The organism is Streptomyces racemochromogenes, assembly GCF_044129415.1.
GTDB lineage: Bacteria > Actinomycetota > Actinomycetes > Streptomycetales > Streptomycetaceae > Streptomyces > Streptomyces racemochromogenes_A.
The window spans coordinates 1-114608 of the sequence record NZ_JBBDHD010000004.1; the positions used below are offsets into that span (position 1 = coordinate 1).

General features: G+C 73.4%; 95 protein-coding genes, 1 tRNA gene and 1 pseudogene (1 of these 97 running past the window's edge). 46 read left to right on the forward strand and 51 right to left on the reverse strand.

What is annotated here, in order from left to right; genetic code table 11:
• From WDV06_RS02475 to WDV06_RS02485, 3 genes and pseudogenes are all read left to right on the forward strand, one after another.
• Positions 1-132: pseudogene (locus WDV06_RS02475) on the forward strand (ABC transporter ATP-binding protein); the annotation flags it as partial.
• On the forward strand, positions 119-1012 hold the full coding sequence (locus tag WDV06_RS02480) for an ABC transporter permease (RefSeq protein ID WP_395507909.1): 894 nt from the start codon (positions 119-121) through the stop codon (positions 1010-1012). The pseudogene WDV06_RS02475 and the gene WDV06_RS02480, both read left to right, overlap by 14 nt.
• Before the next feature lie 14 nt (positions 1013-1026).
• Complete coding sequence (locus WDV06_RS02485) at positions 1027-1800, forward strand: sirohydrochlorin chelatase (RefSeq protein ID WP_395507910.1); 774 nt, start codon at positions 1027-1029, stop codon at positions 1798-1800.
• Positions 1801-1864: 64 nt separating this feature from the next.
• On the opposite strand, the gene WDV06_RS02490 is transcribed toward WDV06_RS02485, so the two are convergent.
• The 4 genes from WDV06_RS02490 to mgt form a co-directional block, all read right to left on the reverse strand.
• A complete protein-coding gene (locus tag WDV06_RS02490; protein WP_395507911.1) occupies positions 1865-4330 on the reverse strand; it encodes a dolichyl-phosphate beta-glucosyltransferase in 2466 nt (821 codons plus the stop codon).
• 273 nt (positions 4331-4603) lie between these two features.
• The gene (locus WDV06_RS02495; RefSeq protein ID WP_395507912.1) at positions 4604-5605 is read right to left on the reverse strand and encodes a ketopantoate reductase family protein; all 1002 of its coding nucleotides are present in this window, start codon (positions 5603-5605) and stop codon (positions 4604-4606) included.
• Between the two features lie 67 nt (positions 5606-5672).
• The gene (locus WDV06_RS02500) at positions 5673-6260 is read right to left on the reverse strand and encodes a DUF1697 domain-containing protein (protein WP_395507913.1); all 588 of its coding nucleotides are present in this window, start codon (positions 6258-6260) and stop codon (positions 5673-5675) included.
• A gap of 17 nt (positions 6261-6277) precedes the next feature.
• Positions 6278-7480 carry a macrolide-inactivating glycosyltransferase gene (gene mgt / locus WDV06_RS02505; RefSeq protein WP_395507914.1) on the reverse strand — a complete coding sequence of 401 codons (1203 nt, stop codon included), beginning with the start codon at positions 7478-7480 and terminating at the stop codon, positions 6278-6280.
• Positions 7481-7676: 196 nt separating this feature from the next.
• On the opposite strand from mgt, the gene WDV06_RS02510 reads away from it, so the two are divergent.
• Both WDV06_RS02510 and WDV06_RS02515 read left to right on the forward strand, forming a co-directional pair.
• Positions 7677-8528, forward strand: a complete 852-nt coding sequence (locus tag WDV06_RS02510; RefSeq protein WP_395507915.1) for a phosphotransferase enzyme family protein — start codon at positions 7677-7679, stop codon at positions 8526-8528.
• 5 nt (positions 8529-8533) lie between these two features.
• Positions 8534-9181, forward strand: coding sequence for a hypothetical protein (locus WDV06_RS02515; RefSeq protein ID WP_395507916.1), 648 nt, complete (start codon positions 8534-8536; stop codon positions 9179-9181).
• Between the two features lie 39 nt (positions 9182-9220).
• Here WDV06_RS02515 and WDV06_RS02520 read toward each other — a convergent pair whose 3' ends face one another.
• Both WDV06_RS02520 and WDV06_RS02525 read right to left on the reverse strand, forming a co-directional pair.
• A complete protein-coding gene (locus WDV06_RS02520; protein ID WP_395507917.1) occupies positions 9221-9940 on the reverse strand; it encodes a 3'-5' exonuclease in 720 nt (239 codons plus the stop codon).
• A gap of 88 nt (positions 9941-10028) precedes the next feature.
• Entirely contained in the window at positions 10029-11288 is a 1260-nt protein-coding gene (locus tag WDV06_RS02525; protein WP_395507918.1) for an SAV2148 family HEPN domain-containing protein, read from the reverse strand.
• A gap of 294 nt (positions 11289-11582) precedes the next feature.
• Here WDV06_RS02525 and glgX point away from each other — a divergent pair, with 294 nt between their 5' ends.
• Positions 11583-13697, forward strand: coding sequence for a glycogen debranching protein GlgX (gene glgX, locus WDV06_RS02530; RefSeq protein WP_395507919.1), 2115 nt, complete (start codon positions 11583-11585; stop codon positions 13695-13697).
• On the opposite strand, the gene WDV06_RS02535 is transcribed toward glgX, so the two are convergent.
• Positions 13682-14995, reverse strand: coding sequence for an MFS transporter (locus tag WDV06_RS02535; RefSeq protein ID WP_395507920.1), 1314 nt, complete (start codon positions 14993-14995; stop codon positions 13682-13684). The two genes, glgX and WDV06_RS02535, sit on opposite strands and share 16 nt — an antisense overlap.
• 82 nt (positions 14996-15077) lie before the next feature.
• Here WDV06_RS02535 and treY point away from each other — a divergent pair, with 82 nt between their 5' ends.
• Together treY and WDV06_RS02545 are read left to right on the forward strand one after the other, a co-directional pair.
• Positions 15078-17363, forward strand: coding sequence for a malto-oligosyltrehalose synthase (gene treY, locus WDV06_RS02540; RefSeq protein WP_395507921.1), 2286 nt, complete (start codon positions 15078-15080; stop codon positions 17361-17363).
• Between the two features lie 117 nt (positions 17364-17480).
• Positions 17481-18698 carry a M14 family zinc carboxypeptidase gene (locus WDV06_RS02545; RefSeq protein WP_395507922.1) on the forward strand — a complete coding sequence of 406 codons (1218 nt, stop codon included), beginning with the start codon at positions 17481-17483 and terminating at the stop codon, positions 18696-18698.
• On the opposite strand, the gene WDV06_RS02550 is transcribed toward WDV06_RS02545, so the two are convergent.
• Together WDV06_RS02550 and WDV06_RS02555 are read right to left on the reverse strand one after the other, a co-directional pair.
• Entirely contained in the window at positions 18680-19138 is a 459-nt protein-coding gene (locus WDV06_RS02550; RefSeq protein ID WP_395507923.1) for a GNAT family N-acetyltransferase, read from the reverse strand. The two genes, WDV06_RS02545 and WDV06_RS02550, sit on opposite strands and share 19 nt — an antisense overlap.
• Positions 19139-19196: 58 nt before the next feature.
• The gene (locus WDV06_RS02555; protein ID WP_395507924.1) at positions 19197-19769 is read right to left on the reverse strand and encodes an FHA domain-containing protein; all 573 of its coding nucleotides are present in this window, start codon (positions 19767-19769) and stop codon (positions 19197-19199) included.
• Positions 19770-19878: 109 nt separating this feature from the next.
• On the opposite strand from WDV06_RS02555, the gene treZ reads away from it, so the two are divergent.
• On the forward strand, positions 19879-21630 hold the full coding sequence (treZ, locus tag WDV06_RS02560) for a malto-oligosyltrehalose trehalohydrolase (protein ID WP_395507925.1): 1752 nt from the start codon (positions 19879-19881) through the stop codon (positions 21628-21630).
• Between the two features lie 24 nt (positions 21631-21654).
• Here treZ and WDV06_RS02565 read toward each other — a convergent pair whose 3' ends face one another.
• Together WDV06_RS02565 and WDV06_RS02570 are read right to left on the reverse strand one after the other, a co-directional pair.
• A complete protein-coding gene (locus WDV06_RS02565) occupies positions 21655-22806 on the reverse strand; it encodes an aminopeptidase P family protein (protein ID WP_395507926.1) in 1152 nt (383 codons plus the stop codon).
• Complete coding sequence (locus WDV06_RS02570) at positions 22784-23674, reverse strand: LysR family transcriptional regulator (RefSeq protein ID WP_395507927.1); 891 nt, start codon at positions 23672-23674, stop codon at positions 22784-22786. Before WDV06_RS02570 ends, WDV06_RS02565 begins: the two co-directional genes overlap by 23 nt.
• A gap of 107 nt (positions 23675-23781) precedes the next feature.
• Between WDV06_RS02570 and WDV06_RS02575 the strand changes: the two genes are divergently transcribed.
• Positions 23782-24672, forward strand: coding sequence for a CTP synthase C-terminal region-related (seleno)protein (locus tag WDV06_RS02575; RefSeq protein WP_395507928.1), 891 nt, complete (start codon positions 23782-23784; stop codon positions 24670-24672).
• A 74-nt stretch (positions 24673-24746) separates the two neighbouring features.
• Positions 24747-24819, forward strand: a tRNA-His gene (locus WDV06_RS02580).
• Positions 24820-24882: 63 nt separating this feature from the next.
• On the opposite strand, the gene WDV06_RS02585 is transcribed toward WDV06_RS02580, so the two are convergent.
• From WDV06_RS02585 to WDV06_RS02600, 4 genes are all read right to left on the reverse strand, one after another.
• Positions 24883-25638: an alpha/beta fold hydrolase gene (locus WDV06_RS02585; protein WP_395507929.1), complete on the reverse strand. Its 756-nt coding sequence runs from the start codon at positions 25636-25638 to the stop codon at positions 24883-24885.
• An 80-nt stretch (positions 25639-25718) separates the two neighbouring features.
• The gene (locus tag WDV06_RS02590) at positions 25719-26057 is read right to left on the reverse strand and encodes an XRE family transcriptional regulator (RefSeq protein WP_395507930.1); all 339 of its coding nucleotides are present in this window, start codon (positions 26055-26057) and stop codon (positions 25719-25721) included.
• Entirely contained in the window at positions 26054-26413 is a 360-nt protein-coding gene (locus WDV06_RS02595) for a type II toxin-antitoxin system RelE/ParE family toxin (protein WP_395508032.1), read from the reverse strand. The genes WDV06_RS02590 and WDV06_RS02595 overlap by 4 nt, the downstream gene beginning before the upstream one ends.
• A gap of 82 nt (positions 26414-26495) precedes the next feature.
• Complete coding sequence (locus WDV06_RS02600) at positions 26496-28556, reverse strand: phosphocholine-specific phospholipase C (protein ID WP_395507931.1); 2061 nt, start codon at positions 28554-28556, stop codon at positions 26496-26498.
• 328 nt (positions 28557-28884) lie between these two features.
• Here WDV06_RS02600 and WDV06_RS02605 point away from each other — a divergent pair, with 328 nt between their 5' ends.
• The 7 genes from WDV06_RS02605 to WDV06_RS02635 all read left to right on the forward strand — a co-directional run bounded on the left by WDV06_RS02605 (position 28885) and on the right by WDV06_RS02635 (position 37329).
• Positions 28885-31083, forward strand: coding sequence for a GTPase-associated protein 1-related protein (locus WDV06_RS02605; protein WP_395507932.1), 2199 nt, complete (start codon positions 28885-28887; stop codon positions 31081-31083).
• Between the two features lie 137 nt (positions 31084-31220).
• The gene (locus WDV06_RS02610; protein ID WP_395507933.1) at positions 31221-32255 is read left to right on the forward strand and encodes a 3-oxoacyl-ACP synthase III family protein; all 1035 of its coding nucleotides are present in this window, start codon (positions 31221-31223) and stop codon (positions 32253-32255) included.
• Complete coding sequence (locus WDV06_RS02615; RefSeq protein WP_395507934.1) at positions 32252-33001, forward strand: glycosyltransferase family 2 protein; 750 nt, start codon at positions 32252-32254, stop codon at positions 32999-33001. The genes WDV06_RS02610 and WDV06_RS02615 overlap by 4 nt, the downstream gene beginning before the upstream one ends.
• Positions 33001-34479, forward strand: a complete 1479-nt coding sequence (locus tag WDV06_RS02620) for an AMP-binding protein (protein WP_395507935.1) — start codon at positions 33001-33003, stop codon at positions 34477-34479. Before WDV06_RS02615 ends, WDV06_RS02620 begins: the two co-directional genes overlap by 1 nt.
• Complete coding sequence (locus tag WDV06_RS02625) at positions 34476-35231, forward strand: glycosyltransferase family 2 protein (protein WP_395507936.1); 756 nt, start codon at positions 34476-34478, stop codon at positions 35229-35231. Before WDV06_RS02620 ends, WDV06_RS02625 begins: the two co-directional genes overlap by 4 nt.
• Positions 35228-36409, forward strand: a complete 1182-nt coding sequence (locus WDV06_RS02630) for a cytochrome P450 family protein (protein WP_395507937.1) — start codon at positions 35228-35230, stop codon at positions 36407-36409. Before WDV06_RS02625 ends, WDV06_RS02630 begins: the two co-directional genes overlap by 4 nt.
• A complete protein-coding gene (locus WDV06_RS02635) occupies positions 36406-37329 on the forward strand; it encodes an NAD-dependent epimerase/dehydratase family protein (protein ID WP_395507938.1) in 924 nt (307 codons plus the stop codon). The genes WDV06_RS02630 and WDV06_RS02635 overlap by 4 nt, the downstream gene beginning before the upstream one ends.
• Here WDV06_RS02635 and WDV06_RS02640 read toward each other — a convergent pair.
• The 7 genes from WDV06_RS02640 to WDV06_RS02670 all read right to left on the reverse strand — a co-directional run bounded on the left by WDV06_RS02640 (position 37313) and on the right by WDV06_RS02670 (position 45166).
• Positions 37313-38851 carry an ABC transporter substrate-binding protein gene (locus WDV06_RS02640; RefSeq protein ID WP_395507939.1) on the reverse strand — a complete coding sequence of 513 codons (1539 nt, stop codon included), beginning with the start codon at positions 38849-38851 and terminating at the stop codon, positions 37313-37315. The two genes, WDV06_RS02635 and WDV06_RS02640, sit on opposite strands and share 17 nt — an antisense overlap.
• Positions 38848-40950, reverse strand: a complete 2103-nt coding sequence (locus tag WDV06_RS02645) for a hypothetical protein (protein ID WP_395507940.1) — start codon at positions 40948-40950, stop codon at positions 38848-38850. The genes WDV06_RS02640 and WDV06_RS02645 overlap by 4 nt, the downstream gene beginning before the upstream one ends.
• 212 nt (positions 40951-41162) lie before the next feature.
• The gene (locus WDV06_RS02650) at positions 41163-41678 is read right to left on the reverse strand and encodes a hypothetical protein (RefSeq protein WP_395507941.1); all 516 of its coding nucleotides are present in this window, start codon (positions 41676-41678) and stop codon (positions 41163-41165) included.
• Positions 41679-41900: 222 nt separating this feature from the next.
• Complete coding sequence (msrB, locus tag WDV06_RS02655) at positions 41901-42308, reverse strand: peptide-methionine (R)-S-oxide reductase MsrB (RefSeq protein ID WP_395507942.1); 408 nt, start codon at positions 42306-42308, stop codon at positions 41901-41903.
• Positions 42309-42323: 15 nt separating this feature from the next.
• Positions 42324-43718: a UDP-N-acetylmuramate--L-alanine ligase gene (gene murC, locus WDV06_RS02660; RefSeq protein WP_395507943.1), complete on the reverse strand. Its 1395-nt coding sequence runs from the start codon at positions 43716-43718 to the stop codon at positions 42324-42326.
• 49 nt (positions 43719-43767) lie between these two features.
• On the reverse strand, positions 43768-44235 hold the full coding sequence (locus WDV06_RS02665) for an indole-3-glycerol phosphate synthase (RefSeq protein ID WP_395507944.1): 468 nt from the start codon (positions 44233-44235) through the stop codon (positions 43768-43770).
• Between the two features lie 148 nt (positions 44236-44383).
• Positions 44384-45166: a pyrimidine reductase family protein gene (locus WDV06_RS02670; protein ID WP_395507945.1), complete on the reverse strand. Its 783-nt coding sequence runs from the start codon at positions 45164-45166 to the stop codon at positions 44384-44386.
• Between the two features lie 36 nt (positions 45167-45202).
• Here WDV06_RS02670 and zapE point away from each other — a divergent pair, with 36 nt between their 5' ends.
• The 5 genes from zapE to WDV06_RS02695 all read left to right on the forward strand — a co-directional run bounded on the left by zapE (position 45203) and on the right by WDV06_RS02695 (position 50102).
• Complete coding sequence (gene zapE, locus WDV06_RS02675) at positions 45203-46309, forward strand: cell division protein ZapE (RefSeq protein ID WP_395507946.1); 1107 nt, start codon at positions 45203-45205, stop codon at positions 46307-46309.
• Between the two features lie 62 nt (positions 46310-46371).
• Positions 46372-46797, forward strand: a complete 426-nt coding sequence (locus WDV06_RS02680) for an OsmC family protein (protein WP_030234726.1) — start codon at positions 46372-46374, stop codon at positions 46795-46797.
• Between the two features lie 158 nt (positions 46798-46955).
• The gene (locus WDV06_RS02685) at positions 46956-48296 is read left to right on the forward strand and encodes an alkaline phosphatase PhoX (protein WP_395507947.1); all 1341 of its coding nucleotides are present in this window, start codon (positions 46956-46958) and stop codon (positions 48294-48296) included.
• A 4-nt stretch (positions 48297-48300) separates the two neighbouring features.
• Entirely contained in the window at positions 48301-49185 is an 885-nt protein-coding gene (locus WDV06_RS02690) for a PPK2 family polyphosphate kinase (protein WP_395507948.1), read from the forward strand.
• 17 nt (positions 49186-49202) lie between these two features.
• Entirely contained in the window at positions 49203-50102 is a 900-nt protein-coding gene (locus WDV06_RS02695) for a polysaccharide deacetylase family protein (protein ID WP_395507949.1), read from the forward strand.
• Between the two features lie 32 nt (positions 50103-50134).
• Here the strand turns inward: WDV06_RS02695 and WDV06_RS02700 are convergent, their stop codons facing one another.
• Genes WDV06_RS02700 through WDV06_RS02720 form a run of 5 tightly spaced genes read right to left on the reverse strand, consistent with a single transcriptional unit; the run spans position 50135 to position 52569 of the window.
• Positions 50135-50311, reverse strand: coding sequence for a hypothetical protein (locus tag WDV06_RS02700; protein ID WP_395507950.1), 177 nt, complete (start codon positions 50309-50311; stop codon positions 50135-50137).
• Between the two features lie 14 nt (positions 50312-50325).
• A complete protein-coding gene (locus tag WDV06_RS02705) occupies positions 50326-50604 on the reverse strand; it encodes a hypothetical protein (RefSeq protein WP_395507951.1) in 279 nt (92 codons plus the stop codon).
• Positions 50601-50981 carry a hypothetical protein gene (locus WDV06_RS02710; protein WP_395507952.1) on the reverse strand — a complete coding sequence of 127 codons (381 nt, stop codon included), beginning with the start codon at positions 50979-50981 and terminating at the stop codon, positions 50601-50603. The genes WDV06_RS02705 and WDV06_RS02710 overlap by 4 nt, the downstream gene beginning before the upstream one ends.
• Positions 50978-51898 (reverse strand): ATP-binding cassette domain-containing protein, encoded by a 921-nt coding sequence (locus tag WDV06_RS02715; protein ID WP_395508033.1) that lies wholly within the window; start codon positions 51896-51898, stop codon positions 50978-50980. The genes WDV06_RS02710 and WDV06_RS02715 overlap by 4 nt, the downstream gene beginning before the upstream one ends.
• Positions 51895-52569 (reverse strand): AIM24 family protein, encoded by a 675-nt coding sequence (locus WDV06_RS02720; RefSeq protein ID WP_395507953.1) that lies wholly within the window; start codon positions 52567-52569, stop codon positions 51895-51897. The genes WDV06_RS02715 and WDV06_RS02720 overlap by 4 nt, the downstream gene beginning before the upstream one ends.
• 71 nt (positions 52570-52640) lie before the next feature.
• On the opposite strand from WDV06_RS02720, the gene WDV06_RS02725 reads away from it, so the two are divergent.
• From WDV06_RS02725 to WDV06_RS02745, 5 genes are all read left to right on the forward strand, one after another.
• On the forward strand, positions 52641-53390 hold the full coding sequence (locus WDV06_RS02725; protein WP_395507954.1) for an aminoacyl-tRNA hydrolase: 750 nt from the start codon (positions 52641-52643) through the stop codon (positions 53388-53390).
• Positions 53387-53824, forward strand: a complete 438-nt coding sequence (locus WDV06_RS02730; protein WP_395507955.1) for an SMI1/KNR4 family protein — start codon at positions 53387-53389, stop codon at positions 53822-53824. Before WDV06_RS02725 ends, WDV06_RS02730 begins: the two co-directional genes overlap by 4 nt.
• Before the next feature lie 221 nt (positions 53825-54045).
• The gene (locus WDV06_RS02735) at positions 54046-55323 is read left to right on the forward strand and encodes an MbnB/TglH/ChrH family RiPP precursor modification enzyme (protein ID WP_395508034.1); all 1278 of its coding nucleotides are present in this window, start codon (positions 54046-54048) and stop codon (positions 55321-55323) included.
• A complete protein-coding gene (locus WDV06_RS02740; RefSeq protein ID WP_395507956.1) occupies positions 55320-56402 on the forward strand; it encodes a TIGR04222 domain-containing membrane protein in 1083 nt (360 codons plus the stop codon). Before WDV06_RS02735 ends, WDV06_RS02740 begins: the two co-directional genes overlap by 4 nt.
• A gap of 373 nt (positions 56403-56775) precedes the next feature.
• On the forward strand, positions 56776-58542 hold the full coding sequence (locus WDV06_RS02745) for an alpha/beta hydrolase (RefSeq protein ID WP_395507957.1): 1767 nt from the start codon (positions 56776-56778) through the stop codon (positions 58540-58542).
• Positions 58543-58658: 116 nt separating this feature from the next.
• On the opposite strand, the gene hemQ is transcribed toward WDV06_RS02745, so the two are convergent.
• Entirely contained in the window at positions 58659-59372 is a 714-nt protein-coding gene (gene hemQ, locus WDV06_RS02750; protein WP_365158741.1) for a hydrogen peroxide-dependent heme synthase, read from the reverse strand.
• A 23-nt stretch (positions 59373-59395) separates the two neighbouring features.
• On the reverse strand, positions 59396-60883 hold the full coding sequence (hemG, locus tag WDV06_RS02755; RefSeq protein WP_395507958.1) for a protoporphyrinogen oxidase: 1488 nt from the start codon (positions 60881-60883) through the stop codon (positions 59396-59398).
• Positions 60884-61023: 140 nt separating this feature from the next.
• Here hemG and WDV06_RS02760 point away from each other — a divergent pair, with 140 nt between their 5' ends.
• Entirely contained in the window at positions 61024-62007 is a 984-nt protein-coding gene (locus WDV06_RS02760; protein ID WP_395507959.1) for a DUF4349 domain-containing protein, read from the forward strand.
• Between the two features lie 70 nt (positions 62008-62077).
• Entirely contained in the window at positions 62078-63460 is a 1383-nt protein-coding gene (locus WDV06_RS02765) for an FAD-dependent oxidoreductase (RefSeq protein WP_395507960.1), read from the forward strand.
• Between the two features lie 96 nt (positions 63461-63556).
• Here WDV06_RS02765 and hemE read toward each other — a convergent pair whose 3' ends face one another.
• Positions 63557-64621, reverse strand: coding sequence for a uroporphyrinogen decarboxylase (hemE, locus tag WDV06_RS02770; RefSeq protein ID WP_395507961.1), 1065 nt, complete (start codon positions 64619-64621; stop codon positions 63557-63559).
• Positions 64622-64712: 91 nt separating this feature from the next.
• Here hemE and WDV06_RS02775 point away from each other — a divergent pair, with 91 nt between their 5' ends.
• The 3 genes from WDV06_RS02775 (at position 64713) to WDV06_RS02785 (ending at position 67732) form a co-directional block, all read left to right on the forward strand.
• Positions 64713-65369, forward strand: coding sequence for a DUF3000 domain-containing protein (locus tag WDV06_RS02775; protein ID WP_395507962.1), 657 nt, complete (start codon positions 64713-64715; stop codon positions 65367-65369).
• A gap of 296 nt (positions 65370-65665) precedes the next feature.
• Complete coding sequence (locus WDV06_RS02780; protein ID WP_007267191.1) at positions 65666-66328, forward strand: helix-turn-helix transcriptional regulator; 663 nt, start codon at positions 65666-65668, stop codon at positions 66326-66328.
• Positions 66329-66451: 123 nt separating this feature from the next.
• Positions 66452-67732: an HRDC domain-containing protein gene (locus tag WDV06_RS02785; RefSeq protein WP_395507963.1), complete on the forward strand. Its 1281-nt coding sequence runs from the start codon at positions 66452-66454 to the stop codon at positions 67730-67732.
• A gap of 33 nt (positions 67733-67765) precedes the next feature.
• On the opposite strand, the gene WDV06_RS02790 is transcribed toward WDV06_RS02785, so the two are convergent.
• Positions 67766-68944 carry an alpha/beta fold hydrolase gene (locus WDV06_RS02790; RefSeq protein WP_395507964.1) on the reverse strand — a complete coding sequence of 393 codons (1179 nt, stop codon included), beginning with the start codon at positions 68942-68944 and terminating at the stop codon, positions 67766-67768.
• A gap of 332 nt (positions 68945-69276) precedes the next feature.
• On the opposite strand from WDV06_RS02790, the gene WDV06_RS02795 reads away from it, so the two are divergent.
• Entirely contained in the window at positions 69277-70503 is a 1227-nt protein-coding gene (locus WDV06_RS02795) for a thiolase family protein (RefSeq protein WP_045946025.1), read from the forward strand.
• Positions 70500-72629 carry a 3-hydroxyacyl-CoA dehydrogenase NAD-binding domain-containing protein gene (locus WDV06_RS02800; RefSeq protein WP_395507965.1) on the forward strand — a complete coding sequence of 710 codons (2130 nt, stop codon included), beginning with the start codon at positions 70500-70502 and terminating at the stop codon, positions 72627-72629. Before WDV06_RS02795 ends, WDV06_RS02800 begins: the two co-directional genes overlap by 4 nt.
• A gap of 62 nt (positions 72630-72691) precedes the next feature.
• Here WDV06_RS02800 and WDV06_RS02805 read toward each other — a convergent pair whose 3' ends face one another.
• Positions 72692-74431, reverse strand: a complete 1740-nt coding sequence (locus WDV06_RS02805) for a polysialyltransferase family glycosyltransferase (RefSeq protein ID WP_395507966.1) — start codon at positions 74429-74431, stop codon at positions 72692-72694.
• Entirely contained in the window at positions 74428-75405 is a 978-nt protein-coding gene (locus WDV06_RS02810) for a glycosyltransferase family 2 protein (protein WP_395507967.1), read from the reverse strand. Before WDV06_RS02810 ends, WDV06_RS02805 begins: the two co-directional genes overlap by 4 nt.
• A gap of 248 nt (positions 75406-75653) precedes the next feature.
• On the opposite strand from WDV06_RS02810, the gene WDV06_RS02815 reads away from it, so the two are divergent.
• Genes WDV06_RS02815 through WDV06_RS02830 form a run of 4 tightly spaced genes read left to right on the forward strand, consistent with a single transcriptional unit; the run spans position 75654 to position 79707 of the window.
• Positions 75654-76931, forward strand: a complete 1278-nt coding sequence (locus WDV06_RS02815) for a DUF6716 putative glycosyltransferase (protein WP_395507968.1) — start codon at positions 75654-75656, stop codon at positions 76929-76931.
• Positions 76928-77722, forward strand: a complete 795-nt coding sequence (locus WDV06_RS02820) for an acylneuraminate cytidylyltransferase family protein (protein WP_395507969.1) — start codon at positions 76928-76930, stop codon at positions 77720-77722. Before WDV06_RS02815 ends, WDV06_RS02820 begins: the two co-directional genes overlap by 4 nt.
• 6 nt (positions 77723-77728) lie before the next feature.
• Positions 77729-78646, forward strand: a complete 918-nt coding sequence (locus WDV06_RS02825) for an N-acetylneuraminate synthase family protein (protein WP_395508035.1) — start codon at positions 77729-77731, stop codon at positions 78644-78646.
• Positions 78643-79707: a hypothetical protein gene (locus WDV06_RS02830; protein WP_395507970.1), complete on the forward strand. Its 1065-nt coding sequence runs from the start codon at positions 78643-78645 to the stop codon at positions 79705-79707. Before WDV06_RS02825 ends, WDV06_RS02830 begins: the two co-directional genes overlap by 4 nt.
• On the opposite strand, the gene WDV06_RS02835 is transcribed toward WDV06_RS02830, so the two are convergent.
• The gene (locus tag WDV06_RS02835) at positions 79681-80808 is read right to left on the reverse strand and encodes a PLL family lectin (protein WP_395507971.1); all 1128 of its coding nucleotides are present in this window, start codon (positions 80806-80808) and stop codon (positions 79681-79683) included. The genes WDV06_RS02830 and WDV06_RS02835 overlap by 27 nt on opposite strands.
• 148 nt (positions 80809-80956) lie before the next feature.
• On the opposite strand from WDV06_RS02835, the gene WDV06_RS02840 reads away from it, so the two are divergent.
• Positions 80957-82090, forward strand: coding sequence for an LCP family protein (locus WDV06_RS02840; protein WP_395507972.1), 1134 nt, complete (start codon positions 80957-80959; stop codon positions 82088-82090).
• 8 nt (positions 82091-82098) lie between these two features.
• Here the strand turns inward: WDV06_RS02840 and WDV06_RS02845 are convergent, their stop codons facing one another.
• From WDV06_RS02845 to WDV06_RS02870, 6 genes are all read right to left on the reverse strand, one after another.
• Positions 82099-83595, reverse strand: coding sequence for an amino acid permease (locus WDV06_RS02845; RefSeq protein ID WP_395507973.1), 1497 nt, complete (start codon positions 83593-83595; stop codon positions 82099-82101).
• A 104-nt stretch (positions 83596-83699) separates the two neighbouring features.
• Positions 83700-85616, reverse strand: coding sequence for a 1-deoxy-D-xylulose-5-phosphate synthase (dxs, locus tag WDV06_RS02850; protein WP_395507974.1), 1917 nt, complete (start codon positions 85614-85616; stop codon positions 83700-83702).
• 253 nt (positions 85617-85869) lie between these two features.
• A complete protein-coding gene (locus tag WDV06_RS02855; protein ID WP_395507975.1) occupies positions 85870-87162 on the reverse strand; it encodes a sugar ABC transporter permease in 1293 nt (430 codons plus the stop codon).
• Positions 87159-87947, reverse strand: coding sequence for an ATP-binding cassette domain-containing protein (locus WDV06_RS02860; protein WP_042818391.1), 789 nt, complete (start codon positions 87945-87947; stop codon positions 87159-87161). The genes WDV06_RS02855 and WDV06_RS02860 overlap by 4 nt, the downstream gene beginning before the upstream one ends.
• Positions 87948-88132: 185 nt before the next feature.
• Entirely contained in the window at positions 88133-89248 is a 1116-nt protein-coding gene (locus tag WDV06_RS02865) for a sugar ABC transporter substrate-binding protein (RefSeq protein WP_395507976.1), read from the reverse strand.
• A 118-nt stretch (positions 89249-89366) separates the two neighbouring features.
• A complete protein-coding gene (locus tag WDV06_RS02870; RefSeq protein ID WP_395507977.1) occupies positions 89367-90581 on the reverse strand; it encodes an ROK family transcriptional regulator in 1215 nt (404 codons plus the stop codon).
• Between the two features lie 523 nt (positions 90582-91104).
• Between WDV06_RS02870 and mgtA the strand changes: the two genes are divergently transcribed.
• Entirely contained in the window at positions 91105-93852 is a 2748-nt protein-coding gene (gene mgtA / locus WDV06_RS02875) for a magnesium-translocating P-type ATPase (RefSeq protein WP_395507978.1), read from the forward strand.
• A gap of 101 nt (positions 93853-93953) precedes the next feature.
• Entirely contained in the window at positions 93954-94397 is a 444-nt protein-coding gene (locus WDV06_RS02880; RefSeq protein WP_395507979.1) for a hypothetical protein, read from the forward strand.
• A gap of 4 nt (positions 94398-94401) precedes the next feature.
• Here the strand turns inward: WDV06_RS02880 and WDV06_RS02885 are convergent, their stop codons facing one another.
• From WDV06_RS02885 to WDV06_RS02905, 5 genes are all read right to left on the reverse strand, one after another.
• Positions 94402-95328 (reverse strand): carbohydrate ABC transporter permease, encoded by a 927-nt coding sequence (locus WDV06_RS02885; RefSeq protein ID WP_395507980.1) that lies wholly within the window; start codon positions 95326-95328, stop codon positions 94402-94404.
• A gap of 12 nt (positions 95329-95340) precedes the next feature.
• Positions 95341-96285 carry a carbohydrate ABC transporter permease gene (locus WDV06_RS02890; protein WP_395507981.1) on the reverse strand — a complete coding sequence of 315 codons (945 nt, stop codon included), beginning with the start codon at positions 96283-96285 and terminating at the stop codon, positions 95341-95343.
• Positions 96286-96324: 39 nt separating this feature from the next.
• Complete coding sequence (gene ngcE, locus WDV06_RS02895) at positions 96325-97752, reverse strand: N-acetylglucosamine/diacetylchitobiose ABC transporter substrate-binding protein (RefSeq protein WP_395507982.1); 1428 nt, start codon at positions 97750-97752, stop codon at positions 96325-96327.
• Between the two features lie 218 nt (positions 97753-97970).
• Complete coding sequence (gene acnA / locus WDV06_RS02900; protein WP_395507983.1) at positions 97971-100685, reverse strand: aconitate hydratase AcnA; 2715 nt, start codon at positions 100683-100685, stop codon at positions 97971-97973.
• Positions 100686-100947: 262 nt separating this feature from the next.
• Complete coding sequence (locus WDV06_RS02905; protein ID WP_395507984.1) at positions 100948-101940, reverse strand: LacI family DNA-binding transcriptional regulator; 993 nt, start codon at positions 101938-101940, stop codon at positions 100948-100950.
• Positions 101941-102061: 121 nt separating this feature from the next.
• Here WDV06_RS02905 and WDV06_RS02910 point away from each other — a divergent pair, with 121 nt between their 5' ends.
• From WDV06_RS02910 to WDV06_RS02920, 3 genes are all read left to right on the forward strand, one after another.
• The gene (locus WDV06_RS02910) at positions 102062-103954 is read left to right on the forward strand and encodes an amidohydrolase (protein WP_395507985.1); all 1893 of its coding nucleotides are present in this window, start codon (positions 102062-102064) and stop codon (positions 103952-103954) included.
• A 147-nt stretch (positions 103955-104101) separates the two neighbouring features.
• The gene (locus WDV06_RS02915; RefSeq protein WP_395507986.1) at positions 104102-105631 is read left to right on the forward strand and encodes a helix-turn-helix domain-containing protein; all 1530 of its coding nucleotides are present in this window, start codon (positions 104102-104104) and stop codon (positions 105629-105631) included.
• A gap of 124 nt (positions 105632-105755) precedes the next feature.
• A complete protein-coding gene (locus WDV06_RS02920) occupies positions 105756-107162 on the forward strand; it encodes a cytochrome P450 (protein WP_395507987.1) in 1407 nt (468 codons plus the stop codon).
• Positions 107163-107172: 10 nt separating this feature from the next.
• Here the strand turns inward: WDV06_RS02920 and WDV06_RS02925 are convergent, their stop codons facing one another.
• Both WDV06_RS02925 and WDV06_RS02930 read right to left on the reverse strand, forming a co-directional pair.
• Positions 107173-107634 carry a hypothetical protein gene (locus WDV06_RS02925; RefSeq protein ID WP_395507988.1) on the reverse strand — a complete coding sequence of 154 codons (462 nt, stop codon included), beginning with the start codon at positions 107632-107634 and terminating at the stop codon, positions 107173-107175.
• 34 nt (positions 107635-107668) lie between these two features.
• On the reverse strand, positions 107669-109240 hold the full coding sequence (locus tag WDV06_RS02930) for an MFS transporter (protein WP_395507989.1): 1572 nt from the start codon (positions 109238-109240) through the stop codon (positions 107669-107671).
• Between the two features lie 82 nt (positions 109241-109322).
• Here WDV06_RS02930 and WDV06_RS02935 point away from each other — a divergent pair, with 82 nt between their 5' ends.
• Complete coding sequence (locus WDV06_RS02935) at positions 109323-111380, forward strand: S9 family peptidase (RefSeq protein WP_395507990.1); 2058 nt, start codon at positions 109323-109325, stop codon at positions 111378-111380.
• Between the two features lie 73 nt (positions 111381-111453).
• On the opposite strand, the gene WDV06_RS02940 is transcribed toward WDV06_RS02935, so the two are convergent.
• The 4 genes in view from WDV06_RS02940 to WDV06_RS02955 are tightly spaced (each overlapping or abutting the next) and all read right to left on the reverse strand, a layout consistent with a single transcriptional unit that may run on beyond the window.
• Positions 111454-112476: an ABC transporter ATP-binding protein gene (locus WDV06_RS02940; protein ID WP_395507991.1), complete on the reverse strand. Its 1023-nt coding sequence runs from the start codon at positions 112474-112476 to the stop codon at positions 111454-111456.
• Entirely contained in the window at positions 112473-113510 is a 1038-nt protein-coding gene (locus WDV06_RS02945) for an ABC transporter ATP-binding protein (protein WP_395507992.1), read from the reverse strand. Before WDV06_RS02945 ends, WDV06_RS02940 begins: the two co-directional genes overlap by 4 nt.
• Complete coding sequence (locus WDV06_RS02950; protein WP_045945502.1) at positions 113510-114496, reverse strand: ABC transporter permease; 987 nt, start codon at positions 114494-114496, stop codon at positions 113510-113512. The genes WDV06_RS02945 and WDV06_RS02950 overlap by 1 nt, the downstream gene beginning before the upstream one ends.
• On the reverse strand, positions 114493-114608 hold the 3' end of the coding sequence (locus tag WDV06_RS02955) for an ABC transporter permease (protein WP_395507993.1). It continues 853 nt past the right edge of the window; 116 of the gene's 969 nt are visible here — the last part of the coding sequence; its start codon lies off the right edge, out of view; its stop codon occupies positions 114493-114495. Before WDV06_RS02955 ends, WDV06_RS02950 begins: the two co-directional genes overlap by 4 nt.

Below are 114608 nucleotides of genomic sequence, written 5' to 3' on the forward strand. Positions count from 1 at the left end.
GGCCGGGTCGCCAAGGAGTGGACCGTCGGCATCCCGCAGCCCCGCCGCATCGAGGACGCCGACGTCGCGGAGCTGTCGCTTGAGATCACTGAACACCTGCGTGGGGAGATCCGCCGCCATGGCCAGCACTGACACCACTCCCAAGGCGGCGAAGAGCGACGACCTGGCCGGCCTGGAGGCCGGCCTCGACGCCCTCGACGCGGTCCAGACCCACCGCACCCCGGTGCGCGAGGTCCTCGTCAAGAAGGTCCTGCCCCCGGTCCTGGCCGTCGGCCTGGTGCTGGTGGTCTGGCAGGTCCTGGTCTCGGCGAAGGTCACCGACGAGACGAAGCTGCCCGCGCTGTCCGCCGTGTGGGACAGCCTGACCGACATGTGGCTCAAGGGCACGCTGCTCGACGTCGTCTGGACCTCGGTCTCCCGCGGTCTGCTCGGCTTCCTGCTGGCCCTGGCCATCGGCACCCCGCTGGGCCTGCTCGTCGCGCGGGTGAGGTTCGTCCGTGCCGCGATCGGCCCGATCCTCCAAGGCCTGCAGTCCCTGCCCTCGGTCGCCTGGGTGCCGCCGGCGGTGCTCTGGTTCGGCCTCAACGACGCCATGATGTACACGGTGATCCTGCTGGGCGCCGTCCCGTCCATCGCCAACGGCCTCGTCTCCGGCATCGACCAGATCCCGCCGCTGTTCCTGCGGGCCGGCCGCACCCTGGGCGCCACCGGCCTGCGCGGGGCCTGGCACGTCGTCCTGCCTGCCGCCCTGCCCGGCTACGTCGCCGGTCTGAAGCAGGGCTGGGCCTTCTCCTGGCGCTCCCTGATGGCCGCCGAGATCATCGCCAGCTCCCCCGACCTGGGCCTGGGCCTGGGCCAGCTCCTGGAGAACGGCCGGAACAACATCGACCTGCCGGGTGTTTTCCTGGCGATCGTCCTGATCCTCGTCGTGGGCATCGCCATCGACCTGCTGATCTTCAGCCCGGTCGAGCGGTGGGTCCTGCGCAGCCGCGGTCTGCTGGTCAAGAACTGAGATCCGAGCACCCCATGTCCTCCCCCGCACTCCTGGTCATAGCCCACGGCAGCCGCGATCCGCGGCACGCGGCGACCGTGCACGCCCTCGTCGGGCGGGTCCGGTCGCAGCGGCCCGGGCTCCGCGTGGAGACGGCCTTCCTGGACTTCAACGGCCCGACCGTCCCGCAGGCCCTGGCCTCCCTGTACCTCTCGGGTGTCCGGGAGGTCGTGGCCCTGCCCCTGCTCCTCACCCGGGCCTTCCACGCCAAGGCCGACGTCCCGGCGGTCCTGGCGGAGTCGGCCACCCGCCTCCCGGACCTCTCGGTCCGGGTCGCGGACGTCCTGGGCCCGCACCCGCTCCTGATCTCCTCGCTGGAGCTCCGCCTCGCCGGGGCGGGCGTCGGCCTCACCCCGGCGGACCGTGCGACGACCGGTGTCGTCCTCGCGTCCGCCGGATCATCGGACCCGGAGGCGATCGCAGTGATCGCTGAAATCGCGCGGGAGTGGCGGCTCACCGGTTGGTGCGCCGTGCGGCCTGCGTTCGCCTCCGCTGCTCTTCCCCGTACGGAGGACGCCGTCCGCGCCCTGCGCGCGGAGGGCGTCCGCCGCGTGGCGGTGGCCCCGTACGTCATCGCCCCGGGCTTCCTCCCGGACCGGATCACGACGGGCGCCCGCTCCGCCGGCGCGGACGCGGTGGCGGAGGTCCTGGGCGCGGCCCCCGACCTGGCCCGCCTCCTCCTGCTCCGCTACGACGCGGCCTCTGCGGCCCGCGCACCGCGCACCGGCCCGACCGCCCGGGCGGGATGACACCACCGCGAACCACGGAGGGGGGCCACAGCATCGTGCTGTGGCCCCCCTCCGTGGTGCGGGGCTAGGCGGCGTCCACCTGCCAGATCAGGCAGTCGGCGACCACCTGCGGCTCCTTGCCCAGGAGGCCGGAGAGGGTGCCGCGCAGTTCCTTGGCGCGCTGCTGGTCCTTCGGCAGGACCAGCAGGCCCGCCTTCCAGTACGCCAGGTCCTCGCGGGCCCTCTCGCGCATCTCCGGGGTGATGGTGTCCGGGGGCTGGACGGTGCCCCAGCGCACGTCGTTCAGGAGGGTGGAGAGCATCCGCGGCTTGGCGCCGTAGATGCCCACGCGGTCGGGACCGTCGGGACCGTTGAAGTACCCGCCGGCCAGCTTGAAGCCGAAGCCCGTGCTGCTCTGCCAGTGCAGGGCGGCGGCGGAGCCCGGGTCGGGGAGGGGCACCGGGACGAGCGAGCGGCCGTCCTCCAGGTACTCCTTGTAGCGGCCCTGGGTGATGAAGGACGGCACCGGTTCGCGGTCCTCGGTGACCAGGGGCAGCGGCAGGATCGGGACCAGGGCGGCCGCGACCGCGAGGTAGCCGACCGTACGGTGGTCGCCGGAGCGGAAGCCCCGTATCCGGTCCAGCGCGAGGGCGAGCAGCATGCCGAAGACGGGGGCGCACACCATCGCCACCCGGCTCTCGATCACGGACTCCAGCAGCGGGAGGTGGCGCAGCAGCCGCCACGGGGCGGGCACGGTGAGGCCGAACTTGTCGAGCTCCACACGGGGGCCGAGTGACAGCACGGCCGCGGCGACGGCGGTCAGGCCGAGGGCGCGGACGAGCGGGCGGCGCCACATCCACAGGGTGATGCCGATGGCCAGCGCCAGCAGCGGCCAGCCGTAGAAGGCGTTCTGCTCGGTGGTGTTCATCGACAGCTTGGCCGCGGTCTCGGCGTCGCCGAACAGCGAGCGCGCCGGGTACTCGCTCAGGGCGCGCAGCGGGTTGCCGGCCCCGTTCTCGCCGTGCAGCACCGAGTGGTAGCTCTGCGGTCCGAAGAACTGCCAGTACAGGGGGAAGGCGGCGAGCGGTATGGAGACGGCCGCCGCGATGCCGAGGCCCTTGGCCAGCGGCTTGACGGCGGCGCGCGCGTTCTGCGGGTCGTAGCAGGCGTGGATGAGGGCGAAGATCGCCATGCCCATCGCGGCCAGCAGGAAGGGCTCCTCGCCCAGGAAGATCTGGTACGCGGTGAACAGGCCGAGCAGGACGCCGTCACGGACCACGTTCTTGCCCGCGCACAGGCGCAGGGCCCGGTCGATGACGACCGGGATCATGAAGAGGACGACGAAGTTCGGGTGCGCGTTGGCGTGCGAGATCATCGGCGGCGCGAAGGCCGCCAGCGCGCCGCCGGCCGCGGCCGCCCAGCGGCTGTCCGTCAGACGGCGGTGGATCAGCCAGTACCAGGCCCAGGCCGTGGCGGCGATGCCGAGGGTGAAGACCAGGGCCAGGGCGACGGTCGGGCCGAACAGCAGGGTGACCGGGGTCATGGGCACCGAGAGCCCGAGCATCACCGTGTTCGCCATCAGGTTCACGCCGTCCGGCATGTTCTGGAGGTCGGTGAACAACGGGTTCCGCAGATGTGCGACGTTGTCGGCCGTGACGCCGAAGAACCACTCCCACTGGTTCTGGTCCTGGAGCGAGTGGGCCAGGATCGCCCCGTCCAGGTCCGCCCAGAGTCCCTTGTAGAGGTAGAGCGACGCCAGCAGGTAGAGCGCGGCGACGGCGATGCCGCCCGCGTTCAGCTTCATCAGTTCGCCGAGGGTGCGCAGGTAGTCCAGCAGCTTCACCTTCGAGCCGTCCTGGTGCGCCCAGCGGACGGGTACCTCGGCCACGGGCCAGCCCTTGCGGCGGTAGTACTGGAGGATCTCGACGTCGATGGCCCAGCCGTCGAGGCGGGCGGCGCCGAACGCGGCGCGGGCCTGGTCCCCGTCGAACAGCTTGAACCCGCACTGCGTGTCGCGGATGCCGCGCACGGCGACCAGACGGATGACGCGGTTGCCGACCCAGCCGAGCACCTCGCGCAGCACGCTCTGCTGGCGTTCGATGGCGGAGTCGCGGTGGGCGCGCGAGCCGATGGCCGCGTCCATGGACGGGTCGTCGGCCAGTGCCTGTTCCAGGCGGGCGAGTTCCTCGATCGGAGTGGCCAGATCGGCGTCCATGATCAGTACGCGCCGGCCCAGGGAGGCGCGGACGCCCAGGCGCAGGGCGCTGCCCTTGCCCCTGTTCTCCTCCGACTGCACGAGTCGGATGCGCGGCTCGTCGGCCCCGGCCTTGAGCGCTATCGCGGCGGTTCTGTCCGGGGAGCCGTCGTCGACGACGATGATCTCCCAGGCGGACGCGCCGCTGCCCACGTGCTCGTCGAGGTACTCCCGGACCAGGTCCAGGGTCGGAGCGAGACGCTCTTCCTCCCGGTAGGCGGGGATGACCACGGAGAGTCCGACAGACCCTGGTCCCTGGTTGTGGGGTTCGCCCGTGATGGTGGCACCTCGGGCCATGCCGTTCTGCACATTCAAGCCGTTCGTCAAGTTGTTCTGCTCATCCGCGAGGCAGCGCCGAGCCGAACGCTCCGCACGTCAAAATCGCCACTGCACGTCAGCCGTTGCGGAGGCACTCGGGGATTCCTGGGAGGAACCGGCCCGGGAAGCCTTCACGGTGGAACGCTGGTGCATGGCGTCGTCGACCGCGTCTGGAAGCGATCATTGTCAGGCGATTGATTTGTGTGAGGCCTTTACGGTTCCAGAACAATATAGGTCAGGGGCGGGCGCGGGCTATCCTCGCCCTTCGGCCTCGTCGGCCAGGGCGGTCAGGTCGGTGACGGACATGGCTCCCGGGGGCAGGGATTCGCGGGCGAAGATGTTCGCCGCGTGGCGCAGGACGTCGTTGACGGGGGTGGGCACGCCGTGGAGGCGGCCCAGCAGGGTGATCTCGCCGTTGAGGTAGTCGGCCTCCACCGAGCCCGTGCCGCGGGCCAGGCTCTGCCAGGAGGAGCCGCCCCGGACGCCCGCCGGCTGGTTCACCTTGCCGTCGCGGGCCGCCGACTGCTCGGCGTCCGAGGCGTAGGCGATGCCGGCGGCGTCGAATACGGCCTTGGCCTCGCGGACGGCGCGCAGCAGCAGGGCCGCCTTGGCCGGGTCGGGCTCGGGGCCGGTGGTGGCCTGGATCGCGTTGCCCAGGTTCCCGAGGAGCTTGGCGTACTTCCAGCGCATCACGTCCTCGACGACCGGGGCTTCGAAGCCGGCCTTGCCGAGGTCGGCGGCGATGGCCCGGATCCGCTCGTCGGACCCGCCGGCGGCGCGCCCGAGGTGGAGGATGCCGGTCAGCGGGGAGCAGAGCGCCGAGACCACGCCGGGCTCAAGGAAGGTGGCGGGGAGCCAGATGCAGACCCCGTAGACGCGCGCGAAGCGGCGCAGGGCCAGGCGTTCGCTCTCCACGCCGTTCTGGGCGCACAGCAGCGGCAGCCGCTGGGCGGCGGTGCCGCCTCCGGCGACCTCGGCGGCGCCCCAGGTGTCGAGGGCGGCGACGGCGTCCTGGGTCTTGACGGTCAGCAGCAGGACGTCGTCCGGGCGCAGCGCCCCGAGGTCGGCGGGGTGCGTGGCCACCGGGAGGCGGTGGACGCGTTCCCCGTCGGCGGTCGTCAGCCGCAGACCGCCCGACCGCAGCGCCTCGGCGTGTGCGCCGCGCGCGACGAGGACGACCTCCTTGCCCGTCTCCGCGAGCCGCCCCCCGATGGTCGCGCCGACCGCTCCGGCGCCGATGATGATGTAACGCATACCCAGAGCCTGGCACACGGTGCGCACCGCGGGTCCACCGGGCCGCGGCGGACCGCGAGTTGCCGCCTCAGGATCCGCCGGGCACGCCTTGGTCCGCCGTGAGCTCGACGAGCTTGGCGACCGTGTTCCAGTTGCGGGTGGTGGCGTCGATGCCCTTGAGGACGGCCGGCGTGTGGAGGGCGGCGCCCAGGTCGGAGCGGCCGAGGCCGTCGGGGGCGTAGAGGTAGAGGACGCGGTCGCCCAGCCGGTACTCCTCCGGGAGGTAGGCGGCCGGGTCGAGCGCCGCGAAGCGGTCCGGGCCGGGCTGCTCGGAGAAGAAGGTGGCGTGCAGCTGCCGGCCCTCCAGCTCGGCGGCCGGGAAGGGGCAGGCGTCGGCGACGGCCCGCAGGTACGCCCCGTCGACCACGAGGACCTTCACCGGGAAGCCGAAGCGGGCCTCGACGGCCGCCTCCAGCCCCCGGGCGAGGGCGGCGGGGTCCTGCTCGGCGCTGCTGAAGACGGCGTTGCCGCTCTGCAGGTACGTCGTGACGTCCCGGTGGCCGAGCCCTTCCAGCAGCGCGCGGAGTTCGGCCATGGGGACCTTCTTCCTGCCCCCGACGTTGATGCCGCGCAGCAGTGCCGCGTACTTCTTCAAGGGGGCCGGTCGCTTCGTCATGGCCTCACCCTAGCCCGCTACGGGAGTACCGCCTCGATGAGGTCGGCGGCCTGGCGGGTGCCGCCCTCGGTGGCCATCTGCGCGCGGATCTCCTCGGCGCGGGCGGCGACCTGCGGGTCGGCGAGCAGTCCGAGGACGGCCTCGCGCAGGGTGGCCGCGTCGGCCTCCTCCATCGAGACGTGCCGGGCGACGCCGAGGGAGGCGAGCATGTCGGCGTTGCCGAACTGGTCGACGGCCTGGGGGACGGCGACCATCGGGGTTCCGGTGGCCAGGCCCTCCTGGCTGCCGCCGGCGCCGGCGTGGGTGATGAAGGCGTCGGCCTGGCGGAGGATGTCCAGCTGGGGAACCCAGCGGTGGACCTCGACGTTGGCGGGGACGGTCCCCAGGTCGGCCTCGTCGGTGAACCTGCCGATCTGGAGGACGACGTGCCAGTCGGGCAGGTCCCCGAAGGCCTCGATGCAGGCGCGGTAGAAGGCGGGCTGCTTGGTGAAGGTGGATCCCAGGGAGACGAGGAGGATCTTCTTCCCCTCGGCTGCCGCCGGGCGCCGCCAGGTGCCCTGGGTGGCGCTGCGGTCGCCCTGGCAGGAGCCGACGAAGGTGTGGACGGACTCGTCGACCCGGTCGGCGTAGGGCTGGAGGGCACGCGGGATCAGCACGATGCTGCGGCGCGGCCGGCCGACGAACCGGTCGGGGTCCTCGTCGATGCCGTTCTCGTCGAGCCAGGCGCGGAAGCGGGCGTAGTACGCCCTGCCGCGCTCGCTCGCGCGCAGTTCGGCGGTCATGGGGGCGGCCACCTCCTCCTCGTACCCCTCCCACGCCACCAGGTTCGGGGAGAGGGAGATGGCGGGCACCCCCCACCGATGGGCCAGGACGCGCGCGGGGTAGGCGGTGATGTCGTGCAGGACGAGGTCGGGTTCGTCGCCCTCGAAGGCGGCCGCGAGCTGCGGGAGTGCCTGCACCGCGTCGTCCAGGAAGGGTTCGATGTTGTCGATGAGCTCGGTGCCCCAGGCCTCCGGCTCGTCGTCGGTGGGCAGGACGGACTTCCAGATCACCGGTACGGCCCCGGTCTCCGCGACCCTCTCGGCGAAGGAGGCGGGGATGGCGTAGCTGACGCGGTGGCCCCTGGCGACGAGTTCCCGGATCACTTCGATGCTCGGGTTCACGTGCCCGGGGGCGGCGATGGAGAACATGGCGATGTGTGCGGGTTTGGCTGAGGTCATGTCGTCGACATTAGCGAGACGATACGTCTCGTGCAAACGGAATCCGACCCTCTGGCCGGTCTTGTACCGGAACCCGGCCTGCCCGCCTCCCTCCCGCTCCCACCAGCCGTTTCTCGGCCCAGGGGTGCGAGACTGGGCGCCACGCGATCACCACCGCGCACACCGACGACCCCCCGGCGAAGGACGAGACGAACGCATGGACGAGGCACGGGCCAGGGACGTACTGACACGGGCGGGTCTCACGGGACCGGCCGAACTGCTCGCCTTCGGCGAGAACGCCGTCTTCGGCCTCGGCGACCTGGTCGTCAAGGTCGGCCGGGAGGCGGGGCTGCTGGAGCGGGCCGAACGGGAGCTGGCCGTCTCCGACTGGCTCGCCGCCGCCGGGATCCCCGCCGTCCGCGCCGCCGAGCCGCGGCCGCGGCTGGTGGCCGGCCACCCGCTGACCCTCTGGCACCGGCTCCCCGGAGCGGTGCGCCCGGCCGGCCCCGAGGACCTCGCGACGCTCCTGCGACCGCTGCACGCCCTGCCCGCCCCGCCGTTCGCACTGCCCGCCCGGGACCTCCTCGGCGGGGTCGAGCGCTGGCTGCGGCTGGCCGGGGAGGCCGTCGCCCCCGAGGACGCGGCCTACCTGCGGGCCCGACGCGACGCCTACGCCACCGAGGTGGCCGCCCTCACCCCGCACCTGACGCCCGGTCCGATCCACGGCGACGCCCTGCCCCGCAACGTCCACGTGGGCCCGGACGGACCGGTCCTCGTCGACCTGGAGACCGTCTCGGCCGACCTGCGCGAACACGACCTGGTGGTGATGGCCCTGTCCCGCGACCGGTACGGGCTGCCCGCGCCCGACTACGAGGCCTTCACCGCCGCCTACGGCTGGGACGTCCGCGCCTGGGAGGGCTGCGCCCTGCTGCGCGGCGCCCGCGAGACCGCCAGCTGTGCCTGGGTCGCCCAGCACGCCCCGGCCAACCCGAAGGCCCTGGCCGAGTTCCGCCGCCGCGTGGCCTCCTTGCGCGCGGGGGACCCGGCAGTGCGCTGGTATCCGTTCTAGTGGACATGAAGCTGCATCTCACCGTCCACGAGGCACGGCGCGGCACGGAGTCCCTCCGGGTCGTCCGCCCGGCCCGGCCGCCGGAGCACGCCGGACTCTTCGACGACGCCTGGTGGCTGAACGCGTACGTCGACCGGGACGCGGCCCTGCTCATGGCCGGGCTGTGGACCCTGGCGGCCGGCTCGCCGCGCTCGCTGGTCCACCTGCCCCTGCGCGGCCCCGCCCCGCCCGCGGGCTCCGGCCGGCTGGACCTCGTCCTGCTGCACCACTCCCTGCAGGTGGCCCCCTCCCGGTGGAAGGGGCTGCGGAGCCGGCTCTCCCCGGGCCGTCCGCGGACCGTGGACCTGAGGCTCCCCGAGCCCGCCGAGGAGGACCACCCGTCCCCGCACCACGCGGAGAACCGGGACCGGTTCCACCAGGGCGTCCACGCCGAGACGCTGTTCATGACGGGGAGCGCCAGGACCTTCCGGCAGGGCGCCGCCGTCTTCCTCGACGTGGCCCGCAACGGCCCGGAGCACACCGTCGCCCACCCGGACCGCGCCTACCGGCACCGGCACTACTGCCGCAACGCGCCCTGCGACGCCCGGTTCCGCGACCTCCACGTCGAATACCGTGAAGCCCCGGCGCCCGGGGCGGATGCCGCCCGCGCCTGACGCCCGCCCCTGACGCCCGCGCCCCTGGACGGGCCAGGTTCAGGCCGTGACCGGCTCCCGCAGCGGCCACCCCGTGTCGATCACCGCGTCCGGACTGCCCTGCCCCCGCAGGTACGACTGGAAGTCGCGGGCCCACCGGGCGTGCCAGCCGCCCTGGCGGTCATGCAGCTCGGCCGGGCTGAGCGCGGCCACCCGCGGGTGCCGGACGGCTATCGCCCGGGCCACCTGGACCGCCGCCAGCGCATCGGCCCCCGCGTCGTGCGCCGCGTCGAGGGTGACCCCGTACACCCCGCAGACCGCCTCCAGCGTCCGCTTGCCGCGCCGGTAGCGGTCCACGGCCCGGTCTATCGTCAACGGATCCACCACCGGCCCCGTCTCGGCCCCGCCCAGCCGGTCGGCGAGCGAGGGCAGGCCGTACCGCGCGAGCTCCGCCGCCAACAGGCTCAGGTCGAAGGCCGCGTTGTACGCGACGACCACCGCTCCGTCGCGCCAGTGCCCGGCCAACGCCTCCGCGACCTCGTCCGCCACCTCCCGCGCCGGGCGGCCCTCCGCGACGGCCCGCTCCGTGCTGATCCCGTGGATCGCCGCGGCCTCCTGCGGGATCGGCGTCCCGGGATCCGCGAGCCAGCCCCGCCGCCCGCGCACCTCCCCGGCCCGCACCTCGACCACCGCGGCCGTCACGATCCGGGACTCCGCGGGCTCCGTGCCCGTCGTCTCCAGGTCGAACCCGACCAGCACTCCCCCGTGCCACGCCTCCATGACGCGCCCCTCCCCCGTCTTCCGGTCAACGCGTTTCAGCCTGCCACGGGGCACTGACACCGGACGCGGCCACCTCCGGGGCCCGGCGTCAGGACACCGGGCGCGAGTCCTCCCACACCGACTCGAACTCCTCGCGGTAGGTCTGGAACAGCCCGTGGTCCGCGTCCTTCGGGACCCCCCGCCCGCCGCCGCGCAGCACCAGCACCGGCGCCTCCATCCCCCGGGCCCGCCGCAGGTACGACTGGACCACCGCGATGCCCGAGGACTGCCCCTCCACCAGGTAGGCGGTGAACCGCGGGGTCTCGTCGAAGACGTGGATGTCGAAGCGCGAGGGGTCCGTGAGCCCCGCCCGCACCCGGCGCACGTGCAGGATGTTCATCTCCACCGAACGGCTCAGCTCGCCCTTGCGCAGCCCCAGCTCGCGCTCGCGCCGCTTGACGGCACTGCTCGCCGGGTTCAGGAACAGCAGCCGCACCCGGCAGCCGGCCTCCGACAGCCGCACCAGCCGGCGGCCCGAGAAGTTCTGCACCAGCAGGTTGAGGCCTATGCCGATCGCGTCGAGCCGTCGCGCGCCCCCGAACAGGTCCTCCGCCGGCAGCTGCCGCTGGAGCCGCACCCGGTCCGGGTGGACGGAGATGACGTCCGCGTACCGGTCCCCGACGAGGTCCTCGACGGCGTCGATCGGCAGCCGGTCCGCCGACGGGCTGCCCGCACCCGCCCCCAGCACCTCCAGCAGCCGCGCCGAGGCCCGCTCCGCCTGCTCCAGCACCGCCCGCGACAGCGCCCGGTTGCGCGAGACCACGTTGCGCGTGACCTCCAGCTCGTCGAGGGCCAGCTCGATCTCGCGCCGGTCGTCGAAGTACGGCTCGAAGCAGGGCCAGTGCTGGACCATCAGCTCCCGCAGCTGCGGGAGCGTCAGGAAGCTCAGGACGTTGTCGTCGGCCGGGTCGAGGAGGTAGCCCTTGCGCCGGCTGACCTCGCGCACCGCCACCGCGCGCTGCACCCACTCCTGCCCGGCGGGACCGGCGGCCGCGACCACCCAGTCGTCCCCGCCGTGCACGGGTTCGTAGACGGGCCGCAACACGGCGCCCACCACCGACCTCAGCCGCTGCTCGATGAGGTTCAGCCAGATGTACGCACGGCCCGCGCGCTGGGCCCGCGTACGGACCTCGCTCCACGCGTCCGCGCTCCAGTCCAGCTCCGCCCCGGCGCGCACCTCCCCGGCCGCGGGCTGGGCCAGCGAGACCGCCGCCCCGGCCACCGCCCCCGGCACACCGCCTGGGGCGTCCGCCGGACCGCCCTCGTGTCCGCTGTCACCAGGGGGCAGCTCCAGACCTCCCGAGCTCACTCGTGCACCGCCTTCTGCGTCCGGACGCCCGTCTCCAGTGATCACGGAAGGGTACTCCGCGCGCGCGGCCCGATGCAGCCCGAAGCCGGCCGAGGTGATCACGCACACCCCGGCCGACCGTCCGTCGGACCATTATGTGATGCCCGGACGGTCCGCCGATCCGCATATCAGCTCTCCGGTTCACCCATCAGGAGCATCCCAAGTCCACGCGTGGGGGGCGTCTTTCGGGGAAGATTCGGCAGAGACGTGATCCGCGCCGGATCGACCGGACCAGGACGGAAAGAGTCGTTGCCCATGCAGGTCTGGCCGGGACAGGCGTATCCGCTGGGCGCCACGTACGACGGCGCCGGCACCAACTTCGCGGTCTACTCCGAGGCCGCTCGCCGCATCGAACTGTGCCTGCTGCACGAGGACGGTTCCGAGACCGCCGTCGAGCTGCGGGAGACGGACGCCTTCGTCCGGCACGCCTACCTCCCCGGGGTGATGCCCGGACAGCGCTACGGGTTCCGGGTGCACGGCCCGTACGAGCCCGAGCGCGGACTGCGCTGCAACGCGGCGAAGCTGCTGCTGGACCCGTACGCGCGGGCCATCAGCGGGCGCATCGACTGGGGCGAGGAGGTCTACGGCTACCACTTCGGCCGGCCCGACTCGCGCAACGACCTGGACTCGGCACCGCACACGATGAGTTCCGTCGTGGTGAACCCCTACTTCGACTGGGCCAACGACCGGCCCCCGCGCCACGAGTACCACCACACCGTGCTCTACGAGGCCCACGTCAAGGGCCTGACCATGCGTCACCCGGAGCTGCCGGAGGAACTGCGCGGCACCTACGGGGCCCTCGCGCACCCCGCGGTCATCGGCCACCTGGTGAAGCTCGGCGTGACGGCGCTGGAGCTGATGCCCGTACACCAGTACGTCAACGACCACCGCCTCGCCAACGACGGGCTCAGCAACTACTGGGGCTACAACACCATCGGCTTCTTCGCCCCGCACAACGGCTACGCCTCCGGCGACCGGGGCCAGCAGGTGCTGGAGTTCAAGTCGGCGGTGCGCGCCCTGCACGAGGCCGGGATCGAGGTGATCCTCGACGTGGTCTACAACCACACCGCCGAGGGCAACCACCTGGGCCCCACCCTCTCCTTCCGGGGGCTGGACAACGCCTCCTACTACCGGCTCGCGGACGACCCCCGGCACTACACGGACACCACCGGCACGGGGAACTCGCTGCTGATGCGTTCCCCGCACGTCCTCCAGCTGATCATGGACTCCCTGCGGTACTGGGTGACCGAGATGCACGTGGACGGCTTCCGCTTCGACCTCGCGGCCACCCTGGCCCGGCAGTTCCACGAGGTCGACCGGCTGTCGTCGTTCTTCGACCTGGTGCAGCAGGACCCGGTGGTCAGCCAGGTGAAGCTGATCGCCGAACCCTGGGACCTGGGCGAGGGCGGCTATCAGGTGGGCAACTTCCCGCCGCTGTGGACGGAATGGAACGGCAAGTACCGCGACACCGTGCGGGACCTGTGGCGCGGCCAGCCGCGCACCCTGGCCGAGTTCGCCGGACGGCTGACCGGCTCCTCCGACCTCTACCAGGACGACGGCCGCCGCCCCCTGGCCTCCATCAACTTCGCCACCTGCCACGACGGGTTCACCCTGCACGACCTGGTCTCGTACAACGAGAAGCACAACGAGGCCAACAGGGAGGGCAACCGCGACGGCGAGACACACAACCGGTCCTGGAACTGCGGGGTCGAAGGGCCGACCGAGGACCCCGCCGTCCTGGAGCTGCGCGAACGGCAGATGCGCAACTTCATCGCCACCCTGATGCTGTCCCAGGGCGTGCCCATGCTGAGCCACGGCGACGAGTTCGCCCGCTCCCAGAACGGCAACAACAACGCCTACTGCCAGGACAACGAACTGTCCTGGGTGACCTGGCCAGAGCCCGGCAAACCCCCGCCCTCACTCCTGGAGTTCACCCGCCGGATGGTGTGGCTGCGCCGCGACCACCCGGTGTTCCGGCGGCGCAGGTTCTTCCACGGCCGGCCGGTGGAGGGCACCCACGACGAGCTCTCCGACATCGCCTGGTTCACCCCGCACGGGGAGGAGATGCGGGCCCGGGACTGGCAGGCGCAGCACACGCGCGCCCTGACGGTGTTCCTCAACGGCGAGGCGATCTCCGAGCCCGGCTCGCGCGGCGAGCGGATCACCGACGACTCGTTCCTGCTGATGTTCAACGCCGGCGCCGACCCGCAGGAGTTCACCATCCCCGCCGGGCACGGCGCGCACTGGCGGCTCGTCGTGGACACCGCGCGGGCGGAGGTACTGCCGTCCGGAACCGGGCCGCAGTACGCCGCCGGGGACCGGGTCGCCCTGAAGGGCCGTTGCCTGGCGGTGCTTCAGCGGCCGGCGTAGCCAGCGGCGCCGCCCGCCGCCTCCGAACCCTCCGGTGGGGCGGTGCGCTGGGCCGGGACGAACGCCTTGACCGGCTCCGCCGCCGCGGCCGGGGGCCGGGCCGACGGCACCCGGGTGACCAGGGCGATGGCCAGGCACAGCGCGGCCGCCCCCACGGCCACGGCGAAGGCACCGGCGGGCCCGTACGCCTCGGCGAGCCGCCCCGAGACCGCCAGCGCCACCGCCTGTCCCGCCACGAGCGAACTGGCCGCGAAGGCCATGGACTCGGCGAGCCGGGACGGCGCCACGACCCGCTCGGTGAGGGCGAAGGCGGTGATCAGGTGCGGGGCGTAGGCGGCCCCGAGGACGGTCACGACCGCGTACAGGGGCCACAGCGTGTGGGTGAACAGCAGCGGCACCGAGAGCACCAGCGCCGCGCCCGTCGCCGCCCGCCAGCGCAGCCGCAGCCCGTAGCGGGCGGGCAGTGCGCCGAGCGCGAGGCCCACGACGGCGCTCACGACGCCCATCGCGGCGTACACGATGCCGGCCTGTCCGGGCACGCCCAACCGGGCGGTGAGGGCGGCGATGCCGGCCTGGCAGGCGCCGAACATGGCTCCCTGGAGGGCGAGGGAGCCGCGCACGGCGTGGACCACGCGCGGCTGGCGGGGCGCCCGTACGCCCGTGGCCCGGGCCCGCGCCGGGTTCCCGGCCGTGACGGCGGCCGTCGGGTGCAGGGCGTAGGCGGTGCCGAAGACGGCGACGAGGGCGGCGGCGCCGCCGAGGGCGACGGCCGGGTGCAGGGCGAGTGCGGCGAGGCCGACGAGGGCCGGGCCGAAGACGAAGGAGACCTCGTCGAGGGTGCCCTCCAGCGAGTGCACCGCCCCCACCACGCCCTCGCCGGCCTCCGCCCGGTGCGCGAGCGCCACGGAGCGGGTCCGGGCGAGGGGCCCGATCAGCGGGACGGAGGCCCCGGCCGCGAAGCCGACGGCGGCGAGCGGGGCGGTGGGCAGGCCCGTGAGCGCCCCGGCCACCAGGCCGGCGGTGGCCACGGCGTTGACCGCCGCCGCGGCGAGGACGACGGGACGCTGCCCGTGGCGGTCGGCGAGCCGGCCCAGGACCGGCCCGAAGACCACCTGGCCGGCGGAGAGCGTGCCGCCGACGATGCCGGCGGTGGTGAGGGAGCCGCTGGTCTCGGACACCAGGAGGACGCTCCCGAACTGGGACATCGCGACGGGCAGTCGGGCGAGGAAGGAGACGAGGGGGAGGAGGGGCCCGGTCAGGGCGATGACGTGTCGGTAGGTGCTGACGCTTGAAGCCACTTGATCGACACTAACGCGCCGCAGTCACCCGGATGCATTGGGTCATGGCACGGAATCACGCCGACTGGGTACGTACGTTCTCATGAGCCAGCGGAATTCAATCAGCCCATCGGAATCCGACGTTCCGACACCGGTCGTCCCGGCGTCGACCTACCGTCTCCAGCTGACGCCCGAGTTCCCGTTCGCGGCGGCCGCGGCGGCCGTACCCTACCTCGCCTCCCTCGGCGTGTCGCACCTCCACCTGTCCCCCGTCCTGGAGGCCGTACCGGGCTCGGCCCACGGGTACGACGTCACCGACCACGGGCGGGTCCGGGAAGAGCTCGGCGGGGAGCGGGGGCTGCGCGCCCTGGCCGCGGCCGCGCGGGAGCGGGGGCTCGCGCTGGTGCTCGACATCGTCCCGAACCACATGGCGCTGCCGTCGCCGCTGCGGCTGAACCGGCCGCTGTGGGAGGTCCTGCGGGAGGGGCCGGAGTCGCCGTACGCGCGCTGGTTCGACATCGACTGGGAGGCGGGCGGCGGACAGGTCCTGCTGCCGGTGCTCGCGGAGCCAGACGAGCCCTTCACGGTGGACGCGGCGGCGGGCCTGCTGCGCTGCGGGGACCGCGAGTTCCCGCTGCGCGCCGGGACGGCGGAGCTGCCGCTGCCGCGGCTGCTGGCCGCGCAGTGGTACCGGCCGGCGTGGTGGCGCGAGGCCCGGACCGCCCTCAACTACCGGCGCTTCTTCACCATCTCGGACCTCATCGGGGTGCGGGTGGAGGACCCCGACGTCTTCGCCGCCACCCACGCCAAGGTGCTGGAGCTGGTGCGGGACGGGGTGGTGGCCGGCCTGCGGATCGACCACGTCGACGGGCTGGCCGACCCGGAGGAGTACCTGCGGCGGCTGCGGAAGGCGGTCGGCGCCGACTGCTGGGTGGTCGTCGAGAAGATCCTGGCCCGCGACGAACGGCTGCCGTCGGCCTGGCCGGTGGCCGGAACCACCGGGTACGACGCCCTGCACCGCGTCGACGGGGTGTTCACGGACGCCGCGGGGGCCCGCGAACTGGCCCGCGCGTACGGCAGGTCGACGGGGGTGCCCGGCTGGGAGGAGACCGCCTCCACGGCCGCCCGCGAGGTCCTGACCGGCGACCTGGCCGCCGAGCTGGGCACCCTGGAACGCCGGGCGGGCCCGGAACGGGCGGCGGCGGTACGCGAGTTGCTCATCGCCTCACCGGTGTACCGGACCTACCCCGGCGGCCCCGGCCCGGACGCCCGGACCCGTGACCGGGCCGCCGCGCGGGCCGGGACGGCCGCGGTGGACGGCGTACTCGACCTGCTCGAACGCGACCCCGCCTTCGCGGCCCGCTTCGCCCAGACCTCGGCGGCCCTGCGCGCCAAGTCCCTGGAGGACCGGGCCTTCTACCGCTGGGCCCCGCTGCTGTCGGCCACGGAGGTCGGCGGGGACCCGGGGGCCCCGGCGGTGTCGGTGGCGGAGTTCCACGCGTACTGCACGGAACGCGAACGGGACCTGCCCGACGCGGGCACGGTCCTGTCCACCCACGACACGAAGCGCAGCGCGGACGTCCGCGCCCGCATCGCGGTACTGGCGCAGGCGCCGGCCGCGGGGGCGGACGCCGTGCGCGAGGCGGGGGCGGCCGGTGGTCGTGATCCGCAGCTGGCCTGGGTGGCCCGGCAGAGCGCGCTCGGACTGGGCGACGTCCCCGAGCGGGGGCCCCGGCTGGCGGCGGCCCTGGTGAAGGCCGCCCGGGAGGCGGCGCTGCACACCTCCTGGACCGACCCCGACCCGGCGTACGAGGCGGGCCTCGCCGATCTCGTCCCCCCGGTCCCGGTGGAGCTGCCGCCCGCACTGGCGGAGGCGGCCCGGGCGAACGTGCTGGGCATGGCCCTGCTGCACCTGACCATGCCGGGCGTGCCGGAGGTCTACCAGGGCTCCGAGTACGAGTACCGCGCCCTGGTGGACCCGGACAACCGCCGCCCCGCCGCGTTCCCCCGGGAGGCGCTGGCCGCCCTGGACGCGGGCACCGCCCCGGCGGCCCTCGGGGAGGAGAAGCTCGCCCTGACCGCCGCCCTGCTCCGCCTGCGCCGCACCCGCCCCGCCCTGTTCCGGGGCTACGCCCCGCTGACCGCTCGGGGCCCGGCCTCCGACCACTGCCTGGCCTACGCACGCCCGGGGGGCCTGGTGGCGGTGGCCACCCGCCTCTCCCACCGCCTGGCGGAAGCGGGCGGCTGGCGCGGAACCGCCCTCTCCCTCCCCCCGGGCCGGTGGCTCCCGGCCCACGGACCGCGCCCGTCGGCCCCGTACGAGGGGGAGGTGCCCCTGACCCGCCTCCTGTCGACGGCCCCGGTGGCCGCGCTGGTACGGGCCGGGTAGCGGCACGGCCCGGGCACGGCGCCGCCCCGCACCGCCCCGCGGGGGGACTGGCACAGACGTTCAGGTGCAGTAGGGCGGTGGTGTGGCGGGCATGGCTTGGAGGTGAGCCTCCGTGACATGCGCTATCCCGCCCCGCACGACCTCGCCCTGGCCGCCCGCGCGCTGGCCGACGAGTACCCCGGCCGGGTGCGGTTGCGTCAGGTCGGGGAGTCGCGGGGCGGGCGGCCGCTGTGGGTGCTCTCCGTCGGCGGGCGCGGTGACGGGGGCCGGGAGGTGCTGGTCGTCGCCGGGGCGCACGCCAACGAGCCCGTCGGCGGGGCCACCGCGCTGGACCTCGCGCGGCGGGCGGCCGGGGCCCCGGGCGGCGGAACGGGGTGGCACTTCCTGCTCTGCGCCGACCCCGACGGCGCCGAACTGCACCGCACCCCCCTCCCCTCCTCCCTCCTCGACTACCACCGGCACTTCTACCGCCCGTCCGGCCCCGAACAGCCCGAGTGGGCACCGTCGTTGCTCCCCGCGGACCGGCTCCCGCCGGAGGCGGTGGCGCTGACCGGGCTGATCGACGAGCTGCGTCCCGTCCTCCAGGTCTCCCTGCACGGCACGGACCTGGGGGGTTCGTGGGTGCAGCTCACCCGGGACCTGCCCGGGCTGGCCGGGCAGTTCGGGAGATCGGCCGCCGAGCTGCGGATACCGGTGGAGACCGGGGCGTCCGACGCCGCAGGGTGGTCCTCTCCCGGTCCGGGGATCTTCGTGATGCCCCGCGCGGGGTCCATGGGGTCCCACTCCGAGGACGCGCGGCTGAGCACCTGGTGCCACCGCGGGACCACCACCGCGATCGTCGAGGTGCCCATGTGGGCCTCCCGACTGGTGGACGACCCCGCCCCGCACCCGGACCCGCGGGGCGCGCTGCGGATGCTGGCCGGGCGGCTGGGCGCGGACGCGGCGCGGGTCGCGGAACTGCGCGAGGGGGTCGGGGCGGCGGACCCGGACGCCGCCGCGCTGCTGCGGGCGGTGGACTGGACGCTGCGGCTCATCCCGCAGGTCGCCGCCGGGTGGACGGCCGCCGGGAAGCCCCCCGGGACCACCGCCGCCGCCCTGGCCAGCCTCGACGCCTTCGGGAGGCGCCTGCCGCTGCGGGCCGCCGCCATGCTGTGGCGGGTGGTGCGCGCCCAGGGGCATCCGGCGGCGCCGGGGCTCGACCGGCTGGTGACGGGATGGTGCGAGGAGTTCTCCGCCCGGTTCCGGGCCCGTCCGGTGCCGGTGGCCACGCAGGTGGAGCACCAGTCGCGGACGGCGCTGGCCGCCCACCGGTGTCTTCAGACGGGCCAGGCGTAACGGCGCTTGGCCCGGCCGCCGGCGCCCAGGCGGTCGTAGAAGCGGATCGCGCCCTCGTTCCAGTCCGGGGTCTGCCACTCGACGTGGTCGAGGCCCCGCTCCCGGGCGAGGTCCGCCACGGCCGTCATCAGGGCGGCGCCGAGTCCGTGGCCCCGGGCCTCCTGCGCCAGGTAGAGGCAGTCCATGTGGAGGTAGGGGGACGCGTCCCAGAACGCGAACTCCTCCGAGCAGGCGGCGTATCCCGCCACCGTGCCGTCGGGGGTCTCGGCGAGCAGCACCCACAGGCGGGCCCCTTCGGCGAACAGCCGGGGCCCGAGGCGGTCGGCGAGGCCGGCCGGGCGGGGGGCCGCCCGCTCGTACGCGACGTGCTCGTGGATGAGCTCGACGAGGCGGGGGAGGTCGTCGGGCCGTGCCGGCCGGATGCGGGAGTCGTGGTCCATGGGAGGACATCCTGCCCTCCGCCCTCCGCCGGGCGCCCGGCGGTCCGCCCGCGGCCCGTCAGCCGACGGTCAGCTGGAAGCACATCTGTCCGAAGCCCACCTGGTCCCCCACCCGCACCACGGCCGCCCCGGTGACCCGGCGCCCGTTGACGGTGGTGCCGTTGGTGGAGCCGAGGTCCTTGAGCACCCACACCCCGTCCCTCAGGCTCAGTTCCGCGTGCGCCCGCGAGACGGTCTCGTGGCTGAGCCGCAGGCCGTTGCCCGGGTCTCGGCCGATCCGCAGCGGGCCGGCGGCGGGGTGCGGGAGCAGCAGCTTCGGCAGCCGCTCGGCCTGCCAGGCCCGCCGGACCCCGGCCGAGACGGCCGACGCTCGCCCCACCCAGCCGAACAGCCGGTGGGTCCACGGGGTTTCGGGGCCGAGCGGCCCCTCACGGGTCTGGAGGTCGGCGAGCAGCACGGCCAGGTCCTCCGAGCGGCGGGCGACCAGTGCGAGTTCCATGCGGCGCAGGAAGGTGTCGTGCGACAGCTTCCCGAGGGCCGCGCCCTCCCTGAGCTGGCCCAGCGCCCGGTCCCGTTCCGCGTCGGACAGCCGCGGGGCGGGGTAGGCGGGGAACTCGAAACTCGACGTCACAGGGTGATTGTCGGCCCGTCGGGTGCGGAGTGTCCAGAACTCCCCCGGCGGGCCCGGAATGATGGGCACGATACGCATGCCACGTCGGCCGAGGACAAGGGGACCGTCCGTGCAGTTCGAGGTGTGGGCACCGCTGACGGGCCGGGTCGCCCTGCGACTCGGCGACACCGCCTACGAGATGACGCCCGACCCGTCCCCCGGCCGCGCGGGCTGGTGGACCGCGCAGGCCCCGGCGGGCGACGGCGACCGGTACGGGTTCCAGCTGGGCGACGACCCCGTCGTCCGCCCGGACCCGCGCGGGAGGCGGATGCCGGACGGTACGGACGGCCTGTCCGCCGTCGTCGACTTCGAGCCCCTCACGCCCCGGACGGCGCCCCCGCGCCTCCCGCTCCAGGACGCGGTGCTGTACGAGCTGCACGTCGGCACCTTCACCCCCGAGGGCACCTTCGACGCGGCGGCCGCCCGCCTGGGGCACCTGACCTCGCTGGGTGTGACGCACGTGGAGCTGATGCCGGTCTGTCCCTTCCCGGGCCGGCACGGCTGGGGCTACGACGGGGTGGCGCCCTGGGCGGTGCACGAACCGTACGGCGGGCCGGCGGGGCTGGCCCGGTTCGTGGAGGCGGCGCACGCGGCGGGTCTCGGGGTCGTGCTGGACGTGGTCCACAACCACCTGGGCCCCTCCGGCAACCACCTCCCCGCCTTCGGCCCGTACTTCACCGACACCCACCACACGCCGTGGGGCGCGGCGGTCAACCTGGACGCGCCGGGTTCCGACGAGGTGCGGGCGTACCTGATCGGCAGCGCCCTGGCCTGGCTGCGGGACTACCGGATCGACGGGCTGCGGCTGGACGCCGTGCACGCGCTGGCCGACGGGCGGGCCCTGTCCTTCCTGGAGGAGCTGTCGGCCGCGGTGGACGCGCTGGCCGCGGAGTCGGCACGGCCGCTGTTCCTGATCGCCGAGTCCGACCAGTGCGACCCGCGCCTGACCACGCCGCGCCCCTCCGGCGGTCTCGGTCTGCACGCGCAGTGGAACGACGACTTCCACCACGCTCTGCACACCGCGCTGACCGGGGAGTCCCAGGGCTACTACGCCGACTTCGCCGTGGCCCCGCTCGGCGCTCTCGCCAAGACCCTGACCCGGGCGTTCTTCCACGACGGCACCTGGTCGGCCTTCCGGGGCCGCTCCCACGGCCGGCCGGTGGACCGCCGCCGCACCCCCGCGCACCGCTTCCTGGGCTACTCCCAGACCCACGACCAGGTCGGCAACCGGGCGATCGGGGACCGGCTGTCGGCCTCCCTCTCCCCCGGTCTGCTGGCCTGCGCGGCGACGCTGGCCCTGACGGGGCCGTTCGTGCCGATGCTGTTCATGGGCGAGGAGTGGGGGGCGGCGACGCCCTGGCAGTACTTCACCGACCACCGCGATCCGGAGCTGGCCGAGGCGGTGCGCAGCGGCCGGCGGCGGGAGTTCGCGGCGCACGGGTGGACGTCGGAGGAGGTGCCGGACCCGCAGGATCCGGCGACCCGGGAGCGGTCGTGCCTGGACTGGGCGGAGCCGGAGCGGGAGTCGCACGCCTGGCTGCTGGAGTGGTACCGGACGCTGATCCGGCTGCGCCGCTCGCAGCCGGACCTGCGTGACCCGGACCTGGCGGCGGTCCGGGTCGCCTTCGACGAGGAACGGCGGTGGCTGACGTTCCGGCGGGGTGACGTCCGGGTGGTGGTGAACCTGGGGACGGAGTCGGTGACGGTCGCGCTGGGCCGCAACGGGGTGCGGGTGCTGGCCTCGTGGGAGCCGGTGGAGCATCCGGGCCCCGACGGGCGCGTCCGCGTGCCGGGCGAGTCGGCGGTGGTGCTGGGTCCGTGAGGTCCCGTGCGGGGCGCGGAAGGGTCACTCCACGACGGCCATCTCCCGCGGGGCGTCGTTGAGGCGGCGCCCGCCGTCCGGCGTGACGGTGACGATGTCCTCGATGCGGACGCCGAAGCGGCCTGGGAGGTAGACGCCGGGCTCCACGGAGAAGCACATGCCGGGGACGAGGGGCTGTTCCTCGCCCTCGACCATGTACGGGGGTTCGTGGGTGGTGACGCCGATGCCGTGGCCGGTGCGGTGGATGAAGCGGTCGCCGTAGCCGAACTCGGTGATGACGGCGCGGGCGGCGCGGTCGACGTCCTGGCAGGCGGCGCCGGGGCGGACGGCCGCGAAACCGGCCTGCTGGGCTTCGCGGACGATGTCGTGGACGCGCTGTTCCTCGGCGGTGGGTTCGCCGACGTGGACGGTGCGGGAGATGTCGGAGCCGTAGCCGTGCTTGAGGCCGCCGAAGTCGAGGACGACCATGTCGCCGCGCCGGATGACCCGGTCGCCGGCCTCGTGGTGCGGGTTGGCGCCGTTGGGGCCGGAGCCGACGACGGTGAAGTCGACCTGGGAGTGGCCGTGTGCGCGGAGCAGGCCGGCGAGGTCGGCGGCGACGTCGCTCTCGCGGCGGCCGGCGAAAGGGACGTGGAGGATCTGGGCGTAGGCGGCGTCGGCGGCGGCCGCCGCGGCGGCGAGACGGGCGAGTTCGCGGTCGTCCTTGACGGCGCGGAGCATGGGCAGGGCCTCGGTGAGCGGGGCGTAGGAGGTGGTGGGCAACTCCTTCTGCAGGCCGAGGAGGTGGAGGGCCCAGGTGTTGTCGCTGACGCCGAAGCGGCCGCCGGCGTCGAGGAGCGGGGCGGTGAGGGCGTACGGGTCGTTGCCGTCGGTCCAGTCGCGCAGGGTGAGGGCGCCGGCGCCGGGGGCCCTGGCGGCGTCGGGGGCTTCGAGGGCGGGGACGACGAGGACGGGGTCCCGGCCGGCGGCGAGGACGAGCAGGGTGAGCCGTTCGGTCTCGGCGGTGGGGCGGTATCCGGTGAGGTGGGCGAGGTCGGGTCCGGGGGCGATGAGCAGGCCGGCCAGGCCGGAGTCGGCCGCGGCCCGGGCGGCGGCGGCCATGCGGGCGGCGTGGTCGGCGGTGGTGAAGGGGGCCGGGTCGGGGTGGGCGGGCTCAGGCGCGGGTGCGGTCGTCATACGGGGATCCTGCCGTGAGGCGTGCGGCGAGCGCAGCGGCCGCGCCGGACAGGGTTCCCGGCGCGAGGAGCTCCGTACGGTGCACCAGGCGGGGGGCGTCGAGCGGTACGGCGGTCCCGGCGCCGGAGCCCGCCGCGACGGCGGCTTCGGCGACGCGGCGGGGCAGCAGGAGCAGGCCGTGCCCGGCGGCGGCGAGGGCGCACAGGGCGTGCAGGTCGGTGCCCTCGTAGCGCAGGGCCGTGCGCGCGGAGCCGTGGGCGGGGGTGAGCGGCAGGCCGGCGTCGGGGGCGTCGAGCCAGCGGGCGTCGGCGAGGTCGTCGAGCCGGACGGCGGCCCGCCGGGCGAAGGGGTGTCCGGCCGGCAGGAGGAGGGCCAGTTCCTCCTCGGCGACGCCGGTGACCTTCAGCGGGGCGACGTCGGGGAGCCTGAGGGGGTCGCTGGGGGCGGCGAGGCCGTCGACGAGCCCGAGGTCGCAGTCGCCGGCGGCGAGGGCGGCCGGTACCCGGCCGGGGGGCATGACGCTCAGGGTGACGCCGGTGGCGGGGAGGGCGGCGAGCAGGCGCGGCCCGACGGCGAGGGGCGAGGCGGCGAGGGTGATCCGGCCGGGCGGGGCGGCGGCCAGGCGCAGGACATCGGCCCGGGCGGCGTCGAGCCGCAGCAGGAGGGGCCCGGCATGTTCCAGGAGCCGGGTCCCGGCGGGTGTGGGGGTGACGGGGCGGCGGGTGAGGAGCTCGGCCCGCAGGTCGGCTTCGAGGGCGGCGATGTGCTGGGAGACGGCGGACTGGGTGTAGCCGAGTTCCCGGGCGGCGGCGGAGAAGGAGGCGAGGCGGGCGACGGTGACGAAGGTGCGCAGGAGGTGCGGGTCCATGCGGTTCATGATCCCAGGGGCGGGCGGCTGGATCATCAGCGCTGCTTATCGAAGGTGCAGGAACAATCGTTGGCGCTGAAGCGGGACCGGCCCCGAGGATGATCGGCATGACCACCGCGCAGACCACCGCCCCGGCGGCTCCCGCCCCGCCCGCCGCTCTCCCGTCGTCCCCGCCCTCCGCCGCCCGGCCGGCCCCGCCCGTGCTCCCGGAGTCCCCGCCCGTCGGGGCGGTGGCCCGGATCGCCCTGGTCGGCGACCGTTCCCCGCACGTGACGTCGCACACCCGGATCCCGCTGCTCCTCGACGCGCTGGCCGTGCGCGAGGGGCTGGTCCTGGACGCCTACTGGATCCCGACCTCGGAGGCCGCGGCGGAGGCGGCCGCCGGGACGCTGGCCCGGTTCGACGCCGTGTGGGTGCTGCCGGGCAGTCCGTACGCCAGCGAGGCGGGGGCGCTGGCCGCGATCCGGGTGGCGCGGGAGGAGGGCATCCCCTTCCTCGGGACCTGCGGCGGCTTCCAGCACGCCCTGCTGGAGTACGCCCGTACCGTCTGCGGTCTGACGGGGGTCGCGCACGCGGAGAACGACCCCGGCGCCGACGACCTGCTGATCGCGCCGCTCGCCTGCTCGCTGGTCGGGCACGAGGGGGTCGTGCGGGCGCGGCCCGGGTCGCTCGCGGAGTCGGTGCTCGGGGCGGAGCGGTCGCTGGAGCGCTACCACTGCACCTACGGGCCCGCCCCGCGGCACCTGCCGGAGCTCGTGGCGCACGGGCTGCGGCTGTCGGGGCACGACGAGGACGGGCAGGTGCGGATGGCCGAGCTGCCCGGGCACCCGTTCTTCCTGGCCACGCTCTTCCAGCCCGAGCTCGCCGGGGACGGGACGCGCCCGCATCCGGTGGTCCGGGCGCTGGCCGCGGCGGCCGTGGCCCGCGCGCGGCGGCGTGCGGACGGGGTGGTCCCGCGGCTGGCCGCGGCCTTGGCCGGCAGCCGGGCCGCCGGATAACCCGTCGCGGAACCACCCATCTGATCGGCTATGCTGTGCTTGCACGACGAACGGGTGGTCCGCCGCCCTTCGTGGTGGGTGTAGCTCAGTTGGTAGAGCACCTGGTTGTGGTCCAGGTGGCCGCGGGTTCGAGTCCCGTCACTCACCCTTCCCTTCCCGTAGGGGGTACGAGGTTCGCCTCGTACCCCCTACGGGCGTTCGCCCGGCCGTTCAGCCGCGGAGGAAGGCCTCCACCTCCGTGACGAAGGCCACGGGGGTCTCGTGCGGCGGGTAGTGGCCGGCCCCGCGGACCGTGACGATCCTGCAGTCCGGGTACCAGGCCTGCCAGGTGGCCCGCATCACATCGGCGGTGAGGGCGAGGTCGTACTCCCCCACGAGGACGAGCACGGGCACCGTGTTTCCCTTCACGGCGGAGGACAGGTCGCGGGACTGCCAGTCGGCGAAGTAGCCGGCGAAGGCCTCGGGGCGCGACACGGCGAGGGAGTGGGCCACCATCCGGTCGAGCCAGTGGCCGCTCGCGCGGTGGCCGGTGACGAGGTCGACGATGGTGCGGCGCTTGCCGGGGTCTTCGGCGGCGCCGTGGAAGAGGGCGTGGGTGGCGTCGTCCATCACGTAGGGCCCGGCCGGGACGGGGCAGAGGCCGATCAGCTTCTCGATCCGCTCGGGCGCGCGGACCAGGACCTGCTGGACGGCCTTGCCGCCCATGGAGTGGCCGAGGAGGGAGAAGGTGTCCCAGCCGAGCTCGTCGGCGAGGGCCAGGACGTCGTCGGCGATCTCGGGGAGGGTGTGGCGGCCGGGGACGTCGCGGCGCTCACCGTAGCCGCGGTAGTCGAGGAAGGCGTACGAGAACCCCTCCGGGTCCAGGTAGTCGAGCACGGAGCCCCAGTTGGCGGAGGTCCCGAACCAGTCGTGCAGCACGATGACGCGGACGGGGCCGGTGCCGATCCTGCGGTGGGCGATGGCCATGCGTTCTCCTTCGGTGACGGGGGTGCGGAATCCGACGCCGTTCGTTCTGCCCACCGGCCCTACGATCACACCGTGCGGCGTCACGCCACCGTGTACTCGGTGTCGCCGAAGTCCGCCACGACGCGCAGGTGTCCGCCGATGGCCTCGACGTAGGACCTCAGCGTGGCGACCTCGGTGCGGTCCATGTCGCCGTTCTCGATGGCCGACACGCGGGGCGCGGAGACCCCCATGGTCTCGGCCACGTCCCTCTGGGTCAGCGCCTGCTCCTGCCGGATCTCGGCGAGGCGGTACGCCCGGACCTCGGCCATCAGCCGGTCCATCGCCGCCCGCCTCTCCGCGGCCGATCTGACGGGCAGTCCCGCGGCCGCGCGACGCTCGCGCGCCTGCCGCTTGGCTTCCTCCCAGCCGATTGCGTTCATTCGTACTCCCTGGTGTCGAGCTCGGCGAGGTGCGCCTGGTACCGCTTCTCCGCGAGCGGGACGTTCACCTCGTACCACCTCTGCCAGTTTCCCGCCTTGTCCCCTGCCACCAGGAGCACCGCACGGCGGACGGGGTCGAAGGCGAACAGGATCCGGATCTCGCCGGCACCGGACGAGCCGGGCCTCAGTTCCTTCATGTGGTGCTGCTCCGCACCCCTGATGCGGTCGACGAGCGGACGGCTGAGCGTCGGCCCCACCGACGCCAAGGCGTCGACGGCGTCCTCGACCTGCTGGGCACTGTCCCAGTCCGTCCGCGCCAGTTCGGCGAACCATGCGGCCACCTCGCTCACGAGGATCACTTCCCATTGCGCCGCGCCCGCGAAGTCAACGCAAGCGTTAACCTCGCGGGCGCGATGGCGACGGGTTCACCCGGAAGGGTCAGACGGTCCTGATCGCCGGGTCCGAGACGCCCGGCGCGCCCGTCTCGACGTGGCCGGCGAAGCGGCGCAGGAAGGTGGTGTCGGCGTCGGAGACCACCGTCACGTCGTACCAGCGGCCCGAGGCGCGCAGGTCGACGGTGAACGGCACCGTGGCGCCCGGGTTGACCTTGAAGGTCTGGGCGGCACCGCCGTAGGCGTTGGTGACCGTGAGGTTCACCGCGGTCGCGCCGCCGTTGGTCAGGGTCAGGTCCAGGTTGCCGGTGGCGTCGGCGTGGCGGGCGGTGACCTCCGGGCCGGCCTTCTTCGCCGGGCCCTTCCAGGTACGCAGGAAGCCGTTGGGACCCCAGACCGTGAGGTCGATCCTGTTGCCGGTGGAGCTGCTGGTGCTCCAGGTGTCGGACAGGGTCTTGCCCGCCTCGACCGTGTAGGGCCAGGGGCCGTCCGTGCGGTTGCCCGAGGTGCTGTGGAAGTGGGCGCCGAGCTTGGGGCCCGAGGAGAAGGTGAGCGTGAACTTTCCGGTGGAGACGGTGCGCGCGCCGTCCACGTACGGGCTGTAGCCCAGGGCGCGGGTCGGCTTGGAGCCGGCCTCCTGCACGGGCAGGGTGCCGGTCGCCGGCGGGACCGGGTGGTACGAGGGGTGCGCGTTGTGGTCCGCCGGGACGTAGCCGGTGGTGGAGGGCAGGGACGCGGGGGCGGCGTCGGCCCGGGTGAAGTCGAACGCCGAGGTCAGGTCGCCGCAGACGGCCCGGCGCCAGGGCGAGATGTTGGGCTCCTGCACCCCGAACCGCTTCTCCATGAAGCGGATCACCGAGGTGTGGTCGAAAGTCTCGGAGCAGACGTAACCGCCCTTGCTCCACGGGGAGACCACGATCATCGGGACGCGCGGGCCCAGGCCGTAGGGGCCGGCCGTGTAGCCGTTGCCCCCGGGGTACAGGTCGCGGGTGACGTCCGCCGTGGACAGGCCCCACGCGGAGGAGGCCGGCGGGTACGGGGGCACGACGTGGTCGAAGAAGCCGTCGTTCTCGTCGTAGGTGATGAAGAACGCCGTCTTCGCCCACACCGCCGGGTTGGCGGTCAGCGCGTCCAGGACCTGGGAGATGTACCAGGCGCCGAAGTTGACCGGCCAGTTGGGGTGCTCGCTGAAGGCCTCGGGGGCCGCGATCCAGGAGACCTGCGGGAGGGTGCCGTTCACCACGTCCGCGCGCAGCCGGTCGAAGTAGCCGTCGCCCGCCTTGGCGTTGGTGCCCGTGCGCGCCTTCTCGTACAGGGCGTCGCCGGGTTGGGCGTTGCGGTAGGTGTTGAAGTACAGGAGGGAGTTGTCGCCGTAGTTGCCGCGGAAGGCGTCGCCGATCCAGCCCCAGCCGCCGGCGGCGTTCAGGCCGTCGCCGATGTCCTGGTAGATCTTCCAGGAGACCCCGGCCGCCTCCAGGCGCTCGGGGTAGGTCTTCCAGCCGTAGCCCGCCTCCTGGTTGCCGAGGACCGGGCCGCCGCCGGTGCCGTCGTTGCCGGTGTGGCCCGTCCACAGGTAGTAGCGGTTGGGGTCCGTGGCGCCGATGAAGGAGCAGTGGTAGGCGTCGCACACGGTGAAGGCGTCGGCGAGGGCGTAGTGGAACGGGATGTCGTTCCGCGTCATGTACGCCATCGTCGTGGTCGTCTTGGCGGGCACCCACTTGTCGTACTTGCCGTTGTTGTACGCCTGGTGGCCGCCGGCCCAGTCGTGGTTGAGGCCTTCGACGAACTGCATGCCGAGGTCGTTGACCTGCGGGTGGAAGGGGAGGACGTCCTTCGTCCCGTTGGACTGGTAGAAGACCGACTTGCCGTTGTCCTGGAGCACGGGGCGCGGGTCCCCGAAGCCGCGAACGCCCTTCATGGAGCCGAAGTACTGGTCGAAGGACCGGTTCTCCTGCATGAGGACGACGATGTGCTCGATGTCCTGGATGGTTCCGGTGCTGCCCTGCGCCGGTATGGAGGCGGCGCGGGCGATGCTCTCACCCAGCATCGTGGCGGCGGCGGCGCCGCCCGCGATCTGGAGGAACCTGCGTCGGTTCAGTTCAGCCATGGTGTGACGACCTCTGGGGGTGGAGGGGGAGTCGGGCGCCCCAAGGACAGCGGCCCCGGGGTACCGGACGGAGATCCCTGTCTGACGTCGGGCCGTACAGCGGGCGAACGGAAGCCGCCGGGGGCGGAACTCCCGAACGGGCCGCACATCTGGTGGAATGACCTCCCAGACACAGCACGGGGGGCGCGGGGGCATGGCGGGGATCGGGACCGGGCATGCCGTGCGCTCCGGGGGCGGAACGGTGCGGAGACCGACGGTACGGCGAAGTGGCGCCTGCGCACCCTGACGGCACGTCAGTGGACGGTGCCCACGGGACGGAGGGGGACGCGTGAGCCTTCCGCAGCTCCATTACGAGGGCGGGTCCGGCTTCACCGCGGTGACGCCCGGGGTGTCCGCGGCGCTGCTGCGCGAGGCGGAGCCGCTCCTGGGGTACGAGCCGCCGCCGGGTGGCGACCGGCCCGAGGCGCTGAGCCTGAACGTGCTGTCGGACGGCAGCCGGCTGCTGGCCCGCGCCGTGCGCACCGGCGCGGGGTTCCACGCGCACGCCGTGCACCTGCCCGGCGAGGCCCGGGGCGCCCTGCCGGTCACCGCCTGGGGTTCGGCGGGCTGGCGGGAGCGGACGCCGGCGGACGGGCCGCCGCCCGCGCTCGACCGGATACCGCCGCCGGGGCCGTACGACCGGGAGGCGATGGCGGGGTTCGTCGCCGCCCGGGGGCCGTGGCTCGCCGCGTTCTTCGACGACGTGCGCCGGGCCGCGGAGGAGCCGGGCGCACCGCGGGTCGTCCTGGTGGAGGCGGACCCGGCGGACGTGGCCCGGTGGGTCATGCTGGCCTGCGGGGTGCTGCCGCACGCGCGCGGGCAGGGGCTCGGCTTCACCACGTACACGCGGCGGCCGCTGTCCGCCCCGCAGCGGCTGGTCGGCGTCCTGCCTCAGGACGCCGGCGTGCTGGAGGGCGGGGGCCGGCGCCACCGGGTGTACGAGACCGCCCGGGGGCCGGCCCCCGAGGCGCCCCGGGGCCCGGCGGCGCTGTGGGCGCGGACGGCCGCCGCGGTGTGGCGGGCCGGCCGGGCGGACGTGTTCGCGCAGGTGCGCCGGCTGCCCGGAGAGCCGTACGCGGCCGGGCCGCTGGCCGCGCTCGCGCTGGCGGCCGGGGTGCCGCTGGGCTCGGCGGCCCGGGCGGCGGCGGCCGAGTGGGCCGCCGGGCACGGGGACGCGCCGGACGGCGTACGGACGCACGCGCTCCCGGCGGCGCTGCTGCCGCCGGGCGAGGACCCGTCCGGGGCAACCGCCCCGCAGCGGCCGACGACGACACGGAACGCGAAGCCGAACCCGGAGCCTCACCACACCCTCACGGCGAAGCCGGAACCCGAGGCCCAGGACACCCTCACGGCGAAGCCGGACCCGCAGGCGCGGGACACGCTCGCCCCGGAGCCGGAACCAGGGGCGCGAGGCGCGCTCACGGCGAAGCCGGACCCCGAGGCCCAGGACTCCCTCACGACCGGGCCGGACCCAAGGGCGCAGGACACGCTCGTCCCGGAGCCGGAACCAGGGGCGCGGGGCGCACTCACGGCGGAGCCGGAACCCGAGGCCCAGGACACCCTCACGGCGGAGCCGGACCCGCAGGCGCGGGACACGCTCGCCCCGGAGCCGGAACCAGGGGCGCGGGGCGCGCTCACGGCGGAGCCGGAACCCGAGGCCCCGGACACCCTCACGGCGGAGCCGGGCCGAGGGGCGCGAGGCGCGCTCACGGCGAAGCCGGAGCCCGGGGCCCCGGACGCTCTCAGGACCGAGCCGGAACCGGGCGCGCGAGGCGTGCTCGGGGCGGAGGCGGGGGCGGAGTTGCGGGCCGTGTTGGCCGGGGGTGGCGGGGAACCGGACGTGCCGGCAGGTCTGTTGCCGTCGGCCGCCGCACCCGACGCCGGGGCCGCCGGGCTGCTCCCGCAGGCGGCCCGGAAGCTGGCGTGGGCCCTGCTCGCGGACCCGGAAGGGGCGTACGGGGAGGAGGTGCGGGCCGCGCTGGCGCAGCTGCCGGCGCTGCGGGCCCTCGTACTCGACCGGCTGGACGCCCTCGCGGCGGGCGACCCGGCGGCCGGGGCCCGGCTGTTCGGCCGCACCGGGTTCCGGCTGGGGGCGGCGGAGGCCCTGCCCCACCTGCGGATGTGCGCCCGGGGACGCCCCGCCGGGGACCGGGTCGTGGCACTGGACACCCTGCTGCGGGAGGCCGGCGTCTCCCCGTACGCGGAGCCGCTGGTGCTGCGGACGGGGATGCGGCTGGTCTGGGCCGACGAACCACCCACCCCGGTGGAGGCCCGCCTCCTCCTGGCCACGACGGGCGCTGCGGTCCACCGCCGGGCGGGCACCTGGGACCTCCTGGCCCGAGCGGCCACCGAGGCCCCGCCCGCCGACCCGTACGCGCCGGAGCTGGCGTCGGAACTCCTGCGCCACTTCGGCGGGGAACTCCCGCCGGACCTCCGCGACCGCCTCCGGGAAGGCTTCGGCGCGCCCCCGCCGGGAACCTCGGGCTGACCGGCCCCGCATCGGCGCCGGGGCCGCCCGGGCCCCGGCGCCTGAGGTGTCGTACCGGGCCCCTACTCAGCACCCCCGCAGGGGATCTGAGCATCCGTACTCAGGCCCGCCCGCCCCCACGGGACCATCGTGGAGGCATGTCCCCACAGCCCCGTGATCCGTATCCGCACCCGCGGCCGCGCGTCGGCATCACCGCCGTCGGCAGCCTGTTGCCCGAGGACGCGCTGTCCTCCGACGACCTCCAGCGGGAGGTCACCCGGCGCAGCGGCATCGCGCTGCCCGACCGGATGCTGACCCTGGCCACCGGCATTGTCTCGCGGCGGGTCGCGCCCGCAGGGGTGTACGCCTCCACGCTCGCGGCGGGCGCCGCCCGCCGGGCGCTGGACGCGGCCGGGCTCGACCCGCTCGACGTGGACCTGCTGGTCTTCGCGTCCGCGTCGCGGGACCTCGTCGAGCCCGCCACCGCGCACATCGTGCAGGCCGAACTCGGTTCCCGGGCGCACGCCGTCGACGTCACCAACGCCTGCAACAGCTTCGTCAACGGCATCGACCTGGCCCGCGGCATGGTCCTCGCCGGCCGGGCCCGCCGGGCCCTCGTGGTCACCGGGGAGACCCCGAGCCGCGCGGTCCGCAAGGACCCGGCCGACTTCGCGGAGTTCCGCGGCGCGTTCGCCGGATACACCTTCGGCGACGCGGGCGCGGCCGTCGTCGTCGAGGCGGTCGAGCGCGGCGGGATCCTGGACGTGGACGGCGAGACGCACTCGGAGCACTGGGAGGTCGGCGGGATCCCGGGCGGCGGGTCGCGGCACCCGCGCGGGGACGCGTACACCTACTTCCGGGGTGACGGGCACGAGCTGCGCGGGGTCTTCGAGAAGGCGGGCACCGCCGTCATCGACCGGACGCTGCACCGCGCCGGGACGGGCTGGGACGGCTTCGCGAAGGTGCTGGTGCACCAGGTGACCGTCCCGTACCTGGAGCGGTTCGCCGAGCTGACCGGGGTCCCGGCGGACAAGCTGGTGGTGACGGTGCCCGAGCTGGGCAACGTGGCGAGCGCGAGCATCGGCGTGCAGCTGGACCGCGTGTACGACGGCCTGAAGTCCGGCGAACGCGTGTTGTTCGTCGGGCTGGGCGGCGGGATCAGCATCATGACGATGGTCTGGGAGAAGTCGTGAGCGGCGCCCGCCTGTGGGTGGTGGTGCCCGCGCACCAGGAGGAGGCCCGGCTCGGCGGGACGCTGCGGGCGCTGGCGGCGCAGCGGGACCGGGACTTCACGCTGCTGGTCGTCGACAACGCCTCGGCGGATGGAACGGGCGCCGTCGCGCGGGAGTTCGCGGCCCGGGCGCCGTTCCCGGTCGAGGTGATCGAGGAGCCGGAGAAGGGCGTCGGCGCGGCCGTGGACACCGGCTTCCGGTACGCCATCGCGCGCGGCGCGGCCCTGCTGGCCCGGACGGACGCCGACTGCCTGCCCGGGCCCGGATGGGCGGGGGCGGCGCGGGCCGCCCTGCTGGCCCGCCCGGGGCTGGTGTGCGGGCGGATCACCGCGCGGCGCGACGAGCACGGGCCGCTGGGCCGGGCGGTGTTCGCCTCGCTGGTGGGGGTGGCCGCGCTCTTCGGGCGGCTGCGCCCGCAGCACGCGCGCCGGCACGGCTACCGGGCGCCGTACCGGATGCACGCGGGGAACAACATGGCGATCACCGCCGAGCTGTACCTGGCCGTGGGCGGAATGCCGCGGCGCCCCTCACCGACGGACCGGCTGTTCCTGAACGCGGTCCGCCGCCACACCGACCGGATCTCCCGCTGCCGGGGGATGGTCGTGGAGAACTCCACCCGCCGGCTGCGCGCGTACGGGCTCGTCGGCACCGCCCGCTGGTACCTGGACCAGGGCAGCGGCACACACGGAACGGACGACCCCCGCTGATGCTGGACCGACTCGAACACGCGCTGCGCGCCCGGCCCGAGCGGCCGGCCGTCCTCACCGCCTCCCGGAGCGGCGCCACCCGGGTGCGCGCCACCGGGGGTGGTCTCGTCGAGCTGGCCGACGCGTTCGCGGCCGCCCTGCACGCCCGGGGTCTGCGGGCCGGGGACACCGTCGGGGTGGCGGTGCGGCCGGGGCCGCGCGCGCTGGCCGTGCTGCTGGCGCTGTGGCGGCTGGGGCTGCGCGGGGCGGTGCTGGACCCGGGGGCGGGGGCGGAGGTGCTGCGGGCCCGGCTGGAACTGGCCCGGCCGGCGCTGGTGCTGGCCGACGCGGCCGCGCAGGCGGTGGCGGGGTGGGCGGCGCCGCTCGCCCGGCGGGCCCGGCTGGAGCTGCCGGAGCTGGCCGCGCTGGGGCCGGTGGCCACCGTCGGACCCCGGCTGCCGGGCTGCGCGCCCGCGCTGGACCTCGGTGCCCCGCGGGCGGGGGTGCCGGCCGGGTACGAGGGGGACGGGGACGCGGTGGTGGTGTTCACCTCCGGGACCACCTCCCGGCCGCGGGCGGTGGTGCACACGCGGGCGGGGCTGGCGGCCGGGATGGAGACGGTGTCCTCCCTCTTCGGCGCGCATGGCGGCGGGCCCGTCCTGGGCGGGACCTTCTTCGTCCTGGTGCCCTCGCTGGCGCAGGGCGCGCCGGTCGCGCTGCCGGCCCGCTCCCCCGCCGTGCTGGCCCGGCAGCTGGCGCGGCTGTCGCCCCGGGACACGTACCTGACCCCGCCGCAGCTGCGGGACGCCCTCGGTGCGGGGGCCCGGTTCGGGGGGCGGGTGTGGACGGGGTCGGCCCCGGCGAGCGCCGCCCTGCTGGGGCGGGTGCGGGAGGCGGGGGCGGAGCAGGCGTGGGGGGTGTACGCGCTGACGGAGCTGTTCCCGGCCGCCGCGGTGGAGTCCCGGGAGAAGGCCGTCTTCGAGGGGGCCGGGGACCTGGTGGGCTCCCCGCTGCCCGGGGTGCGGACCGCCGTGGACGCGCAGGGGCAGCTGCTGCTGACCGGCCCGGCGGCCCGGGACCGCTACCTGGGGGAGGATCCCGACCCGTGGGTGCGTACGGGTGACCGGGCGCGGGTGGACGCGGCGGGACGGATCGTGCTGGAGGGCCGTTGCAAGGACATGGTGCTGCGGCGGGCCGAGAACATCTACCCGGGCCTGTACGAGCCGGGCCTGCACGTGCCGGGCGTGGAGCTGGGTGTGCTCGTCGGGGTCCCGGCGGGCGACGGGGACGAGCGGCTCGTCGCGGTGGTGCAGCCGCAGCGCGGGGTGCCCGAACCGGCCCTGCGGGCGGCCCTGTCGCAGCCGCTGCGGGCGATGGGCACGGCCCGGCCGGACGCGCTGCTGTTCGCGGAGATCCCGCTGTCGGGGCGCTCGCGCAAACCGGACCGGGCGGCGGTGTCCGCGCTGGCGGCGGCCCGTCTGGGCGGGGGTGCGCGGTGAGCCTGTGGGTGGTGGTCCCGGCGTACGAGGAGGAGGGGTCGATCGGGGCGACCCTGGCGGCGCTGGCCGCGCAGGAGGACACCGGCTTCCGACTGGTGGTCGTCGACAACGCCTCGACGGACGGCACGGCCCGGATCGTACGGGAGTTCGCGCGCTCGGCGCCGTTCCCGGTGGAGCTGGTCCACGAGCCGGAGCCGGGTGCGGGGACGGCGGCCGACACGGGGTTCCGGCACGCGGTGCGGGGCGGGGCACGCCTGTTGCTGCGTACGGACGCGGACTGCCTGCCGGCCCGGGACTGGACGGCCGTGGCCCGGGCGGAGTTCGGGCGGGGGGCACAGATGCTGTGCGGGCGGAGCGTGCCGCGCCGCGACGAACGGCCGACGTTCGCCGAGGCCCGGCTGCTGCCGGCGCTGGTGCGGCTGACCGCGCTGTACGGGCGGTGGCGGACCGCACACCGGGACCCGCGGTTCCGGGCCCCGTACGTGCTGTGCCACGGCCACAACCTCGGCATCACCGCGGACCTGTACGTCCGCTGCGGCGGGGCGCCGCGCGAGCGGCTGGAGGAGGGGTCGGAGGACGTCACCCTGCTCAACCGGGCGCGCGAGCACAGCGCGCGCGTCGTGCGCTGCGAACGGCTGGTGGTGGAGAACAGCCTGCGGCGGCTGCGTTCCTGGGGTGCGCGGCGCACCCTGCTCTGGTACTGGGACCGGCGCTACCGGCCCGCCGACACGTGGGAGGTCCACGTCCGATGACCACTCCTCATACGCGGGCCCGCAGACGGGACCGCCGGGTGTACCTGCGCAGCCATCCCCTCCTCTTCGGGCTGCTGGCCGCGACGCGCGGGCGCGGTGTGCGCCGGCTCGGCGGGACGGTGCTGGTGCACGGTGCGGACGCGTACCGGGAGGCGCTGACCCGGCTGCCGCTGGACCGGACGGCGGCGGGGACGACGGGCGGCGCGGCGCGGGAGGCGCTCGGCGGGGCCGGGGGCGTGCTGTTCGACCAGGAGGGCGGCGGGCACCGGGCGGACCGGCGCGGTCTGGCCGGGGGGCTGGGCGCGGCCGGGGTGGACCGGCTGCGGGAGGTGTGGCGGCCGCTGCTGGTACGGGGACTCGCGCCGCTGGGGCGGGGCGGGGAGGTGGACGCGGTGGCGCTGGCGCGGGAGCTGGCGGGGTCGGTGGTGTGCGCCCTGCTGGACAGCGCGGCCGACCCCCGGGCCCTCGCCCGGGCGTGCGCCGAGGCGGCGGCGGCCTCGGTACGGGACCACCTGCCGGGGCTGCCGCGGCCGGGCGCGGCCGCCGAGGCGGCCAGGTCGGCGGAGCGGCTGCGGGCGCTGCTGCCCGACGGGGACCCCCTCTGCGCGATGCTGGCGGTGGCGGCGGTGAACACGACGGTGGCGGCGCTGCCGCGGGCGGTGGCGTGGTGCGCGGACGCCGGGCTGTGGGGGCAGGCCGCGGACGCGGAGCTGCGGCCGCTGCTGGCGCGGGAGCTGCTGCGGGTGACGGCGGCCTCGCCGGTGCTGCCGCGGGTGGCGGCGGCGGACGGGGTGGTCGGGGGCAGCCCGGTGCGCGGCGGGGACCGGCTGCTGCTGGTGGCCCGGCACGCGGCGCAGGCCCACGGGCGTGACCCGGACGGCCGCTGCCCGGCCGGGCCGGGGGTGGCCCGGCTCGTCTTCGGCGCGGGCCCGCACGCCTGCCCGGGCGCCCGCCTGGCGACCGCCCAGCTGTCCGACACCCTGGAGGCCCTGGCCCCGTACCGGCCGGTGGTGACGCGTTCCCGGGTGGACCGCCGTGCGGCCCTGCCGGGGTGGCGGGAGCTGGGGCTGAGGGCGGGCACGGCCGGCGCACCCCCGGCCGGCACCGGCGCCGCCGCGGCCGGGCCTCCCGGGCTCTGCCCGTACCGGCCCGGGACGGCCGCGGGAGCGGGCGCATGAGGGTCGCGGTCACGGGTGCCAGTGGTTTCTGCGGCGGGCACGTGGCCCGTGCGGCCGCCGCGTCCGGCTTCCGGGTGGTCTGCCTGGGCCGGAGGCCGGGCCCGCTGGGCGGGTACCGGTACTGGGACGCGGCGGCGCGGGAGCCGGACCTGTCCGGTGTGGACGCGGTCGTGCACTGCGCGGCCGCGGTGGGCGATCCGGCGCCGGGCTCGCGGGCGGAGGCGGCGATGCGCGCCGTCAACGTGGACGGCACCGCCCGGCTGCTGCGGGCGGCGGCGGGGCGGCCGGTGGTGTGGGTGAGCAGTGCGAGCGTCTACGACCCGCGCCCGGACCGGTCCCGGATCACGGAGGACCACCCCCGCTCGAACCACCTCAACGCCTACGGCCGCACGAAGGCGGAGGGCGAGGCCCTGGCCCTGGCGGCGGGCGCGGTGGTGCTGCGCCCGAGGGCCGTCTACGGCCCGGGCGACACCCAGCTCCTGCCCCGCCTGGTGTCCCGGGTCCGTGCGGGCACCCTCTTCCTCCCCGGCCCGGACGTCCGCCTCAGCCTGACGGCGGTGGAGAACCTGGCGGACGCCTGCCTGGCGGCCCCGGCGTGGCCCCCGGGCGCGTACAACATCGCGGACGCGGCCCCGTACGGCCGGGACGCGGCGGTCGCGGCGGTCCTGCGCGCCCACGGCGTCCCCGCCCGGATCCGCCACCTCCCGCGGCCCCTGGCCGCGGCGGCGGCCCGGGCGGCGGAGTCGGCGGCCCGCCTGACGGGCGGGGAGCCGGCCCTGAGCCGCTACGGGCTGGACCAACTGTCCCGTCCGGTGGTCCTGGACCTGTCCAGGGCCCGCGCCCGGGGCTGGACCCCGCGCCGGACCCTGGAGGACTACCTCGGCTCCTGCGCCCAGGACCGGATCAACCGCCGTTGCTGATGCTGCAGTTGGCGTCGGGAGCGTGCCCGGCCGGCCAGGCGATCCGGTCGAAGACCGCGGTCTTGGTGGTGGGGTCGAGGTGGACGATGGGCACGGCCTTGTTGTGCGGGTTGCCGTACTGGTCGAGGCAGATCCAGCCGCTGGCGCCGTCGACCCGGTTGGTGCCGTGCAGACGCAGCCAGCTGTCGCGGACGTCGGTGAGGCCGGGCATCTTCACCGCGCCGACCGTGTCGTTGCGGATGCCCGCGACGGCGGTGGTGACCGCGTCGTACGTGATGATGATGCGGCCGTCGGACAGGGTTCCGGGGCCGATCGAGGGACCGGACCCGGGCTGGGCTTCGCGGAGGAGGGAGGCGAGTTCCCGCAGGGCGTCCTTGGAGCCGCCGGTCGCCTCGGTGCTCCCCTCGCCCCAGGCGTCGGGGTGGGCGAGCGCCGCGTAGCGGACGGTGATGCCCGCTCCCGTCCTGAGGGCGCCCCATTGGTCCGCGAACTTCTCGTCGACGGTCAGGGTGGAGGCGTGCGAGCCGGTGACGACGGTGTAGTGCTTGTCGCATTTGCGGCCGCCCAGCTCGATCAGGAACTGGCGCAGCTGTACGGGCCGGCCGGCGAAGTAGATGGTCGTGGCGTTGGACGAGCAGATGTCCGGGACCATCTGGTGGAAGTCGTTGGCGAGGTTGGCCTCCTGGGTGAAGTCCGGCGGAGAGCGGAAGGTCTCCGGGGCGTTGGGGGCTCCCGCGGCGAGTTTCCGGAAGGTCTCGCGCAGGGTGGACAGGTAGTTGTCGCCCTCGCGGATGTCCTCGACGACCATGGTCTCGGCCGGTTTGATGTCCGCCCCGTAGGAGCCGAGGGCCTTCGCCTGGTCGGTGTTGCTGGGGGCGATGCGGGCGAGGCCGGGGTAGGTGTTGTCGGCGCCGTTCTTGATGTCGTCGGCGGTCATCGGGCCGGCGACGACCGGGATGCCCTTGTCGTGCGTGAGGTAGCGGACGGTCTCCGCGGTTTCCCTGAGGCTGATGTTGATGCCCGCGACGGCCCTCAGGTTCTCCTTCTCCGAGGCCGCGGCCTTGACCAGGGCGTCGGCGACGGGCCGCCAGTACGCGTAGTTCCGGCCGGGGTTGGCGAGCAGCAGCCGGATGGGCGGCTGTTTGCCGTTGGCCCGGTGGTTGGCGCGGTACTGCGCGAGGTAGGCGCCCTGGACCTGCTCGACGAACTCGCGCTGCTCGGCGTCGTTGTCGGAGGTCATCGGGATCATCAGCGCGATGGTGGCCGGGTTCTTGCCCTCGACGCTGTCGTTCTCCGCCTTGATGCGTGCGAAGACCTGGTCGAGGGGTTTGGCGTAGGAGTAACGGCCGTCGGTGACGCCGGTGCATTCGTGGCGGGGTCCGCGCCGCTCGACTCCGGTGGCGCAGGACAGGTCCTCCCTGATGACCCCGGTGTAGAGGTAGTAGCCGCCGGCCACCAGGGCGACGGCCAGGACGGAGATCACGAGGGCCCGGTAGAGCGGGCCGTCGGGTAACAGCTTCATGATGCGGACCCTCCGTAGGTGGGCAGGTGGGGCGGCTGGCGCCAGTTGGCCAGGAGCGTCGGCCACTCCTCGTGGGCCCGGTAGAGGACCTTCTGGGCGGCGGGGGCGCCGCTCTGGGCCATGGCCAGGGTGAGCAGCTGGAGCCTGACGGTGCCGATCAGGTCCTGCCGGGGTGCCATGAGGGGCGGCGACTGCGCCCACAGGGCGGACACGAGGAGCCGTACGGCCCGGTGGACCGGGTCGTTCTCGGCCGTGCAGGCCCGGCACACGGCGGTGAACGGGGGCGGCGGCGGAAGGGCCTGCGGCGGGCGGGGCGCGGCACAGACCAGGTTGAGGGCGGTGAGCCAGTCGGGGGCGTCCTGCTCCGCGAACCGGCGGTGCAGGGCGTGGACGACGGGCTCCTCCTCGCCGAGCGCGAGGGAGTGGTGCAGGAACCGCGTGTCGGGCCGCTCGGCCGCGATGCCGCGGCCGTGGGGGTCGTAGAAGGACCGCAGCCGCAGGTGGACGTGTTTCCACTGCTCACCGAAGGGGGTCCGCTGGGTGAGGGCGGTGAGCTGGTGGAGGAGCAGCGCGCGCAGCGCGGGGTCGCCGACGAACGGGCCGTCGGTGCCGGGCCAGGGCCGGCACCCCCAGCGCCCGTCCCGCAGCTCGGCCGCGGCTTCCAGGACGGGTACGCCGCCGGGATCGCCCGGGGGGTGGTTGGCGGCGAGCAGGTGCACCGCCTCGCCGTCGAGAGCGGGAGAGTAGTACGTCAGGCGTCGCCGGGCGACTTCTCCGGGGAGCAGCGTCGCGAGGATCCGCTCGTTGACGGTCGTACCGGGCTCGGGGCCGGTCCACAGGTCGAGCAGGCCGAGCGGGTCGAGGCCGGCGGCCCCGTCGTGGAGGCGCATGCGCAGCCGGGCGGCCTGGACGAGGGTGTGGGCGACGCCGGCCCTCCCGGCGCTGAGCCGATGGATCACCTGGGCGGTCCCGGGCCCCGGTCTGTCCTCCCCGAACATCTCCTTGACCTCGTCGAGGGTCAGGGGCGCGAGGGGAAGGTGCGCCAGCCATCCGGCCGGCGACGGCGGTCCGTCCGCCCGCCAGAACGCGCCGGGGGCGCTGCGGGTGGAGGGCGCGGTGTCCTCGGGGTCCGGTACCGGTGGATCCTCGTCCAGCGCGGTGGCGACGACGGCCGGGCGCGGGGCCCGTTCCCCGGCGGCCTCCTCGTGCCAGACCCGCGCCAGCTCGTCCAGGAAGGCCGCGCCCGCGGGGGTGTGGGCGTTGTCGAGGAGCAGCAGGGGGCGCGGCACCCGGTTCATCGTGTTCAGCCAGCCGTAGTGGCCGGCGATGTCCGCGAGGAGGGCCGCCAGCAGGTGCCGCTCCGCGTGTTCGCGGTCCTCCGCCTCGCCGCGGAAGGCCATGGCCAGCTCGGTCAGCTGGGCGAGCCCGTCACCCTGGCGTCCCACCCGTCGGGCCCCCCACCACTTGAGCCCCTCCTTGTTGGCGCGGGGGCCGAGCAGCTCCGTGGCGACGATGCGCAGCAGGGCCCGCACCATCTCGTCGACGCCCGGCGGCATGCCGCCCACCGCCGGCAGCGCGCCGGCCACCTCGTCGATCCAGCCCAGGACCCGCTCGTTGCGGGCCTGCTGGTCGGGCTGGCCGGCCCGCTGGAGCTCGCCGAGGCGGTGCCGTGCGGCCGGCAGCTCGGCCGGGCGCACCGGCTCCCAGCTGCTGATCGCGAGGAGTCCCTGCACCAGCCGGGGGAAGGACAGCTTGCCCCCGAACCGGCTCGGCTTCTGGCTCAGGCCGTCCATCAGGTAGAAGAGCAGGTCCGAGGTGTACGAGGCGTTCCTCGGGGCATCGCCGTCGGCCGGCGCGGCGAGTCCCGGCTGGCCGAAGCGGTCGGCGGCGAGGTCCGCGTACGCCTGCGGGACGCGGTCCGCGTACTGCTCGGACAGGGCCTTCAACAGGGCGCTCTTCCCGGATCCCCGGCCGCCGCCGCACACGAGCAGCAGCGGCGTCCCCTCCGGGACGCGTAATCGCTTCGGCCCGTTCGACGCCAGTCCGACGAGGGACGGAACCACGGTGTTCAGTACCGCAGAGCGTCCGTACAGCGTCACCGCGACCCCCCAGTCCTCCGGCTTCGCGGTGCGAGCGGCGCCGCGATGGAAGGAGAGTAGGCGAGTCCGGCGCCCCGCCAGTGGCATATGGGCACGGCCCTTGCCCCGGTTACCCATTCGTGACGCCGCGGGCTGTTGTCGGAGGCCGGGGTGAGGCGCAGGGAGATGCTGTGGACGGCCGGCCCGGACCGTGCGGGTAGGGCGACCAACCCTCAGGTCGCCCGGTCCGGCAGGGGGGCCGCCCAGGCCGGGAGGGCGGACGGCGACGGGCGGGGCGGGCGGGGGTCCGTGGTGATGCCGATGCCGCCCGCCGGGTCGCCGTACGTGAAGTGGGCCGACCACCACAGCCAGGAGCGCACGAACAGGTTGGCGCTCCAAGCGAGGGCGAGGCCCCCGCGCCGGGCCGGTGTCTCGTACCAGTAGCCGGTGAGCACCACCGCGCGGGAGACCGCCCCGTCCGCGTCGGCCGGGCCGGAATCGGCTGCGAGCCCGGCGGCCGGCACGGACGCCGCGAACCGGTTGTCCGCGAGCAGACCGCCGCAGTCATTGACGACGGCGTCCACGAGGTCCGGCGGCAGGGCGACGGCACACCGCTCCAGGCGTGCCAGGACGTCGGGCAGGGCCGGGTCACCGGCCGTCTCCTGCCCCGGGACCACCTCCAGGTCGCGCAGCAGTCCGGCGTCCGTGGTCCCGGCGGCCAGCAGATGGACGTAGGCCAGCGCGCGCATGCTCTGCCAGCGGCACAGGGTGTCCGGTAGCGCGATGCGTGAAGCACGGGGCCGCCGCTTCGCCGCGTCCTTGCCCTCTCGCGCAGCGGTGCCCGTGACGGAACCCGCCCACCAGGCACGCCGGTCGCCCACCCTTGCGGATCGCGGCTGCCGCTGCGCTGCGCTCGTACCCGAGAGCCCCGGAAACCGGTGGTTTCCGGGGCTTCCGCGGGCGGGTCCGCGTCAGTCCTCGGTCGGGGTGAGGCGCAGGGAGATGCTGTTGATGCAGTAGCGCTGGTCCGTGGGGGTCGGGTAGCCCTCGCCCTCGAAGACGTGGCCCAGGTGGGAGCCGCACTTCGCGCAGAGGACCTCCGTGCGGACCATGCCGTGGGAGGTGTCGGCCTTCAGTTCGACCGCCTCGGAGTCCTTCGGGTCGTAGAAGGACGGCCAGCCGCAGTGCGACTCGAACTTCTCCGAGGAGCGGAACAGTTCGGCGCCGCAGCCGCGGCAGGAGTAGACGCCCTCCGTCTTGGTGTCCGTGTACTCACCGCGGAAGGCCGGCTCGGTGCCCGCGAGGCGGAGTACCTGGTACTCGGACGGGGTCAGCTCCGCCTGCCACTGCTCGTCCGTCTTCTGGACCTCGTACGCCATGACGCTCCCGCTCCCTCAGTTCGACAGGCGGGCGAGGATCTGGGGTCCCAGGTCCGTGACGTCGCCCGCGCCCATCGTGAGAACGAGATCACCGGGCTTGGCCATTCCCGCGATCACGTCGGCGACGGCGCCCTTGTCGTGTTCGGGGGTGACGTCGGCGCCGGCGGCGCGGGCGGCGGCGATGATGATCTCGCTGGTCACGCCGGGGACCGGGTCCTCGCGGGCGGGGTAGATGTCGAGGACGACGGAGGCGTCGGCGAGGGCGAGGGACTGGCCCATCTCCTTGCCGAGCTCCTGGGTGCGCGAGAAGAGGTGCGGCTGGAAGACGACCAGGATGCGGGAGTCGCCGGCGGCGCCGCGGATGGCCTCCAGGTCGGCGGTCATCTCGGTGGGGTGGTGCGCGTAGGAGTCGATGACCTGGACGCCGGCGGCCTCGCCCTTGAGCTGGAGGCGGCGCTTGACGCCGGTGTACTTGCCGAGGGCGGAGGCCAGGTTGTGCGCGGGGATGCCGAGGGCGACGCCCGCGGCGAGGGCCGCGACGGCGTTGTGCGCGTAGTGGCGGCCGGGCACGGAGACCGTGAAGGTGAGCGGGCGGCCGTCGAGGAGGACGGTGACCTCGCTGGTCAGACCACGGGGGGTGATCTTGGTGATGCGGACGTCGGCGCTCTCGTCCTCGCCGTAGGTGACGACGTCGAGGCCGGCGCGGCCGGCGACGCGGCGGGCGATCTCGGCGGCGCCGTCCTGGCCATGGGCGACCACGAGGGTGCCGCCGGGGACGACCTTGCCGACGAAGGTCTCGAAGGACTCGTAGATCTCCTCCATCGACGCGTAGTTCGCGTGGTGGTCGAGCTCCGCGTTGAGGATGATCGCGACCTGCGGGGCGTACTTGTGGAAGCTGCGGTCGCTCTCGTCGGCCTCGGCCACGAAGATGTCGCCCTCGCCGTGGTGGGCGTTGGAGCCGGGGGCGTCCAGGTCGCCGCCGATGGCGTACGAGGGGTCCAGACCGAGCGCCGAGAGGGAGACCGCCAGCATCGAGGTGGTGGTGGTCTTGCCGTGGGTGCCGGCGACGGCGATGGGGCGCAGGCCGTCCATCAGGGCGGCCAGGGCGTCGGAGCGGTGCACGACGGGGATCCCGAGCTCGGCGGCCCGGGCCAGCTCCGGGTTGTCGGCGCGGATGGCGCTGGAGACGACCACGCAGGTGGACCCGGGGGCGAGGTGGTCGGCGGCGTGCCCGATGTGGACCGTGGCGCCGTGGGCGCGCAGCGCCTCGGCGGTCTCGGAGTCACGGGCGTCGCTGCCGGCCACCTGCGCGCCGCGCTGGGCGAGGATCTTCGCGATGCCGGACATGCCGGCGCCGCCGATGCCGATGAAGTGGGGCCGTTCCATCGCGGTCGGCAGGCCGGGCTTCATTCAGGTCGCTCCAGGATCGAGGGGTGGGGTGGTGCTGTCCCGCCCCAGCCTATTCGTTGTGGGCGAAGAGCTTGAGCACCGGAACCCCGACCTTGTGCCGCGCGCGGGAGGCCCAGTCCCGGTGGAAGAACTCCTCGACGTAGTGCGGGGCGGTCAGGACGATCACCTCGTCGGCGTTCACCTCGTCCACGACGTGCTTGAGCCTGTCGAGGGGGTGTTCCTCGACGATCTGTCCGACGGCCTGGGCGCCGTGCTTGCGCAGGGCGGCGAGCGAGTGGGCGAGGGCCTGGGCGGCGGGGCCGCGGGCGGCCTCCCCCTCGGGTTCGTCGGCCTCGTGGAGGGCTTCGGGGAGTTCGCCGAGCGCTACGTCGTCGATGGCACGGAGCAGTCGGTCCCGGTCACCCCTGGGTTGCATGAGGACGACGAAGGAGACGGGCTCGTCTCCGTGCAGGGTGGTGACGAAGTCCACGTCCACCGTGGTCAGCGGCTGCTCGATCATCAATACGCTCGTGAACACGGACGCCCTCTCCTTCATGCGCCGAGGCCGGTCGGCCGGCCCCTGCGGAAACCATCCTGCCCCGCTGTGGCGCGGGGCGTGCGCAGGTATACGTGCCCAGCTACGTACCCTTCGGAAGCTAAGCGGAACGCGAAATTCCGCTCCCTTGTCAGATCCGACGGTAGCTCGTGAAGAGGAACCCGGCCTCTTCCAGTACGGAGGCCGGTGCGAGCCGGTGCGGAACCGTGACGGAGGGCCCGCCGGCGATCCGCTGGGCGTCGCCCGCGGTGAGCATCGGGGAGACGGTCAGGCACAGCTCGTCCAGCGCGTCGGCGGCCACGAACTGGCCCAGCAGCCGGGGCCCGCCCTCGGTCAGCTGGCGGCGCAGCCCGCGCGCGGCCAGCTCCCGTACGGCCCGCGCCGGGTCCACCCCGGCCCCCTCGCCGGCCACCACGACCTCGACCCCGGCCGCGGTGGCCTCGGCGACCCGGTCGGAGGGGGCGCCGGCGCCGGTCAGCAGCAGGGTGGGCACCAGGGGGGAGGTGAACAGGGGCAGGGTGAAGTCCAGGTCCAGGCTCGCGGTGACCACCGCGATGGCCGGGGCGGGACCCTGGCCGGCGGCCTCGCGGCGGGCCGCGAAGGCCTCACGGGCCCGGGCCGGGCGATAGCCCTCCTGGCGAACCGTTTCCGCGCCGGCGATCACCACGTCCGCCAGGGCCCGCAGGGTACCGAAGATCCGCATGTCGGTCTCGCCGGAGATGGGCTGCGAGCGCCCGTCGTGCTGGGCGGCACCGTCCAGGGTCGAGACCATGTTCGCCCGCAGCCAGTGCGCACCGGGGGCCAGGTCGGGGTAGGCGTAGGCCTCCGCCAGCTCGTCCAGCGACCACTCTCGGTCGGCCGCGGCCCCCGGAGAGGCGGATGTCTGATCGGTCACAGGGAACAGGCGTCGCATCGGTGCAGTGTGACACGCCCCGTAGAGTTAAGAGCTGTGTCAACATCACTCTCCACCTCTGGTCCTGCCTCCGGGCAGCCTCCGATAGCCGACGCGGGCCCGCTGGCCCTGTGCGCCCGCGAGCCGCGCGTGCCCGCCGAACGGCTGGTGGCCGAGATGGTCCCGCCGCCGCGCTTCGACTCGGTGCGCTTCGACACCTACAACCCGGACCCGGCCCAGCCGAGCCAGAGCGAGGCCGTCACCGTGCTGAGCGGCTTCGCCGCCGGCCTCGGCGGGGCCCATGCCAGCGGCGCCGGCAAGCGCAAGTGGTTCCAGAAGAAGGCGCCCGCCCCGGCCGCGGGCCCGCGCGGCGTCTACCTCGACGGCGGTTACGGCGTCGGCAAGACCCACCTGCTGGCCTCGCTGTGGCACGCCACCCCGGCCGAGCCCGCGCTCAAGGCCTTCGGCACCTTCGTCGAGCTCACCAACCTGGTCGGCGCGCTCGGCTTCCAGCAGACCGTGCAGACCCTCGGCGGACACCGCCTGCTGTGCATCGACGAGTTCGAGCTGGACGACCCGGGCGACACCGTCCTGGTGTCCTCCCTGCTCAGCCGCCTGGTCGAGCAGGGCGTGGCGCTGGCCGCCACCTCCAACACGCTGCCCGGCAAGCTCGGCGAGGGCCGCTTCGCCGCCGCCGACTTCCTGCGCGAGATCCAGGGCCTGTCCGCGCATTTCCGGCCGCTGCGCATCGACGGTCAGGACTACCGCCACCGCGGCCTGCCCGAGGCCCCGGCGCCGTTCTCCGACGAGCAGGTCACCAAGGCCGCGTACGCGACCCCCGGCGCGAGCCTCGACGACTTCCCGGGCCTGCTGGAACACCTCGCCAAGGTGCACCCGAGCCGCTACGGCGCGCTCACGGACGGGATCGCCGCGGTCTGCCTGACCGACGTCGTCCCGGTGCCGGACCAGTCCACGGCACTGCGCCTGGTCGTCCTGGCCGACCGGCTGTACGACCGGGAGGTGCCGGTCCTGGCCTCCGGAGTGCCCTTCGACCGGCTGTTCAGTGAGGACATGCTGAACGGGGGCTATCGGAAGAAGTACTTCCGAGCCATATCGCGGCTCACCGCGCTCGCCCGCGACGCAAAACCCCTGGTGTCCCAGTAGGTTGGGCACGGCCGGGACGCTTTCGCGGCCCGGCCGTATCCACTTCCGTGAAGGGACCCGCCATGGCCACCACGCGTACTTCGCACACCGTCTGGGAAGGCAACCTGCTCAAGGGCGCCGGCACCGTCTCCCTCGACTCCTCGGGCCGGGGCTCGTTCGAGGTGTCCTGGCCCTCGCGCGCCGAGGCCGCGAACGGCAAGACCAGCCCCGAGGAGCTGATCGCCGCCGCACACTCCAGCTGCTACTCGATGGCGCTCTCGCACGGCCTCGACGGTGCGGGCACCCCGCCCACCCGGGTGGAGACCAAGGCGGACGTCACCTTCCAGCCCGGTGAGGGCATCACCGGCATCCACCTGACCGTGCGCGCCGAGGTCCCCGGCCTGGACGCGGAGGGCTTCGCCGCCGCCGCCGAGGACGCGAAGAAGAACTGCCCGGTCAGCCAGGCCCTGGCCGGTACGACGATCACCTTGAGCGCCGAGCTCGTCTGATCCCCTCCGCCGTCGCCGTCACCGGGCCCCGCGCGTCCACGCGCCGGGGCCCGGTGGGGTGACGGGGCCGCGTGCGCGCACGCGCCGCCGGTGCGGCGGGGGTCCGGCGTGGTACCACGGGCCGGTCACATCTCCCGCCACCCCCCGGGGAATCGCCGATGTCCGTCACCCGACGCAGCCTGCTCGCGGCCGGCGCGGTCGCCTTCAGCGGCGCCCTCGGCCCGCTCTTCGCCTCGGGCCGCGCCCGGGCCTCCGCCCACGGGTACGGGCCGCTCCTGCCCGACCCGGGCGGCCTGCTGGACCTGCCCGCCGGATTCTCGTACCGGGTGCTGTCGCGCGCCGGGGACCCGCTGCGGTCCGGGGAGGGCACGGTCCCGTCCCACTGCGACGGCATGGCCGCCTTCGGCGCGGGCGGCGGCCGGGTCCGCCTGGTGCGCAACCACGAGAACCGGGCGGACGCCGCGCTGCGCGTCCCCGCCGTGGACGGGCTCACGTACGACCCCGGGGCCCTCGGCGGCTGTACCGTCCTGGAACTGGACCCCGGCGGCGGACTCGCCGCCGAGCGGGTCGGCCTGGCCGGGACGGCCGTCAACTGCGCGGGCGGCCGCACCCCCTGGAACACCTGGCTGAGCTGCGAGGAGACCGAGGACCGGGCCGGCGCCTCCGGGTACGCCCGCGACCACGGGTACGTCTTCGAGGTGGACCCCGCCGACCCGCACCGGCTCGGCGCCGTACCGCTGACCGCGATGGGCCGCTTCGCCCACGAGGCCGTCGCCGTGGACCCGTACCGGGGCGTGGTCTACGAGACCGAGGACGCCTTCGTCAGGCCCTTCGGCCTCTTCTACCGCTTCCTGCCCGCCCGCCCGCTCGGCGGCCCCGGCTCCCTGCGGGCCGGCGGCGTGCTGGAGGCGCTGCGCGTGCCCGGCGTGCCCGACCTGTCGGTGGTGGACCGGCCGGGGGCGGAGTTCCCGGTGGAGTGGGTCCGCGTACCGGACCCCTCGGCGGCGGGGACCCCGATCCGCTTCCAGGACTTCGGCCCGGGCGGGATCACCCACGCGCAGAAGCTGGAGGGCTGCTACTGGGGCGGGACGGGGGTGTACTTCGTCTCCAGCTACGCCCGCGGCTCCGAGGGCGCCGCCGCCGACCACCACGGGCAGGTCTGGTCCTACGACCCGCGGCGCGGCCGGCTCCGGCTGGAGGTGCGCTTCGGCCCGGCGGCCGACGTCCGCCTTCCGGGGGACTCCCCCGACAACATCTGCCTGGCACCGGACGGCGGGCTGATGGTGTGCGAGGACGGCGGCGGGGAGCAGTACGTCTTCGGGGTGACCCCGGCCGGAGAGGTCTACCCGGTGGCGCGCAACGCCCAGGACATCGGCGGACCCGGAGCCCCGGCGTGGGGGGAGTTCGCGGGGGTCACCTTCTCCCCCGACGCGCGGACGATGTACGTCAACGCGTACACGCCCGGTACCACCTTCGCGGTCACCGGCCCCTGGCGCTGACGCCGTGACCGACGGAAGGGGCCGCCGGGACGGGGCCGGGACCCCGCTGCGGGAGCTGCTGCGGGTCCGTACCGGGGCCCGGCACGGAGGCCGGGTCGACCTCGGCGCGTACGCGTCCTCCGCCATCCCGGCGGGCCCCACCGACAAGCGCGCCGGGCAGGCCGCCGCAGCCGGCCTGGCCGGACCGCTCGCCGACCTCCAGGAACGGCTCTACGCCGCCAGCACCGCCGGGGACCGGCGCCGGCTGCTGCTCGTGCTCCAGGGCATGGACACCTCCGGCAAGGGCGGCACGGTGAAGCACGTGATCGGCCTGTTCAACCCCTCGGGCTGCCGCATCACCGCCTTCAAGGCACCCACCCCGGAGGAGAAGGAGCACCCCTTCCTGTGGCGGGTCGGGAAGGCCGTGCCCCGGCCGGGCGAAATCGGCATCTTCGACCGCTCGCACTACGAGGACGTACTGATCGCCCGCGTCCGCGCGCTGGCGCCGCCCGAGGTCCTGGAGCGCCGGTACGGGGAGATCAACGCGTTCGAGCACTCCCTGGCCGAGGAGGGCGTGACGGTGGTGAAGGTCCTGCTCCACGTCGGCTTCGAGGAGCAGCGCGAGCGGCTCCTGCGGCGGCTCGACCGACCGGACAAGCACTGGAAGTTCGATCCGGCCGACATCGAGGAACGCCGGTCGTGGCAGGCCTACCAGGAGGCGTACGAGCGCGTCCTGGAGCGGTGCTCCACCGAGGCCGCGCCCTGGTACGTGGTGCCCGCCGACCGCAAGTGGTACCGGAACTGGGCGGTCAGCAGGCTGCTGCTGGAGCATCTGGAGGAGCTGGACCCGCGGTACCCGCCGGCCCGGTTCGACGTCGAGGCGTGCCGTGCCCGGCTGATGGACGGATAGTCATATATTTTGCGTGAGTGACCCTTTCTGTACGCAAAGTGGCCGCCGTGGCCGTGCTCGGCGCCTTCCTCACGGGATGCGGGGGTGGCACCGGCGCTCCCCAGGGCGCGGGCCAGGCCCGTTCGGGCACCCCTGTGGCCTCCGGTCCCGCCACCGCGTCCGCCCCCTCCGCGGCCGCCTCCCCCTCCGCCTCCCCCCTGGCCGGCGCGCCCGTCCGGGTGCCGACGCTGGCGCCCGGGCCGAACGGCCTGACCCCGGTCTTCGAACGGGCCCGGCAGCGGACCGAGAAGACCGTCGCCCTGACCTTCGACGCCGACATGACCTCCGACCAGGGTCCGCGCGCCGCCTCGGGGGAACGTTTCGACAACCCCGAGCTGATCGCGGCCCTGCGGCGGCTGAAAGTGCCGTCCACCGTGTTCATGACGGGGCGCTGGGCCGAGGAGTACCCCGACCAGGCGAAGTCCATCGGCACCGACCCGAACTTCGAGATCGCGAACCACTCCTACAGCCACCACGCGTTCAAGTCGCCCTGCTACGGGCTGCCGGCACTCGACGCGCCCGCCGCCCGGGCGGACGTGGACCGGGCGTTCGCCGCCTTCAAGAAGGCGGGTGCGGTCAACACCGTGCCGTACTTCCGCTTCCCCGGCGGCTGTTACGACGACCGGGCGCTGCGCCTCCTGGGCCCGGCCAAGGTGACCGCCGTGCAGTGGGACGTGGTCAGCGGGGACGCCTTCGCCAAGGACCCCGACGCGGTGGCGGAGCAGGTGCTGGCCGGGGTGCGGCCCGGGTCGGTGGTGGTCATGCACTGCACGCGCAGCGCGGCACCGGTCACCGAGCAGGCCGTCGAGAAGATCGTCCCGGAGCTGCGCAGGCGGGGGTACCGCTTCGTGAAGGTGTCGGAACTGATGGGGAAGTAACGTTTCATCAGCTCCGGGCGGCCGAACCGGGCTCAGCCGGAGCAGGCCGTGCGCTGGGCCTCCTGCCACTCGCACAGCGGGCACCGCACCGCGCCCGGGGTCGCCGCCCCGTACTCCGTGGGCCTGCCGCACTCCACGCAGTCCGCGTACGGCGGCCCGGCGGCGGGGCGGAGGCGGGCGCCGGTCTCGTGGTCCTGCGGCTGGTCCATGCGTACGAGCCTACTCAGCCCCGGCGCGCGGCCGCCAGGGCCGCCGCCGCGCCCGCCGCTCCGGCCAGCAGCAGCGCACCCGCCAGCGCGCCGAGCGGGAGCGCCGGCTCGGGGGCGCCCGCTCGGGCGGCGCCGATCAGCGCGGACACCGCGCCGCGGGCCGGGGAGAGGGACACGACCCAGGCCAGCAGGGAGCCGAGGCCCGCCCCCAGGACGGCGAAGCCCCGCCCGGGCACCAGCGGCCGGCTGCACACCGCGCCCACGGCCGCCCCCGTGAGCGCGCACGCCGTCACCGCCACCGCCCGGTGAGGGCGGCCCGGCCGGGGTCGTGCCCGGCGGGGTCCCCGACCAGCAGGGTGTAGGCCGCGGCGAGCAGCCCGGTCAGCAGGGCCGCGCCCAGACCGGTCAGCACGGCCGCCGCGTGCACCCGGGCCGGTCCGGCCGCGGCGGCGGTGCAGGCCCGGGCCGCCGGGGGCTCGACGGTGACGCAGACGCGGACCAGCCAGGCCGCCGGCGGGACCAGGCCGGCGGCGGCGTAGCCGAGGGAGTCCAGCATCCGGTCGCCGGGCTGGACGCCGATGCCCACGAAGACGGCGTACAGGGCGAACGGGGCCGGCCAGCCCTGGGAGCGCAGGAGCAGGGCGCCCTGGTAGCGGAGCAGGGCGGTCACGGGAGTTCCTCCACGGAGCGGATGTGCCAGGACGGCCGGGCGGTGAGCAGCCCGCGCAGGACGGAATCGGAAAGCCCGGCCCCGACGGTCAGCCAGATCCCCCCGCCGGGAGCGGCCAGGGCCCCCACCGGCGGGACACTGCCGGGCGGCCCGACCGCGTGGATGCGCACGGCGGCCGCCCCGGCCGGCACGACGGCAGCGGCGAGCGGTACACCCGGTCCGTCGGCCGGTACGACGGGCACCCCGGCGGGTACGGCCGCCGGGGTCGTGCGCAGGGGCGCGGCGGAGCGGGGGGCCGGGGGCTCGGCCGCGGCCTCCAGGGTCGCGCCCCTGAGCCGGTAGTGGGCGTGCGGCAGGCCGGACAGGCGGGCGGGGTCGTGGTCGACGAAGACCACCGTGGCCCCGGCGGCGGTGCGTTCGGTGACGGCACGGTCCAGCTCGGCGCGGGCGGACGCGTCCAGGCCGGTCCAGGCCTCGTCGAGGACGAGCAGCCCCGGATCGGCGAGCAGGGCCTGGGCCACGGCCACCTTCTGGCTGGTCCCCTTGGACAGATCGGCCATCGGGGTGCGCGCGAAGCGGGCGGCGCCGAACCTCTCCAGCCCGTCGGCCGCCCGCCGGGCCGCCTCGGCACCGGTCAGGCCGTGCACCCGGCCGAGGTGGGTGAGGTAGGCCGCGGCGGTCAGCGGCAGGACGGCGGGGAAGCGCTCGGGCACGTACGCGGTGCGGGGCGGCCGGCCGGTGATCCGCCCCTCGGTCGGGGTGTCGATGCCCGCGATGAGCCGCAACAGGGTGGACTTGCCGCCGCCGTTGCCGCCCTCGACGCGGACGAGGGCACCGGGCGGCAGCTCCACGCCGATCCCGCGCAGCACCCAGGGCCGCCGCCTGCCGTAGCGGCGGCCCACGCCGGTGAGCCTCAGTGCGCCGCCGCCGTCTCGGTGCGCTCGCTGGGCCGGACGATGACGAAGCCCTCGCCGCGCAGCATCAGCTGGACGGCCTCGCCGGAGCCGCCGCGGATCATCGAGCCGACTGACTGCGAGCGGTGCAGGCCCGTCACCAGCTGGGCGCTCCAGCCGACGACCGCGTCCGTGTCCACGTAGACCGGCGACTGCGCGGTGACCGGGATGACGATCGGGTTGCCGTCGCAGACGACGGCGAGCTTGCCCGTGCCGGTGAAGAGGCTGTTGAAGAGGCCGCCGCCGGTCATCCCGGCGCCCTTGACCATCTTGATCTCGTACGACAGCGTCGCGTCGAAGCACAGCACGTTGCGCCCGTTGATGGTGAGGGCGTCGCCGGGCTCGAAGTCGACGATGAAGCAGTTTCCCGCCTGGTGGGCGAACCAGGCCTCGCCCTGGCCGCGGACGGACATCAGCGCGAGCCCCTCGCCGGTGACGGCCCGCTTGAGCATGCCGCCTATGCCCTGGCCCTTGCGCTCGAACTGGAGGTTGCCGCGGAAGGCGACCATGGAGCCCTGCCGGGCGAGCACCTCGCCGTTGACGGCGTACTTGACGGACTTTGCGTTCTGCAGGGTCATCCCGGGGGCGGCGGCGGGCTGGGCCAGGTTCTCACCGGCGAAAAGGTCGCTCTTCATGGAGCCGATCCTCACCCGCGCCGGCCACCCGGGGCATCCTCCTGAAGGCGGACCCTGGCATCCTTGGCAGGATGAGCAGCCAGCACACGAACCAGACTTCAGAGGTACCCGCGGTGGGGGCGGACAGCCCCTTCCGGAAGGACCACGTACTGCGCGACGAAGCCCCGCAGTTCGTGCTGCCGCTGGTCGTGCGGATCGAGAAGGCCGAGCCGCCGGCGCGGACGGACGCGCTGCAGACGGCGGCCCGCGCGGTGCTGGTCCTCCTCACGGACGAGCGCGCGCACGGCGAGGGCGAGTGGGCGCGCGCGGTGCGCGACTGGCAGGACGCCCGCATCCGCAAGGTGGTGCGCAGGGCGCGCGGCGCGGAGTGGCGCAAGGCGGCCACGCTGCCGGGCATCACGGTCCAGGGCGCCGCGTCGGAGGTGCGGGTCTTCCCTCCGGTCCCCCTGGACGGCTGGCCCAAGGAGCTGGCCAAGCTCCAGGTGTCGGGCACCGAGATGGACGACCCGGAGCCGGTGGCCGCGCCCGAGCCGGGCGTGCCGGTGCTGTGGCTGAACCCGGACCTCGACATGTCGGCCGGCAAGGCGATGGCCCAGGCGGGGCACGCGGCGCAGCTGGCCTGGTGGGAGCTGACGGCGGCGGAGCGCGCCCTGTGGCAGGCCTCGGGCTTCCACCTGGCCGTGCGCACCGCCCCGCGTGACCGCTGGGCGGAACTGTCCGGCAGCGGCCTGCCCGTGGTCCGCGACGCGGGGTTCACGGAGATCGCGCCGGGCAGCTGCACGGTGGTGGCGGACCACCCGGCCCTGCGTGGCCGGCTGTGAACTGGCGCGGGCTGGTCCTCGGGCTCCTGCCGGAGGCGGAGCTCGCCGGACCGGCGGACGAGGCGGACCTCGCCGAGGTCGAGCGGGTGCTCGGGCAGGCGCTGCCCGCCGACCTCGCCGGCCTGCTGCGGGAGTGCGACGGGGTCGTCGGGCGGCACGCCACCGATGTCGTCTGGAGCGCCCGGCGGATCGCCCGGGACAACGCGGAGCTGCGCGGCACGCCGGAACTCGCCGCGCTGTACATGCCCTTCGAGCCGCTGATGTTCTTCGGGGACAACGGCGGAGGGGACCTGTTCGGCGTCGTGCGGACGCCGGAGCGGCCCGACGTCTTCGCCTGGGACCACGAGAGCGACGGCCGCTCCTGGGCGGCGGGCGGGGTGGAGGACTACCTCCGGCGGGCCCTGCCGGCGGCCGGCGACTGGTACCGGTACTGAGGGCCGCCGGGACGCGGCGACGGAACCCGGGGGGCGGAACCGGGAGCCGGAACAGGGCGGCGGAACCGGGGGCGCTGGGGAGGCGGTGACCGGAACGAGACCTTCGGGCAGGAACCTCAAATGTTGCTCTGAACGTCCCCAGCCGGTGGTTGGCCCGTTCGCGTCCGGGCCATGACATCGGCACGGAGTCCTTGAGAGGGGGCGAGGGGGACATGAAGCCCATGGCACGCCTGGGGGTGGGCATCGGGTGGAGGCCGGAGATCGCCGGTGCGGTCGAGCGGCTGGAGGGGCTGGACTGGATCGAGGTGGTGGCCGAGAACGTGTGCCCGGGCCACCTGCCCGAGTCCCTGCTGCGGTTGCGGGACCGGGGCGTACGGGTGGTGCCGCACGGGGTCTCGCTCGGCATCGGGGGCGCCGACCGGCCCGACGCCGGGAAGCTGGCCGCGCTCGCGGAGCGGGCCGTGGCCCTCGGGGCGCCCCTGGTCACCGAGCACATCGCCTTCGTACGGACCTCCTCGCCCGCGCTGGAGGCCGGGCACCTGCTGCCGGTGCCGCGGACCCGGGACGCCCTGGACGTGCTGTGCGAGAACGTGCGGATCGCCCAGGACGCGCTGCCCGTGCCGCTGGCGCTGGAGAACATCGCCGCGCTGGTGTCGTGGCCCGGGGAGGAGCTGACCGAGGGGCAGTTCCTGACCGAGCTGGTGGAGCGGACCGGTGTGCGGCTGCTGATCGACGTGGCGAACCTGCACACCAACCGGGTCAACCGGGGCGAGGACCCGGCCGCCGTGCTGGACGCGGTCCCGCTGGAGGCGCTGGCGTACGTGCACGTGGCCGGCGGGGTGGAGCGCGACGGCGTGTGGCACGACACGCACGCCCATCCGGTGCCGCCGGTGGTGCTCGACGTGCTGGCACGGCTGCGCGAGCGGGTGGACCCGCCGGGGGTGCTGCTGGAGCGGGACGAGGACTTCCCCGAAGGGGACGAGCTGGCCGGGGAACTGGAGCGGATCCGCGCGGTGGTGGCGGAAGCGGGCGAACCCGCGGTACGGGAGCCCGTGGTCGTGCGGGAGGGTGCCGCCGGGACCGCCGGCGAGGCCGCGCGCACGCGGCTCGGGCTGGGACAGGCCGCGCTGCTGTCGGCGCTGGTCGCCGGAACGCCGGTGCCCGAGGGGTTCGACCGCCAGCGGGTGCGGATCCAGGCCCGGGCGCTGGCCGCCAAACGAGCCTCCGTGGTGGCGAAGGTCGCGCCCGAGCTGCCCGGGATCCTGGGCGGTCCGGAGGCGTACCGCGCGGCGTTCCTGGCGTACGCGCGGCTCCGGCCCATGGCGGGCGGGTACCGGCGCGACGCGCTGGACTTCGCGGAGCACCTGCTGATCCGGGACCTGCCGGACGACCCGGCCGCGCGCCGCCGGCTCACCGCCTGGTGGCGGGAGCGGGCCGGGGCCCGGCCGTCGGGCCGGATCGTGCGCTGGGCGCGTGCCCTGGTGGGGTGGGGGCGGTGAACGTACTGGCCGTGGCGGTGTGGGCCGCCGTCGTCCTGTCGAGCCTCGGGCTGGTGCTCGGGCCGCGGCGGGGACGGGGGCGCCGGTCCGGAACGCCCGAGGTGCACGACCTGTCCGAGGCCGCCTTCCTGGCGGGCGGGCCCGGGACGGTCGTGGACGCCGCGCTCGTCGCGCTGCTCGGCGACGGCCGGCTGGTGGCGGGCGGCCCGGGCATCGTCCACGAGGGGCGGCGGGCGAGCGGCGCGGACCCCGCCCAGCGGGCCGTGCTCGCGGCGCTGCGGGCGGCCCCGTCCGGGTGGCTGTACCAGGTGCGGTACGCCGCCATGCTGGACCCGGCCGTGCAGGAGACCGGGGACGCCCTGGCCGCGCGCGGGATGATCGCCGCGCCCGGCGCGGGGCGGGGCCTGCGGCGGTGGGCGCTGGTGCAGACGGTGGTGTGCGCGGCGCTGATCCCGGTGTCGCTGCCGGTGACGTTCGTGGCCATGGCGCTGACGCGGGAGTCGCAGGTGCCGTTCGTGCTCAAGGTGCTGCCGGTCCTGGTGGGCGGCATCGTGGTGGGCGCGCTCTGTGCCCGGCGGGCCCGGGGCCGGGTGACCCCGGCGGGGCGGGCGGCACTGGCACGGGCCCGGGCCCGGTACGCCGCCGACCAGACCCCCGCCGTGCGGACGGCGCTGTTCGGGCTGCGGGGGCTGCGCGATCCGGGGCTGCGGGCGCAGCTGGTGCCCGCGGCGCGCGGCACCCGGCTGGCGGCGGCCCAGGCCCGGGGGCGGGCGTCCGGCGGGCGGACCACGAGCTCCTCGCGCACCTCGCACTCCTGCGGTTCCTCCGACTCCTCGTCCGCCGATCTGGTGCCCGTGCTGTGGTGCGCGTCGGGCGACGGCGGCGGCTCTTCCGGGGGCTGCGGTGGCGGGTCCGGCTGCGGAGGTTCCGGCTCCGGCTGTTCGGGTGGGGCGAGTTGCGGCGCGTCCTCCGGCTGTTCGAGTGGTTCGAGCTGTTCCGGGGGGTCGAGCGGGTCCAGCTGTTCCAGCGGTTCGAGTTGCAGCAGTTCGTCCGGGTCCAGCTGCTCCAGCAGCACCTGACCCCTGTCGCCTCCAGGTCACGAGCTGCTCGTGCTCGGGCAGCGCGGGCCGTGGCGGGTGGAGGAGCCGGCCATGCCACGGATCCTGCTCCCGCCGCCCGCCCGGGCCGGGGTGCCCGCCTCGGCCCGGCGGCCGGCGCGGACCGCATCCGCCGCCTGCCCGCCTGGTGGACCCGGGGGTGCGGGCCGCACCGGCGGGGCGGGCGGCCCGGCCCTGATCCGCCCTTGGCCGCCCTTGCGGTCCGGCTCCCGCCCGGAGGTGCCCCGTCGTGGCGCCAACCGGGCGTACCGGGTCCGACACCCCGGCGGCGAGCCTGTACAGCGGCGGCCCGCTGACATCTCATCAGACAGGACGATGAGACGAAGGGGTCGCCATGCGGACGACGCTCGCGCGCTACGGAGCCGCCTCGGCGGCCCTCTGCCTCACCCTGTGCGCCCCCGCCGCCCCGGCCCGTGCGAGCGGTCCCGGGCCCGGGACCGCCGCCGAACGGGTCGCCGCCGAGGACGCCGGGGCCGAACTGGTCGCCCGCCGCGCCGCCGCGGCCGCCGCCCTGCGGCCGGTCACCGGCGCCTCCGGGAGCCCGGCGCACGGCACCAGACCCACCCAGGGCGCCCGCCCCGTGACCCGTCCCATGCCCCGGCCCGCCTCCGGGGAGGGCGCGCGGCCGCTGGAGTTCCTGCCGTGCCCCGCCGCCGAGGAGCTGCCTGAGCCCGTGCGGTGCGCCACCCTTCGGGTCCCGCTCGACTACGCCCGCCCCGACGGGCCGCAGCTCTCCCTCACCGTCAGCCGCCTTCCCGCCTCCGGCCGCGGGGGCGCCGTCCGGCAGGGCGCGCTGGTGTTCAACCCCGGCGGGCCGGGTGCCTCCGGGACGTACTTCCCGCTCCTCGCCGACCGGTCCGCCTGGGCCCGCGTCGCCGCCGCCTACGACCTGATCGGCTACGCCCCGCGCGGAGTGGACCGCTCCGCCCCGCTGACCTGCCAGGACCCCGCCGAACGGCCCCAGGGGCCCACCCAGGTGCCCGCCGAGCCCTCCGCCGCGTACAAGCGGGAGCGGATGGCGGCCGCCCGGGCCTACGCCGAGGGGTGCGCGCGGCACACCGGCGCCGCACTCGCGCAGTACACCACCCTGAACAACGCCCGTGACCTCGACGTGCTGCGCGCCGCCCTGGGCGAGCGGCGGCTGACCTTCCTGGGGGCCTCGTACGGCACCTACCTCGGCGCGGTGTACGCCACCCGCCACCCGGACCGGGTGCGCCGCATGGTGTTCGACTCGGCGGTGGACCCGGACCCGCGCCGGATCTGGTACCTCGACAACCTCGGCCAGGCCGGGGCCTTCGAACGCCGCTGGGCCGACTTCCGCGCCTGGACGGCCCGCCACGACGACGCGTACGGGCTGGGCGCCACCGCGCGGGCGGTGCAGGCGAGTTACGAGAGGGTCCGCGCGGCCGTGGCCCGCACCCCGGCGGGCGGGGTCGTCGGTACGGGCGAACTCCAGGCGGCCTTCCTCCAGGCGGCGTACTACGACGACGTGTGGCCGGAGCGGGCCGCGGCCCTCGCCGCGTACCTGCGCGGGGACGAGGCGCCGCTGGTGCGCCAGGCGGCCCGCGATCCGCGGCTGACCGCGCAGGCGGCCACCGCGACGGCCGTCTACACGGCGGTGCTGTGCAACGACGCGCCCTGGCCGGCCGACTGGGAGACGTGGGACCGCGACAACAGCGAACTGGCCCGCCGCGCGCCCTTCGAGACCTGGGCCAACGCCTTCCTGAACCTGCCCTGCGCGAGCTGGCCGGTGCACGAGCGGCAGCGGCCCGTGGAGGTCGGGGCGCTCCCGGCCGGGCGGCTCCCCGCCACACTGGTCGTGGCGGCGGAACGGGACGGGGCGACGCCCCACCGGGGCGCGCTGGAGCTGCAGCGGCGGCTGGGCGCCGGGTCCGCGCTGGTGACGGAGCGGGCGGCGGGCAGCCACGGGGTGACCGGCGGACGCAACGCGTGCGTGGACCGGCATGTGGAGCGGTACCTGCTGACAGGGACCACCCCGGGGTGGCGCGTGAGCTGTGCGCCGCATCCGGAGCCCGCACCGGTGACACTGGACGAGGGCGCAGCGAGCGCTCCCAGGGCGCTGCTGCCACCGCTCGTCTGAACTTCCGGGCGGGATCTCCGGCTGCGTCGTTTCGGGGGCAGGGCCTCCCGATCCACCGGAGGCCGCTCCTCAGCGAGAGCGCGGTCGTCCTCCGGTCCTTCCCCCCAGGGGAGGTATCAGGCGAGCCCGGCCACCAGATCGGCGACGGACTTGCGGCGCCCGGTGTAGAAGGGCACCTCTTCACGGACGTGCATCCGGGCCTCGGAGGCACGCAGGTGACGCATGAGGTCGACGATGCGGTAGAGCTCGTCGGCCTCGAAGGCCAGCAGCCACTCGTAGTCGCCCAGGGAGAAGGAGGCGACGGTGTTGGCGCGCACGTCGGGGTAGCCGCGGGCCATCTTGCCGTGGTCGGCGAGCATGCGGCGGCGGTCCTCGTCGGGCAGCAGGTACCAGTCGTACGAGCGCACGAACGGGTAGACGCTGACGTAGTCGCGGGCCACCTCGTCGGCCAGGAAGGCCGGGATGTGCGACTTGTTGAACTCGGCCGGACGGTGCAGCGCCATGTTCGACCACACCGGCTCCAGGGCGCGGCCCAGCCGGGTGCGGCGGAACAGGTTGTAGGCGGTCTGCAGCTCGTCCGAGGTCTCGGCGTGCCACCAGATCATGATGTCCGCGTCGGCGCGCAGGCCGGAGACGTCGTAGGTGCCGCGGACGGTGATGTCCTTGGCGGCGAGCTGGTCGAACAGCTCCTGGACCTCGTCGGCGTAGCCGCTGCGGTCCTCCGGCAGGACGTCCTTCAGCTTGAAGACGGACCACAGGGTGTAGCGGATGACCTCGTTGAGGTCCTTCGCCTTCTTCCCCGCGTTGGGAATCTTCTCTGGTGCAGTCATGTGTCCATTGTCCCGTGTGCTGATCAGTGCTCGGTGCCAGGGGTGGCCATCGAGGCGGTGACGGCGTCCGCGGCCTTGCCGGCACTGGCGATGCAGGCCGGGATCCCGACGCCGTCGTAGAGGGCGCCGCAGACCGCGAGGCCGGGCAGGGCGGTCACGGCGGCCCGGATCCGGTCGACGCGGGCGAGGTGGCCGACGGGGTACTGGGGCAGTCCGCCGTCCCAGCGGGTGACGGTGGAGGCCACGGGCCGGGCGGTGAGCCCGACGGCCTCGCCGAGGTCGGCGAGGGAGACGTCGACGAGCTCGGAGTCCTCGCGCCCCAGGTCGCCCTCGTCGCCGTGGCGGCCGACGGAGGTGCGCAGCGGGAAGAGGTCGGGATCGGCACCGGCCCAGGCCCACTTGTTGCCGGAGAAGGTGGACGCCTTGATCGTGCGGCCGTCGACGGGCGGGACGAGGAACCCGCTGGCGGTGCCGCCGGCGATCGCCGGGGGCAGGTCGGAGCGGCGGAAGGCCATCGTGACCAGGGCCATGGAGGCGTACTCGACCTCGCGCAGGCCGGCGGCGGCCGCGGGGGCGTGGGCGTCGAGCAGCCGGGCGGCCGGGGCCGCCGGGGTGGCGAGGACCACGCCGTCGGCGTCGAGGGCCTCGCCGTCGGTGGTGATCCGCCAGCCCTGGGGCGTACGGGCGAGGCCGCGCGCCGGGGTGCCGGTGAGGATCCGCGCCCCGGCGGCCCGGCAGGCCTCGGCGACGGCGAGCGGCAGGCGGCCGATGCCGCCGGCGATCCCGGCGAAGAAGGCGCCGGAGGCGGCGGCGCCCGTCACGGTGGTCCGCTCGGCGGCCGCGCGGGCGGCGGCCCCCTGCTGGAGGGCCCGGACACCTTCGGTCAGCGTGGGGTGGGTGCGGACCGCGTCGAAGAGGGCGGGGACGGCGGCGCGCATCGAGATGCGGTAGGCGTCACCGGCGTAGACGCCGCCGAGCAGCGGTTCGACCAGCCGGTCCACGACCTCGCGGCCCATCCGGGCGGCGACGTACGCGCCGACGGCGACGTCCTCTCCGACCTCGGTGGGCGGGAGCGCGGTGTCGGCGGTGATCCGGGCGAGGCCTTCGGCGGACAGCACGCCGGAGGCGGCGAGGGCGGCCGGGTCGCCGGGGACGCCCATGACGTGGCCGCGGGGCATGTCGCGCAGGGCCCCGCGGGTCCAGAGCCGGGCGGTGGCGGTCGCCGGGGGCTGGAGGTCGTCGCCGAGGCCGACGGCCCGGGCGAGGTCCAGGGCCTCGGGGCGGCGGGCGAGGACGGACTCGGCGCCGAGGTCGACGGGCAGGCCGGCGAGCTCGCCGGCGCGCAGTTTGCCGCCCAGGCGCGGGCCGGCCTCCAGGAGGGTGACGCGGACCCCGTCGGCGAGCAGCCGGTGGGCGGCCGCGAGGCCCGCGATGCCGCCGCCGATGACGACGACATGACGGGACGGCCCGGGCCGGCCCGTCCCGTTCGTACGCGTGTCCGCTTCGTGCATGGATCCATGGTCTCAGACCGCCCGGCGAGGCCCGAACGTGACCGCATCGGAACCGGGTCGGGATCCGGGGGGCGAAACCCGGGGAGGCCGCGCATACGTCGAAGCGGTGACATCTGCCGCAGCCCCGGGGGTACTTGACGATGCACACGTTCAGCAGACAGCACCGCGCGGCGGCCGCCCTGGCCGGCCTGGCCCTGGCCGGGGGCCTCGTGCTCACGGGCTGCAGCGCCGGAAGCCAGACGTCCGCCTCCGACGGCAAGGCCGCCGCGGCGGCCCCCCGGGAGGGCGCGCAGGGCAAGCCGGGGGCGGGGGCGGCCGCTCCCCCGGCGGCGGACTCCAAGGGCCAGGCCCAGGTGCCCGTCCGGCCGAACGTCATCCGTACGGGAAAGCTGGGCATCGAGACGGCCGAACCGCAGAAGGTCATCGCGGCGGCCCGGACGGCTGCCGAGGGCGCGGGGGGCTACGTCGGTGCCGAGACCACCGACCGCGGTGGGGACGGGCGGATCACGTCCACGCTGACCCTGCGGGTGCCCGGGGACCGCTTCGACGCGGTGATCGCCTCCCTGGAGGGCGGCGGGAAGCTGCTGAACCGGAAGGTGGAGGCGCAGGACGTCACGGAGAAGGTCGCCGACGTCGACAGCCGGGTGAAGTCCCAGCAGGCCAGCGTGGCGCGGGTGCGGGAGATGATGGAGAAGGCCTCCGCGCTCAGTGACGTGGTCATGCTGGAGAGCGAGCTGAGCCGGCGCCAGGCCGACCTGGAGTCCCTGCTGGCCCAGCAGAACGCGCTGAAGGACCAGACCTCGATGGGCACCATCACGCTGTCGGTCTCGGAACCGGCTCCGGCTCCGGTGGAGAAGGAGAAGAAGGATCCGCAGCCCGGGATGGGCGATGCCCTGGCCGGCGGCTGGAAGGTGTTCGCGCGCCTCGTCGGCTACCTCGGACTCGCACTGGCGGCGGTGCTGCCCTTCGCCCTCGCCGCCGCCCTGCTCACCTTCGGGTTCAGGCTCTACCGCAGGTTCCGTCCGGCGAAGCCGAAGACGGGTCTGCGGCGGACCCCGGTGCCCCGGCAGGCCGCGGCCCCGGCCCCGGAACCGGCGGGCGGTGCACGCGAGGACGGGGTCTGACGGCCCGTCCGCCCGTAGCGTGTCCCCGTAACGGAGGCGACGGCGCACGGCGCGGAGGGCGGGCAGGACGATGGCGGCGGAACGACTGGTGGTGGTCGGCGGCGACGCGGCGGGGATGTCCGCCGCGTCGCAGGCGCGGCGGCTCAAGGGCCCGGCGGAACTGGAGATCGTCGCTTTCGAGCGGGGGCACTTCACCTCGTACTCGGCGTGCGGGATCCCGTACTGGATCGGCGGACAGGTCGCCGGCCGGGACGACCTGGTCGCCCGCACCCCCGAGGAGCACCGCGCCCGGGACATCGACCTGCGCACCCGCACCGAGGTGCTGGAGCTGGACCTGCCGGGCCGCCGGGTGCGCGCCCGGAACCTGGACAGCGGGGAGGAGTCCTGGACCGGGTGGGACAAGCTGGTCCTGGCGACCGGCGCCCGCCCGGTCCGGCCGAAGCTGGCGGGCATCGGCGCCCACGGGGTGCACGGGGTGCAGACGCTGGACGACGGCCAGCGGCTGATGGACAGCCTGGAGCGGACGGAGGGCCGCCGGGCGGTCGTGGTCGGCGCGGGCTACATCGGCGTGGAGATGGCCGAGGCCCTGGTCCACCGGGGGTACGAGGTCACCGTCCTGCACCGCGGCCCGCAGCCGATGGCCACGCTCGACCCGGACATGGGCGGCCTCGTGCACAGCGCGATGAACGCCATGGGCATCGTGACGGTCTCCGGCGCCGAGGTGGTGAAGGTCCTCACGGACGAGGAGGGCCGGGCCCGTGCGGTGGCCACGGCGTCGGGCGAGGAGTACCCGGCGGACGTGGTGGTGCTCGGCATCGGCGTGGAGCCCCGTACGTCCCTGGCCCGCGCGGCGGGACTGCCGCTCGGGGAGTCGGGCGGCCTGCTGACGGACCTGTCGATGCGCGTGCGGGGCCAGGAGGACGTCTGGGCGGGCGGCGACTGCGTGGAGGTCCTGGACCTGGTGGCGGGCCGCAACCGGCACATCCCGCTGGGCACGCACGCCAACAAGCACGGCCAGGTGATCGGCTCCAACGCGGGTGGCGGCTACGCGACGTTCCCCGGTGTGGTCGGCACGGCGGTCAGCAAGGTCTGCGACCTGGAGATCGCCCGCACGGGGCTGCGCGAGAAGGACGCCCTGGCGGCGGGGCTGCGCTTCGTGACGGCCACGATCCGCTCGACGAACACCGCGGGGTACTACCCGGGGGCGGCGGAGATGACGGTCAAGATGCTGGCGGAGCGGCGCACCGGGCGGCTGCTGGGCGTCCAGATCGTGGGCGGGGCCGGGTCCGCGAAGCGGGTGGACGTCGCGGCGGTGGCCCTGACGGCCGGTATGACCGTGGAACAGGTCGTGTCCCTGGACCTGGGCTACGCCCCGCCGTTCTCTCCCGTCTGGGACCCGGTGCTGGTCGCGGCCCGCAAGGCGGTCTCGGCGGTGCGGGCGGCGGGCGTGTAGCCCAGGCGCCGGCGGGGCCGTCCATGGCCCCGCCGGCGTTTCAGGCGCGGGAGCGGTGGCGCCGTGTCCGCAGCCGCGCCCGGGGGCCCGGTCCGGCTAGCGCTGCGTACGGGTGTGGACGTAGTCCACCAGGCGGGTCAGGGCGTCGGGGTCCGTCGTCGGGAGGACGCCGTGGCCGAGGTTGAAGACGTGGCCCTCCAGGCCCGCCGCCGCGGCCAGGACCTCGTCCGTCTTGGTCTCGACGGCCTCCGGGGTGGAGAAGAGGACGGCCGGGTCCAGGTTGCCCTGGAGCGCCTTGCCGGGGCCGACCCGGCGGGCGGCCTCGTCCAGGGCGACCCGGTAGTCGACGCCCACGACGTCCGCGCCGGCCTCGCCCATCAGGCCGAGCAGCTCGCCCGTGCCCACGCCGAAGTGGATGCGCGGGACCCCGTAGGAGGCGACGGACTCCAGCACCTTCGCCGACGCCGGCATCACCGAGCGGCGGTAGTCCGCCGGGGACAGCGCGCCGACCCAGGAGTCGAAGAGCTGGACCGCGGAGGCGCCGGCCTCGATCTGGACCTTCAGGAAGGCGGAGGTGATCTCCGCGAGGCGGTCCAGGAGGGCCGACCACAGCTCCGGGTCCCCGTACATCAGGGCCTTCGTGTGCTCGTGGTTCTTGGACGGACCGCCCTCGACCAGGTAGCTCGCGAGGGTGAAAGGCGCGCCGGCGAAACCGATCAACGGAGTGCCGCCGAGTTCACCCGTGAGCATGCCGATCGCCTCGGTGACGTAGGTGACGTCCTCCGGGGTGAGGTCGCGCAGCTGTGCGAGGTCCTCGCGGCGGCGGATGGGCTGGGCGACGACCGGGCCGATGCCCGGCTTGATGTCGAGGTCGACGCCGATGGCCTTGAGCGGCACGACGATGTCGGAGAAGAAGATCGCCGCGTCCACGCCGTGCCGGCGCACCGGCTGCATGGTGATCTCGGTGACCAGGTCCGGGCGCATGCAGGACTCCAGCATGGCCGTGCCCTCGCGGACCTTGCGGTACTCGGGCAGTGAGCGGCCGGCCTGCCTCATGAACCACACCGGGGTGTGGGGAACCGGCTCGCGCCGGCAGGCCTTCAGGAAGGCGGAATCGTACGTCTGACTCGGCTGGCCCTGCGGGCTGGTAGTGGCGCTCACGCGGCAAATCTTCGCACGTATGAAGAAGTGCCCGCCCCGGGGCGGGTGTCCCTGCGCCGCACGGGCGCCCGTTCCGCCTAGTCTTCCCGGCATGGCTGCGGCTCAGGGACGATTTTCAGATGGCGCTGACGGCGTGGACGGCGCGAAGGAGAGCTCGGTCCCGCTCCCGTTCCGACGGGCGGTCGACGGCTTGCGGAAGGCGCGGCTGCGGCCCGGGATCGAGATCGACCCGACGAAACCGCCCCAGCGGCTGGCCCCCCACGCCTACGCGCTGGAGGCGGCCGTCGTGGACGGGGAGGACGACCTGGCCGACGGCCGGCTGATCCTGCTGCACGATCCGTCCGGGCACGAGGCCTGGCAGGGCACCTTCCGGCTGGTGACGCTGGTACGGGCGGAGCTGGAGCCGGAGATGGCGGCGGACCCGCTGCTGCCGGAGGTGTGCTGGTCCTGGCTGACCGGGGCGCTGGAGGCGCGCGGGCTGGCGTACGGGGAGCCGAGCGGGACCGTCACGATGGCGAGCTCGCACTACTTCGGCGGGCTCGGCGAGCGGCGTCCGGCGACGCAGATCGAGATCAGGGCCTCGTGGACGCCCCGGGAGGGGACGGGCGGGGTGCCGGACACCTCCGCGCACCTGGCGGCCTGGTGCGAGCTGCTGTGCCAGGTCGCGGGGCTGCCGCCGCTGGGGCCGGCGGAGGGGGCTCCGGGCGTGGTGTCCCTGCCACAGCGGCGCGGTCCGCACCACCCGTAGCGGGCGGCCCGGCGGGGCCGTCCGCAGGGGGCGGGACCGCCGGACGGGTGTCCGGCGGCGAGGGGGCGATCGTTCGCGGTCGTAACGGAGCGTCAAAGCCGTGCGGTGATGGCGGCCTTCTGATCATCCCTTGATCGATCGTGCGTCCGAATTGCCCGAATTGTTACTCACCAAATCGTGATCATTCCCTAAAGCCGGGCGGGTGACGTGCCGAAGGAGTCAGTGACCATCCGCACGGTGCGCACCGGCTTCCTTCCCCGAGCCGGCCCGTCCCGCCACTCCCCCAGGAGGCCTAGGTGTCCGTTCTTCTCGAGCAGCCCGCAAGCCTGGTCGCCTACCGCCCGAACAAGCCGACGGCCATGGTCGTCGTGGCCGACCCGCGCGTCCGTTCCACCGTGACCCGCCATCTGTGGGCCCTCGGGGTCCGCGACGTGATCGAGGCGTCGTCCATCGCGGAGGCCCGCCCCCGCGTCGGCAGCCCGCGCGACATCTGCGTGGCCGACGTCCACCTGCCCGACGGCTCCGGTCTCACCCTGCTCTCCGAGACCCGCGCCGCCGGCTGGCCGAACGGCCTGGCCCTGTCCGCCGCCGATGACATCGGAGCCGTGCGCAACGCCCTCGCGGGCGGGGTGAAGGGCTACGTGGTCACCGGCACCCGGACCAACATCGGGCTCCCCACCCGGCCCGGCGCCGCCCCCATCGGTGCCGCCGCGGCCCGTATGCACCGCCGCCCCCCGGGTGCCCCGAGCCACCCGGGCGGCTACCGCGAACTGTCCGGCCGCGAGGTCGAGGTCCTGCGCCTCGTCGCGGAGGGGCAGTCCAACAAGGCCATCGGCGTCTCGATGGGCCTGTCCGCCCTGACCGTCAAGTCCCACCTCGCCCGGATCGCCCGCAAGCTCGGCACGGGCGACCGGGCCGGGATGGTCGCCGTCGCGCTGCGGACGGGGATCATCCACTGACCCGTCCCCGAACCCGCGGGCCGGCGGCCGGCGCACCCCGCCGGGGCCCGCACCCTCCCCTTCGCGCCCGTCGACGGAACGTTCCGGCGACGGGCGCGTCACATACACGGATACCCTTGACCGGTGACCGACGCCCAAGAGACCGCAGCACACCTGCGCACCACCACCGGGGGCGGCCCCCCGGACGAAGAGGTTTCGTCCGATGGGCTGCCGATTCCCCTGCTGGAACCCCGCGAGGGCATCCCGCCCGTCGTGGCCGACGCCGAGGCGCTCGCCGCGGTGGTCGCGGCCTTCGCCGCGGGCACCGGCCCCGTGGCCGTGGACGCCGAACGTGCCTCCGGGTACCGCTACGGACAGCGCGCCTACCTGGTGCAGCTGCGCCGCGAGGGGGCGGGCTCCGCGCTGATCGACCCGGTCGGCTGCCCGGACCTGTCCGCCCTGGGCGGGGCCCTGTCCTCCGCCGAGTGGATCCTGCACGCCGCCACCCAGGACCTGCCCTGCCTGCGCGAAATAGGCATGTCCCCCACCACCCTGTTCGACACCGAGCTCGCCGGCCGGCTGGCCGGCTTCCCCCGGGTCGGCCTCGGGGCGATGGTCGAGAGCGTGCTTGGCTACCAGCTGGAGAAGGGGCACTCCGCCGTCGACTGGTCCACCCGCCCGCTGCCCGAACCCTGGCTGCGCTACGCCGCTCTGGACGTGGAGCTGCTGGTGGACCTGCGGGACGCCCTGGAGAAGGAACTGGACCGGCAGGGCAAGCTGGAGTGGGCCCGCCAGGAGTTCGACGCCATCGCCTCCGCCCCGCCCGCCCCGCCGCGCAAGGACCCGTGGCGGCGCACCTCCGGCATGCACAAGGTGCGCCGGCGCCGGCAGATGGCGGTGGTGCGGGAGCTGTGGGAGACCCGCGACCGGATCGCGCAGCGCCGTGACGTGTCCCCCGGCAAGGTGCTGGGCGACGCGGCGATCGTGGAGGCCGCCCTGGCCGTCCCGGCGAACGTGCACGCGCTGTCGGCCCTGCCGGGCTACGGGCAGCGGATGGGACGGCGCCAGCTGGACCAGTGGATGGCCGCCGTGGACCGGGCGAAGGCCCTGCCCGAGAGCGAGCTCCCGCAGCCGGGGGCGGCCCCGTCGGGCCCGCCGCCGCCGCGTTCCTGGGCGGACAAGGACCCCGCCGCCGCGGCCCGGCTGTCCTCCGCCCGTGCGGCGGTGTCGGAGCTGGCCGAGGGGCTGAACCTGCCCCAGGAGAACCTGATCACCCCGGACACCGTGCGCCGCCTCTGCTGGGAGCCTCCCCGGCGCGCCGACGCGGACGCGGTGGCCGAGGCCCTGACCGGCTACGGCGCCCGCCCGTGGCAGATCGAGCTGGTGACCCCGGCCCTGGTCGCGGCCCTCGCCGCGACCGGCTGACCGACGCGCCGGACGCGGAGGGGCACGGAGCCCTCACTCCAGGGGAGTGAGGGCCCCGTCCCCGTCCCGGTAGTAGCTGCCGGAGGTCGCGCCCTCGACCTTGCCCTGCTTGAGCCAGTGCTCGGACATGGTGTGGATGTCGTTCGCCACGCGCTCCCACGGGGCCTGGTGCCCGGCACAGGCGATCCGGAACATCAGCTTGTCCGGCCCGGGGATCAGCCGGTAGAGCTCGGGGACCGAGAAGTACAGCAGGCCCAGGTCGGACGACGTGTTCACGATGCTGTCGTTCTCCCCGTACACGATGCACACGGGCACCGAACCGCCGAGGACGCCGTGCAGCGGCACGGTGGTGGAGTTCCAGCCCCACCAGTACGAGTTCCGGATGCGGTTGAGCCCCTCCGGTGCCGCCCCGGTACCGCCCCAGGTGGCGCCGACCGGATCAGCGGCCATCATCGCCTTCCACACCTCGTCGAGCATGCCGGGCTCACGCTGGTCGGGGCACTTCAGGTCCTTGATCCACGCCGCCTCGACGCCCGCCTTCGTGCCGACGGTCATCGGGTAGCCGAAGGCCGCCGCCGGGGTGGACACCGGCAGCGGCACCGGCGCTCCGAAGTCGGTCCCCGGCTTGCTCGCCCTGCCGTGCGGCGGGAAGATCGGCGCCAGCAGGAAGAGGCTGCGCACCTTGCCGGGGAACTTGATGGCATAGGGGCCGAACTGCTGGGACGCCGCCGACCAGCCGATGAGGTCCACCTTCGAGGCGCCCGTCTCCGTGAGGATGAAGTCGACGACGTGGTCGACCTCGTCCCAGTCGCTCTGGGAGTTGTTGAGCTGGGCGGCGTAGTCCACCGGGCCCAGGTAGACGCTCGCGTCGGGGTGGGGCACCAGCAGCTGCCGTTGCGCGGGCGCGGGACTGACGTTCTTGGGGTTGCCCATCATCGGGCGGGTCGACAGCCCGGAGCCCTGGAGCTCCATCACGAAGACGTCGAACTTCGCCTTCGCCAGTTCCTCCGCCCAGCTGTACTTCTTGTACTGCAGGTCGAAACCGGCCAGGGCGGGGACGCTCCGGCCGTGCAGCATCAGCACGGGCCTGCTCGGTTGGCCCGCGGGCGTGCCGTTGCGCCTGCGCACGAAGAGCTTGACGGGGTCGCCGTCGTTCGCCGGCATGGTCGAGGTGTAGTCCAGGTGGTAGTCCGTGAGGACGGGTGCGGCCATGGGGGTGCTCCGTTTCCGTCGGGGGTTCCGGTGGGTGTGCCCGGGACGGGGCCCAGGATCGGGAAGGGAACTCGTCCGGGTCCGGCGGCACGGCCGCCCGGGCGGCCGGCCGACCCGTTCGTGTGGCCGCGGGCGCTGCGATCGGCCGGGCGCACGGCAGGGCGCGGGAGGGGCGCACGGGTCGCCTGCCGGTGTGACCTTCGCCGCTGTTCGGGGAGGGGGTGTGCACATGAGTTACCCGCAAGTAGCATGGGCTGGGTGAGCGGGCGCTCAGTCCACGAGGAGCGCTCCGCCGCGCAGCAGTGCCATCCCGCACCTGGAGGAGAGCCAACGTGCCTCGTACCGTCAGGGACGTCGTCTTCGTCGACGGCGTCCGCACCCCGTTCGGCAAGGCGGGCCCGAAGGGCATCTACCACGAGACCCGCGCCGACGACCTCGTCGTGAAGGCGATCCGGGAGCTGCTGCGCCGCAACCCGGACCTGGACCCCAAGAAGATCGACGAGGTCGCCATCGCCGCGACCACGCAGATCGGCGACCAGGGCCTGACGCTGGGCCGTACGGCCGGCATCCTCGCGGGCCTCCCGCAGTCCGTCCCGGGCTACTCCATCGACCGCATGTGCGCCGGCGCGCTGACCGCCGTGACCGCCGTCGCGGGCGGTGTGGCCTTCGGTGCGTACGACGTCGCCCTGGCCGGCGGTGTCGAGCACATGGGCCGCCACCCCATGGGCGAGGGCGTCGACCCGAACCCGCGCTTCGTCTCCGAGAAGCTGGTCGACGAGTCCGCCCTGTTCATGGGCATGACCGCCGAGAACCTGCACGACCGGTACCCGACGATCACCAAGCTCCGCGCCGACGAGTACGCCGTGCGCTCGCAGGAGAAGGCCGCCAAGGCGTACGCCGACGGCAAGATCCAGCAGGACCTGGTCCCGATCTCGGTGCGCAACACCAACGCGGAGGTCGGTGAGACGGGCTGGGGCCTGGTCACCTCCGACGAGCCGATGCGCCCGGGCACCACGCTGGAGAACCTGGCGAACCTGAAGACCCCGTTCCGTACGCACGGCCGGGTCACCGCGGGCAACGCCGCCGGTCTCAACGACGGCGCCACCGCCGCGATCATCGCGTCCGAGGACTTCGCCCGCGAGAACAACCTCCCGGTCAAGATGCGCCTCGTCTCCTACGCCTTCGCGGGCGTGGAGCCGGAGGTCATGGGCTACGGCCCGATCCCGGCCACGGAGAAGGCCCTCGCGCAGGCGGGCCTGTCCATCGAGGACATCGGCCTGTTCGAGATCAACGAGGCCTTCGCCGTGCAGGTGCTGGCCTTCCTGGAGCACTACGGCATCGCCGACGACGACGCCCGCGTGAACCAGTACGGCGGCGCGATCGCCTTCGGCCACCCGCTGGCCTCCTCCGGCGTCCGCCTGATGACGCAGCTGGCCCGCCAGTTCGAGGAGCAGCCGCACGTCCGCTACGGCCTGACCACGATGTGCGTCGGCTTCGGCATGGGCGCCACGGTCATCTGGGAGAACCCGAACTTCGACGCCGAGGGAGACTCCAAGTGAGCACCACCGCTGAGCTCCTGAAGGGCGCGGCCGAGCTGTTCCCGGACGAGGTCGTCACGTCCGCGCACGTCCGCCACCTGGACCTGCCGTTCGGCGCGGGGCGCTTCGCGCTCATCACGCTGGACAACGGCTTCGACCACACCAAGCCGACCACCTTCGGCCCGCAGTCGCTGGCCAACCTGAACGCGGCGATCGACCAGGTCGAGCAGGAGGCCACCGCCGGCACCATCGTCGGCGCGGGCATCACCGGCAAGCCGTTCATCTTCGCCGTGGGCGCCGACCTCAAGGGCGTCGAGCTGCTGAAGAAGCACGACGAGGCGCTCGCCATCGGCAAGGGCGGCCACGACGTCTTCAAGCGCCTCTCCGCGCTGGCCGTCCCCACCTTCGCGTACTACAACGGCGCGGCGATGGGCGGCGGTGTCGAGGTCGGCCTGCACTGCTCGTACCGCACCGTCTCGAAGGCCATCCCGGCCTTCTCGCTGCCCGAGGTCTTCCTCGGTCTGGTTCCGGGCTGGGGCGGCTGCGCCATCCTCCCGAACCTGATCGGCGCGGAGCGCGCGGTCTCGGTCATCATCGAGAACTCGCTGAACCAGAACCGCCAGCTCAAGGGCAAGCAGGTCTTCGAGCTCGGGATCGCCGACGCGATCTTCGAGGGCGCGGACTTCCTGGAGCAGTCGCTCGTGTGGACCGCCAAGGTCCTCAAGGGCGAGACCGAGGTCGTGCGCGCCGAGGTCGAGCGCGGCGAGGCCTGGGACGCGGCCGTCGCCAAGGGCCGCTTCATCGCGGACTCCAAGGTGCACGGCGCGGCTCCGGCCGCCTACCGCGCGCTGGAGATCATCGCCGCGGCCAAGGACGGTGACCTCCAGGCCGGCTTCGACGCCGAGGACAAGGCCCTGGCCGACCTGATCATGGGCGGCGAGCTGCGCTCCGGCATCTACGCCTTCAACCTGGTCCAGAAGCGGGGCAAGCGCCCGGCCGGCGCCCCGGACAAGAACCTCGCGCGCCCGGTCACCAAGGTCGGCGTGGTCGGCGCGGGCCTGATGGCCTCGCAGCTGGCGCTGCTGTTCCTGCGCCGCCTGGAGGTGCCGGTGGTCCTCACCGACATCGACCAGGAGCGCGTGGACAAGGGCGTGGGCTACGTGCACGCCGAGATCCAGAAGCTGCTCGCCAAGGGCCGCATCAACCAGGACAAGGCCAACCGCCTGACCGCCCTGGTGAGCGGTGTCCTGGACAAGGCCGAGGGCTTCGCGGACGCGGACTTCATCATCGAGGCCGTGTTCGAGGAGATGTCCGTCAAGCAGAAGGTGTTCGCGGAGGTCGAGGCGGTCGCCCCGGCGCACGCGATCCTCGCCACCAACACCTCCTCGCTGTCGGTCTCGGAGATGGCCTCCAAGCTCCGGCACCCGGAGCGCGTGGTCGGCTTCCACTTCTTCAACCCGGTCGCGGTCCTCCCGCTGCTGGAGATCGTCCGCGGTGAGCAGACGGACGACGCCTCGCTGGCCACCGCCTTCGGTGTCGCCAAGAAGCTGAAGAAGACCGCCGTTCTGACCAAGGACGCCCCGGCGTTCGTCGTGAACCGCATCCTGACCCGCTTCATGGGCGAGATCCAGAACGTCATCGACGAGGGCACCCCGGTGGCCACCGCGGAGAAGGCCATCGAGCCCCTCGGCCTGCCGATGTCCCCGCTGGTGCTGCTGGAGCTCGTCGGTCCGGCGATCGGCCTGCACGTCTCCGAGACGCTGAACCGTTCCTTCCCGGAGCGCTTCAAGGTCTCCCCGAACCTGGCGGCGGTCGTCAAGGCCGGCAAGCGCGGCTTCTACGTCTACGATTCCGGCAAGCCGGAGCTGGACCCCGAGGTCGCCGCCCTCCTGGTGCAGGGCGACTCCGTCCTGACGGAGGAGCAGGTCCGCGACCGCGTCCTGGACGCGGTGGCGCAGGAGATCGGCCTGATGCTGGAGGAGGGTGTCGTGGCCGAGGCCCAGGACATCGACCTCTGCCTCATCACCGGTGCGGGCTGGCCCTTCCACCTGGGCGGCATCACCCCGTACCTGGACCGTGAGGGCGTATCGGAGCGGGTGAACGGCAAGAAGTTCCTCGCCCCGGGTGTCGCGAGCGTCCCGGCGTAACGCACGGACCCCAACGGAAGGGCCCCGTCCGCAGCAGCTGCGGACGGGGCCCTTCCCGTGGTTCACCTGCGGCCGAGACGGCCGTTCTTGACCAGGCGCTGGGCGGCCGGCGAAGCGGGGTTGATGCTCAGCGCCTGCCGGCCGGCCTGGCGGCGCAGGTCGTCGCCGTGTCTGCCGAGCTTGGCCGCGGTCTCGGCGATCCGCAGCCAGACCAGGGCGCGGCCGCTGTCGGCGGAGATCTGGATGGCCCGCTCGATGCGCCGTCGCGCCTGCTCGGTCTCCTTGCGGCGGATGTGGGCCTGGGCCATGCCGATGAGCAGGTCGAGGTTCTCGTGCTCGGTGAGCAGCCGGGCGCCGACCTCCAGGATACCCCGGTCGTCCTTGGCCTCCACCAGGGAGGCGAACCCGCTCATCGTGATGTCGGTGAAGGGCACCTCGTCCGGCTCGCTGCGCTCCCCGGTGCTGCGCAGGGTCCAGCCGAGGCCGCGGCGCCACTTCCAGGTGCGCGGGCCGGGCAGTTCCAGGCGGGTGCGGGTGCGCTCGTTGAAGTGCATGGCCAGCTCGGGGCGGCCCTCCCACTGGTCGACGGCGGCGGCGATGTACTCCTGCGCCACCGGTCGCAGGAACGCGTACCGCTTGGGCTGCATGCAGTAGCCGACGGCCTGGACGTAGGGGGTGACCTCGGTGCGGATGTACTCGACGTCGAGGATCCGGTCGGCCGGGGCGGCCGTCGGCACGTCCAGGTCGGGGACCAGGGCGTGGGTGAGGGTGGCGGGGATGCGGTTGCTGTTGGCGTAGGGCCGCATGCGCCGGACGACCTCCAGCGCGCCGATCTGGGCGACGGGGATCCCGTACAGGGCCCGGGCGGTGAACAGGCCGGTGGAGAAGCAGCCGATGACCTGGCGGGGGCGCAGGTAGGCGAAGACGGTCTCGGCGAGGACGGGGAGGTCCAGGACGAGGAAGGGGACGCCGGCCTCGCGGGCGGCTTCGGCGAGGGCGTCGGAGAGGCTGGAGGGGGCGCTGGGGTGGGGTTTGAAGACGACGGAGGTGTGGCCGAGCCGTACCGCGTGTTCGAACATCCGCCGGTGCAGGTCCTCCTCTTCCTCCTCGGTGAGGATGCCGAGGGGGGAGAGGTACTGGCCGAGGAGGAGTGCGGTCTGCGGGCCGCGTTCGGCGAGCTGCGGGGGGATCACCCGGTCGAGGAGGGGGCGGCACTCCTCGGTGAGCTCCGCCATCAGCTTGAGCACGGCGCCGGTGTGCACGGGCTGCGAGGGGATCCCGTACTCGGTGAGGAGCATGGGCAGCAGGGTGGGGACCAGGTCGAGGTAGAGGACCTGTTCGATCCGGCCGTGGATGGGGCGTGGCAGGTCGTTGCGGGTGGGTCCGTAGCTCATGACCCCGTCGGCGTACACGGCGAGGGTGGCATCGGAGAAGATCTTGCAGAGGGTCTGGGCGGGTTTGACCTGGATCGACTCGACGACGAGTTCCAGGGGGCCGGGCCGGATCCCCATCTTCTCCCCCATGACGGTGCGCCAGAGGGGCGCGTCCTCGTCGCGGGGGGCCCACAGCGCCGGGTGGAAGGGGTAGATGAGGTCGTTCCAGTAGACGACGCGGTGGAAGCGGGCGAGGACGGCGGCGGCGCCCGGCATCCGGTGCAGCGGGGTGGCGACTTCGGGGATGTCGACGTTGTTGCAGACCAGCAGGATGCGCTCGCGGTCGTCCTGGCCGAGCTGTCCGGCGTCGATGGCGGCGGCCACCGTCATGGCGCCGTAGAGGGTGGAGGCGGCGAATATCCGGGTCATCGGGCGGCGGCACCCGGGTGCTGGGACATCAGTGCTCTGAGCTTGTTCACGCGTGCGGAGTCCATTCCTGCCAGGGTCCCCTCCAGGATGTCCTGGGGAAGGTCGAAGAGGGTCTGCGCACTGCGTTCCCGCAGGAGCTCCCGGGTGAGTTCCTCGTAGTCCTCGGCGCGGTCCAGGTGAATGACGATGAGCGCGCACAGAGTTCGCATGGCCTTGAACGAGAGTTCATATCCGCGCGGGTGGTGGCCGAGCTCGTCGAAAATCATCCGGAAGGCGGGGAGGAAGTCCAGCTGCCGTTCGTCCGGGACCTTGGTGAGCGAAGTGGACACGTCTCGGCGGTAGAAGACGCCGTGGAGGTCGACCACTCCGAAGGAGCGCATCCGCAGGTGCAGCTTGTAGAACCAGGGCCGGTCCTCGGCGGTGCGCAGGGACTCGTCGAAGAACAGCGCGTCGGCCTGGCGGAGCCGTTCGCGGTCGTAGATACCGGCCCAGGACTGCGGGTAGTCCATGAAGGTGGAGGCGTCGACCGGGCCGATGTAGTCCGCGGGATTCAGCGGAAGGGCCCGGGGGGCGAGCGGAGCGGACACGATCTTCCGCTTGCGCCCGTACACCCGGACGTGGCCGGTGCGCAGGAAGTCGACGCCGGACTGGCTCATCCAGCCGACCAGTTGCGCGAGATATCCGGGCGCGTACCAGTCGTCCCCGTCGAGGAAGGTGAAAAAGCGTCCCCGGGCGGCCGCCAGGCCAGTGTTGCGGGTCGCCGAAATGCCCATGTTCCGCTCATTGCGGATGAGTACGGCACCGGGAATGCCGGGCACCATCTCCCGCAGGATCTCCGACGTGCCGTCGACGGACGCGTCGTCCACCACGATGAACTCGAAGTCCTCCCGGGCATTCAGGGCCAGGGACTTCAAAGCCGTCCGACAGAAGTCGCGAACGTCACACATCGCGACGATTACCGAAAGGGTCACCATCGGCCGGCACCCACCTTCTCCCCATTCACCGACACTCCGCCATCATGTCAGAGCCTCCCGGAGAACCCGAACGGCGCTTGGGGTGTGACGTACAACTCCCCCGGCCGTCGAGGCCTATTCGTGACACATAAGGCTCAGGTGAGGATGTAAGGTCTAACGGGCCGCGGGGCCATCCCGCCCGTGTCCGTGCCCGGCTGCGGCCCTGCCGACGGCAGTTCGGGCTTCGCCGACCGACCGGGAATCCACCAGTGCGCATCCACGTGCTCGCAGACTCCGACACCCGCTGGAAATGGGGTGCGGGGCTGGCGGTGGGCCTGGCCCCGGGCAGCGAGGTCCACGCGCACATGCTGCGCGGCCGGAGCACGCCCACCGCGCGCCAGCTGGCGGAGGTCGGCATCACCCCGTCCTCCATCACCGAGTCCACCCTCGCCGAGTTCGCGGCGGCCCCCGCGCTCGACAGCGCGGACCTGATCATCCTGGGCACGGTCGGCGGTGCCACCCACGCCGCGCTGCACGCGCTGGCCCGCCGCTTCGCCGGCGCCCCGTACCGGCCGGTCCTGATGACCGGCTACGTCGGCGTGGTCTACGAGAAGATGGCGGACGGCCTCCTGCTGCGCGCGGGCGCCGATATCGTCCTCGCCAACAGCCCTTTCGACCGCCGCCGTTTCACCGAGGTGTACGCACCCCTCGGAATTCCCGTCTCCAGCATCGTCCAGACGGCACTTCCCTTTCTCGACCAGCGGCCCTACGACCCGACCCGGACTTTCGCCGAACACCCCTATACGGTGTGTTTCGCCGTCCAGCCCTCGGTACCGGCGGACCGCAGCGGACGGCTTTACATGCTGCGCCGCGCGATATCCCACGCCCGGCTGCGCCCGGGGCGCGACGTCCTGATCAAACTCCGGAGCAAGCCGGGTGAGGCCACCACCCATGTGGAGGCGTACCACTACCAGGTCCTGGCGGAGCAATTGGACGAACCCCTGCCGCCCAACCTGCATTTCGTGTACGGCAACATGTCGCAGACCCTCGACCGCACCGATCTCCTCGTGACCGTCAGTTCCACGGCCGCCCTCGAATCGATGCACCGGGGAATGCCGACCGCGATCCTGAGCGATCTCGGCGTGCGGGAGATCCACGGGAACCACTACTTCACCGGTTCCGGCTGCGTCACCGACTGGACCGCCATAGACGAGGGCGCCGCCCCGATCGCCCACGAGTCGTGGACGGTCGACCAGGGAATCCGCTCGGCCGACCCCTTCGCTGAACTCCGCGACCGGATCGCCGCATTGCGCGGCCGCCCGCTGCCCCCCGTCTCCCCGTACTACACGGCCGAGAGCGCGCCCGAATACGTCGGAACGCTGCTGCGCCGCCGGGGCCTCGATCCGGACGGCTCCCCCGGTGCCGGAGCCGTCGCCGCGCGCTCCCGCGGACCGATGAAGCGCACCTCGCGCCGCGTGCTGAAGATCGCCTACCAGTTCGGGGTCCAGCGCGTGGCCCCGAAGATCCAGCAGTGGGGCGGCGTATGAACGCCCGCACCCCCTCACCCCTCCAGGAGAACAGCCCCGTGAACGTCACCGCCGTCATACCCGCCCGGGGCGGCTCCAAGGGCATCCCCGGCAAGAACGTGGCCGAGGTCGGCGGGGTGCCGCTGGTGGCCCGCGCCGTACGGGCCTGCCTGGGCGCCGCCCACGTGACCCGGGTCGCGGTCTCCACCGACGACGCGGCCATCGCCCGCGCCGCCCGGGAGGCCGGCGCCGAGGTGGTGGACCGCCCGGCGGAGCTGGGCTCCGACCGGGCCTCCAGCGAATCGGCGCTGCTGCACGCGCTGGACCAGCTGGAGGAACGTCACGGCGAGCCCGTGGACGTCCTGGTCTTCGTCCAGTGCACCAGTCCCTTCATCACCTCCGAGGAGGTGGACGAGACCGTACTGGCGATCGTCCGCGACGGCGCCGACTCCGCCTTCACGGCCGTCCCCTTCCATGGCTTCCTGTGGACCGCCGACCCCGGCCACGGGCCCGGCCACCGCGCGCAGGGCGTCAACCACGACAGCGCGGTCCGGCTGCGCCGCCAGGACCGTACACCCGAATACCTGGAGTCGGGCGCCGTCTACGCGATGCGCGCCGAGGGCTTCCGCCGCAGTGGCCACCGCTTCTTCGGCCGCACCCAGCTCGTCCCCACGGCCCCCGAGCGGGCCATCGAGCTCGACGAACCCGGCGACCTCGACCGGGCCCGGGCCCTTGCCCCGCTCCTGGACCCCCCGCAGACTTCGGCGACCCCGTCGCCGCAACCCGAGCAGTACCCCGGAAAGGAACTCTGAACAGTGGTGCACAGCAACCGGATCCGCCGCATCGGCGACAGGGAGGTCGGCGCCGGCCGCCCCGCCTACGTGATCGGCGAGATCGGGATCAACCACAACGGTGAGCTGGCCAACGCCCTCGCGCTCATCGACGCGGCCGCCGACGCGGGCTGTGACGCGGTGAAGTTCCAGAAGCGCACCCCCGAGATATGCACCCCGCGCGACCAGTGGGACATCGAACGGGACACGCCCTGGGGGCGGATGACGTACATCGACTACCGCCACCGCGTCGAGTTCGGCGAGGACGAGTACCGGGCCATCGACGAGCACTGCGCGAAGCGCGGCATCGACTGGTTCGCCTCGCCGTGGGACACCGAGGCCGTCACCTTCCTGGAGAAGTTCGACGTCCCCGCCCACAAGGTCGCCTCCGCCTCCCTGACCGACGACGAGCTGCTCCTGGCCCTGCGCGCCACCGGCAAGACGGTCATCCTGTCCACCGGTATGTCCACCCCGCAGCAGATCCGGCACGCGGTGGAGGTGCTCGGCAGCGAGAACATCATCCTGCTGCACGCCACCTCCACCTACCCGGCCAAGGCCGAGGAGCTGAACCTGCGGGTGATCAACAGCCTGGAGGCGGCCTACCCCAACGTGCCGGTCGGCTACTCCGGCCACGAGACGGGGCTGCAGACCACGGTGGCCGCCGTCGCCATGGGCGCCTGCGCCGTCGAGCGGCACATCACCCTCGACCGCGCCATGTGGGGCTCCGACCAGGCCGCCTCCGTCGAGCCCGGGGGCCTGGCCCGCCTCGTGCGCGACATCCGCACCATCGAGACCGCCCTCGGCGACGGCGTCAAGAAGGTCTACGACTCCGAGCTGGGCCCGATGAAGAAGCTGCGCCGGGTCCAGGGCACCCTCGCCGCCGAGGGCGTGACGGCCACGGCATGAGCGACACCCTCGCCCTGGTGGAGAGCCCGGCTCAACTACTGAATGTCCTGGAGTGGGCCCACGCCCACCCGGGCGAGGCAGCGTCCCTCACCATCGCCGTGCTCCAGCCGGTGGACCCGCGCTCGCGCGCGCAGGTCCGCCGGCTGTGCCGGTTCGCCTCGCAGGCCAAGGTGGTCTGGCGGCGCTACGAGGTCCGCGCGGGCTACCTGGGGCGGGCCGGCGAGCTGGTCCGGCTCGGCCGGGCGGTCGCGGCGGCCCGGCGGCTGGTGATCGGTGACCTCTTCTCCCGCACCATCCAGCTGCTGCTGCCGCGCTCCCGGGCCAGCGAGGTGGTCGTCGTCGACGACGGCACCGCCACCACCGAGCTGGTGGCGCTGCTGACGAGCGGGCAGCAGCTGACCCGCTGGCACCAGGGGGACGCCAAGTCCGCCAAGGGCGGTCCCGTCAACCGCTGGCTGGCCCGGGAGGAGCTGGTGCGGGCCGTCTTCTTCACCTGCATGCCGATGGCCGCGCCGCCGGGCGCCGAGGTGAGGCCCAACGAGTACGCCTGGAGCCGGGCCACCTTCGGCCCGGCGCGCCCCCGGCCCGGGACGGACCTGGCGGGCAGCTCCCTGGTGGAGACCGGGGTCATCGACGAGGACCGGTACATCGAGGCCGTCGGCTGGATCGCCCGCACCCGGGCGGCCGGCCGCTACCTGGCACACCGGCGGGAGAGCGCACAGAAGCTGGAGCGGATCGCCGGGCTCACCGGCATGGAGATCGTCCACCCCGAACTGCCGCTGGAGCTGACCGCGCTGACCGAGCCCATCGGACTGTCCCTGCTGACCTTCGCGTCCACCGTCGCCTACACCCTGCCGATCGTGCTGCGCGGCGCGCCGGTACGGGTGGAGCTGTGCGAGATCGACGACGCCTGGATCACCCCGGACACGGCGGCCCGCTCGGTGGACTTCCTGCGGCGCATCTCCAGCCTGGCCATCGCCCGCCACGGCCTGTCCAGCATCCCGCCGCAGGGCGGACGGCGGACGGGCGGGCGGTCAGAAGCGCTGCCAGCGGCCCAGTGACAGGGCCGAGCCGTCCTTCTGCCGGTTGACCAGCAGCTCCCCGCGGGCGCTGATCGAGGCGATGACGACCAGGCCGTGTGCGTCGACGGCGAGGGCCGGGGAGTCCAGGCACTCCTCGCCGATCTCGGTCCACCACAGCCCGGCCGCCTCGTGCTCCGTCGGATACGCGGCCAGGGCGGTCCGGCCGCCCACGGTGCGGTGGGCCAGCACCGTGCAGTCGTAGCCGTCGACGAGCGCGCGGACGGCGGCCACCGCCCCGTACGCCGGACCGCCGCCCAGGGCCATCACCCCGGCGCCCTCCCGGTAGGCGAACACACCGCTGCCGTCGGCCGCGTGCCAGAAGTGGGTGACGCGGCCGGGGGCCGTCTCCAGGGTGCGGACCGAACCGTCCTGGGCGAGGTACGGGACGTCCTCGCCCTTCTCCAGGGGACCGCCCGGCCCGCTCTGGGCCCACAGGGAGAGCCCCTTCTCGCCGGGGGCGGCGAGGCGGACGCGGCCGTCGTCGCCGCAGGAGGCGCAGATCCCCTCGAAGGCCTTGCTGCCCCGCAGGTCCTCCCAGGCGGCCCAGTTGCCCTTTTTGTCCTGGCGCCTGACGTGGACGCCGCGGCCGGCGTTGCGCACGAAGACGTGGGGGGTGCCCTGGGCGTCCACCGCGACGGCCGGCGGGCCGCCGCGGTGGGACATGTCGGGGTTGCGGTAGAGCGTGCCGAGGGATTCCCAGGGACCCATGGGGCGGCCGCTCTGGTACTGCACGGCGTGGTGGTAGGTGACGGTCTCGGCGCCGTCGGCGCGGGTGCGCCGCCGGCCCGCGAAGTGGGCGTAACCGTCAGGCCCCTGACCGACCGTCAGGTCGGTGAGCCCGTCGGCGGGGAACAGGTCGGGGCCGCTCCATCCGGGGCCGCCGGGAGCCTGTTCGGTCCAGCGCAGCAGGCCGCCCTCCGTGCGCGCGTACGCGGTGAGCCGGCCGTCCTTGCCGGCGAGGACCCAGCGTCCGGTCAGGGGTCCGAGGGCGACCGTGTTCCAGTCACGGGACGGGGCCCGACCAGGGCTTGACGGGCGTCGGGGGGATTTGTCCGGACCGCGTCTGGATCGCGTCGCCATGGCCCGCAAGCAACCCTTCCCCTTCACCGTTCGAACAGAATCAGGATACCCCGGGGGTCATCTGACGGGGTCCTGCGTCTATGTTTGAGCCCGCGTGCGCCCCCGCCGCGCGCCCCCGCCACCCGTTCGGAAGGACCGGTCCCCGGGCATGACTCCAGACACCGCCGCCACTGCCACGACCACCCCGGAGGCCGAGCCGGCGCCCACCCGTTCGCGCGCGAGCCGGATCCGCCGCGGGCTGGCGTGGACGGCGGCCGCCCTGGTCCTCGGCTCGGCCGGGGCCGGCTGGTGGGTGTACAGCCACCTGGAGGGGAACATCGACAGCGTCGACCTCGACCGGGCCATCGGTACGGACAACCGCCCGCCGAAGGTGGCGGAGAAGGCCCAGAACGTGCTGGTGCTCGGCTCCGACTCGCGGGCCGGCGCCAACGGCGAGCTCGACCACGGCAACGTCAGCGGGGCCCGCTCCGACACCGCGATGCTGGTGCACCTGCCCGAGGGGCGGTCCCGGGCCACCGCGGTGAGCATCCCCCGCGACACCCTGATCACCCGGCCCGAGTGCAAGGACGAGGACGGCAGGACCGTCCCCGGGGCGAACCGGGTCATGTTCAACTCCGTCTATTCGGTGGCCGGTCCGGCCTGCGTGGTCAAGACCGTCGAGCAGCTGTCCGGGATCCGCGTGGACCACTTCGTGGAGGTGGACTTCGCCGGTTTCAAGGGCCTGGTGGACGCCCTCGGCGGGGTCACCGTCACCCTCGACCAGCCGATGACGGGCGCGAAGGGCGGCCTGAAGCTCGACGCGGGCACGCACCGGCTGAACGGCACGGACTCACTGAAGTTCGTCCGCACCCGCTACGGCTACGGAGACGGCAGCGACCTCGGGCGCATAGGCCTCCAGCAGCAGTTCATGCTCGCCCTGCTCGCCGAGATCAAGAAGCAGGACGCCCTCGGCAACCCGGCCCGGCTCTACAAGCTCGCCGACGCCGGCACCAAGTCCCTGACCACCGACTCCGAGCTGGCCTCGCTCACGGCGCTGGCCGACTTCGCGCAGAGCATGAAGGGCGTGGACCCGTCCACGATGGAGACCATCATGCTGCCGGTGGCGTACGACAAGGTGGACCCGAACCGGGTCGTGATCGCGCAGGAACAGGCCTCCCAGCTGTGGGAGGCCCTGCGCACCGACCAGAAGGTGCCCGCCTCGGCGAAGGACTCCCCCGCCAAGGGCGGCGGCAAGGGCGCCAAGTCCAAGTCCCCGGCGCCCGAGCCGTCCCCGTCGGCCTAGTACTGGGCCTAGTACTCCGCGTCCTGGCCCGACCTGCCCAGGCGGCTGTGGCCGCGGCCGTAGAAGAAGTAGACGACGAACCCGATCACCATCCAGATCGCGAACCGGGCCCAGGTCTCGGCCGGCAGGTTGAGCATCAGCCAGAGCGAGGCCGCGATGGACAGGATGGGGACCACCGGGACCCAGGGGGTACGGAAGGACCGGTGCAGGTCGGGGCGGGTCCTGCGGAGGATGATCACGCCGAGGGCCACGACCACGAAGGCGAACAGGGTGCCGATGTTCACCAGTTCCGCGAGCTTCTCCAGGCTGGTGAACCCCGCGACGATCGCGATGATCCCGCCGAGGAGCAGGGTGGCCCGGTAGGGCGTGCGGTACTTGGGGTGGGTGACGGAGAAGGTGCGCGGCAGCAGTCCGTCACGGCTCATCGCGAAGAACACACGGGTCTGGCCCAGCAGCAGGATCATGCTCACCGTGATCAGACCGACGGCCGCCCCGAGGCTGATGGCGCCGGAGAAGAAGGGCTGGTTCACGGATTTGAACGCTTCGGCGAGCGGGGCGGTCGGCGACATGTCCGCGTAGTACTGCATACCGGTGACCACGATGGTGACGGCCACGTAGAGCAGGGTGCAGATGAGCAGCGATCCGAGGATGCCGCGCGGCATGTCCCGTTGGGGGTTCTTGGTCTCCTCCGCGGCGGTGGCCACGACGTCGAAGCCGATGAAGGCGAAGAAGACGAGGGAGGCCGCGGTGAAGATGCCCATGACGCCGAAGTTGGTCGGCTGGAAGCCGAAAATCAGCTGGACCAGCGGCGCCGTCCAGCCGGATCCGCCGGGCTGCGGCTTGGCGGGAGGGATGAACGGCGAGTAGTTGTCCGCCTTGATGAAGAACGCGCCCGCGATGATGACCAGCAGGACCACGGTCACCTTGATGGCGACGACGACCGCGGTGATCCGGGCCGACAGCTTCGTCCCGACGACGAGGATCGCCGTCAGCACCAGGACCAGCAGGAAGGCCAGCAGGTCGAAGTGGCCCCCCGCGTCGGGCCCGGAGAGGGCGACGGGCATGTCCCAGCCCAGGTTCGTGTGCATGAGGTGGCGTACGTACCCCGACCAGCCGACGGCCACCACGGCGGTGCCCAGGGCGAATTCGAGGACCAGGTCCCAGCCGATGATCCAGGCGGGCAGCTCCCCGATGGAGGCGTACGCGAACGTGTACGCCGAGCCCGCCACCGGGACGGTGGACGCGAACTCGGCGTAGCAGAGGGCCGCGAGGGCACAGACGACGCCCGATACCACGAAGGAGAGGGCGGTGGCGGGTCCGGCGTTGTTGCGGGCGGCGATGCCCGTCAGGACGAAGATGCCGGTACCGATGATGACGCCGACACCGAAGACGGTCAGGTCCCAGGCGGAGAGCGATTTGCGGAGCGCGTGCTCCGGCTCCTCCGTGTCCCGGATGGACTGTTCCACCGTCTTGGTACGGAACGGGCTGTTGAGGTCCGAGCTCACCGACGCACCTCCCAAGAAGTACGCGAACGGGCCGGGAGGCCCACCCTTCAAGGGTGATCTCCCGGCCCGTGTGGTGCAACCGCGCGATCCGGCCGCCGGTGGGGCTAGTCGACGGTGGCGGCCGGCTCGCTCTCGAAACGGCCGTCCAGCTTGGCGACCAGACCGGTGACCTGGCGCGCGATGTCGGGGGCGGTCAGGCCGATCTCGGCCATGATCTCCTTGCGCAGCGCGTGGTCCAGGAAGCGCTGCGGGATGCCGAAGTCGCGCAGCGGCACGTCCACGCCCGCGTCCCGCAGGGCCTGCGAGACGGCGGCGCCGACACCGCCGGCGCGGCCGTTGTCCTCGACGGTGACGACGACCCGGTGGCGGTCGGCGAGCGGGGCCATGGCCTCGTCCACCGGCTTGACCCAGCGGGGGTCGACGACGGTCGAGGAGATGCCCTGCTTGTCGAGCAGGTCGGCGATCTCCAGGCACATCGGGGCGAGCGCGCCGACGGAGACGATCAGTACGTCCGGCCGGGTGACCTCGGGGGCCGGCAGGCGCAGCACGTCCATGCCGCCGACCTTGCCGACGGCCGGGACGGCCGGGCCGACGACGCCCTTGGAGTAGCGCACGACGGTCGGGGCGTCCTTGACCTCGACGGCCTCGCGCAGCTGGGCGCGCAGCTGCTCGGCGTCGCGCGGGGCGGCCAGCCGCAGGCCCGGGACGACCTGGAGGATGGACATGTCCCACATGCCGTTGTGGGAGGCGCCGTCGTCGCCGGTGACACCGGCGCGGTCCAGGACGAAGGTGACCCCGCACTTGTGGAGGGCGACGTCCATGAGGACCTGGTCGAAGGCACGGTTGAGGAAGGTCGCGTAGACGGCGAAGACCGGGTGGACGCCCCCGGTGGCCAGGCCCGCGGCCGAGGTGGCCGCGTGCTGCTCGGCGATGCCGACGTCGTAGATGCGGTCCGGGAAGGTGTCCGCGAACTTCTTGAGGCCGACCGGGTGGAGCATGGCGGCGGTGATGCCGACGATGTCCGCGCGCTCGTGGCCGAGCTTGACCATCTCGTCGGCGAAGACGGAGGTCCAGCTGGCGGCGGAGGTCTTGACCGGCAGGCCGGTGTCGGGGTGGATCGGGCCGATGCCGTGGAAGCGGTCGGCCTCGTCCTGCTCGGCGTGCGTGTAGCCGCGGCCCTTCTGGGTGAGGCAGTGCACGATGACCGGGCCGCTGAAGCGCTTGGCGCGCTGGAGGGCGGACTCCAGGGCCTCGATGTCGTGCCCGTCGATGGGGCCGATGTACTTCAGGCCCAGGTCCTCGAACATGCCCTGCGGGGCGATGAAGTCCTTGAGGCCCTTCTTGGCGCCGTGCAGGGTCTCGAAGAGCGGCTTCCCGACGACGGGGGTGCGCTCCAGGATCTCCTTGCCGCGGGCCAGGAAGCGCTCGTAGCCGTCCGTGGTGCGCAGGGTGGCGAGGTGGTTCGCGAGGCCGCCGATGGTGGGGCCGTACGAGCGCTCGTTGTCGTTGACGACGATGACCAGCGGGCGGTCCTTGGCGGCGGCGATGTTGTTCAGCGCCTCCCAGGCCATGCCGCCCGTCAGGGCGCCGTCGCCGATGACGGCGGCGACGTGGTGGTCCTCGCGGCCCAGTACCTCGTTGGCCTTGGCGAGGCCGTCGGCCCAGCCGAGGACGGTCGAGGCGTGCGAGTTCTCGATCACGTCGTGGTCGGACTCGGCGCGCGAGGGGTAGCCGGAGAGGCCGCCCTTGGAGCGCAGGCCGGCGAAGTCCTGGCGGCCGGTGAGCAGCTTGTGGACGTAGGCCTGGTGCCCGGTGTCGAAGAGGACCTTGTCCTTCGGCGATTCGAAGACCCGGTGCAGGGCGATCGTCAGTTCGACCACGCCGAGGTTGGGGCCGAGGTGCCCGCCGGTCTTGGAGACGGCATCGACCAGGAAGGACCTGATCTCGGCGGCGAGCTGGATCAGCTCCTCCTGGCTGAGCCGGTCCAGATCGCGCGGTCCCTTGATGCGGGTCAGCAGCACCCGTGCCTCCTTGCAGTTGCTGGCTGGTCTGTCGAGTCTAATGTTCCGCTCGCGCGCGGAATCATCGGGCGGTACCGGGAGGGGTACGCACTTTGTCATACCTGTACACCTCCCGGCGCGGTCACACCTCCCAAACGGACGTATGACCACACAACCGTCCGTACACATGTACGCACAGGTGCCCGGTGCCACACGCGGTGGCACCGGGCACTGTGACGGTTCTTACCGTCCGGGTGACGCCCCGGACGCGCGGTCAGGCGCGTCCGGCGGTCTTCTGGGTCTTGCGGGTGACCGAGTCGATGACCACGGTGGCGAGCAGCACCGCACCGGTGATCATGTACTGGATCGGGGTCGCGATCCCCTCCAGGGCCAGACCGTACTGGATGGAGGTGATGACCATGACGCCGAGGAGGGCGTTCCAGGTCCGGCCGCGGCCGCCGAAGAGGCTGGTGCCGCCGATGACGGCCGCCGCGATGACGTTCATCAGCAGGTCGCCGGCGCCCGCGCTCTGGTTGGCCGCCGCGATCTTGGAGGCCCAGAAGAGCCCGCCGATGGCGGCGAAGGTGCCGGAGATGGAGAAGACGGCGATGCGGATGGCGTTGACGTTGATGCCGGCGCGGCGGGAGGCCTCGACGCTGCCGCCGAGGGCGAAGACGTTGCGGCCGAAGGTGGTGCGCCGCAGCAGGAAGTCCGTGCCGACCAGGGCCACCACGAAGAGCACCACCGCGAGCGGCAGGCCCTTGTACTGGTTGAAGACGATCGCGGGACCGAAGGTGAACACGGCCAGCAGGCCGGTGCGCAGCAGGATCTCGGAGAGCGGGCGCGAGGGGACCCCGGCGGCCGCCCGGCGGCGGTTGTCGAAGAAGGTGGCGAGGAAGTACACCGCCGTGGCGAGCGCCGCGAGGCCGTAGCCGGCGGCCACGTCCGAGAAGTAGTACGTCGTCAGCTGCCCGACCACGCCGTCGGGGTCGAGGTTGATGGTGCCGTTGCTGCCGAGGATCTGGAGCATGGCGCCGGACCAGAACAGCAGGCCCGAGAGGGTGACGGCGAACGCGGGGGCGCCGATCCTGGCGAAGAAGAAGCCGTGGATCGCGCCGATCAGGGCGCCGCCGGCGACGGCGGCGAGGATCGCGAGCCATTCGTTGACGCCGTGGGTCACGGCGAGGACGGCGACGATCGCGCCCGAGACACCGCTGACCGAGCCGACCGAGAGGTCGATCTCGCCGAGCAGCAGCACGAAGATGATGCCGACGGCGATCATGCCGGTGGCGACCATCGTGATCGCGATGTTGGAGAGGTTCTCCGGGGACAGGAAGTTCGAGTTCAGGCTCTGGAAGATGGCCCAGATGACGATGAGGCCGACGACGACCGGGATCGAGCCCAGGTCGCCCGCCTTCATCTTGCGGCCGAACTCGCTCAGGTAGCCGGACAGGCCCTGCTCGCGCACCAGGAGGCGCGGGTCCACCACCGGGATGGCGTCCGCCGGCGCGGCGGGGTTGGCCAGCCGGGACACCTCTTCCGCGTGGGTGTGGTGTTCGGTGCTCACTTGCGGGCCTCCCCGGTGCGGGCCGCCCGGCGGGTCACGGCGTTGTCCGTGGCCCCGGTGATGGCGGAGATGATCTCTTCCTGCGAGGTGTCGGCGACGTTGAAGACGCCGTTGTTGCGGCCCAGTCGCAGCACCGCCACCTTGTCGGCGACGGCCTTCACGTCGGCCATGTTGTGGCTGATGAGGATGACGGCGTGGCCGCGCTCGCGCAGGCGTTCGACCAGGTCGAGGACCTGGGCGGTCTGCTCGACGCCGAGGGCGGCGGTGGGCTCGTCGAGGATGACGAGCTTGGGCTCGCCCAGCATCGAGCGCGCGATCGCCACCGTCTGGCGCTGGCCGCCCGAGAGGGAGGCGATGGGGATCCTGACGCTGGGGATCCGGATGGACAGGGTGGTGAGGAGCTCGCGGGCGCGGCGCTCCATCTCCACCTCGTCGAGCACGCCGTAGCGCTTGAGCTCGCGGCCCAGGAAGAGGTTGCCGACGACGTCGATGTTGTCGCACAGCGCGAGGTCCTGGTAGACGGTCGCGATGCCGAGGTTCTGGGCGTCGTGGGGCTTGCCGATGGAGACCGGGCGGCCCTCCCACTCGATGACCCCGTCATCGATGGGGTGCACGCCGGCGATGGTCTTGACCAGCGTGGACTTGCCGGCGCCGTTGTCGCCGACCAGGGCGACCACCTCACCGGAGTGGATTTCGAGTTCTACGTCGGTCAGGGCCTGGACGGCGCCGAACCGCTTCGAGACCCCTCGCAACGCCAGCACGGGCGCAGCGGACACATGAACCATCTCCTTCGCCGCCTGACCGGCGGGGATGTCGTGCAAAAGAGCAGGAGCGGGGCGGATGGGGATAAGTCGAACGAGTAATGAAACGTTTCTGCCCGGCGCCCCGCGGAAGGCGGGGGCAATGAGGGGCGGGGCGCCGGGCAGGGCGGGGGAGCCGCTGCTCCCTCTGCGGGAAGCGGCGCGGGGCCTTACTTGAGGCCGAGGGTGGCGCAGGCGGCCGCGTACTTGTCGGTGCAGATCTCGTCGACCGTGTAGACGCCGTCCTTGACGACGGTGTCCTTGATGTTGCTCTTGGTCAGCGAGACGACCGGGATCAGCACCGAGGGGACGCCCTTGGTGGTGGGGCTGTCGACCTTGTTGTTGATGATGTCGTCGGCCTTCTTGCCCTGGGCGAGGGCGACGGCCATCTCGGCGGCGGCCGCTGCCTCGGGCGCGTACGGCTTGTAGACGCTCATGAACTGCTCGCCGGCGACGATGCGCTGGACACCGGCGAGTTCCGCGTCCTGGCCGGTGACCGGGGGCAGGGGGTTCAGGCCGGCCGCCTTGAGGGCGGTGATGATGCCGCCGGCCATGCCGTCGTTGGCGGAGTAGACGCCGATCACCTTGTCCTTGCCGAGCGCGGAGAGGGCGCCCGCCATGTTGGTGTTGGCGTTCTCCGGCTTCCACTCCTTGGTGTCGTACTCCTTGCCGATGGTCACCTTGCCGTCGAGGACGGAGTGGGCGCCCTTCTTGAACAGCGCGGCGTTCGGGTCGGTGACGGAGCCGTTCATCATGACGATCTGGCCGTCCTTGGCCTTGTCGCCGAGGGCCTCCAGCAGGGCCTTGCCCTGGACCTTGCCGACCTCTTCGTTGTCGAAGGAGGTGTAGCCGTCGATCGGGCCCTCCGCCAGGCGGTCGTAGGCGACGACCGGGATGCCGGCGTCCTTGGCCTTCTTGACCGAGCCCGCGATGGCCTTGGCGTCGACCGCGTCGATGATGAGGACGTTCACCTTGTTGGTGATCATCGTGTCGACCTGGGAGTTCTGCGTGGTCGCGTCCTGCTTGGCGTTCGCGTAGACCACCTGGGCCTTGCCGCCCGTGAGATCGGAGATCTTCTTCTCGATCAGCGGCTTGTCGAACTTCTCGTAGCGCGCGGTCTGGTTCTCCGGCAGGAGCAGACCGACCTTGATCGCGTCACCGGCGGCGGCGGAACCCGAGGGCTTCTTCTCGCCCCCCGCTTCCTTGGCGCTGCCACAGGCGGCCAGCGAAACGGCCATGGCGCCGGCGGCTACGGCAACGGCGGCTCTACGCATACGCGTGTTCATGAAGTGAACCTCCCTGACGAGGCCGCAACGCTGCGGCCGAGGTGGATGTGAGTCAACCCCGGCCGCGAGTTTGCCGTCAAGGAGTGAATCCTTAACGAGATGACAACGGAGTCATCCGTTATCTAAATGAAGACACGGCGGCGGGAGCCCGCACTCCAATCCCATTTTCCGCCAAAAGCGTCGAATCGCCCATCTCGCTGAGTACGAGGGCGAGCGCGCCCAGTACCTCCGCACGGCCGCCCAGCGTCCCCGTCAGCACGGACAGCTGCCGGGCCGCGCTGGGGATCGCGTACCGCCCCACGGATTCCCGGATCGGCGCCAGGACCAGCTCACCGGCCTCCGCCAGCGATCCGCCGAGCACGATCCGGGAGGGGTTCAGGAGGTTGCAGAGGCTGGCCACGCCGCTGCCGACGTGCCGGCCCACGTCGGAGATGACCCGCCGGCAGCCCGGGTCCCCCTCCCGGGCCAGCTCGACCACCTTCTCCATCGTCAGCTCCGGCCCGTGGCTCCCCTGGAGCAGGGGCAGCACGTAGCGGGCGGCGGCGAAGGTCTCCAGGCACCCGCGGTTGCCGCAGCGGCAGACCGGCCCCGACTCGTCCAGGGTGATGTGCCCGATCTCCCCGGCGGTGCCGCCGGGACCCCGGTAGATCTGGCCGTTGATCACCAGGCCGGCCCCCACACCGCTGGCGACCTTGATGTACGCCAGGTCCCGGACCCCGCGCCCGCTCCCCCACACCAGCTCGCCCAGCGCGCCGAGGTTGGCGTCGTTGTCCACGTAGACGGGCACGCCCAGGCGCTGCGACAGCTCCCGGCGCGGGTTGATGCCGGCCCAGCCCGGCAGGATCGCGGTGGAGCCGAGCGTTCCGGACTCCACGTCGATGGGGCCGGGGACGCCGAGCCCGACGCCGATGACCTTGTCGCGGGCCACGCCGACCTGCTGGACCAGCCGTCCGACCAGCGCTTCCGCCCGGTCGAAGCCGTCCACCCAGGAGGCGTCCACGTCCAGCGGCTCGGACTCCTCGGCCAGCACCTGGTGCGCGAGGTTGCCGACCGCCACCCGCAGGTGGGTGTGGCCGAAGTCCACGCCGATCACGATGCCCGCGTCCCCGCTGAGCGAGACGCTGCGCGCCCGCCGGCCGCCCGCCGAGGTGTCGGTGACCTCGACGGTCCCGCCCTCCTTGAGCTCACGGACGATGTTGGAGACCGTGGCCGCCGACAGTCCGGTGGTACGGGCGATCTCCGCCTGGGTCAGCGAACCCGCGAGGCGCACCGCCCGCACGACGCGTTCGAGGTTCGCGCGATGCAGCGAGGACTGCGATCCGGGAGTCTGCACGACTCATCCACTCCTGCCCTTAAGCGACGGCCATCCGTCGCCCCCCGGCCGGTCGTCGCGGCTGCGTGCTCCGAGACCCCGGCGTCTCTCCAACTTGTGAACCTTAAGTCGAGCGTTTGGCCCCGTCGGCGTCAAGGGCCGGACACATGCCGAAACGGACACGACTGGCCAAAGGGATGAACACCGCCCTCCGAGATCGTGTTACGGTCGCCGAGGCGCCCGTCCTCTGCGGCCTCCGGGCCGGACCTGGCGCCACGTATCGACGGCGCGACGCGAGGAGGTGTTCGGGATGAGTCCCGACCGAAGTCTTCGCCGCGCTCTCGTCGGCTGAGCGTTCCGTTCCGGAACGCGACTTTCCCCGTCTTTCCTCTTTCCGCATGTCCTGGCTCTCCTGTCAGGCATACGTCATCCATGTCCACGGCGCACCCCGTGGCGGCCGCCGCCGCCCCGCGCCGCACCATGACCACTCCACGTGACCGCGCGGCTGCGCGCTGCCCGGACGCGGTGGAGGGAGGTATTCGTCATGACCATGCTCACCCCTCGTACCCCCGCGAAGCTCGCACCGCCGGGCCGGACCCGCCGCGAGCGCAGGGCCGCCGAGCTGGAGTCGGCCACCCGTCGGGTCGCCGAGCGCCTCGCGGAGGTCAGCGCCTGCCCGGCCGTCCGGGTCCTCCAGGAGACCGACACCTCCCACGACGGCCTCACGCACGGCGAGGCCGTGCGCCGCCTGGGCCTGCACGGCCCCAATGCCGTCGCCCAGGAGCGCGCCCCGCACTGGACGGCGCAGCTCGCGAAGGCGTTCTGGAACCCCTTCATCGGCGTGCTGGCCTTCCTGGCCGCCGTCATGTTCTGGCAGGACCCGGAGGACCCGGGCGTCCTCATCCTCTCCGTGATGGTGGCGGTCAGCGGACTGCTGCGGTTCTGGCAGGAGTACCGCTCCGGGCGCGCCGCCGACGCGCTGAGGAAGCTCGTCACCACCACCTGCGCGGTGCGGCGCAGGGCGGGCAGCGGCTCGGTGCCGACCACGATCGAAGTGCCCATGGACCGGGTGGTCCCCGGCGACCTGGTCCTGCTGGCCGCCGGCGACCTGATCCCCGCCGACCTGCGGCTGCTCACCGCCAAGGACCTGATGGTCAGCCAGGCGGCCCTGTCCGGCGAGTCGTTGCCCGTGGCCAAGGCCGACGCTCCCCCTCGCTCCGCCGCGGGGACCCCCAGCGCGGAAGACCTCGGCCGGCACACGACGACCGACCCGGTCGAGGCCGACAACCTCTGCCTGATGGGGACGTCGGTCACCTCCGGCACCGCCACCGGGGTGGTCGTGGCGACGGGCTCCGAAACCTGGTTCGGCTCCATGGCGGGCACCCTGGTCGGAGAGAGCCCGCAGACCAACTTCGACACCGGCGTGCGCAAGGTCAGCTTCCTGCTGATCCGGTTCATGCTGGTGATGGTCCCGGTGGTCTTCATGGTCAACGGCCTGACCAAGGGCGACTGGAACGAGGCCTTCCTGTTCGGTGTCGCCGTCGCGGTGGGCCTGACCCCCGAGATGCTGCCGATGGTCGTCTCCGCCAACCTGGCGCGCGGCGCGGTGGCCATGGCGAAGCGCAAGGTGGTCGTCAAGCGGCTGGACGCCATCCAGAACCTGGGCGCCATGGACGTGCTCTGCACGGACAAGACCGGCACCCTCACCGAGGACCGGATCGTCCTGGACCGCTACCTCGACGTGCACGGCGACGAGGACGGCGAGGTCCTGGAGTACGGCTACCTCAACGCGCACTTCCAGACGGGCCTGCGCAACCTGCTGGACCAGGCGGTCATCGACCGGGTGAACGAGGCCGAGGAGGTTGTCGTCGACGCACGGTTCACGATGGTCGACGAGATCCCCTTCGACTTCGCCCGACGGCGGATGTCCGTGGTCCTGAACCGCAACGCGTTGGCCGTCGGCCCCGGCCGCGCCGAGCACGTGATGATCACCAAGGGCGCGGTGGAGGAGGTCCTGGACCTCTGCACCCACATGAGGGACCGGGGGGAGACCGTCGAGCTCACCGAGGGGCTGCGCCGCCGCGTCACCGCCGTCGCCGAGGACGGCAACCGCAGGGGTCTGCGGGTCCTGGCCGTGGCCACCCGCCGGATCACCGCGCCGCGCGGCACCTACACCGTCGCGGACGAGGACGGGCTGACCCTGGTCGGCTTCCTCGCCTTCCTCGACCCGCCGAAGGCCTCCGCCGCCCGGGCCCTGCGGGGGCTGGCCGACAAGGGCATCGCGGTGAAGGTGGTCACCGGGGACAACGAGCTGGTCGCGGCCCGGGTCTGCGCCGACGTCGGCATCGAGGTGGGCCGCGTGGTCACCGGCTCCGAGGTGGACTCCCTCGACGACCCCGGACTGCGCGCGCTGGCCGCCCGTACGACGGTCTTCGCCAAGGCCAACCCGGTGCAGAAGGCCCGCATCGTGCGGGCCCTGCGGGCGGACGGCCGTACGGTCGGCTTCCTCGGGGACGGCATCAACGACGCGGCCGCGCTGAGGGACGCCGACGTCGGCATCTCCGTCGACACGGCCGTCGACATCGCCAAGGAGTCGGCGGACATCATCCTGCTGGAGAAGGACCTGACGGTGCTGGAGCAGGGCGTGGTCCAGGGGCGCACCACCTTCGGCAACACGATCAAGTACATCAAGATGACGGCCTCGTCCAACTTCGGCAACGTCTTCTCGGTCCTGGTGGCGAGCGCCTTCATCCCCTTCCAGCCGATGCTCGCGATCATGCTGCTGGTGCAGAACCTGGTCTACGACATCTCCCAGCTGGCCACGCCCTGGGACCGGATGGACGAGGAGTACCTGCGCAGGCCCCGGAACTGGGACGCCGGGGGCATCTTCCGTTTCATGGTGACGATCGGCCCCATCAGCTCCCTCTTCGACATCACCATGTTCGTGGTCATGTGGAACGTGTTCGGCGCCGACACGGTGGGCGAGGCCTCGCTCTTCCAGACCGGCTGGTTCGTCGAGGGCCTGCTCTCCCAGACCCTGGTCGTCCACATGATCCGGACCCGCAAGATCCCCTTCCTCCAGTCCCGCGCCTCCTGGCCGGTGATGGCGATGACCGTCCTGGCCGTGCTGACCGGGCTCTGGCTGCCGTTCTCACCGCTGGCCCCCGCCCTCGGCTTCACCGCCCTCCCGGCGGACTACTTCCCCTGGCTGGCCGTGGTGCTCCTGAGCTACTGCGCACTGACGCAGCTGGTGAAGGCCCGCTACATCAAGCGCTTCGGCACCTGGCTGTAGCGGGCTGTCAAGCCACGGGCTCCCGGGACGTGACCCCGGGCCCGCGGCTGCGGCTCACTGGAGGGGTGGTTCCCGCTTCCCCCGACCCCCAGGAGGGCCTCATGCCCCGCACCACGAAGACGACCCGTCTCGCCGTGCTGGCCGCCTCGACCGCGGCGGCCGCGGGGGCGGTCCTGTTCCCGGCGACCGCGTTCGCCGGGTCACCCGCGACCGCTCCGACGGTCGCGACGGACGGCAGCGGCAACACCGGCAACGGCAGCTCCGCAGTACGCCGCGGTGGCGCCCTGCCCGACGGCTCGGAGCCCGACGACTCCGAGCGCGGCGGCGTGCTCACCGAGGATCCGGCCGCGCCGCAGCAGCGGCAGAAGCCGTGGTGGGCCCCCGGCCAGTGGTGGAAGCACGGCAATCACCAGATGCAGTGCTTCGCCGCCCCCTGCGGACCCCCGGGCGTCCCTGCCGGCGGGGGCCCCAACCCGGCGACCGGCCCGGGCAGCCTCGGCGGCGACACGGAGACCGGCGGCGGCTCGCTGAGCGTCTTCGGCTGAGGCGTCACTTCAGGGTGGCCGAGGTCAGGCCCGCCTGGATCTGGCGCTGGAAGGAGAGGTAGACCACCAGCATCGGGATCATCGCGATGGTCACGCCGGCGAAGAGCACCGGCAGGTCCGTCTCGTAGCCCATCTGGTACTGGAGCTGGATCAGGCCCTGGGTGAGCATGTAGCGCTCGGGGTCGGATCCGCTCTGGGGCTGCATCAGCACCGAGGGCAGGATGTACTGGTTCCACTGGCCCAGGACATTGAATATCCCCACGCTGATCAGGCCCGGCTTGGCCATGGGCAGCATCACCCGGAAGAAGATCCGGGTGTCGGAGGCCCCGTCGATCACCGCGGCCTCGTGCACCGCCGTGGGCAGGGTGCGGAAGAAGGAGTGCATGAAGAAGACGGTGAAGGGCATCGAGTAGGCGACGTACACCAGGATCAGGCCCTGGTACGTGTTCAGCATGTCCAGGCGCTTGACCATGAAGAACAGGGGTACGAGCGCCAGGAAGACGGGGAACATGGCCCCGCTGACGAAGAAGTAGTAGATGATCCGGTTCCCCGGGAAGGGGTAGCGGGCCAGGACGTACGCGGCCATCGAGCCGAGCAGCATGGTCAGCGGGACCGAGAAGGCCAGCACCACGAGGGTGTGGCCGAAGTAGCCGCCGATGCCCTTGTCCCAGGCCCGGCCGAAGGCGTCGAAGTGCCAGTGGGACGGCCAGCTGAGGGCGGAGGCGCCGATCTGGGAGTCGGTCTTGAAGGAGCCGAGGGCCAGCCACACCAGGGGCAGGACGATCAGTACCGCCCAGACGGCGAGGAAGCCGTGGGAGAAGACGTTCAGCACCATGCCGTCGGAGCGGTTCCGGCCGCCGCCGGCCGGGCGGCCGCCCTGCCGGGACCGCTCGGCCGCGGACTCCCCGGGTGCCTTGATCACTGTGGTCATCGGGTCTCCCGCTCAGAACTCGATGCGCTCGCGGCGGGTGGCGCGCAGCGTGACGACGGAGAGGATCATGGTCAGGACCAGCATGACGACGCCCATGGCGCACGCGTAGCCGCTCTTGCCGAAGTAGAGGAAGTTGCGCATCAGCACGGTCGCCATGACCTCGCTGTGGTGGTCCGGTCCGCCGCCGAACTGGCCGGAGGTCATGGTGGACACCAGGACGAACATGTCCATGGCGGCGATGCCCAGGTAGACCGCCGAGGTCTGCACCGAGTCCCACAGCAGGGGCAGCGTGACCCTCAGGAAGGTCTGGGCGCGGCCCGCCCCGTCGAGCAGGGCGGCCTCGTAGATGTCCTTGGGCACGGACTGCATGGCGGCCGAGAAGAGGACCAGGTAGAAGCCGACCCCGTGCCACACCACCACGAGCAGCAGGCACCACAGGACCAGGTTCGGCCGGTTGAGCCACTCGACGGGGTGGGCCGGGTCCACCAGGCCCAGCTTGGCGAGGAACGCGTTCAGCAGACCGCCCGTGTCGCTGCGGTACACCGCTCCGAAGAGGACGGCGAGGATGGCGAGGGAGAGGACCTGCGGGAAGAAGTAGACGATCTTGTAGAAGGCCGACCCGCGGACGCCCCGCACCCCGCCGGCCCCGCTGCGCCCTCCCGCGTTCACCATGAAGGCGAAGAAGAGGGCGAGCAGGATGGTGACGGCGGGGACGAACACCAGGAGCAGCAGGTTGTGCCACAGGGCGCCGCGGAAGACCTCGTCCCGCATCAGGGCCGAGTAGTTCTCCAGGCCGACGAAGTCGAACGTCGGGGACTGGCCGGACCAGTTGGTGAAGGAGTAGCCGAACGTCTGCACGTACGGCCAGATGACGAAGGTCAGGTACAGCGCGAGCGGCAGGACGAGGAAGCCGGCGATGAAGCCGGCCCGTCCCCTGCTCCGGGCTACTTGGCTCATGGTGTCCGTCCCTGGTGACGCCGCCGGTTGGACGTGGGGTCAGCTGCGGTGGTTGTTCTTGGCGCTGGGGTCCTTGGCGGCCTTGTCCACCGCGGCCTGGGCCCGCTTGATCCACTCCTTCGGCTGGATGCGCTGGGCCATCAGCTCATTGGACGCGTTCTGGATCTCGGTGTCCATTTCGCTGTACCAGTCGGGGTACAGGTAGTTGAAGGTGTCGGCTCCGGCGGCCTTGACGGCGGCCACGGCCGACTGGGTGCCGGGGCGGAGCTTGACGCCCGGGTCCACGCCGTCCTTGACGACGGTGAGGGAGTTGGCCTGCTGGGCGAAGACGGTCGACCATTCGCGGGACAGCATGGTGCGCAGGAACTCCAGGCCGCCGGCCTTGTTGGCGGCCTTCTCCGGGACGACGAAGGCCTCGTTGGCGCCCGCCCGGATGGCGGTGAAGGGGAGCTTGCTGCCGGCGAGCAGCGGCACGGGCAGGAACTTCATGTCGAAGTCGTCCGGGGTCTGCTTGAGCTGCTCGTTCTCCAGCCAGGATCCGGAGGGGATGAAGGCGGCCTTGTACTGGTTCCAGGCGGTCTGTGACTCCGTATGGGTGAGGCCGTTGGTGCCGGGCATCAGGTAGCCCTTCTCGACCACCTCGTAGACGGCCTCCACGGCGGCCAGGGCGTCCGGGTTGCCCTCGAAGGCGTTGGGGGCGAGGTTGTCGATGGCCTTCATGGCCTCCAGACCGCCCTTCTTGGCGATCAAGTCCATGATCACGACATTGATGTAGTAGGGGTACTTCCCCTGGTGGGCCAGGCCGCCGATGCCGGCCTCCTTGGCCTTGGCGCAGATCGCCAGGAACTCGTCCCAGGTCTTGGGCTCGGTCCAGCCCTTCTCCTTGAAGAGCTTGCCGGAGTACCAGAGGCCGAAGACGGTGTAGACGTAGTTGAGGGCGACGAACTTGCCTCCCTGGGAGCCCTGTTGGACCGTTCCGGCGATCAGGGTGTCGCGGATCTTCTTGTTCGGGTCGTCGAGCGAGGGGGCGTCGAGGAGAGGGGTCAGGTCGGCGAGCTGGTTGCCCTTGGCGAGGACGTCGATCTTGATCATCTGGGCGCCGGAGTCGTTGAGGACGTCCGGCGGGTTGCCGCCGTTGAAGCGCGGCTGGAGCTTGGCCGCGATCTCCTGGGTGCCCAGGTGGGAGCTGGTGGTACCCCACTTCTTGTCGAACGCCGCCTCCCAGGCCTTGGCGTAGTCGTCGCCGAAGCCGCCCTTGAAGATGACCACGTCGAGTTTGCCGCCCTTGGCGAGGCCGAAGGGGTTCTCCTTGGACACGAGCCCCTTGTCCGGGCCGTTCGCGGAGGTGTCGCCACCGCCCGAGGCACAGGCGGACAGGAAGCTCATCGTCGGCACGGCGATCAGTCCGAGCGCTGCGGAGCGCTTGATCAGATCGCGGCGGCCGAGGCCCTCACCGGTGGATCCCATGCTCAAGTCCTCGCCTTCGTCAGGATTGGGGCACAGGTATAGTCCACTTCCGCTTGGCTCAGCAAGATCGTGCACAAGGATCGTTCCCGGCTTTTCCGAGTTGAGACCTGTCCGTCATCTGATTCCGCCGCCCCGAAAAGCGGAAGGGCCGCACCCCCTTGTCGGGGGTACGGCCCTATGGTGCCGACAACCGGCGGATCGCTCCGCCTGGCGCGCCCTTAGCCGCGGATGAGGTTGCGGAGGACGTACTGCATGATGCCGCCGTTGCGGTAGTAGTCCGCCTCACCCGGCGTGTCGATGCGCACGACCGCGTCGAAGGAGACACCGGTGTCGGTGGTGACCTTCACCGTGCGCGGGGTGGTGCCGTTGTTCAGCTCCTCCACACCGGTGAAGGAGAAGGTCTCCTCGCCGGTGAGGCCCAGGGAGGCCGCGGTGGCACCCTCGGGGAACTGGAGCGGGAGGACGCCCATGCCGATCAGGTTGGAGCGGTGGATGCGCTCGTAGGACTCGGCGATGACGGCCTTGACGCCGAGCAGCGCGGTGCCCTTGGCGGCCCAGTCGCGGGACGAGCCCGAGCCGTACTCCTTGCCCGCCAGGATGACCAGCGGGATGCCGGCGGCCTGGTAGTTCTGGGAGGCGTCGTAGATGAAGGAGACCGGCGCGCCCTCGACGGTGAAGTCGCGGGTGAAGCCGCCCTCGGTGCCCGGCGCGATCTGGTTGCGCAGGCGGATGTTGGCGAAGGTACCGCGGATCATGACCTCGTGGTTGCCGCGGCGCGAGCCGTAGCTGTTGAAGTCGCGGCGCTCGACGCCGTGCTCCGTGAGGTACTTGCCGGCCGGGGTGTCGGCCTTGATCGCGCCCGCCGGGGAGATGTGGTCGGTGGTGACCGAGTCGCCCAGCTTCGCCAGCACGCGGGCGCCGGCGATGTCGGAGACCGGGGTGGTCTCCATCGTCATGCCCTCGAAGTAGGGGGGCTTGCGGACGTAGGTGGACTCGGCGTCCCACTCGAAGGTGTTGCCGGTCGGGATCGGCAGCGCCTGCCACTGGGCGTCGCCCGCGAAGACGTCCTCGTAGGACTTCGAGAACATGTCCTCGCCGATGGCGTTGGCCACGACGTCGTTGACCTCGGCCTCGGAGGGCCAGATGTCCTTGAGGAAGACCGGGTTGCCCTCGGTGTCGGTGCCGATGGCCTCGGTGGTGATGTCCACCTTCATGGAGCCCGCGATGGCGTACGCGACGACCAGCGGCGGGGACGCCAGGTAGTTCATCTTGACGTCGGGGTTGATGCGGCCCTCGAAGTTGCGGTTGCCCGAGAGGACCGAGGTGACCGCGAGGTCGTGCTCGTTGATCGCCTTCGAGATCTCCTCGTCCAGCGGACCGGAGTTGCCGATGCAGGTGGTGCAGCCGTACCCGACGAGGTTGAAGCCCATCTTGTCGAGGTACGGGGTCAGGCCGGCCTTGTCGAAGTAGTCGGTGACGACCTTCGAGCCCGGGGCCAGGGTGGTCTTGACCCACGGCTTGCGGGTCAGGCCCTTCTCGACCGCCTTCTTGGCCACGAGCGCCGCGGCGACCATGACGTAGGGGTTCGAGGTGTTGGTGCAGGAGGTGATCGCGGCGACGGTGACGGCGCCGTGGTCGATCTCGAAGGAGGTGCCGTCGGCCAGGGTGACCTGGGTCGGGCGGGTCGGCACGCCGTTGGCGGAGGCCGGGGCGTCGGAGGCCGGGAAGGACTCCTTGCCCGCCTCGTCGGCGTCGTCCACGTAGTTGCGGACGTCCTGGGCGAACTGCTGCGCGGCGTTGGCCAGGACGATGCGGTCCTGCGGGCGCTTCGGGCCGGCGATGGAGGGGACGACCGTGGAGAGGTCCAGCTCCAGCTTCTCGGAGAAGTCGGGCTCGGCCTTCGGGTCCAGCCAGAGGCCCTGCTCCTTGGCGTACGCCTCGACCAGCGCGACCTGCTGGGCGTCGCGGCCCGTCAGGCGCAGGTACTTCAGCGTCTCGTCGTCGATCGGGAAGATCGCGGCGGTCGAGCCGAACTCCGGCGACATGTTGCCGATGGTGGCGCGGTTCGCGAGGGAGGTGGCGGCGACGCCCTCACCGTAGAACTCGACGAACTTGCCGACGACGCCGTGCTTGCGCAGCATCTCGGTGATCGTGAGCACCAGGTCGGTGGCGGTGGTGCCGGTCGGCAGCTCGCCGGTCAGCTTGAAGCCGACGACGCGCGGGATCAGCATGGAGACCGGCTGGCCGAGCATCGCGGCCTCGGCCTCGATGCCGCCGACGCCCCAGCCGAGCACGCCGAGGCCGTTGACCATGGTGGTGTGCGAGTCGGTGCCGACCAGGGTGTCCGGGTAGGCCTGTCCGCCCCGGACCATGACCGTGCGGGCCAGGTGCTCGATGTTGACCTGGTGGACGATGCCGGTGCCCGGGGGGACGACCTTGAAGTCGTCGAAGGCGGTCTGGCCCCAGCGCAGGAACTGGTAGCGCTCCTTGTTGCGGCCGTACTCCAGCTCCACGTTCTGGGCGAACGCGTCCTTGGTGCCGAACTTGTCGGCGATGACCGAGTGGTCGATGACCAGCTCGGCCGGGGAGAGGGGGTTGACCTTGGACGGGTCGCCGCCGAGCTCCTTCACGGCCTCACGCATGGTGGCGAGGTCCACGACGCAGGGGACGCCGGTGAAGTCCTGCATGATCACGCGGGCCGGCGTGAACTGGATCTCCTGGCTGGGCTGCGCCTGGGAGTCCCAGCCGCCGAGCGCCCGGATGTGGTCGGCGGTGATGTTCGCGCCGTCCTCCGTGCGGAGCAGGTTCTCCAGCAGGACCTTCAGGCTGTAGGGAAGGCGGGCGGCGCCCTCGACCTTGTCCAGCCGGAAGATCTCGTACGACTCGTCGCCCACCTGCAGCGTGCTGCGGGCGTCGAAGCTGTTCGCCGACACGACAGTCTCCTTCATGCATGATTTCGCGCGTATTACCGCATCCTGCCGCCACGCCCTGTGGCCAATCCGCTAAGGTAAGGCTAAGTTAGGTAGCCCTTACCGGCGGGGGCGGCTGCGGTACGCCTTCGGCAGATATCTCGATGTCGAGATAACTCTAGTACATGGCCGCGCCTCGGGTCAGCACGCCTCCGCGTCCGTCTCGGCACGTCGCGCCGTCCCGCACTCGCCGTCCACTGCTGCCGCACATCTCGTCACCCCGCGCTCAACGCAGGGACGAGGTCCGGTGGAGCAGGGTCGCGGGGACGGTGAGCCCGCCGGGAGCGGCGGGCGCGCCCGGCTCCAGCAGGGCGACCAGGGCCGCCACCGCCGACTCGGCGAGTGCCTCCGGGTGGAGGGTCACCGTGGTGACGGGGGGCCGGCAGTCCGCGTACGCCGGATCCTCGCTCGCGCAGACCAGCAGCAGGTCCTGCGGCACCGACAGGCCGTGCCGGGCCGCGGCGGCCAGGGCCTGGCGGCCGCCCGGGTCGTACAGGGAGTACACGGCGTCGGCCGCGCCCTCGGCGAAGAGGGGGTCGAAGGCGTGGCCGGGTCCGTCGCGGGGGTCGAAGCGGACCGGCAGCGGGGTCCGGCCGCGGCGCGCGCACCAGCGGCCGTACGCCTCGGTGACGGCCCGGGTGTAGTGCTCGTCGCCGAAGCCGGTGTGCAGCGCGATGCGGCGGGCGCCGGCGGCTGCGAGGTGGTCGAGGACCTCGTGGGTGGTGGCGGTGTGGTCGTTGTCCACCCAGACGTCGCCCGGTCGGGGATCGGCGGGCCGGCCGTCGAAGACCAGCGGGATGCCCCGGGCCCGCAGGGCGCGCAGCACCGGGTCGTCGTCGGGGCTGTCGAGCAGCAGCATCCCGTCCACCGCGAGGTGGTGCCAGGGGGTGCCGGCGCCCCGGTCGGCGGGCAGGGTGGTCAGGGCGTAGCCGCGGGCGTGGGCCGCGGAGGTGGCGGCGGTCAGCCAGCGGGAGAAGTAGGCGACGGCCACGAAGTTCCACGGGGCACCGGCGAAGGTGGTCACGGCCAGGCCGAGGGTGCGGGTGCGGGGGGTGCGCGGAGCGCCGTACCCCAGGCCGGTCGCGATCTCGCGGACCCGGCGGCGGGTCCCCTCGGCGAGCCGTCCGGTGCCGTTCAGGGCGTGGGAGACCGTGGCGGTGGACACCTCCGCGGCGCGGGCGATGTCGGCGAGGGTCGGTCCGGGCGGCACGCGGGTCATCGTACGGATTCCACGGTCGGCGGCCTACGGTCCGGCGTGCGGAATCCGTCGCGGCGGGCGGCTTCTGGTTAAGGGGTTAATCACCCAGTCTCCTGGCCACAGCCAACGGTTTGGAGTGGTCATGACGTCTTCTGTTTCCCGGCGCGGGCTCCTCGCGGCGGCGGGGGCCGCCGGAGCGGCGGGTCTGCTGGGCGCCGGTGCCGGCAGCGCCTCGGCGGCCCCGGCGCGCGGTTCCGCGGCGCTGGTGGTGCACGGCGCGCGGGTGTTCACGGGCACCCCGGGCGGCGCGCCGGCCACGGCCGTGGCGGTCGGCCGCGACGGGCGGATCCTGGCCGTCGGCGGCGACGCGGAGGTGCGCCGGCTGGCCGGCCGGGACACCGAGGTGGTCGACGGGCGCGGTGCCACCCTGATGAGCGGGATCCACGACGGGCACGTGCACCCGCTGGGCGCGGGCGACCGGTCGCTGCGGCCCTCGCTGGAGGGCGCGGAGACGACGGCCGCCGAGCTGACGGAGATCCTCACGGGCTTCCTCGCCGACACCGGCGGAGCCGGGGCGGAGCCCGACACCTGGCTGGTGGTGGAGGACTGGAACCCGGTCGGACTGCTGCCCTCCGGAACCCTGCCGCACCACGCGCTGCTGGACGCGCTGCCCACCCGCCGGCCGGTGGCGCTGGTCGGCGGTGACGGCCACAACCTGTGGGCGAACCAGCGGGCCCTGGACATCGCGGGCATCACGGCCACCACCCCCGACCCCGCGGGCGGCCGGATCGTCAAGGGCGCGGACGGGCAGCCGACGGGCGTGCTGAAGGACGACGCCCAGGAGCTGGTGAAGCGGCACGTGCCCGAGCCCACCCGGGCCGAGCTGGTCGAGGCCTGCGCCAAAGTGCTGGCCCAGGCCGCGGCCTCCGGGGTGACGACGATGATGGACGCCCTGGTCGGACGGCACGAACTGGAGCTCTACCAGGCCCTCTCGGCGGCCGGGCGGCTCCCGCAGCGGATCGTGCCGGCGATCCGGCTGGACGTGGAGCAGACGAAGGACCCCGCGGCGTCGAAGGCCTACGCGCTGGGGCTGGAGCGGGAGTTCCGGGGGGTGGCCGGGCTGCGCTTCGGCACGGTGAAGGTGTTCCTGGACGGGGTCATCGAGTACCCGGCGCAGACGGCCGCGCTGCTGGATCCGTACCTCGACGGCCAGGGCCGGCCCACCGCCAACCGCGGCGAGCTGTACACCTCGGCCGCCGACTACGGGCGGCTGACCGCCGCGTTCAACGCCATCGGCTGGCAGATGCACGCCCACGGCCTGGGCGACCGGGCCGTCCGCACCGCACTGGACGGGTACGAGGCGGCCCTGCGGGCCACGGGGAAGCGGGACCTGCGCAACACCGTCGCCCACCTCCAGCTGGTGGACCCGGCCGACCTGCCGCGGTTCGCCCGGCTCGGGGTGGCCGCCTGCATGCAGCTCCAGTGGGCCACCGCCGACACCTGGACGATGGAGGCGCTGCTGCCGTACATCGGTCCGGAGCGGCACCGGCGGATGTACCCGGCGCGCAGCCTGGAGCGGGCCGGCGCCCGGCTGACGGGCGGTTCGGACTGGCCGGTGGACGCGCTCCAGGTGTGGAACCAGCTCCGGACCGCGATCGACCGCCAGGGGGCGTACGGCGCGGGCGCGCTCCACCCGGAACTGGAGTCCCTGAGCCGGACCTCCACGCTGCGGATGCACACCCTGGGCACGGCCTGGCAGCTGCGCCAGGACGGACTGACCGGCACGGTGGAGCGGGGCAAGGCGGCGGACCTGGTGCTGCTGGACCGGGACGTGACGCGCTGCCCGGTGGCCGACATCAGCGGGACGCAGGTACGGATGACCCTGGTCGGCGGACGCGTGGTGCACGACGCCGCCTCGGCGGCGGGCCGCGCGGCCGCGGCCGGTCTGGCCCGCGGAGCGGCGGGCCCGCGCCCCGCCTCGTACGCGGCCGTCCACGGCGGCCGGCACCGCGCCTGCGGCTGTACGCGGCCCTGAGACGCCCTGGGGGGCGGGGGCGCCACGCCCTCGCCCCAGAGGGGGACCTGACGGCCGGTAAACCCGTTATCGCCGGTAACGCCCGTATCTCACCCATCCGTACCACCCGATGCGATCACCATCTCATATCTGAGATACCGTGCACCCATGGCAGACGACTACCTCGTACGCATCGGCAAGCTCATCCGTGACGCCCGGCAGCACCGGGGCTGGACCCAGACCCAGCTCGCCGAAGCGCTCGGCACCAGCCAGAGCGCGGTGAACCGCATCGAGCGCGGCAACCAGAACATCAGCCTTGAGATGATCGCCCGGATCGGTGAAGCGCTCGACAGCGAAATCGTCTCCCTGGGTTACGCCGGCCCGATGCACCTGCGCGTCGTCGGCGGCCGCCGCCTGTCCGGCGCGATCGACGTCAAGACGAGCAAGAACGCGTGCGTCGCCCTGCTGTGCGCCTCGCTGCTCAACAAGGGCCGTACCGTGCTGCGCCGGGTGGCCCGCATCGAGGAGGTCTACCGGCTCCTTGAGGTCCTCAACTCCATCGGCGTCCGCACCCGCTGGATCAACGACGGCGTGGACCTGGAGCTGATCCCCCCGGCCGTCCTCGACATGGACGCCATCGACGCGGAGGCGGCCGTCCGCACCCGCAGCATCATCATGTTCCTGGGCCCGCTGCTCCATCGGATGGAGCAGTTCCGCCTGCCCTACGCCGGCGGCTGCGACCTCGGCACCCGCACCATCGAGCCGCACATGATCGCCCTGCGCCGCTTCGGCCTGGACATCACCGCGACCGAGGGCATCTACCACGCGAAGGTCGAACCGGGCGTCGCCCCCGACTGCCCGATCGTCCTGACCGAGCGCGGGGACACGGTCACCGAGAACGCCCTGCTGGCCGCGGCCCGCCACGACGGCGTCACCGTCATCCGCAACGCCTCGTCCAACTACATGGTCCAGGACCTGTGCTTCTTCCTGGAGGCGCTGGGCGTCAAGGTCGAGGGCATCGGCACCACCACCCTCACCGTGCACGGCCTGCCGGTCATCGACGCGGACGTGGACTACTCCCCCTCGGAGGACCCGGTCGAGGCCATGAGCCTGCTGGCCGCCGCCGTGGTCACGGAGTCCGAACTCACCATCCGCCGGGTCCCGATCGAGTTCATGGAGATCGAGCTGGCGGTCCTGGAGGAGATGGGCCTGGACCACGACCGCTCCGCCGAGTACGTCGCCGACAACGGCCGCACCCGTCTGGTCGACCTCACGGTCCGCCCCTCCAAGCTCGAAGCCCCCATCGACAAGATCCACCCGATGCCCTTCCCCGGGCTGAACATCGACAACGTCCCCTTCTTCGCCGCCATCGCGGCGGTGGCCCAGGGCCAGACCCTGATCCACGACTGGGTGTACGACAACCGCGCCATCTACCTGACGGACCTCAACCGCCTGGGCGGCCGCCTCCAGCTCCTGGACCCGCACCGCGTCCTGGTGGAGGGCCCCACCCGCTGGCGCGCGGCCGAGATGATGTGCCCGCCGGCCCTGCGCCCGGCGGTGGTCGTCCTGCTGGCGATGATGGCGGCGGAGGGCACCTCCGTGCTGCGCAACGTCTACGTCATCAACCGCGGCTACGAGGAACTCGCCGAGCGCCTCAACTCGGTGGGCGCCCAGATCGAGATCTTCCGGGACATCTAGGACCGCCACGCCGCCCGGGCCGCGGCCGGGGGGCGGGATTCGGCCGGATGGCGCGGGACCGCTCGCCCGGACGGGCGGCCGGGCGGCAGAATCCCCCCGTCGGTACGGAGTCGAGGGGGCGGCCATGACAGCGGGGACGAGTACGGAGACGGGCGCGGAGACCGGGACGGGGGCGCGGTTCCCCGTCCTGGAGGGGAACCCGCTGCTCGGATCGTTCCTCGATCTGAAGGCGGACTCCCTCGGCACCTATCTGCGGGCGCAGCGGCGCCGGGGCGACCTGGTACGGGTCGACGTCGGCCCGCCCGGGCTGCGCATGGAGATGTACTGCGTCTTCTCCGCCGAGGGGGCCCAGCGGGTGCTGGCCTCGGAGTCCGCCAACTTCCGCAAGGACAACCCCTTCTACCAGGAGATCCGGGACTCCTTCGGCAACGGCCTGCTGACCGCCCAGGACGAGGACTACCTGCGCCAGCGCCGCCTGGTGCAGCCGCTGTTCACCCGCAAGCGGGTGGACGGCTACGCCGGGGCGGTCGCGGACGAGACCGGGAGCACCCTCGCGGCGTGGGCGCGGTCGCGGGACGGGATCGTCGACGTCTCGGACGAGATGATGCACCTGGCGCTGCGCGCGGTGTCCCGGATCCTCTTTGGCGCCGACGTGGACGCCACCGTCGACGTCGTCCACCGGTGCTTCCCCGTCATCACCGAGTACGTCCTGCGCCGCGGCTACTCCCCCCTCAACGTCCCCCGCGGCTGGCCCACTCCGGGCAACCGGCGGGCGGCCGCCGCGATGGACGAGCTGTACGGGGTCTGCGACCGGATCATCTCCGAGCGGCGCCGGTCCCCGTCCCCCGGAGGGGAGGGCTCCGAGGACCTGCTGACCCTGCTGGCCGGGGCGCAGAGCGCGGACGACGCGGCCTTCGACGCCGCCGAGCTGCGCGACCAGGTGCTGATCTTCCTGCTGGCCGGGCACGAGACGACCGCCACCTCGCTGGCCTTCGCCCTGCACCTGCTCGGCCGCCACCCCGAGGTGCAGGCACTGGCCCGTGAGGAGGTCACGCGCGTGCTGGGCGACCGGACGCCCGGGGCCGCCGACCTCGACCGGCTGCCGTACCTGACGCGGGTGCTCAAGGAGGCGATGCGGCTCTATCCGGCCGCACCGGTGATCGGCCGCCAGGCGGTGGCCGCCACCGAGATCGACGGGCACACCGTCCCGGCGGACGCCACGGTGATCCTGGCCCCGTGGGTGACGCACCGCCACCCCCGCTACTGGAGCGACCCGGACCGCTTCGATCCCGACCGCTTCCTGCCGGAGGCCGAGGCGGCACGGCCGCGCTACGCCTGGTTCCCCTTCGGCGGCGGGCCGCGCGCCTGCATCGGCCAGCACTTCTCGATGCTGGAGTCGGTGATCGCGCTGGCGATGGTCCTGCGCGCCTACGAGATCGAGGCCGTGGACACGGAGGTCCCGCTGAGCGCCGGGATCACCCTGCGGGCCGAGGGGCCGATGCGCTGCCGGATCCGCCCCGTGGCGGGGTGACCCGGGCCGCTCAGCGGTAGTCGTCGGGGTGGTCCTGCATCCAGGTGCCGATCCCGTCCCGGGCGCCGAGCAGCGCGGGCTGGTGCCGCTTGAGGTTCTCGAAGCCGTGGTCGGCGCCCAGTTCCCGGTCGAGGCCGGCGATCAGGGCGATCGGCTCGGGGAAGTGGGCGGGGCCCTTGGGGTCGGCCTTCATCGCGCGGTCCACGCGGTGGAGTTCGTCGTACACCCGGCCCAGGAGGTAGGCGCAGTTCGCCGGGGTGCAGGAGTCGTCCAGGGTGGCCTGGAGCCCTGCGAAGGCGTCCCGTACCCGCTCCGGCTGCGGGGAGGGCGCGGGCGGGCCGGCGTCGGAGGCGGAGGCCGCGAGTTCGGCGGCGGCCTGCGGCCGGTGGCCGCTGTCGCAGGAGACGGTGAGCGCCGCCAGGGCGACGGTCACGGCCGTCGCGGCGGTCGCGCGCAGGATGGGTCGGAGCATCGGTTTCCCCCCGGTGTTCGATGACCAGCCGACCCTACCCGCCGCTTTCGCCCCCGACGCCCGCCGGGGTGTGGTTGCCCTGGAGCCGTTGCAGGTCGGAGGGCCGGACCTGGATCACGAACACCGCGATCAGCGCCCCGACCAGGGTGAAGGCGGCCGCCGCGACGAAGGCGGCGCCGACGCCCGAGGTGAGCACCAGGTCCGACCAGGGCTTGGGGAACTGGTGGGTGCGGGCGAAGAAGGCCTTCTGCTCGGGGGTGGAGCCGCGCACGAACGCCACGGCCAGGTCCTTGGCCTCGTTGCGGCTCGCGGTGCCGAAGACGGTGACGAGGATCGACAGGCCGAGCGACCCGCCGACCTGCTGCATGGAGTTGAGGAGTCCGGACGCCGCGCCGGACTCCCGGTCGGGCACGTTGGACAGGGCCATCAGGGTCAGCGAGACGAACTGCATGCCCATGCCGGTGGCGAAGACGAGGATCGGGCCGAGGATGCCGTCCGGGTAGGTGGAGTGGACGTCGATCCGCGTCAGCCAGGCCAGGCCGGCCGCGCAGCACAGGGCGCCCGTGACCATGAAGGGTTTGGGTCCGAACCGGGGCAGGAGCCGGGAGGTGAACGTGGCCGACACCGCGACCATGACGCTGACGGGCAGGAAGGCGAGCCCGGCCCGCAGCGGGCTGAAGCCGAGCACGTTCTGCACGAACAGGGTCAGGAAGAAGAACATGCCGAAGATCGCGCAGGCGAGGAAGAGCATGATCCCGTAGGTGCCGGCCCGGTTGCGGTCCGCGAACATGTGCAGCGGGGTGATCGGCTGCGGGGAGCGCCGCTCGTTGAACACGAACAGGGTCAGCAGGACCACGGCCGCGCCGAAGGAGCCCAGGGTCAAGGGGTCGCTCCAGCCGTCCTGGGAGGCGCGGATGAACCCGTAGACCAGCGCGACCATGCCGCAGGTGCCCAGCAGGGCGCCGGCGAGGTCGAAGTGCCCGGGGTGGCGCTCGGACTCGCGCAGGACCCTGCGCGCCATGACGGCGATGAGCAGGGCGACGGGGACGTTGACGAAGAACACCCAGCGCCAGTCGAGCCATTCGACCAGCAGGCCGCCCGCGAGGAGGCCGATGGCGCCGCCTCCGGCGGAGACGGCGGCGAAGACGCCGAAGGCCCGGTTGCGCGCGGGCCCTTCACGGAAGGTCGTGGTGATCAGCGCGAGGGCGGTCGGGGAGGCGATGGCGCCGCCCACGCCCTGGAGGGCCCGGGCAGCCATCAACTGGCCGGAGTTCTGCGCGAGTCCGCCGAGCAGGGAGGCGAGGCCGAAGAGGAGGACGCCGGAGATGAAGACGCGTTTCCGCCCGAGGATGTCCCCGGTGCGGCCGCCGAGCAGGAGGAGTCCGCCGAAGGTGAGCGTGTAGGCGTTGACGACCCAGGACAGGCTTTCGGTGGACAGATCCAGTGCCGTCTGGATGTGCGGGAGGGCTATGTTCACGATCGTGATGTCGAGGACGACCATGAGCTGGCAGGAGGCGATGATGAACAGGGCCAGCCCGTTCCCCCTGCCGTTGCCGGGAGCCGGGCCGTCGGTCCCGGTGCTGTGCGGCGATGCGTTCGGGTCCACTCGTCGACGCTACGCCCGCCCGGCAAGGGTCACCACTCGAATAGCCTAGGCTATGTGATATTTCACATGTCACACTAGATCTATGGACGATTTCCTCAGGCAATCCGCCGCCACGGCCCGGTTCACCCTCGGCTCGCCCCGCGCCTTCTCCTTCGGCGACTTCGGCCGCCTCCTCTGGTTCCTGCGCTCGACGGGCCCCACCGACGCCGTCGACAGCCTCTGGGTCCTCGACACCGCCACCGGAACGGAAACCCTGCTCGCCGACCCCCGCACCCTCTCCCCCGACCCCGGGGAACTCCCCGTCGCCGAGCGCCGGCTGCGCGAGCGCACCCGGCTCGTGGCCGCCGGGATCGGCACGTACGCCCTCTCCGGCGACGGCCGCCGCGCCGTCTTCCCCCTCTACGGGCGGCTCTACGAGGTCACCTGCGACGACACCGCACCCGCACCGGTCCCCTCCGCCGGCCCCGTCTTCGACCCGCGCCCCAACGCCGACGGCTCGCGCATCGCCTACGTCACCGGCGACGCCCTGTACACCGCCCCCGGAGGCCGGGTCAGCCCCGACGACGGGGCCCGCTGGGGCGTCGCCGAGTTCGCCGCCGCCGAGGAGCTCGACCGGGCCCGGGGCCACTGGTGGTCCCCTGACGGGCTCGCCCTGCTCGCCGCCCGGGTGGACGAAGGCGCCCTCCAGCGCCGCTGGTTCGCCGACCCCGCGCACCCCGAGCTCCCGGCCGAGGACTTCGCCTACCCCGAGGCCGGCGGCCCCAACGCCGACGTCCAGCTGTGGGTCCTGCCCGCCGGCGGCGACCCGGTCCGGCTGGACTGGGACGCGGACGCCTACCCGTACGTGTCCGACGCCGGCTGGGAGTCACAGGAGGAGATCCTGCTGACCGTCCAGGACCGCCTCCAGCAGAACGTCCTCCTGCTCACCGCCGACCCCGCCACCGGCCGTACCCGCGAGCTCTCGCGCACCACCCACCCCTTGTGGGTGGACCCCCTCCCGGGCACCCCGGCCCGCCTGCCCGACGGACGCGTCCTCACCTCGGCGGACGTGGCGGACGGGACGGCCCGCGGCCTCGCCGTCGACGGCAAGCCGCTCACCGGCGGCGGCGTCCAGATCCGCGCCGTGGCCGGGACCCACCACGACCGGCTGCTCGTCGAGGCGTCCCTGCGCGACCCCTCCGAACAGCAGGTGCTCCTGCTGGACCCGGCCACCGGAGCGATCACCCCGCTCGCCGACGGGCCCGGCGTGCACACCGTGACCGCCTCGGCGGCCGGGAACCTGCTGCTGACCTCCGCCGACGCGGACGGCGTCCGGCGCACCCTGCAGACCGCCGACGGCCGCCGGTTCACCCCCCGCGACCTGGCCGCGCCCCTGCCCCACCGGGTCACGCCGGTCCTGGAGCGGGTCACCGAGCTCGGGATCCCCACCGCCCTCGTCCTGCCCCGTCACCACGTCCCCGGCCGGCGCCTGCCCGTGCTGATGGACAGCTACGGCGGCCCCGGCGCCCAGGACGTCTGCGCGGAGCCGCGCCGCTGGCAGTACCGGCAGTGGTGGGCCGACCAGGGCTTCGCCGTCGTCACCGTCGACAACCGGGGCACCGCGAACGTCTCCCCCGCCCACACCCACGCCATGTACCGGGGCTTCTCCGAGGTCACCCTCGACGACCAGGTCGCCGCCCTGCGGGCCCTGGGCTCCCGCCACGGCGACCTCGACCTCGGACGGGTCGGCGTGCGCGGCTGGTCCTACGGCGGCTACCTCTCCGCGATGGCCGTGCTGCGCCGCCCGGACGTCTTCCACGCGGCGGCCGCCGGAGCCGCGCCCACCGACTTCCGGCACTACGACACGGCGTACACCGAGCGCTACCTGGGCCTGCCCCAGGACCACCCCGAGGTCTACGAGCGGGACTCCCTGATCCCCGACGCGCCCCGGCTGACGCGGCCCCTGCTGCTGGTCACGGGCCTGGCCGACGACAACGTCCACCCCTCCCACACCCTGCGGCTCTCCCAGGCCCTCACCGACGCGGGCCGCCCCCACCAGCTGCTGGCACTCCCCGGCGTCACGCACATGACCCCGGGCGGGGCCCGGGAGAAGATCATGGCGCTGGAACTGGAGTTCTTCCGCCGCGAACTGGCGCTGTAGCCGCCCCGGACGGCGGGAGGGCCCCGCGGACACTGCCGTCCGCGGGGCCCTCCCCTTCTTCCCGTGATCCCCGTCAGTCACCCGGGAAGTGACAGGCCACCTCGCGCGAGGCGGCGAGCTGCAACAACGGCCGCTCGGTGCGGCAGACGTCCTGCGCCTTGGGACAGCGCGGATGGAAGGTGCAGCCCGGGGGCGGCGCGGCCGGGCTCGGCGGGTCGCCGAGCAGCACGATCCGCTCGCGCCGCCGCTCCGCCGCCGGGTCGGGCAGCGGGACGGCGGACAGCAGCGCCCGGGTGTAGGGGTGCTGCGGGTTCTCGTAGAGGGACTTCTTGTCCCCGATCTCGACGATCCGGCCGAGGTACATGACCGCGACGCGGTCGCTGACCCGCTTGACCACCGAGAGGTCGTGCGCGATGAAGACGTAGGCGAGGCCGAGTTCGGCGCGCAGCCGCTCCATCAGGTTGACGATCTGCGCCTGCACGGAGACGTCCAGGGCGGAGACCGGCTCGTCGGCGATCACCAGCCGGGGGCTGGTGGCCAGCGAGCGGGCGATGCCGATGCGCTGGGCCTGGCCGCCGGAGAACTCGTGCGGGTAGCGGTCGATGTGCTCGGGGATCAGCCCGGTCAGCTCCATCAGCTCGGCGGCCCGGCGGCGGGCGTCGGCCGCGCTCCAGCCCTGCACCAGCAGCGGGTCGGAGATGATCCGGGCCACGGTCTGGCGGGGGTTGAGGGAGGAGTGCGGGTCCTGGAAGACCATCTGGACGTCCTTGCGCAGGGGCCGCAGGGCGCCCTGGGACAGCCGGCTGATGTCCCGGCCGTCGAACTCGACGCTGCCGGAGGTGGGTTGCAGCAGTCGCACCAGCATCCGGCCGGTGGTGGACTTGCCGCAGCCGGACTCGCCGACCAGGCCGAGGGTCTGTCCGGCCTCCAGGTCGAAAGAGACCCCGTCGACGGCCCGCACCGGAGCCGAGCGGCGGCCGGTCAGGGTCCGCCTGCCGGGGAAGGTCATCGTCAGGTCGCGGACCCGCAGCAGCGGCGCCGACGGTGCTCCCTCCCGCTGTGCGGCGGGGTTCGGGCGGGTGGCCGGGGCCCTCATCGGGACACCTCCGGGGCGGGGACGGCGGCAGCGGGCAGCGCGCCGGCGAAGTGGCAGGCCGCCAGCCGGTCCGCCGAACCGTACGGGCGCAGCTCGGGCCGCTCGCCCGTGCAGCGGCCCGCGTCCTGGGCGGGGGCCGCGGCGGCGACCGCGCAGCGCGGGGCGAAGGCACAGCCCGGGGCGGGGTGGAGCAGGGACGGCGGAGCGCCGGGGATGGAGGGCAGCGGGACGTCGTCGGCACTGTCGAGGCGGGGCAGCGAGTCGAGCAGGCCCCGGGTGTAGGGGTGGGCGGGCTCGGCGAACAGGGCGTCGACCGAAGCCTGTTCGGCGGCACGTCCGCCGTACATGACCAGCACCTCGTGCGCGACGCGGGCCACCACCCCGAGGTCGTGGGTGATCATCACGACCCCGAGGCCGCGCTCCTGCTGGAGGCGGGCGATCAGCTCCAGGATCTGCGCCTGGACGGTGACGTCGAGGGCGGTGGTGGGCTCGTCCGCGATGAGGAGGTCGGGTTCGCAGGCCAGGGCCATGGCGATCATCGCGCGCTGGCGCATGCCGCCGGAGAACTGGTGCGGGTACTCCCCCGCCCGGCGGGCGGGTTCGGGGATGCCGACCTCGCCGAGCATGTCGACGGCCCGTTTGCGGGCGGCCGCCCGGCCGGCCCGGAAGTGCACCCGGAAGTGCTCGGCGATCTGCTCGCCGACCGTGTAGTAGGGGTGCAGGCTGGACAGCGGGTCCTGGAAGATCATGGCCATCCTGCGGCCGCGGACCTTGGCGAGCTGCTTCTCGGGCAGGCCGGTGAGCTCCTGTCCGGCGAGCCGGACGGACCCCGAGACCTCGGCGCCGGCCCGGTGCAGGCCCATGACGGCGAGGGAGGTGACGGACTTGCCGGAGCCGGACTCGCCGACGATGCCGAGGGTGCGTCCGGCCTCGACGGTGAAGCCGAGGGAGTCCACGGCCCGTACGGTGCCGCGCGGGGTGGAGAACGTGACGCCGAGGTCACGCACGGCGAGGAGGGGGTCAGGGGCGGTCATCAGTACCTCACCCTCGGGTCGATGACGGCGTACAGGAGGTCGACGACGAGGTTCGCGACGACGATGAAGAAGGCGGCGAGCAGGGTGACCCCGAGGACCACGGGCTGGTCGGAGCTGACGAGCGCCCCGTAGAACAGCCGGCCGATGCCGGGGAGTCCGAAGATGGACTCGGTGATGACGGCTCCGGCGAGGAGGCCGCCGAGGTCCATGCCGAAGATGGTGAGGATCGGGGTCATCCCGGAGCGCAGCCCGTGCTTGACGACGACGGTCCGCTCGGGCATGCCCTTGGCGCGGGCGGTGCGGATGTACGGCTCGGCCATCGCCTCGATCATCGAGCCGCGGCTCTGCCGGGCGTACATGGCGGCGTAGAGCAGGGCGAGCGCGGTCCAGGGCAGCAGCAGGTTGCCGGCCCAGCCGAGCGGGTCGGCGGTGAGCTCGTGGTAGCTGGGGTAGGGCAGCAGCCCGGCGATGCGGATCACCCCGTAGATGAGCATCACGGAGGTGAAGTAGACGGGCAGGGAGGCGGCCGCGACGGCGCCGACCATCAGGGCCTTGTCGGTGGCGGTGTCCTTGCGCAGGGCGGCGGTGACCCCGGCGCCCAGGCCGAGGATCAGCCACAGCACGGCGGCGCCGAAGGCGAGGGAGGCGGAGACGGGGAGCCGGTCCATGAGCAGGTCCCAGACGGGCAGGGAGTTCTCGTACGAGTAGCCCAGGCAGGGGAAGTCGCACTGGACGGCGTACTGGCCGGTGCCGAGGGTGCGGCCGGTGAAGATGCCGGTGAGGAAGTGGGCGAACTGCTCCCAGAGCGGCTTGTCGAGGCCGAGGTAGGCGCGTACGTCGGCGAGCCGTTCGGGGCTGCAGGTCTTGCCGCAGGCCGCGGCGGCCGGGTCGGTGGGCAGGACGTAGAAGATCAGGAAGGTGACGGCGGCGATGGCGAGGAGCACGCCGGCGAGGGCGAGCAGCCGGCGCAGGAGGTAGAGGATCAACTGCGGCCGCCCCTCGGGTCGAGGATGTCGCGCAGGGCGTCGCCGAGCAGGGTGAAGGCGAGGACGGCGAGGAAGAGGAAGACGCTCGGGATGACGAAGTACATGGGGTCGG

What these genes read in the sequence shown, in the direction of transcription:
- WDV06_RS02480 (WP_395507909.1), top strand. Translation starts at nt 119, where the DNA reads ATGGCCAGCACTGACACCACTCCCAAGGCGGCGAAGAGCGACGACCTG.
- WDV06_RS02485 (WP_395507910.1), top strand. Translation starts at nt 1,027, where the DNA reads ATGTCCTCCCCCGCACTCCTGGTCATAGCCCACGGCAGCCGCGATCCG.
- WDV06_RS02490 (WP_395507911.1), bottom strand. Translation starts at nt 4,330, where the DNA reads ATGGCCCGAGGTGCCACCATCACGGGCGAACCCCACAACCAGGGACCA.
- WDV06_RS02495 (WP_395507912.1), bottom strand. Translation starts at nt 5,605, where the DNA reads ATGCGTTACATCATCATCGGCGCCGGAGCGGTCGGCGCGACCATCGGG.
- WDV06_RS02500 (WP_395507913.1), bottom strand. Translation starts at nt 6,260, where the DNA reads ATGACGAAGCGACCGGCCCCCTTGAAGAAGTACGCGGCACTGCTGCGC.
- mgt (WP_395507914.1), bottom strand. Translation starts at nt 7,480, where the DNA reads ATGACCTCAGCCAAACCCGCACACATCGCCATGTTCTCCATCGCCGCC.
- WDV06_RS02510 (WP_395507915.1), top strand. Translation starts at nt 7,677, where the DNA reads ATGGACGAGGCACGGGCCAGGGACGTACTGACACGGGCGGGTCTCACG.
- WDV06_RS02515 (WP_395507916.1), top strand. Translation starts at nt 8,534, where the DNA reads ATGAAGCTGCATCTCACCGTCCACGAGGCACGGCGCGGCACGGAGTCC.
- WDV06_RS02520 (WP_395507917.1), bottom strand. Translation starts at nt 9,940, where the DNA reads ATGGAGGCGTGGCACGGGGGAGTGCTGGTCGGGTTCGACCTGGAGACG.
- glgX (WP_395507919.1), top strand. Translation starts at nt 11,583, where the DNA reads ATGCAGGTCTGGCCGGGACAGGCGTATCCGCTGGGCGCCACGTACGAC.
- treY (WP_395507921.1), top strand. Translation starts at nt 15,078, where the DNA reads ATGAGCCAGCGGAATTCAATCAGCCCATCGGAATCCGACGTTCCGACA.
- WDV06_RS02545 (WP_395507922.1), top strand. Translation starts at nt 17,481, where the DNA reads ATGCGCTATCCCGCCCCGCACGACCTCGCCCTGGCCGCCCGCGCGCTG.
- WDV06_RS02550 (WP_395507923.1), bottom strand. Translation starts at nt 19,138, where the DNA reads ATGGACCACGACTCCCGCATCCGGCCGGCACGGCCCGACGACCTCCCC.
- WDV06_RS02565 (WP_395507926.1), bottom strand. Translation starts at nt 22,806, where the DNA reads ATGACGACCGCACCCGCGCCTGAGCCCGCCCACCCCGACCCGGCCCCC.
- WDV06_RS02570 (WP_395507927.1), bottom strand. Translation starts at nt 23,674, where the DNA reads ATGGACCCGCACCTCCTGCGCACCTTCGTCACCGTCGCCCGCCTCGCC.
- WDV06_RS02575 (WP_395507928.1), top strand. Translation starts at nt 23,782, where the DNA reads ATGACCACCGCGCAGACCACCGCCCCGGCGGCTCCCGCCCCGCCCGCC.
- WDV06_RS02585 (WP_395507929.1), bottom strand. Translation starts at nt 25,638, where the DNA reads ATGGCCATCGCCCACCGCAGGATCGGCACCGGCCCCGTCCGCGTCATC.
- WDV06_RS02590 (WP_395507930.1), bottom strand. Translation starts at nt 26,057, where the DNA reads ATGAACGCAATCGGCTGGGAGGAAGCCAAGCGGCAGGCGCGCGAGCGT.
- WDV06_RS02600 (WP_395507931.1), bottom strand. Translation starts at nt 28,556, where the DNA reads ATGGCTGAACTGAACCGACGCAGGTTCCTCCAGATCGCGGGCGGCGCC.
- WDV06_RS02610 (WP_395507933.1), top strand. Translation starts at nt 31,221, where the DNA reads ATGTCCCCACAGCCCCGTGATCCGTATCCGCACCCGCGGCCGCGCGTC.
- WDV06_RS02620 (WP_395507935.1), top strand. Translation starts at nt 33,001, where the DNA reads ATGCTGGACCGACTCGAACACGCGCTGCGCGCCCGGCCCGAGCGGCCG.
- WDV06_RS02630 (WP_395507937.1), top strand. Translation starts at nt 35,228, where the DNA reads ATGACCACTCCTCATACGCGGGCCCGCAGACGGGACCGCCGGGTGTAC.
- WDV06_RS02635 (WP_395507938.1), top strand. Translation starts at nt 36,406, where the DNA reads ATGAGGGTCGCGGTCACGGGTGCCAGTGGTTTCTGCGGCGGGCACGTG.
- WDV06_RS02640 (WP_395507939.1), bottom strand. Translation starts at nt 38,851, where the DNA reads ATGAAGCTGTTACCCGACGGCCCGCTCTACCGGGCCCTCGTGATCTCC.
- WDV06_RS02650 (WP_395507941.1), bottom strand. Translation starts at nt 41,678, where the DNA reads ATGCGCGCGCTGGCCTACGTCCATCTGCTGGCCGCCGGGACCACGGAC.
- msrB (WP_395507942.1), bottom strand. Translation starts at nt 42,308, where the DNA reads ATGGCGTACGAGGTCCAGAAGACGGACGAGCAGTGGCAGGCGGAGCTG.
- murC (WP_395507943.1), bottom strand. Translation starts at nt 43,718, where the DNA reads ATGAAGCCCGGCCTGCCGACCGCGATGGAACGGCCCCACTTCATCGGC.
- WDV06_RS02670 (WP_395507945.1), bottom strand. Translation starts at nt 45,166, where the DNA reads ATGCGACGCCTGTTCCCTGTGACCGATCAGACATCCGCCTCTCCGGGG.
- WDV06_RS02680 (WP_030234726.1), top strand. Translation starts at nt 46,372, where the DNA reads ATGGCCACCACGCGTACTTCGCACACCGTCTGGGAAGGCAACCTGCTC.
- WDV06_RS02685 (WP_395507947.1), top strand. Translation starts at nt 46,956, where the DNA reads ATGTCCGTCACCCGACGCAGCCTGCTCGCGGCCGGCGCGGTCGCCTTC.
- WDV06_RS02700 (WP_395507950.1), bottom strand. Translation starts at nt 50,311, where the DNA reads ATGGACCAGCCGCAGGACCACGAGACCGGCGCCCGCCTCCGCCCCGCC.
- WDV06_RS02720 (WP_395507953.1), bottom strand. Translation starts at nt 52,569, where the DNA reads ATGAAGAGCGACCTTTTCGCCGGTGAGAACCTGGCCCAGCCCGCCGCC.
- WDV06_RS02725 (WP_395507954.1), top strand. Translation starts at nt 52,641, where the DNA reads ATGAGCAGCCAGCACACGAACCAGACTTCAGAGGTACCCGCGGTGGGG.
- WDV06_RS02735 (WP_395508034.1), top strand. Translation starts at nt 54,046, where the DNA reads ATGGCACGCCTGGGGGTGGGCATCGGGTGGAGGCCGGAGATCGCCGGT.
- WDV06_RS02745 (WP_395507957.1), top strand. Translation starts at nt 56,776, where the DNA reads ATGCGGACGACGCTCGCGCGCTACGGAGCCGCCTCGGCGGCCCTCTGC.
- hemQ (WP_365158741.1), bottom strand. Translation starts at nt 59,372, where the DNA reads ATGACTGCACCAGAGAAGATTCCCAACGCGGGGAAGAAGGCGAAGGAC.
- hemG (WP_395507958.1), bottom strand. Translation starts at nt 60,883, where the DNA reads ATGCACGAAGCGGACACGCGTACGAACGGGACGGGCCGGCCCGGGCCG.
- WDV06_RS02760 (WP_395507959.1), top strand. Translation starts at nt 61,024, where the DNA reads ATGCACACGTTCAGCAGACAGCACCGCGCGGCGGCCGCCCTGGCCGGC.
- WDV06_RS02765 (WP_395507960.1), top strand. Translation starts at nt 62,078, where the DNA reads ATGGCGGCGGAACGACTGGTGGTGGTCGGCGGCGACGCGGCGGGGATG.
- WDV06_RS02775 (WP_395507962.1), top strand. Translation starts at nt 64,713, where the DNA reads ATGGCTGCGGCTCAGGGACGATTTTCAGATGGCGCTGACGGCGTGGAC.
- WDV06_RS02790 (WP_395507964.1), bottom strand. Translation starts at nt 68,944, where the DNA reads ATGGCCGCACCCGTCCTCACGGACTACCACCTGGACTACACCTCGACC.
- WDV06_RS02805 (WP_395507966.1), bottom strand. Translation starts at nt 74,431, where the DNA reads ATGACCCGGATATTCGCCGCCTCCACCCTCTACGGCGCCATGACGGTG.
- WDV06_RS02810 (WP_395507967.1), bottom strand. Translation starts at nt 75,405, where the DNA reads ATGGTGACCCTTTCGGTAATCGTCGCGATGTGTGACGTTCGCGACTTC.
- WDV06_RS02820 (WP_395507969.1), top strand. Translation starts at nt 76,928, where the DNA reads ATGAACGCCCGCACCCCCTCACCCCTCCAGGAGAACAGCCCCGTGAAC.
- WDV06_RS02830 (WP_395507970.1), top strand. Translation starts at nt 78,643, where the DNA reads ATGAGCGACACCCTCGCCCTGGTGGAGAGCCCGGCTCAACTACTGAAT.
- WDV06_RS02835 (WP_395507971.1), bottom strand. Translation starts at nt 80,808, where the DNA reads ATGGCGACGCGATCCAGACGCGGTCCGGACAAATCCCCCCGACGCCCG.
- WDV06_RS02840 (WP_395507972.1), top strand. Translation starts at nt 80,957, where the DNA reads ATGACTCCAGACACCGCCGCCACTGCCACGACCACCCCGGAGGCCGAG.
- WDV06_RS02860 (WP_042818391.1), bottom strand. Translation starts at nt 87,947, where the DNA reads ATGGTTCATGTGTCCGCTGCGCCCGTGCTGGCGTTGCGAGGGGTCTCG.
- WDV06_RS02865 (WP_395507976.1), bottom strand. Translation starts at nt 89,248, where the DNA reads ATGAACACGCGTATGCGTAGAGCCGCCGTTGCCGTAGCCGCCGGCGCC.
- mgtA (WP_395507978.1), top strand. Translation starts at nt 91,105, where the DNA reads ATGACCATGCTCACCCCTCGTACCCCCGCGAAGCTCGCACCGCCGGGC.
- WDV06_RS02880 (WP_395507979.1), top strand. Translation starts at nt 93,954, where the DNA reads ATGCCCCGCACCACGAAGACGACCCGTCTCGCCGTGCTGGCCGCCTCG.
- WDV06_RS02885 (WP_395507980.1), bottom strand. Translation starts at nt 95,328, where the DNA reads ATGACCACAGTGATCAAGGCACCCGGGGAGTCCGCGGCCGAGCGGTCC.
- WDV06_RS02890 (WP_395507981.1), bottom strand. Translation starts at nt 96,285, where the DNA reads ATGAGCCAAGTAGCCCGGAGCAGGGGACGGGCCGGCTTCATCGCCGGC.
- ngcE (WP_395507982.1), bottom strand. Translation starts at nt 97,752, where the DNA reads ATGGGATCCACCGGTGAGGGCCTCGGCCGCCGCGATCTGATCAAGCGC.
- WDV06_RS02905 (WP_395507984.1), bottom strand. Translation starts at nt 101,940, where the DNA reads ATGACCCGCGTGCCGCCCGGACCGACCCTCGCCGACATCGCCCGCGCC.
- WDV06_RS02910 (WP_395507985.1), top strand. Translation starts at nt 102,062, where the DNA reads ATGACGTCTTCTGTTTCCCGGCGCGGGCTCCTCGCGGCGGCGGGGGCC.
- WDV06_RS02915 (WP_395507986.1), top strand. Translation starts at nt 104,102, where the DNA reads ATGGCAGACGACTACCTCGTACGCATCGGCAAGCTCATCCGTGACGCC.
- WDV06_RS02920 (WP_395507987.1), top strand. Translation starts at nt 105,756, where the DNA reads ATGACAGCGGGGACGAGTACGGAGACGGGCGCGGAGACCGGGACGGGG.
- WDV06_RS02925 (WP_395507988.1), bottom strand. Translation starts at nt 107,634, where the DNA reads ATGCTCCGACCCATCCTGCGCGCGACCGCCGCGACGGCCGTGACCGTC.
- WDV06_RS02935 (WP_395507990.1), top strand. Translation starts at nt 109,323, where the DNA reads ATGGACGATTTCCTCAGGCAATCCGCCGCCACGGCCCGGTTCACCCTC.
- WDV06_RS02940 (WP_395507991.1), bottom strand. Translation starts at nt 112,476, where the DNA reads ATGAGGGCCCCGGCCACCCGCCCGAACCCCGCCGCACAGCGGGAGGGA.
- WDV06_RS02945 (WP_395507992.1), bottom strand. Translation starts at nt 113,510, where the DNA reads ATGACCGCCCCTGACCCCCTCCTCGCCGTGCGTGACCTCGGCGTCACG.